Here is a 113247-nt window from a genome sequence, read left to right on the forward strand (position 1 = left end):
ACATGAGGAGATCATGGCCAGTCAAGAAGTGGGTCATTCCACGTGGTTCCGATCCTGTATTCCCATTATCAGCGTCAGGAAGTTTGTGTGTGAGGCTCTGATCTAGAAGGAGTTTCACCGATAATGACTACAGTGTCACCGAAGAAAAACCATGACCCGGCGAGGGTCAACGAGATCAGCGAGAAGCTGATGGAAAATTCTGAAATCGCCAGCTTGATTAGCGAGCTGTCGAGTTCCGCTGATGATGCAAGCGAGCTGGTCAAAGGCCTGCTGCAAGCATCAATCAACGCTGGCCTTAAGGCGGAGATGGATGCGCACTTGGGCTACGGCCATTCCGACCGCAAAGCGAAATCCCAGGTCGAAACCGCACAGGAGAATAATCACCGTAACGGGTCGTACACCAAGACCGTCAATTCTGGCTACGGCGCAGTTGAGGTGACCGTGCCCAGGGATCGTGCCGGCACGTTTACTCCCCGGATGGTGCCCAAGGGTGCACGTCGGCTCACAGAACTCGAGGACATGATTATCTCGCTCTACGCCGGTGGGATGACCGTGCGCGATATCCAGCATCACCTCGCGACCACCCTTGGGGTGGGTATGAGCCCGGATACGATCAGCACCATTACCGATGCGGTGTTAGACGAGGTCATGATCTGGCAAAACCGCCAGCTCGACGATTTTTACCCGGTGCTCTTCCTCGACGCGCTACGCGTGAAAATCCGTGACGGCCACCGCGTGGTCAACAAGGCTTGCTACATGGCGGTTGGTGTCGACATGGACGGCATCAAGCACATCCTGGGACTGTGGATCGCCGACAATGAAGGAGCCGCATTCTGGGCATCGGTGTGTGCGGATCTGGCTAACCGCGGTGTCCAAGACGTGTTCATTGTGTGCTGCGACGGGCTCAAAGGCTTGCCGGAAGCCGTGGAGGCAACCTGGCCGAATTCCATGGTACAGACCTGTATTGTGCACCTGATTCGGGCTGCGAACCGGTGGGTGTCCTACCAGGACCGCAAAGCAGTCTCCCGCGCGCTGCGTGAGGTCTACACGGCTGCAAACGAGGACACCGCACGTGACAGCCTGGATGCTTTCGACGCCAGTGAACTGGGCCGGAAATACCCGCAGTCGGTCAAAGTCTGGCGCGACGCTTGGGAGCGGTTCGTGCCGTTTCTGCAGTTTCCGCCGGCGGCACGCCGGGTGCTCTACACCACCAATTCAATCGAGTCGCTGAATGCTGAACTGCGTAAAGCTACCCGCAACAGGGGCCAATTCCCGAACGATACCGCGGCGCAGAAAACGCTGTGGCTGATGATCTGCAACATCGAACAAGCGTGCCGCCCAGCGAGCGAAGAAAGCAAAGCGCAACATTGAGTGCAACGGCTATATTGAAGGAGCGAAAGCCACCGGGTGGAAACAAGCCATCAACCAACTAGCCGTGGCTTACCCCGACCGATTCGCGGACTACTTGTAAACCACCCCCCGCACACAAACAATCGGACACCCTCACTTAACCGGATATGGCACCCAGCTTCCGTAGCTACGGCATAAGCCGCGGTAAGATGCATCCCACATCTTTTGGCGGCTTGGTGTACTGACAGTCCGCTTCGGACTAGCTCCACAAGCTGGAAAGCCTGGCTGCCGCGGCGATCAACTCGTTTGGCTTTAAACACGACTGGCAATCCAAAGGCATGGCAAAAATTCAAAGCATGCCCGTAATGACAACCAAGCTCACCAGCCGCCGAACGGACACTACGCCCACTGCCAACCAAGGCAACTAAGCCACGACGATCCGACTCAGACAACGAATGAAACAGGCCGACAACCCCAGACACAACAACACCCTCCTAAGGGAAAGTGTTGCAACGACCCTCTGAACTCAAGGCTTGAAACTGTTATGCTATTGGGAGCAATTGTTGTCGGTGAAAGGAGTAGGCAGTGCTCATCCGTCGTGTTTTTGCGTAAAACACTAAAGGAAGAACGGATTTAAGCATGCCTATTTTATTGAACGACCTTTCCCTAGTATGGCCCGATGGCGCAACCTGCTTCAGTGGCCTAAACGGTGCCTTTTCTGGCCCTTTAACTGCGCTCATTGGGGATAATGGTGCAGGAAAGACAACTCTGTTAAACGTCATCCTTGGCAAAATCTTGCCTACTGCTGGAAAGGTGGAAAAGCCGGAATCGATAGCGTACCTGCCACAAGACCTTGCTTGGAATGAAAATGATGTAGTAGCAGACATCTTCGGTGTCACCCAAGTGCTCGCGGCGATTTCCGCAGTCGAAGCCGGTGAGTATGAACCAGAACTTTATGAGTTAATTGGGGAGCAATGGGACGTCGGTGAGCGCATTGCCGCTGCCCTTTCCGCCGCCGGATTGGATATCCCGTTGGACCGCCCTATCAAAAGCCTCTCTGGAGGTGAAGCGGTCCGCGTCGCTTTGGTGGCGGTGTTCTTGTCCGAGCCGGATTTCATTATCCTCGATGAACCGACCAATAACCTCGACGGAACTGCTAAGAAGCATCTGAAAGATATGTTGGTAAATGCCGCGGCGCCGGTGCTAGTGGTAAGCCATGACAAAGACCTGTTGGATGTAGTTTCCGAGGTAGCGGAATTGAGGGATGGGAACCTACGCTTCTTCCAAGGCAACTATTCCGACTACCTAGCCACGATTAATGCAGAACAGGAAGTAGCTCAAAAAGCAGTATCTACCGCCAAGGCGACTTATAAGCAGCAACTCCGCGAACGACAAGCAATGCAAACACGGATTGCGCGTGATGCGCGCCGTGGAAAGAAGTTCGCGGAGTCGAAGCGCAAACCAGGCATGACGATGAAGCTTGATAAGCAGCGATCCGAAAAGCTTCAATGAAATGCAAAAGCCCCCTTCCCCTCCCACGCAAGAAACGCGGCAAGTAAGGGGGCTTAACTAGTACCGTTCGGCGTGGATTACTCCACGGTCACGGACTTGGCCAGGTTACGTGGCTGGTCCACGTCGTAACCCTTGGACTTTGCTACATGGGCGGCAAAAATCTGCAGCGGCACGGTGGCCAGCAGCGGCTGCATGAGGGTCGGCGCCTTCGGGATGCGGATGACGTGGTTAGCGTAATCCTCCACGGCGGTATCGCCTTCTTCCGCAATCACGATGGTGATGGCACCGCGGGCGCGAATCTCCTGGATATTGGAGACAACCTTGGAATGCAGGGAGTCGCGGCCGCGCGGAGACGGCACGATGACGAAGACCGGCTGGCCTTCCTCAATCAGTGCAATCGGGCCGTGCTTGAGCTCGCCGGCGGCAAAGCCCTCGGCGTGCAGGTAGGCGATCTCCTTGAGCTTCAGCGCACCCTCAAGAGCTACAGGGAAGCCGACGTGGCGGCCCAAGAAGAGCACGGATTCCGCATCTTTCATGGAGTTGGCCAGGTTGGCCACCTGGTCCTCTTCGTCGATGACGTTTTGGACCTTGTCCGGCATGTGGCGCAGCTCAGCGAGAACGCTCTGGATTTCATCGGCAAACATGTTGCCGCGCAGCTGGGCCAGGTAGAGGCCGAGCAGGTAGGTGGCGGTAATCTGCGCCAGGAAGGCCTTGGTGGAGGCCACGGCGATTTCCGGACCGGCGTGGGTGTAAAGCGCGGCATCGGATTCGCGCGGAATGGACGAGCCCTGGGTATTGCAGATGGCAATAACCTTGGCGCCCTGCTGGCGGGCGTGACGCACGGCCATCAGGGTATCCATGGTCTCGCCAGACTGGGACAGTGCGACAACCAAGGTCTTTTCGTTCACGATTGGATCGCGGTAACGGAACTCGTGGGCGAGCTCGACCTCGGTAGGAATGCGGCACCAGTGCTCGATGGCATAGCGTGCCACGTGGCCGGCGTAGGCGGCGGTACCGCAAGCGATGACGATGATCTTGTCGATGGACTTCAAAACGGTCTCATCGATGCGCAGATCATCGAGAGTCAGCTGGCCCTGTTCGTCGAAGCGGCCGAGCAGGGTATCGCGCACAGCGGCGGGCTGGTCGTGGATTTCCTTTTCCATGAAGGAATCGAAGCCACCCTTTTCGGCAGCGGCGGCATCCCACTTGATTTCAAAAGGCTTGCCCTGTGCAGGGTTGCCCGCATAATCGGTGATTTCTACCTCGTCAGCGGTGATGGTCACGACCTGGTCGTTGTCCATCTCCACGGCGGACTTGGTGTAATCGATGAAGCCGGATACGTCGGAGCCGAGGAAGTTCTCGCCCTCGCCCAGGCCGATAACCAGCGGCGAGTCACGGCGAGCAGCAACGATGCGATCGGCCTGCTCGGCGTGGATGGCCAGCAGGGTGAATGCGCCCTCCAGGCGGGAGCAGGTCAGCTGCATTGCCTTGGTGAGGTCACCAGCGGCCTCGTTGTGGAAGACATCGCCCAGCAACGTAGCGGCAACTTCAGTGTCGGTCTCGGAAACGAAGTTGTAGCCCTTGTCCAAAAGCTCGGACTTGAGCTCGGCAAAGTTCTCAATGATGCCGTTGTGCACCACGGCCAGCTTGCCGCCATCGACCACGTGCGGGTGCGCATTCAGGTCGGTGGGGCCGCCATGGGTAGCCCAGCGGGTATGGCCAATGCCCAGCACGGAGTCTGGCAATGGGCGGGCCTCAATCTCAGCATCCAGCGCAGCGACCTTACCGGCCTTCTTGCGCCAGCTGATATCCCCATCGGCGTACATTGCTACGCCAGCGGAGTCATAGCCGCGGTATTCCAAACGGCGCAGCCCTTCCAGAACTACGTCGAGGGCGAAGTAATCACGGTCACCACCAGCGTGACCAATATATCCAACAATTCCACACATGGTTGCTGATTTTACAGCACGTGGAAGAAACCTCTAGGCGGGCGGGGCGTCGGCAAGCGGGGCATAGTGCCCCACCCGCTAGTGCACTGGGAAAACTAGCGCGTCGCCTGCTCCAAAAGCTCCAGAATGTGGTGATAATCCTCGCCGGTAGCGCGGGTCAGTCCGAGCTCGCAGGTGCGGTTGGTCGAGGCATGATACTGCGCCCCGATTTCCTTGACTTGCGCTGCTTCGGCGCGCGTTGCGGCGTCGGTTAGCTCCGGATGCAACATGCCGCGGTCGCCGGCATAGCCACAGCAATTCCAGTCAGTAGGAATGTGTACCTCGGCCGCGGCAGCGCGGGCTACCTTCTCCACGTCTTCCATCATGCCCAGCTGGAAGGCAGAGCAGGTGGGGTGCACGGTCACGGAGGCCGCCGGATTCTTGACCTCGAGCTGCGGCAGGAGGGTATCGGCTGTAAAGCTAATGGCGTCGATGACGGTAATGCCCACCGACTCCAGCATGTCCTTAAAACCGGCAGTGCAGCTGCTGGCATCCACGATGACCGGCAGGCGCGCACCATCGGTGGCCTCCATGACGATATCGCGCACGCGCTGTTCCATTGCATCGTGGCCGGCCTGCATGCCCTTAGAAGCCCATGGGGTGCCACAGCAGAGCTTGTCGATGCCCTCCGGAACCTCCAGCGCTACCCCGGCGCGCTCCAAGAGAGCCACGAAGGAATCGGTAGTGCCCTTGCCACCGCCCTGCGGGCCAAACATGGTGTTCACGCAGGCAGGCAGGTAAATGCCGGTAGTCTGCGCGTAGCGGTCACCCACGCGCCCGGCCAAGCGGCCACGGGACTTGCCACCCTTGCCCAGCTCCGGCTGGTACTGCGGCAGGTTATCGGTGCCAATGAGGCTGCGGCCCACGTCGGTGACCTTCTTGACCAGCTCGGTAGGCAGCAGGTGCGCGCCGGTCAGCGCCAGCCCGGCGCCTTGGCTAACGACCTGCCAGTTCTTGGCGGCAGCGCCCCACAGCTTTTGCTGCGCCGGCTGGGCTTCCTCGCGGCGCAGGCGCTTGATGAACTTACCGGTATCGATGCCCACTGGGCAGGCGGTGCGGCACATGGAATCCACCGCGCAGGTCTCGATGCCCATGTATTCATAGGCCTCATCCAGCTCGGCTACGAGCTGGCTATCGCCGGCTTCTTCCGCGCGCTTGCGGGCGCGGCGCACCACAATGCGTTGGCGTGGGGTCAGCGTGAGATCGCGCGACGGGCAAACCGGCTCGCAGTAGCCGCACTCCACGCAGCGGTCCACTTCCTCTTCCACGGTGGGGTTGAGCTTGATGTTTTTGATGTGCGCGTCTGGGTCATCGTCCAAGATGACGCCTGGGTTCATCGTGTTGGTGGGATCGCAGGCCCGCTTGAGTTCTTGCATGACCGCGTAGAGTTCGTCGCCGTACTGGCGGCGTACATACGGCGCCATGGCGCGGCCGGTGCCGTGCTCGGCCTTGAGGTTGCCCTCGGCCGAGAGAACCAAGTCCACCATGCCCTCGTTGAAGTCGTTATACCGACCGATGGCGTCATCGCCTTCAAAGCGGTCCGTGAGCAGGAAGTGGATATTGCCGTCCTTGGCGTGGCCGAAAATGACGGCATCGTCATAGCCATACTGAGCAAAGAGTTCCTGCAGGGAAGAACAGGTATCAGCCAGGTCCCCCACGGGCACGACGATATCTTCCAAAAGCGCGGTTGTACCGGACGGGCGTGCCTCAGCGACTTGGGCATACAAGCCCTTGCGGAAGCTCCAAGCCGTATTGCGCGAAGCGGTATCGGCCGAGAAGGCGGCTGGCGATTGCAGCGGCAGCTCGCGCAGAAGCTGCGAGCCCTTGCCTTCCTTCTCTCGCAGTTCTTCTTCCGCGTCGGCGTGGTACTCAATGAGCAGTGCGGCCTGCTTGTCCACATCGAAACCGGTGATGGCCTGCGGGACCTTGTCAAAGCCTTGGCCGACACGAATGGAGGCAGAGTCCATCAGCTCCAGGGTGGCCGCCCCGGTATCCAGGAGGGCAGGCAGCGACCTGGTGGCAGCGGTGAGATCATCAAAGACAGCCACCGTGGTGGTGGTCAGCTTGGAAATGGGCACGGTGCGGAATACCGCCTCAGCGATGAAGGCCAGGGTTCCCTCCGAACCGATGAGCAGGTGCTCAAAGAGCTTGACCGGGCTATCAAAATCTAGGAAGGAATTGAGGCCATAGCCCATCGTGTTTTTCAGCTGGAAATGGCGGCGGATAATGTCCACGGACTCCTGGTTATCGCGCACGCGGCGCTGCAGGCGGGTCAATGTGTCCACCAGCTCTGGTTCCTGCTGTTGGAACTGCTGGTCCGCGTCCGCATCGGCGGTATTGATCACGGTGCCGGTAGGCAGCACAAACGTTAGCGATTCCAGAGTGTTATACGTATTGAGCTCGGTACCGCAGGCCATACCGGAGGAGTTATTGGCCACCACGCCACCGATGGTGCAGGCAGATTCACTGGCCGGATCCGGTCCGAGCTTGCGATTGCGCAGGCCCAGGCGGGCGTTGACCTGGCGCACCGTCGCGCCGGGCTGGACGCGCACGCGCTTGCCCTCATCCAGCACCTCGATGCCGCGGAAGTGCTTGCGCACGTCCACCAGGTAGCCATCGCCGGAAGCCTGGCCGGCAAGGGAGGTACCGCCGGAGCGCAGGGTGACCGGAACATTCTGCTGCCGGCCCGCGCGGAAGATGGCGGCCACGTGTTCAGCCGAGCGGGCCTCAATGACTGCCTTGGGGGTGTACAGGTAGTGCGAGGCGTCGGAGGCATGTGCCACGCGGTCAATGACCTCGGTCTTTACCTCCATCCCATAACGAGTAGAAAGTTCTTCCACATCAACGACGCCGGTAGTCATGTACCGCAGCCCGCCTTCCCAAAAATAAAAAGAGTATGTAGTTGCCCACACATTGCACTCCCCTACACACAGGCGCGCAAGTTAGGAGGGGCTTAGGAAAGCCTTTCCACCACACCCGTGGCTCGGCGGGATACTGCGCAGACATTTCTCAGATAAACCCGCACCCTTTCCCGCCTAGCGGGTGATCTTCCTCTATCCTGGAATGCGTGTCTGCGAATTTGAACAAACATCTAGCAACGTTGTCGAAGCGCGGTCGCAACCGAGTTTTGGTTGGCGACCTTGACTATGCCGGGGTTACCGGCAAGGTCTATACCCCCGCGGAGGGCCAAAGCCTGCCTGCCGTGGCCTTTGGCCATGACTGGATGCACAAGATTAAGGATTACCACGCTACCCTGCGCCACCTGGCTAGCTGGGGCATCGTCGTGGTAGCCCCCGATTCCGAAACCGGCCCCTTCCCCAACCACCGCAACTTGGCCGCAGATATGGAATCCGCACTGCAGATTGCCGCTGGGGTAAAGCTTGGCGCTGGCAACATTACGGTCTCCCCAGGCAAGCTCGGCATGATTGGCCACGGCATGGGCGGTGGCACGGCCGTGCTTGGCGCCTTGGATAACCAGAAGGTCGCCGCCGTCGCCGCCATTTACCCTTCCATTACCGCGCCGTCTGCGGTGCAGGCAGCCCGCCGCATTACTACCCCGGGCTTGGTCATTGGCGCCGGCCAGGAAGACATCTTCAATGCCGGCAACCCCGCCAAGCTGGCCCATAACTGGAATGGCCCAGTCTGCTTCCGCGCCATCGACAAGGGCAGCCACGCCGGCTTTACCGAAGATCGCCTGCGCAAGCTGGCCATCGGCACCGCCGCTTTCCAGTCCGGCCCCACCGAAATCGCCCGCGGCTTGGTCACCGGCTTCCTACTGGCCACCCTAAACGGCGATTCCACCTATGACGCATTTACGGATCCAGAGGCAAGCGCCAAGAAGGTCCAAAGCCTCGTAGGCGAAGACTTGGCCGAGCGCGCCGGCGTCACCCGCGACGCCTAAGGTATTAGCCCCGCCGCAGCACAGATTGCACCTGCCCCGACGCGTTCCTTGAGCGTGCCGGGGCAGCGCCATATCGAGGCCTTGGCGCCGTCGCCGCTTGCCGACGCCCCACCTGCCCCTTCTCCCTTCGCACCTCCTGCATGGCCTTATCCGCGGACTTTTCTAGCTCGTCTTGCGCTTTCGCCAGCGTTTTTTCAAATTCCAGCAGGCGTTTAGCCGTCCTTTCCCGAAAGCCCTGCGCAAATTCTGCGAAGTCGTTATTCATTACCACTGACCTGCCTTTCGTGCCTTAATGGTTGGTTCTTCTGGCGCGGGTGCCGCCTCGTGCTGCGGCGCTGGCGCTTCTTCTGGAGCCGGCTGCGGTGCCGGTGCTGGTTCAGGAGCTGGGGCTGGGGCCGGTGCCGGTGCCTCCGCTGGACCGGCCGCCTGGAGGTGTGCCACCTTCTCTGGTGGCGGCGTTGGTTCCTCTACCTGAGACAGCTCAGGAGGCGGCGCCATTACACCATCATCGCCTGTTGGCTCCGGTTCGGGCTCGGGCTTAGGTTCTGGGCAGGGCTCAGGCTCAGGGACGGGGTCCGGTTCGGGCTCTTGCACTGGGCAATCCGCCTCGGACATGTGCTCCAGGCACTGCGCGGCGCCTTCCACAATGAGGCCCACGCCTACCAAAGCGATTCCAGCCCCCACCATGCCGAGGCTGCCACTGCAGGAGGATTCAATTTCACAGCCTTCTGAGCTGGTTTGGGTCGTTTCCACACAATCTTCGGTACTTTCAGCGGTACTTTCCGGGCAGAGCGTTTCCTCGCCTGCGCCCGATTCAGAAGCGGGTTCCGTATCCATGTCTGGTTTAGGTTTCGGCTCTGGCTGAGATTCAGGTTCCGGGCACGGCTCTTCTACTTGCTGTGGCTGTTCTGGCGGCTCCTGCGGCGGAATGATCTCCGCCTGTGCCGGCCGGGTGATCTCTACTTCGCGCTGGGGCTGTGATGGACGCTCGGTAAATGATTGCTCGGTGCACTCATTGCAGTGGCAGCCCGCACCGTGTTCTGCAGTGGTCTCCGTGTGCACTTCCGTCTTGGCTGCAGGCTCGGGCTCGGGGCATTCCTTTGGCAGGACGGGTGGTGGCGAAGGAGGCGTCGGCTGTGGCGGCGTGGAAGTCGTCTGGCTCGATTCTTGCTTTGAGTCAGGCTCCGGCATGGGCGTGGGCTCTGGTAGGCACTCCACTTGGGCCGGCTCGGTGGGCTGCGAGGGCGGGGGCGGGCATTCTTCCTTCGGCATCGGCTTAGTGGGAGTAGGAGTCTCCGGGCATTGCTCTACCGGTGCGGGGCAGGCATCATTTGTAGGTTTAGCCGGCGTCGGGCATTCTTCTGGCAACGGGCGCTCACAGACGCACTCGCAGCGCGATTCAAACTCGTTATAGCAGGACTCAATCGCATCATCGCGGTCGCGGCAGGTGCTAGCGATATTGTGATTCGTCTCTTCGATAACGCGCCCGCCAATGGTGGAAAGAATCGGGATAATAAACCTGGCCAGCGGGTGCTTGGTGGCCACCATGGACAAGATATTCAGCAGTGGGATGACCGCAGAGATGAGCTCGGTAAGGGCGGTGTCGGAGACATCGACGACGTCGGCAATAACGCCCGAGCACTGCTCCGCCGAACTGGTGAGATGAGCGGCATCCTGGCGGTCAATGTCGAAGTCTTCCTGTACACCGCATAGGTGCTCGCGCATAGCGCCTTGGGCAACCTCGGAATCATCCTGCTGCAAATAGCCCGCTAGTCCAGCCCCGCCTCCCTTCGGGCGGTTACCGCCTACCGCCGCAACGGTGTTTTTCACCAAGTTTTCGGGCGCGATGCCATCCACTGCACCGACTAACTCCCCCAGTAGGTTCATCGGCATGCTGGGGCCCGGGTAGTTTCCCAAGCATGCGAATTGGAATTGGGAAATCGCGTTGGAATAGTCCCCCAGCAGGGATTTTGTCAGCGTACTCACTTGCTGTCCGCCTCCCCGCCGCGCGCAAAGGAGCTGCCGAAGGACTCATCACAATCGGCAAAGGCGCGCACCTGTTCATGGGCGGCGTGGGCGGTGGCGGATAAATTATCCAACCTCTGCCCGCCGCGCTCATGGATGCGCGCCAAGACATCACGGATGCGCTCACCGTGGCCGCCAAAGTTGCGTCCAGCCGCGGCCACCGAAAAATCCGGTACCTCGGCCTGGTGGGCATCGCGTTGTTCGTCGTTATCGGCTACGACCTGCCGTAGTGCGGACATCGCCTCCAAGGGGCGAAGAAAAACCTCAGACACTGGTGTATTCCCCCAAATCCATATGCGGTAAAAGTTCTCACCTTCATTGGACTGGGGATTGCGCCAAATGGTTCCCTAGGATGCCAAAATTCTTCCGCACCCGGCGGTCGCGCTAGACCGAGGAAACGATGGCGGAAAGCCTCCCGGCAACCTTGCGTGCCTGCTCCTTATCGGCAGCCTCCACCATGACGCGGAAAACCTCCTCAGTACCGGAGGGGCGCAACAGGACGCGGCCAGTTTCGCCGAGTTCTTCCTCGGCCTGGGCAATGGCTTCTTGTACTTCGGGGGCATCCATGATGACACCCTTATCAGAAACCGGCACGTTAATGAGCACCTGCGGCAGCACGGTCATCACCGATGCCAATTCCTTTAGGGACTTCCCGGACTTGGCCATGCGCGCCATGATGGACAGGCCAGTAAGCGTGCCGTCGCCAGTCGTGCAATCATCCGGCAACACCACGTGGCCGGACTGCTCACCGCCCAAGGAGAAATCGCCGCGGTTAAGCTCTTCCAGAACATAGCGGTCGCCTACTGCGGTGTGGCGCACCTCGATGCCTTGTTCCTGCATGGCTAGCTTCAGGCCCAGATTAGACATGACGGTTGCTACCAGAATGTTATAGCGCAGGTCATTATCCTCCTTCATGCCTACGGCCAGCAGTGCCATAATCTGGTCACCGTCCACAACATTGCCCTCGGCATCCACAGCCAGACAACGGTCGGCGTCGCCATCGTGGGCCAGGCCCAGATCGGCGCCATGCTCGACGACGGCCGCCTGTGCCTTTTCAATGTGCGTCGAACCGCAGTCCTCATTGATATTGAAGGCATTCGGCTTGTTGTGGATAGCAATAACCTCTGCGCCAGCCGCCTCGTAGGCGATCGGAGCAACCTTGGAGGCCGCACCATTGGCGGTGTCTACGACCACCTTGATGCCGCTGAGGTCGGTGGAGACCACTTCCTTCAAGTGGTTGAGGTAGCGCTCGCGTCCGTCCGGGGCCTCCGAGATGATGCGGCCCAGCTTGGTGCCGGTCGGGCCATCCTCAGTGAGGTTTTCCATGGTGGCCTGAATCTGATCTTCTACCTCGTCCGGTAGCTTCTTACCGCCAGCGGAGAAAAACTTGATGCCGTTGTCTGGCATTGGGTTGTGGGAAGCGGAAATCATCACGCCGAGATCCGCGCCATAATCATCCGTCAGGTAGGCAATCGCCGGCGTCGGCAGCACGCCCACGCGCACCACGTCCACGCCGCGGGAAGCCAGACCGGACGCAATCGCTGCATCCAGCATCTCGCCAGAAACACGCGGGTCGCGGCCAATAATGGCCAGCGGCTGGCGCTCGTAGGACTCACGCTTGGCGGTAAATACCTCCGCAGCGGCCTGGCCTAGTCGCAAGGCCAGAATTGGGGTCAGCTTCTTGTTCGCGAGGCCGCGAACGCCATCGGTTCCAAAAAGTCGAGTCATGCGGTCAATTATGCACTCCTGTGCCCATCGATTGCATGTTGGGGCGGTTTAGGCGAAGACAAACTTCTGGTTAATCAATGCGTTGAGTGAAATTCCTCCCGCCCTTGCTTCCATCACTAGCTTGCGATGCAGCGACGGAGAGGTTCGAACGTTGAATTTTCCCGAATATGAACGAGCCCCCAACGGTTGTGGGATGACTTCCCCTGAAACCTGCGTATCTTCTACTACTTCCGCGACCAACTTCAGAAGCTCCTGCTCTACACAGCTACGATCAGAATCCAGCCACGATAGTGAAGGAAACTCGGCAACCGTCGCCACAAACTCATTATCCTCTTCAGACCAGAAGACTTGATAGGTGTATTTGCTGACGTCCTTCTTTCATCTTCTTTCTTGCTGGGTTTGTAGTTTTTGTACAGCTTTAAGAAGTTCCGAAAGGCGGCGTTTGCTGGGCTTCTTTTCATTTTGGCCAAGATTTCTTCTACACTGCTCCCCGCATTTATGCAGTACCACTTATAGTGCTGCCATGTAGGGGTATCTTTCTCCTCTGCCGAAGCTCAAAACGACGAAAGCCGCCACTTCCCAAAGGAAGCAGCGGCTTTGCGTAGCGCTTGCGCGCGCAGTAAAAGCGAGATTAACGCTTGGAGTACTGTGGTGCGCGACGTGCCTTGTGCAGACCGGCCTTCTTACGCTCAACTGCACGGGCATCTCGGGTGAGCAGACCAGCCTTCTTGAGGGCGGTGCGGTCAGCTGGGTTGTAGATGTTCAATGCACGAGCGATAGCCAGACGCAGGGCGCCAGCCTGACCGGTTGGGCCACCGCCGTTAACGGTGACCTTGAGGTCGAACTGGTTCTCGCGCTCCAGGAGGGTCAGCGGCAGCAGGATGTCCTGCTGGTGCAGCTTGTTCGGAAAGTACTCGCCGAACTCGCGGCCGTTAACCACAATCTGGCCGGAGCCAGCAACGAGGCGAACACGTGCGACGGCGCGCTTACGGCGACCGACGGTCTGGATCGGGCCCTCGTGTACCGGAGCGGCTGCCTCGACCTCTTCGGTCTCGGCCGGTGCGATGGAATCACCGATGGTGTTGGTGAACTCTTCGGTAGCGGCGCTTGCTGCAGCGATGTCAGCAGCGTCGGCTACGTTGTTGTCGATGTTCTGCTCAGCCATTACTGTGCCACCTGCTTAAACTCGAAGGTTTCCGGCTTCTGGCCGGCGTACGGGTGCTCTTCGCCTGCGAAGACGTGCAGCTTCTTGATGGAAGCGCGGGAGAGCTTGTTGTGCGGCATCATGCCGGCAACGGATTCTTCGATAACGCGAACCGGGTTGGCGTCCAAAGACTGACCCAGGGTCATGGACTTCAGGCCGCCCGGGTAACCGGAGTGGCGGTAGCGCATCTCGCGGCCGCGCTTGGTGGAAGAAACGTGGATCTTGTCAGCGTTGATGATGATGACGTGGTCACCAGCGTCAACGTTCGGTGCGAACTGTGGCTTGTGCTTGCCGCGCAGCAGGTCTGCAACGGTGGAAGCGAGCTTGCCCAGCACCACATCAGTAGCGTCGATGACGTACCACTTGCGGGTGATGTCACCGCTCTTTGGGTGGAAAGTAGACAATTTGACTCCTTGAAAGTCTGTCTCGGAACTGCCGGCCAGCGCTAAGCATCCATTCACTCCCGTACAGCGGCCGGTGGAGACCTGCAGGGAGCGCTTCGACAGCTGCTTGCCGACGAGCGAACACATAGGTTTCCTACCCTACTTGCTCACCTGCCCAAAGACCAAAACACCGAAACCGGCACCTTCCGCGGCTCAAACGGGAGGTGCCGGCTCGTGGGTACGGACTAGAAAGGTACGACTTCAAAGAGTGGAAGGGATAGCAAGAGAAAAGAACTAGAAAAGGAGTACTCACGCTGGTTTCTTGGCCAGGGCTGCGGCTGCGTCCGCCTCCTGCCACGCGGGTGTGGTCAGTGGCACCGCAGCCCCGACGGAGACAGCGTGGAACCGTGCAAATAGAGTGTGGATTTAACCCCAGCTTGCGGCAGCGCGACGGTTGACGTCGCTCATTGCATCATTGCCCTGCGAGACGGTCTTGGAGATGGTGGCGAGCACGGTGTTGAGTTCCTGGGACGCCTTGTCCCACTTGGCCTGTGCTTGGTTATAAGCCACGGCGGACTCGCCTTCCCAGGTGCTCACCATGGGCTGAAGGCGCGCCTTCAGGTCTGCCAGGGTGCTGTTGATGCGACCAGAGGTGGCGTTGATATCGGCTGCAGCGGAAGAAATGGCACCGAATTCGTACTTGATCTCGGACATGTGGTGATGGATTCCCTTCTGTGAATCTATAGCTTTTGGGCTGTGCAGTAGTGAAGTGTGCGGTGCGGTTTAGAGCGTGAGCCCGCCGCCCACGCTGGAGAAGGCTTGGGTGTTTTCTGCTTCCACGTTGTCGAAGTTGTGGGCGTTGCTGCGGATATTGTCAGAGATAGAGGCCAAGGCCTCGCGCAGCTGCTGCGCAGAGGTGTTGTAGCGCTGCATCAGGTCATCGAAGGAGACCTGCGCCTGGCCGGCCCAGCTGCCGCGGACGGAGTCGACGACGCCCTGCAGGCGGGTGAGCTCGCCCTGGACTTCATCGTTGGTGTTATCGACTTTGCCGGCGGTGGCAATCATGACATCGGCTTGTGTCTTGAAAGTCTGAGACATAAGAGTGCGCCCCTCCTTAGGGCGGATGAGATTGTGTGTATTTCCCCCGAAAAAGCAGCTGTGCTTCGCATCTGTGCTTTCTCACTTTTATTGGACTGAACTTTCCGCCAAACGGTTCCCGGCTGGGGCAAAGTTTTTAAGACTACTTTTTGACCAGGCTTTCCGTGGCCATGCGGCAGGCCGCCTTTTGAACGGCGTTGGAGTTATGCCGGGTATGGCACCCCACGGACATCTGGTGCCCACGGTCTTCCCAGGTAGTCCATTCCACCAAGGAGCCGTCCCCAGGGTCTTCGGTATAGGTCAGTCGCCCGGCCTCATCGGTGGCATCGCGAAGCGCCGGATCTTCGTCAACCTGCGCGTGAATTTCTTTAAACAGGGCATCCGCCGGCACGTTAAACATCTCATCCGCCGCCAGCAGGATGCGTAGGTTCGGGTCTTCCCCAGTGGCGGTGACCAGACCATCTTCTACCTTGGTGTGGAACCCACTGGGCACGACTACTGACATTCCCTCCACGTCTAAGCGCTTTTCACCTGGGCTCAATTCGTCACTGCCGGATTCCGGCGCACCAGTAGTACCCGGTGGTGGCGAGGCCGGTGCAGACTCCGCTGCACCATCGCGGCTTGGCTCGGCGGCGCGGGGTTGCGGGCGCGCGGTATCCGAAGCGGCGTCGCCATCGCCTGAAGCTTGGGCACCGATAGCCCACCAAGAGGCTCCGGCCACGGCGATGATGACCACGGCAATTGCCACATGAAAGATATCGATAGCTCCGAGCCAACCGCGCAGGCGGTCGGTCCAGCGTGGCGTTACCAGCTCGTCGTAGGCAGGCGCCTCCATCACCGTAGTGGGAGGTGCCGAATCAGTGGCTTCAGTAGCCGAGTGAGGGGGCGGACCGAGTAGGTCCGGAGCGGCTAGTGGGGAGAGGGTTGGTTCTGGATCGATGAGGCGCACACCCGTAACTTCTAATTGCCGGCAAATGATGGTGGTAGCTTCCTGCGCAATGTCCGTGCCGGAAGAGTCTGCCACCACGCAGGCTTCTACGTCGGGCCAAGACGGTCCCGCCATCTTGGATATCTGATCCATGACTTGGCCTAAGGCCCAGCCTTCCACAATGCCGGTTCCCGGCAGGTCATAGCGGTAGACCGTTTCGGGGCCTTCAAAGATGGTGGCCGCATCTAGGATGGTGATGGTAATGGGGACGGCGGTGGTCTCCCCACCAGTAGGGATCGGGGTCTCGGTTGGCGTATGCGGACTGAGATTGGTGCTCATTTACTTCTCTCCTTCTAGGTACACCGCTTGGGCGACGCCAAGGTTTTCACCGCGGATGCTCCACTGACCGCGGCCGGGTGGTTGGTGGCAGGGCTTGAGTCCGAAGATGGTTCCTTCGTCGCGGTCGGCGTCGAAAAGCAGCAGTGCCGGCTGCAGATCGCGCACCGCGGAAAAGAATTGGCCAAAGAGGGCACGGCCGATGCCACCGGATTTGCGAGCGATAACAAGGTGCAGGCCAATGTCGCGGGCATGGGGAAGCAACTCCAATAGCGGCGAGAGGGCAATATCGCTCAGCAGGTCCGCATCATCGATGACTAGGTAAATGTCTGGGCCCTGCCACCAATCGCGTGCGGCGAGCTGCGCCGGGGTGATGTCCGGGCCAGGCAAGCGAGATTCCAGGGTCCGGACTGTATCGACAATGGTCTCTTGTGCGCTCGACTGCGTCGCGGCATAGGCCGCAACCATGTTCTGGTCCAAGGTTCCCAAGTGGGCTCGGCGCTGGTCGATGACCACAAGGCGGGCGTCTTCCCGCGCAAAAGCACTGATCCCCCGCATTATCTGCGCCAGGAAGGTGGATTTACCGCAGCCCTGCGCGCCTATGGCCACTAGGTGCGGCTCGCGCGACGGATTCCAGGTCAGCGTATCGAGGTCGCGCCCGCCGATGCCCCAGGCGATCTCGCCAGTGGGCACGCCCCCTTGAGCTGCGAGTGCGGACGGGGTTAGCACGGCGGGCAGCATCTTGAGCTGTGGAACTGGGTCAGCCGCAGCATGCACGCGGCAGATATGGGCGATGTCCTGGTTGGAGGTGCGAGCTAAGAGCATATTCTCACCGGCCAAGGTGAGCCCGCGGCCCGGAGCGCTGGGGAGCTTTTGCTGTAGTTTGCGGTCGATGAGCGAATCCAAGGCCTCGCCCAGGCGCAGCTCGAGGCGGTTGGCAATGAGATCGCGGATAGCCGGGCGCATCGTGGTCCACCGCGAAGTGGCAATGATGACATGCACGTGGGCGGAGGCGCCATCGGCGACGATCTCGGTGACCTTCTCCGCTATGTCTTCAAACTCGGCATTCGAGGTACCGATGTGGTGCCAGCCATCAATGACAAGGAAGGTTGCGCACCCTTCTGGGCGGCGGATAAAGCCAGCTACTTCGTCGACGATGCGCCGTACCTTTTCGCCCTCCTCGCGCCCGGCAACTCCGGCCACGTGGGGCAGTCGTTCTAGGGACGATAGCTGACCGCCACCAAGATCGATGACGTAAAAGCGTGCTGCCTGCGGGTCATGCTGTAGAGCTAGCGCAGAGACGATCGTGCGCAGCGCACTCGATTTTCCGGACTGCGGGCCACCACACAGGGCCATGTGTCCGCCGTGCTGGGTGAAATCAATACTCAGCTCATCCTGGCGTTGGTAATACGGCCTATCGATGATGCCGATGGGCGCACGCAGCGGCCCTTGGTCCGCTGTGGGCGAGACTGCACCCGCGTCATCTGCACCGGAAAGCCCCGGCAACGCGGATAACTCAATGACCGGCGGTAGCGGCGGCAGCCAGATGCGGTGCGCCGATTGATCGCGCATGTGGGCCTCTTCTGCTGCGGCGCGCACGACCTCGGTAAGCACAGTGGTGGAGTCATCAAGAACCACCGCAGCGCTAGTATTGTCCTCTTCCTGGGACCAGCCTTGAAAGAGCTGCACCCGGCCTCGGGTTGGGGCTGGGTGGTCCACGGAGGCGTCGGCAAGCGCCCGGCGCGGCAGGGGCCCGGACACATAGGAAGCTTGGAAGCGGGTCAAGGCCTCGGCATCGGATTTGAGGTAGCCCGCGCCGGGCTGGCCGGGCAGGTGGTAGGCATCGGTCACGCCCAATACCTGGCGGGATTCCGCTGAGGAGAAGGTTTTCAGGCCGATTCGGTAAGACAAGTGGGAATCCAACCCCCGCAAGCGACCTTCTTCGAGCCTTTGGGAGGCCAAAAGCAGGTGCACGTGGAGACTGCGCCCCAAGCGACCGACGGCGACGAAGAGTTCCGCGAAATCCGGGTGCTGGCCCAAAAGCTCCGAGAACTCATCGACGACGATAACCAAGGCCGGCAAGGGCCCATGCTCACGCACGGCGGTAGCAGAAGCGTTGTACTCACTGACATTGGCAAAGTTTCCGGCGGTGCGCAGCAGCTCTTGGCGCCGGTTCATCTCGCCGGAGATGGCATCGTACATGCGCTCTACCAGAGTAGATTCCTCCTCCAGGTTGGTAATCACCGCGGAAGTATGCGGCAGGCGGTCACAGCCTAAGAATGTCGCGCCGCCCTTGAAATCCACGAGCACGAGGTTAAGCTCGTCCGGACTATGGGTAGCCGCCAGCGCGGTGACAAGGGTGCGCAGCAGCTCGGATTTGCCGCTGCCGGTCGCACCAATGCACAGTCCGTGCGGGCCCATACCGCCGTGGGCCGATTCCTTGAGATCCACCGTGACGGGCTGACCCACCGTATCGATACCGATGGGCACCATGAGACGCGCCGACCCCTCCCGGCCATGCCACATGCCACTGGCCGCTAACTCTTCCACATCGCGATAGCCCAGAAGGCCCATAAGGTCACTGCCGCGCCGGCCAGAAGTGCTATCGGGGCGGCGGTAGGAGGCCATACTGCGCGCAAGCAATGTCGCACCGGCCGCACTCATTCCGTCGGGAGAACCAAGGTCTTCCACCCCTGCCGCGGTGACCACCTGCAGCTGCTCCCCAGCCACGAGGCTTAGGCCTTCGTGCTCAGCGCGTACCCCCAGCGCCGAAGACGGCGCCCCACCAACCTCAATGATGGTGGTATAGGAATCATCGTGGAAAAAGTTTTCGGTGCCCGTGGTCAGCACGCCATCGACTATGAGGATACGAAAGCGCGCCTTTTCCGGTGTGCGCGCATGGGGCAGCCACTTCAGCCACTCCCACTGGCCGCCGATGGCCTCGATACCGCAGGTTTCCGGGCCATGCGCCAACGCCATCTGCAGCACCATTGCGCGCACCAAATCGCGGGAGGGATCTGCGGGCTCTTCGCCCCGAGTCGACGCTATTCCGGATACGGACAAGAAGCGAAAGGCCTGCAGTTGGATAACCACCGGCATATCGGGCACAGTGCCCACCGCCTTAATGGTCTGGCGCATGCTTACCGCACACACCGGGTCCAGGTCTTCAGTGGCGCCGGAATCCGGCACGTTGATGGGGGTGCACAAAGTCGTTGGTCCAGTTCCCACGCGTACCTCGAGGGCGTCCGAGTCATCCGGGCCACGCTCCCACATGCGGCGCGAGCCGACTAGAGTGCTAAGTTCCACCGGTGCCGGGTGGCGATAGCTTTCATGTGCACGCTGCGCCGAGGCATTGCGCAGCGCCTTTTCCCGCAAGGCTTTGATGTGGCGCAGGTAAGTGCGCCGGGTTTCATCCGGATCCTGCCCGCTGTTATTGGGCCCGAACATCATGGCCATGCTCGCCAGCATCATCAATGGAAACATCAAGGCCATCGGGCTAATCTGCCGGGATTCCCCAGCGCCTAACACCATGAGGGCGACCATTCCGAGCATCGCCGCAATCATCACCACCGGAAGCAACAGCCGCACCAGCGGCACCGGTTGCGGGCGCACCGCCTCCGGGACTTCCTCCGCCTCGATGCTGCCGGTGGGCAGCGGCGGCGCAGCATCCCGCAATGGCATGGTCAACGGCTCAATGACGCGGGTATCCCCGATCCCAAGCATGCCTAAATAACCTCCCCCGAGCCACGCGCCAAGCGCCCTTGGCCCCCTGCCAAGATTCCCCGCGCTGCGGTGGACACGTCGCCACTAGTAAGCCACAATATGTGGCATTGGGCAAGGGGGACGCCCACAATCCATACATTTTTCGGGGGACATCATGACTACTGCAACGGCGCATCATCTGCGCCTTACCGTTCGCATTCATGCCGGCGCCTTCCACAAGGAGGCGGACGTGGCGCTACCGCTAAGCTCCAGCGTGGGAGAGCTTTTGGCGGAGATCACTGACTTGGTGGATGCGCCCACCATTTCTGAACCCTGGCGCGCCAGTACAGTCTCCGGCCGCGCCATCGATCTCACTGCCCCGTTGGCTGCCACTGCGCTCACGGAAGGCTCCATTCTTGTTATTAGTCCGCGCGAGCGCCGGCCTGCACCGGTGATTCGGGATGCAGCGGAATCGCTTGCCGCCACGGCTGAGGAGGATACTACCGCCGCCCTTCCCACCATCTGGGCATGGGCAGGGCTCCTTGCCGCCTTCGCCCTAGTGTGGGTTAGCACCCTTCCCCTAGCGGCGTGGGCGGCCTTGACCGCTGGAGCCCTGTTGCTCGCCTTGTGGACCCGTGCCCTATCACTGGTGCACCTTAGCCTGGTAGCTGGCATGGCGTGTGGCTGGGTGGTGATTTCGCCCTCGCTTGGCGAAGCCCCCTTTGCCGCACTCACCGCCTGCGTCGCCCTCCTCATCGTGCTGCTTGCCTGCCATGTCACCGGGTTGAGCACGGTTCGCACTACTGCCGTGGCACTCACCGTCTCAGTGCTGTTGTTGGTCGCGGCTTTGGGCTACCTGCTGCCCGGACCAGGGACGGGTCTCCAGGGCAGCCACGGTACGGCGGCCGCCGCCTGCGTGGTGATCGCCGGCATTATCCTGCTGGCCGCAGCTCCTGCGCTGACCGTTGCCACTGCTGGGCTCAAAGTCCCGCAGCTGCCCACGGCCGGCCAAGACCTCGCGGTTTCTGACGCCGTCCAGCCGGATGTCGATATCCGTGCCCGGCGCGCCGGCAGCGCCTATGAGGGAATGTGCTGCGGGTTGTCGCTCTGTCTCATTCCGGCCCTAATCGCCCTCTCGCTGACGGGCAGTGGTCCGGCCTTGACGCCGACTAGCGGTGCGCCCGATTCTCTCGCCGAGTACGTTGCGGTGCTCTTTGGCGCTGAGCACACCGGCGTGGGCTTCGTCCAAGCACTCTGCGTGACCACCGCGGGTGCCGTCGTCCTGCATGCCGCCAGGCACGGTCGTGCGTTGGCTAGCTGGGCCCTGATGCTGCTGGCGATGACCGCCTGTCTCGCTACGTGCTTGTGCGCTACCCACGCGGTGGCGGATTCCGGGCTTGCCGACGCCTGGGCGCCAGTCCTTGTTGCCTGCCTGGTCCTCCTCGCCATGCTGAGCGCCCCGCTGTGGGCGCCCAAGGTGGCCGGGCTCGAGCCCACCACCATCGCGTGGTTTGAGCGCATAGAATCCCTGGCCATTGCCGCTAGTCTGCCACTGGCCGCGCACCTTGCCGGTGTCTTCGTGCTCATTAGGGGGCTGGGATAATGCGCGTGCTACCTACCGCCTTAGTAGTTGCATTCGCTGCGGGACTGACTGCTGCACCCTACGCGGCCGCGCGCGAACCGGACCGCGAATGCGCCGCCGCGCATTCCTCACCGCTTTCGCCCCAACCAAGCGAGGAGCAGCTAGACTACCGGGCCCGTCTACATTCCTTTGCTACCGGGGAAGGCGTCAAAGTAGCCGTTATCGATACTGGCGTGGCCCGTCACGATCAACTGCGACATCTCAGCAATGGCGCGGACCTTGTCGCGCCAGAGGCCCCAGAGCCGCATCGCGATTGCGACCTGCACGGCACCGTCGTGGCTGGTGTCATTGCCGGTCACGATATCGGTATCGCCCCGCGAGCAGAGATTTTCGCTGTGCGCCAGACCAGCGCGCACTACCGCCAGGAAGCCGAGGACAGTACCACCGGCTCGCTGGAAACCTTGGCCCGCGCCATCGATGATGCTGCCGCTGCCGGTGCCCGCGTCATCAACATCTCCGTTGTCTCCTGTGTCCCTCCAGATGTGGCCGCGCAGGTCGATACTTCCCGATTGGATCGCGCTTTGGCGCATGCGGAAGATTCCGGCGCCGTGGTGATCGCTGCATCCGGCAATGCATCATCTGGCAGCTGTGAGATGGGTGACCGCGTCTTTCCGGCGGATTCGCCCACGGTGCTCTCAGTAAGCGCCCAAGCAGATTCGCACGAACTCGCTGACTACTCCCTGAACTCGGCCGACGGACCCCAGCTTGCTGCGCAGGGTTTCATCCCGCTTGCGCTCAACCCCGCGGGTGGATGGGCCGATGGTAAGGAAGGCACGGACGGAATGGCTCAGTTCCATGGCACTTCCTTTGCCGCGCCGGTGGTCAGCGGCACCGCTGCCCTCTTGGCACAGCGCTTTCCCGACGATAGCCCGGCCGTCCTCCGCAAACGCTTGGAGGACGCCGCAGAACCGGGACACGGCTTCATCGACCCACTCACCGTGCTCACTCACGTGGAAGCGGGCCCGGACGTCGATAGCCGGGTTATGACCATCCGCCCCGCCGACGAAGGCGACTCGCGTGCGCCCACACGCAGTGCCTGGGTGCTGGGTGGGTTAGCGCTGGCGCTTGCCGCGTGGGCGGTGTGGCGCGGGCTACGGCCTAAGAACTAACCTGCAGAGCCTGCTCACGGTTGAGCGCGGAGCCTTCCGGCAGCAAGCGCAGGATCTCCCACGGCACCTGCGCGCCCACGCCGGTGCCAAGGGCTTCCAAAGTCTCTTTGTCCTTGACCTCGTGCCGCTGCCCCGTGGGTGACACCACGTGATAGCCATGGCCGCTGTCTACGCCTACGCCACCGGCGTTGAGCCCACCAAAGCGATGGGCCACCGACTCACCTGCCAAGGCGACGGTGCCTGCTTGGGCAGGTACCACTACCCCGCCGCCCTCGTTAGCAGCGCACATCCAGCCATCGTCCGGGCTTAAGAAGCGGAAGGACGTGGAGGGAAGGTTGAGGTTTAAGGGGGCGTCGGCAAGCGCGGCAATCTCCTGCGGCGTGGCTGTTGTCTCCTTGGCGCCTACGCCTGCGAGCATCTCCGCCTGCGGAGGCGTGAGCTCCGCTACGCCCTCGGCCGTACGCGCCCACAGGCTCTGCCCAGTATCGACAACCTCGGGCGGATCGGCCGGAAAGTTCAGCGGTGGCAGCTCCGCAAAGGCATTGAGCAGCTCGGGCGGCACGGGCCAGGTGTGGGTGTCATCGTCCACGCCCATCGCCCGGCGCACGACGCGCCCTTCGGTGCTGGAGGAATCTGGCAACGCCACGCGGCCTTCCTCTGTGATAAGCCACTGCGTGCCCTCGGATTCCACCAGTGCGGCGCGCTCCTCACCGAGGCTTTTCTGCTCGGGCTCAGCAAGGACAATAACCTCCTGCGACGCTACTTGGTGGCCGCCGATGCTGGTCGGGTTTTCTGTAGACGGCGCCTCATCCTTGCCGGCCAAACACGCTACCCATCGCCGCTGGGGATTCTCACCTGCCGCCGCGAGGTACCCAGGGGCGTCCGAGATACCCACCGGTGAGCCCAGTAGCGCTTCTTGCAGGTGCTCATCCCCAATGGTCTGCGCCTCGACCGCCTGCCCGGCGATTATGCGCGCCGACGCCAAGTTGAAGACTGGGTGGTAGGTGTCGTTGACATCCACAAAGAGCTGGCCCTGCTCCGAGCGCACAATCGGCGCATCACCCGGCTGCGGGCTCGGCTGCAGCCATGCCAACATACCAGAGCCCACCGCAAGGAAGGCGACGCCGACCCCGCCGAAAAGGAGCGCTTTGCGGCGCCTAGCCAATGGATCGTGAATCATGCGGATATCGCCTAAGACAAGCCCATGCTCGACGCGGCGGCGCAAGAATTTATGGCCCGATACCTGGGCCTTGGTAGTAGGCAGCGGACGTGCCATGATTTCCCCCGAAAAGTCTGTGTACACCCAGCACACAGGCTATCCCAGGTAAGCACTGGCTGCCACTTGGGTGCTAGTCGGCGCTGCGCCTTTCGCGGGTGGCCTCAGCGCGAGCGGCCAGCTGGTCAGCCGCCGGATAATCAACGGCGACGAGCGAGAGCCCCTTTGCCGGGGCCACGGGGATGCTGGAAGAGCGCTTCGTCTCCTGCAGCAGTGCCGCGGCGAAGTCGGCATCGCGGCGCCCCTCCCCCACGCGCAGGCAGCACCCCACCAGCGAGCGCACCATCGACCAGCAGAACGCATCGGCACTCACGCGGGCCTCAAAAAGCTCCGGTTCTTCGGGCGTAGAGACGTCGCGCCAAGAAAATTCCTGCAATTCACGGATGGTCGTGGCGTTCGGCTTGGCCTTACAAAAGGCTGCAAAATCGTGCAGGCCTACCAGGGCGGTGGCGGCGTCCTGCATGGCATCGATATCCACCGGCTTAATCCATTCGGCCGTATCCCGCGCCCGCGTCGGCAGCGCGCCGCGCGGATTGGTAGTAATCCGATAGACATAGTGTCGACGCAGTGCCGAAAATCGCGCGTCAAAGCCCGCGGGTGCGAACTCGCAGCCGTGCACGCGCACGTCTTCTGGCAGAAGCTTTGCTAGCCGACGCACCAGCTTTCCCGGCTCCCCCGCCACCGAGCGCTGCGCCAGCATCTCTTCCGGAACGTCCACGTGCGCCACCTGGCCACGAGCGTGGACGCCGGCATCCGTGCGCCCAGCTACGGTAAGCGGCACCTCCGTGCGCGCAATCATCGCGAGCTTCTCTTCGAGCACGCCTTGCACCGTGCGCAGGCCACCCTTCTGCTTGGCCCAGCCATGAAAGTCCGTGCCGTCATAAGCCAAGTCCAAGCGCAGGCGGACGAACCCGTCCGCCGGCCCTTCGGGGGAAGTCGATGCCGCATCTGTCATAGTGGGCTTCATGCTACCGGAGTGTTGACTGCCCGCCGGCGCTGGGTCTGGGTCGTTCGTGCGCTGAGCCCTGGTTGGGTGCGGACATGAAAAAGCCGCCGCCCTCCCACGGGTGGGAAAGGCGGCGGCCACGCGCTAGGGCCGAAGGGAAATTACTTCTCCTCGGACTCCTCAGCTGCGGTCTCCTCGGCAGGTGCCTCGGTCTCAGCAGCCTCGTCTGCCTTAGCTTCCTCGGCCTGCTTGGAAGCAGCAGCGCGGGTAGCGCGGTTTGCCTCAGAGGTCACGGTCTCCTCGAGAACGAGGGAGATCTGGGACATCGGGGCGTTGTCGCCGGTGCGGTTGTCCAGCTTGATGGTGCGGGTGTAGCCACCCTCACGGTTCTCAAACTTCGGGGCAACCTCGTCGAACAGGTAAGAAACAACATCCTTGCGCGGGATGAGCTTCAGAACTGCGCGGCGGTCAGCAACGGTGCCGGACTTAGCCTTGGTGATGATCTTTTCGATGTACGGGCGAAGGACCTTCGCCTTGGCATCGGTGGTCTTGATAGCGCCGTGCTCGATCAGGCTGGCTGCCAAGTTGCTCAGCATGTGAGCCTGCTGCTTGGCGGAGCCGCCGAGACGGGCACCCTTCTTAGGGGTTGGCATTGTGTACTCCTCGTATGCGGTAAAAGTTGAGCGCGCGGCAATTAGGTCATTGCCGCAAGTCAGCGGGGTTCTTTACTCGGAATCCTCAGCAGCCGGATCCTTGAAATCACCGGTTTCTGCGTCGTAGCCCTCGAGCTGGGTCGGGTCGAAGTCCTCAGGGGTGTCCTTGAGAGCCAGGCCCAAGTTAGCCAGCTTGATCTTTACCTCATTGATCGACTTCTGGCCGAAGTTGCGGATATCCAGCAGGTCGGACTCGGTGCATTCAGCGAGCTCGCCCACGGTGTGGATCTCCTGACGCTTCAGGCAGTTATAAGAGCGGACGGAGAAGTTCAGGTCCTCGATCGGCATGCCATAAGCAGCGATGTACTCGGTCTCCTGCGGGGAGGGTCCGATCTCGATGCCTTCAGCAGCGTTGTTCAGCTCGCGGGCCAGGCCGAAGAGCTCGACCAGGGTGCCGCCGGCGGAAGCCAGGGCATCGCGTGCAGAAATCGAGTTCTTGGTTTCGACGTCGATGGTCAGCTTGTCAAAGTCGGTGCGCTGCTCAACACGAGTTGCCTCGACCTTGTAGGAGACCTTGAGGACCGGGGAGTAAATCTGGTCGACCGGGATGCGGCCGATCTCACCGGAGGTAGGAGCGGCTGGGACATAGCCACGGCCGCGCTCGACGACGAGCTCAATGTCCAGCTTGGCGGTGTCATTCAGGGAAGCGATGTGCAGATCCGGGTTGTGGATCTCCACACCAGCCGGCGGCTGGATATCGCCCGCGGTGACATCGCCCGGGCCTTCCTTGCTCAGGTACATAACAACCGGCTCATCGGAGTCGGAAGAAAGCACCATGCTCTTGATGTTCAAGATGATCTCGGAAACGTCTTCCTTCACACCGTTGATGGTGGTGAACTCGTGGAGAACACCATCGATCTTGATGGAGGTTACCGCTGCACCCGGAATGGAGGACAGCAGGGTACGACGCAGCGAGTTACCGAGGGTGTAGCCAAAGCCCGGCTCGAGCGGTTCGATAACAAACTTGGAACGAGACGAGTCGATGAATTCCTCGGTGAGCTGAGGACGCTGGGAAATGAGCATTGAAATTCTCCTTTTCGGCGACCGCTATTTGACGCCGGTAGAGGGGTAAAAATCTTCGGGATTGAAGATTCCTGGTTATCCGCCAGGCCATTACAGGCCGTGCGGTATAACAGTTTACTTCGAGTAAAGCTCGACGATGAGCTGCTCCTGCAGCGGAATGTCGATCTGAGCGCGCTCGGGCAGCTGGTGCACGAGGATGCGCAGGGTATCAGGAACAACCTGCAGCCATGCCGGTACGTTGGCATCGATGAGGGCGTCCTGAGCATCTTCGAACCATTCCATCTTCTTGGAGCGGTCACGGACATCGATGATGTCGTACTGGGTGACCTTGTAGGAAGGAACGTTGATGTTCTTGCCGTTCACGGTGAAGTGACCGTGGGAGACAAGCTGGCGAGCCTGGCGGCGGGTGCGTGCCAGACCTGCACGGTAAACTACGTTGTCCAGGCGGGACTCGAGCAGGATAACCAGGTTATCGCCGGTCTTGCCCGGGAGGCGGTTGGCCTCTGCGTAGTAGCGACGGAACTGACGCTCCAGCACACCGTAGGTGTACTTTGCCTTCTGCTTCTCCTGGAGCTGCAGCAGGTACTCAGATTCCTTGATGCGGTTGCGGCCAGCCTGTCCCGGTGGGTACGGGCGGCGCTCGAATGCCATATCGCCGCCGACCAAGTCGACGCGAAGACGGCGGGATACGCGGGTAGCGGGGCCAGTGTAACGAGCCATTTTCTTACCTCTTCCTTTCCCTTAAACCTTGCGACGCTTGGTCGGACGGCAGCCGTTGTGCGGCTGTGGGGTTGCATCCGTGATCGAGGAAACCTCGAGGCCTGCAGCCTGCAGGGAACGGATGGCGGTCTCGCGGCCGGAGCCCGGACCCTTGACGAATACGTCAACCTTCTTCATGCCGTGATCCATTGCCTTGCGTGCAGCATTCTCGGCTGCCATCTGAGCGGCGAACGGAGTGGACTTACGGGAACCCTTGAAGCCAACGTGGCCGGAGGATGCCCAAGAGATAACAGCACCGGTCTGATCGGTGATCGAGACGATGGTGTTATTGAAGGTGGACTTGATGTATGCGTGGCCGAGGGCCACATTCTTCTTTACGACGCGACGGCCGGAACGGCGCGCGCCGGAACGAGTCTTTGGAGGCATGAATTACTTCTTCTTTCCTGCGATCGTCTTCTTCGGGCCCTTACGAGTGCGCGCATTGGTCTTGGTGCGCTGGCCACGTACAGGCAGGCCACGGCGGTGGCGCAGACCCTTGTAGCTTCCGATTTCAATCTTGCGGCGGATATCAGCCTGAACCTGACGGCGGAGGTCACCCTCAACCTTCCAGGTAGCCTCAATTGCGTCACGGAGCGCCGACAGCTGGTCATCATCCAGGTTGTCAGTGCGCAGGTCAGGAGAAATGCCAGTCTTTTCTAGCAGTTCCTTGGCACGGGTTGGACCGATGCCGTAGATGTAGGTGAGAGCGACCTCCATGCGCTTATTGCGGGGGAGGTCAACACCAGCTAGACGTGCCATATGGCGTGTCCTTTCGGGTTGTTACGGCGGTTTTCTCCCCATCCGTCCCGCTCCATGCAACGCTTCGCCCGGACCGTGCCGGGAATCCTTGGGTTGCTTACCAGTGCGGGCTCAGGCCACCGTAGCCTGAGGTGGACAGAGTGAACCTGTGGGTTCACCCTTGGGTGAGGAGGCTTACAGTCTTTACTTGTAGCGGTAGACGATGCGTCCGCGGGTCAGGTCATAAGGAGACAGCTCTACAACCACGCGGTCCTCTGGGAGGATGCGAATGTAGTGCTGACGCATCTTGCCAGAAATGTGTGCAAGAACCTTGTGTCCATTGTCGAGCTCGACACGGAACATTGCGTTGGGCAAAGGCTCGATAATGCGGCCTTCTACCTCGATTGCGCCTTCCTTAGCCATAACCTCTACTTTTCTGGCGACGGCCAAGTGTGCCGTCACCTGCATGTTTGTTGTCTACTGCGGTGGCGTATCCGCGCCAGCCTCGCTGACGCTATACACCGACTTAACAGCATACGCTGCAGCGACACGTTTTCCAAACCGCTGCGCTTTCCGACGCCCCGCTAGCTCTCCTGCCCTCCCCCTCAGCCGGAAAAATCCCCCGAACTGATTTTCCTCTTCGGAAGATTAGTTCGGGGGATGAGGTTTTCGCTTAGAGCGCGGGCCTTAGTAGATAAAGACCTTATCGCCAACCTGTACATTATCCCAGTAGCGCTTGGCAGCGTCTGGTGGCAGGTGAACGCAGCCATTGGAATCAACGGCCGGGTCATCCAGGTGGAAGGCGTGACCGTTATTGGTGAAGTAGATGGAGTACGGCATCGGCGCGTTATTGAACTCGCGGGAAATCTCATGCTCTACCTTGCGGGTCACGTGGAAAGTGCCACGTGGGGTTTCCTGACCGCGCATGCCGGCGGACATTGCCGGGGACACGTAGGACACCTTGCCGCCATCCTGCAGCCAGGTGCGTCGACCATTCAGGTCGACACAAACCTTCGCATCGGCCGGGCACGGGCCACGGTCGAATTGGTTGGCGCGGCGCTGTGCTTCCGCCTTGCGTGCGGCAGCCTCAGAGCGAGCCTTCTCCGCAGCGACGCGCTCAGCGTTGGCGCGAGCAGCTGCCTCGCGGGCCTTGCGTGCTTCCTCATTCTTCTGTGCAATCAAGCCCGGGAAGAGGAATTCTACGGCGCCGTCCACAGCGGTCTGGACGCTAGGTGCCAGTTCCGGGGAGAACTTCTCTGCCTGGTCCAGGATCTGGTTGCGAGTATTCCAGGCCTGCTCGCGGCTCTGGCCATGGAAGTTATCCAGCTGCTTCTTTGCCTCAGCGGTGAGCTGATCCAGGCCGGACTGGGAAGAGAACTGAGCGAGGTCGGAGTTTGCCTTGGAGCTGAGCTGATCCAGGTTCGGCATCTCCTGGGCGGTAGCGGCAGGAGCCGCAATGGTGGTGCTCAAGGCCATCACGCCAGCAACTGCGGGCGCTGCAACCGTGGCACGGATCTTGCGGAAGCTAAATTTAGACATGGCTGTGAGTATAAACCTTTCAGGGGCATATGCCTAGTGCAACAGGCATATCGGGGAATAAATGTCAGTAGCGGCGGGTAAGAATACGGGGCCCATCGGCGGTAGCGGCCACCGTATGCTCCCAGTGAGCGGCAAAGGAGCCATCGAGGGTAACGACCGTCCAGTCATCCTCTAGCACGGCAGAATCCTCTGTGCCCAAAGTTAGCATGGGTTCAATAGCTAGGACGGAACCTTCTTGGATCAGCGGGCCGCGGCCCGGGCGGCCCTCGTTGGCCAGGTAAGGCTCCTCGTGCATGGTACGCCCGATACCGTGACCGCCGTAGCCATCCACGATGAATAGATCCACGCCGAACTTCTGCTCGGCTCGGCGGGTGGCTTGCTCTAGGGCATGGGAGACGTCGGTAAGCAGATTGCCCGGAACCATAGCCTGCATGCCTTCCATGAGGACATACTCGGTGGCCTTATTGAGGGCTGCGACGCCTGCATCGAGCTCGCCTACTGCAAAGGACCAAGCGCTATCGCCTACCCAGCCATCGAGCGTGGCACCGCAATCGATGGACACCAAGTCGCCATCTGCGAGGACGGTTTCCTTATCCGGAATGCCGTGCACGATGACGTCATTAACGGAAGCACAGATGGAGCCCGGAAATCCTTCGTACCCCTTGAAGGTGGGATAGGCGCCGGCATCGCGAATGGTCTGCTCAGCCACCGCGTCCAACTCGAGGGTAGATACGCCAGACGCCGCAGCAGCGCGGACTTCCTGCAGGGCCTTGCCAACAATCTCGCCGGCGGCCTGCATGGCGTCTAGCTCACCCGGAGTGCGGGCGGGGATGCGCTTACTGCGACGTCGAAAAGCCATACTTACTTACCCAGTGCTTCCATCGCACGGGCGTTGATTTCCTCCACGGCACCTTCGGCCTTGATGGAGATGATGGCATCGCCGTAGTGCTCGATAAGCGGGAAGGTTTCCTCGCGGTAGACACCGAGGCGGGTGCGGATAGTCTCCTCATTATCGTCGGCGCGGCCACGGGCCATCATGCGCTCAACAACAACATCCTCAGAGACCTCGAAGTTGAGAACTCCGTCGAGCTTCTCGCCCTTCTTAGCAAGCAGCTCCTCCAAGATGTCTGCTTGCTCGGTGGTACGTGGGAAGCCATCCAGCAGGAAGCCATTCTTGGCGTCATCCTGATTAAGGCGGTCCTCGACCATACGGGCGGTGACGTCGGTAGGTACCAGCTTGCCTGCATCGATGTAGGACTTTGCCTCTACACCCAGCGGAGTGCCTTCGCCAATGTTGGCGCGGAACAGGTCGCCGGTGGAGATGTGCGGAACGTTCAGCTTCTCGCTGAGGATAGCTGCCTGGGTGCCCTTGCCGGCACCGGGAGGTCCTAGAAGTACAAGACGCATTACTTAAGTAGTCCTTCGTAGTTGGATTGCAGTAGCTGGGACTCGATCTGCTTGACCGTGGTCAAGGCGACGGAGACCATAATCAGGATGGCCGTACCACCAAAGGCGGAGGTGCCGCTGGCGGAGGAGCTGCCTACGCCGAGGTCCAAGAGGATATTCGGCAGGATGGCGATAAGTGCCAGGTACAGGGCGCCCACGCACAGCAGACGGTTCATCACATAACCAAGGTACTCCGCGGTCGGACGGCCCGGGCGAATACCCGGGATAAAGCCGCCGTACTTCTTCATATTATCCGCCTGCTCTGCCGGATCGTACTGAACCGATACATAGAAGTAAGCGAAGAAGATGGTCAGGACGAAGTACAGCACGATGTACTGCCAGGAGGAAGGTGCCTGCAGGTGCGCGATGACATTGCGCTGCCACCAGTTATCCGGGGTGCCGGGGGAGCCAGAGTTCACAATCTGGGTAATGAGGACCGGCATATAGATAAGGGAGGAAGCGAAGATGACCGGGATAACGCCGGCCTGGTTGACCTTCAGCGGCAGGTAGGTAGAGGAACCACCGTACTGGCGGCGGCCGACCATGCGCTTTGCGTACTGCACCGGAATGCGGCGCTGGCCCTGCTCGATGAAGGTAATGCCAACAACTAGGACGACCAAGCCGGCTACAACCATGGCGAAGACGAGGCCGCCATTGTTCTGCAGGATGCTTACACCATCGGTGGGCAGGCGGGTTGCGATACCAGCGAAGATGAGCAGGGACATGCCGTTACCGATGCCCTTTTCGGTGATGAGCTCACCCATCCACATCACCAGTACAGCGCCGGAGGTCATGGTAATGACCAAGACAATGAGGGTGAAGAAGTTTCGGTCATCTGCCAAGACCGGTACGCCCTGGCCCAGCAGCTGCTCACGGTCTGCCAGCGCGACGATGCCGGAGGATTGCAGCAACGCCAGCGCGAGGGTCAGGTAGCGGGTGTACTGGGTCATCTTGGCCTGACCGGACTGGCCTTCCTTCTTCAATTCCTCAAAGCGAGGAATGACCACGGTCAGCAGCTGCACAATAATGGACGCTGTAATGTACGGCATGATGCCGATAGCGAAGATCGACAGCTGCAGCAGCGCACCACCCGAGAAGAGGTTGATGACGGAGTAAAGGTCTCCGGACTGCTCGGTCAACTGGCGCAAACGGCCAGCAATTGACGCATAGTCAACACCCGGGGACGGGATCTGTGCACCGACGCGGTACGCGATGATCATCACGATGGTGAAGATGATCTTCTTACGTAGGTCGGCATCCTTGAAAGCCTGGACAATGGCGGACACTACAAAATCCTCCTGGCCTACCGCTGCCGAACGCGAAATCTAGGGAGGGTTTCGCGTTCATACACGGAGGTGGAAACTCATCTGCCCCTAGGAAACCACACCCCCTGAGCCGGAAAGCTTAGGGGAAATTCAGGCTTCCTTCAGGAACGGTTGAACACTTATGACCCCATTACCCTACCAGCCTTGCCCCGCATAGCCACATTAAGACCCAATAGTGTGACCATGATTGCTTGATCTTTCGCGCGTTTTGCATCCGGGGTTTACCATGAAGGGTATTGCCCCCGCGCAATTCCCTTAAACAGTCTCCGACCTCACAGCCTTGCGCTTCGAGGCCGTTATTGGTGTGAACCTAATGTTTCGAAAGAAGTACTCATGAGCAAGAAATTCACGCCGATGACCGTTGCTGAGATCATCGACGTATTTGTCCCTAGCCCCAACCCTTTCCGCTGGGAGGCCTTCGATGGGTCCGCGACCGGACCAGAAGACGCCCAGTACAAGGTGACGATTAATAGCCTTGAGGGCCTCTCCTTTATTGCTACCCATCCCGGCGATGTGGGTTTTGCGCGCGCCTATGTCACGGACGGCATCACGGTGCATGGCGATCACCCGGCACACCCCTATGGAATTTTTGACGCGCTGCATGCCATGTATGACAGATTCCAGAAGCCGGACGCCAAGACCCTGGCGCGCGTTGTTCGTTCCCTAGCATCCATGGGCGCCTTCCAAATCCAGCCGGTCCCCGAGGTGGAGCGCGCTTCGTGGCTGCGCCGCAAACTGCACGACGGCCTGTCCAAGCACTCGAAACAGCGCGATGCCGATGTCATTTCTGATCACTATGACGTTGGCAATGATTTCTACGAGCTCTTCTTGGGCGATTCGATGACCTACACCTGCGCCTACTACCCCTCACCGGACGCCACCCTGGAGGAAGCCCAGGAGAATAAGTATCGCCTCATCTTTGACAAACTCCGTCTCAAGGAGGGCGACCGCCATTTGGACGTAGGCTGCGGCTGGGGCGGTATGGTGCGCTACGCAGCACGCCGCGGCGTGAAGTCCATCGGCGTCACCCTCTCCAAGGAACAGGCCGAGTGGGGCCAGCGCAAGATTGAGGAGGAAGGCCTCCAAGACTTGGCGGAGGTCCGCTTCATGGACTACCGCGATATCACCGAAGAGGGCTTCGATGCCATCTCCGCCATCGGCATTATCGAGCACATTGGTGTAAAGAACTACAACGACTTCTTCAAGTTCCTCCACGGCAAATTGAAGGTCGGCGGCCTGATGCTCAACCACAACATCACTTACCCGGATAATCACAAGACCCCCAAGGGCGGCTTCATTGACCGCTATATCTTCCCGGACGGCGAGCTCACTGGCTCTGGCAATGTCACCAAGGCCATGCAGGACAATGGCTTTGAAGTCATTCACACCGAGTCTCTGCGCTTTGATTACATGCGCACGCTGCACGATTGGTGCGAGAACCTGAAGGACAATTGGGACGAGGCCTGCGCAACCGTGGGCCTGCCCACCGCCCGCCTCTACGGCATTTATATGGCCGGATCTGAGTGGGGCTTTGAGCGCAATATCATCAACCTGTATCACTTCCTCGGCGTCAAGCTGGGCGAGGCCGGTTCCCGCGCCGGCGTTCCCGAGCGCCGCTGGTGGGAAGATAGCCGCTTTTAAGGAGGGGTGTCATGACTCTCATTGATAACCTGCGTGAACGCCTCGCCGCCGCCCAGCCGCGGCCGGTGGATGCCATGCCCATTGAGCCGGTGGGGTGGACGGCGCACCAGGAGGGCGTCGATAAGCTGCTGGCGAGCTTCCGTGCTGTCCCGGCCGGAAAGCGCGTGCGCCTAGCTAAGAAGACCTCCAATCTCTTCCGTAGCCGCAGCGAGGAGCAGGAAGGCCTCGACGTATCCGGCCTTAGCGGCGTCATTGAGGTCGACCCAGTTGCCCGCACGGCCGATGTGCAAGGCATGTGCACCTATGAGGACTTAGTCGATGCCACCCTGCCCCATGGCCTCATGCCCTTCGTCGTACCGCAGCTTAAGACCATTACTTTGGGCGGTGCGGTTACTGGCATGGGCGTGGAATCCACCAGCTTCCGCAACGGTCTCCCACACGAGTCCGTGCTGGAGATGGATGTCCTTACCGGCACCGGCGAGATTCTCACCTGCTCCCGCGAAGACAACGTCGATCTCTTCCGCCTGTTCCCCAACTCCTATGGCTCGCTGGGCTACGCGGTGCGCCTCAAGATTGAGCTGGAACCCGTGCCCGCCTATGTAGAGCTGCGCGAAGAGCGTTTCCACACCGTGGAGGAAGCGAGCCGCGCGCTTGCCGACGTCGCCTCTTCCCACACCCACCGCGGCGAGCCCGTCCACGGCCTCGACGGCGTAGTCTTCTCCGAGGACGAGGCGTACCTTGTCTTTGCCCGCTTTACTGATGAGGAGGGACCAACCTCCGATTACACACGGGACAAGATTTACTACCGCAGCATTCAGCACGCCTCTGGCATCCGCCGCGATCGCCTCACCATCCGCGACTATATCTGGCGCTGGGATACCGATTGGTTCTGGTGCTCGCGTGCTTTTGGTGCGCAGAACCCGAAAGTGCGCAAGGTGTGGCCGCGCGAGCTTCGCCGCAGCTCCTTCTATTGGAAGCTGGTCCGACTCGACCGCAAATACGAGCTGGAATATAACTTCATCAAAAAGCCCCACGGTAAGCCACGCGCAGAGCGCGTGGTGCAGGATATCGAGGTCACCCCAGAAAACCTGCCGGAATTCCTCCATTGGTTCTTTAATGCCTCCGATATTCAACCGGTGTGGCTGTGCCCCATCCGTCTGCGCGATGGCGTGGACGAGCTCGTCGGCACCGGCGACATTGCCGCTGACTCCGCCGATCCATGGCCGCTTTACCCGCTGCGCCCCGGACAAACCTGGGTCAACGTCGGCTTCTGGTCCGGCGTGGACGGCGACCACGTCGATCCGTCCGCGCCGAATAATGGCGCGTTCAACCGCGTTATCGAAGCCAAGGTCAACGAGCTGGGCGGGCACAAGTCCCTCTACTCAGAGGCCTTCTATTCCCGGGAGAAGTTCGAAGAGCTCTACGGCGGCAGTCTTCCTGCCTCCATTAAAGCGGTGACCGATCCGGATGACCGCTTCCCCGGCCTGTACGAGAAGACCGTAGACGAGGCCTAGGCCTTTCCTCCCCCGCGGCTACTCTGGTGGGAAAAGCAAAAAGGGTGGAACGCCCTCCCCGAGCGTTCCACCCTCCTTTTCGTCCCAAAGTCTCGGGTCATTCGCGCTTTAGTAGGCAGCGGTGATGTTGTCGTAGCCGTTGATCTTCAGGGCGTCCATGACGCGCTGCACAGCTGCCTCATCCTTCTCCGGGTTGTAGGTCTCCGGGAAGGTCAGGTGAGCAGAGTGGTCATCCTTAAACTCGATGTTCATGAACTCGTGGCCGGCCTCCTGAGTAGCCAAGGCGAGCTCGCGCTGCACGGCCAGCTTACCGCTCTGCAGGTTGCCACCGTTGAACCCTGGATCGACCTCTTCGGCATCCTCTGCGTCACCGTTGATGACATCTTCCTTATCGCCGGTGATGCGGCCCTTCTCAGCGTGCACACCCGGCTGCTGGTCCTGCGCAGGCTGCTCACCAGCCTCAACCGGTGCGGTCTGGGCGGTCTCAGCAGGATCCGGCTGGGAGAGCTGTTCTTGGGCATCGACCGGGCCGGTAGAGCCGGCAAATGGCATGATGGCAGCAATTGCGGTTGCGAGCAGGGAAGAAACAGACGACATAAGAGCCTCCTTAACGTTAGATGATTTTCAACTAAGGATGACTGTAACACTCGTGAATATATATCGCTATACCACCAACCTTATTTATTTATAAAAGTTTGCTGTCAACAATGTTCACTGCCGAGTGCTGGCATTCGCCCCGCCCAACTATTCGAACCAACCCCGGTGCGTCCGTCATAAAGCACTAAAAATCCCCCTGCCCCGCGTGTGCGGAGAGGGGGGATGAAATCTACCTAGAGGAGATTACTTGGTGTTGGCGGAACCGCCAGCAGCCTCGATCTTCTCAACAGCAGACTTGGAGAACTTGTCAGCAGTGACGTTCAACTTAACGTTGATGTCGCCGTTGCCCAGAACCTTGACCGGCTTGTTAGCGCGGACCAGGCCAGCAGCTGCGATGTCAGCAACGGTGATGTCGCCGCCATCTGCGAACTTCTCAGCCAGGTCAGCTACGTTAACTACCTGGTACTCAACATGGTTCGGGTTCTTGAAGCCCTTCAACTTAGGCAGACGCATGTGGATCGGCATCTGGCCACCCTCGAAAGCAGCGGAAACCTGCTTACGAGCACCGGTGCCCTTGGTACCGCGACCAGCGGTCTTACCCTTGGATGCCTCACCGCGGCCGACGCGGGTCTTAGGCTTGTTTGCTCCTGCGGTTGGGCGCAGGTCGTGCAGCTTGATGATATCAGCCATGGTTTACTCCCCTGCCACTTCTTCGACGGTGACCAGGTGGCGAACCTTGTGAACCATACCGCGAACAATCGGGGTGTCCTGCTTAACTACGGAATGACCGATGCGCTTGAGGCCGAGAGCCTCAATGTTCTTGCGGTGGTTCGGCTTGGTGCCCACCAGGCCCTTTACCTGTGTAATCTTCAGAGCCATTGCTTATGCCTCCTGACCTGCGCGCTTGCGCAGCATACGGGCCGGGGTGACCTCTTCGATGGACTTGCCACGACGTGCGGCAACCTCTTCAGGGCGGACCAGCTGCTTGAGGCCGTCCACGGTAGCGCGGACGACGTTGAGTGCATTGTCGGAGCCCAGGGACTTCGACAGGATGTCCTGCACGCCAGCGCATTCGAGCACTGGACGAGCAGCACCACCAGCGATAACACCGGTACCAGGTGCGGCAGGCTTCATCATGACGATGCCAGCTGCGTCGCGACCCTCAACCGGGTGGGTGATGGTGCCGGCAATCATCGGAACGCGGAAGAAGTTCTTGCGAGCCTCTTCAGCACCCTTCTGGATTGCGGCCGGGACTTCCTTGGCCTTGCCGTAGCCAACGCCAACCTGACCCTGGCCGTCACCAACGACGACGAGGGCGGTGAAGGACATGTTGCGGCCACCCTTAACGGTCTTGGAGACGCGGTTGATGGTCACAACGCGCTCGATGTACTTATCGCGCTCGTTGTCCTGCTGGTTACGACGATCGTTGCGGCGGCCGTTGCCACCGCGGTTGTTCTTGTTGTTCTCGGCGGAGCGTCCGCCGTCACGCTGTTCACGGTCCGACATTAGGCGTTCCTTCCGTTGATGTTTCCGTTGACGATGATCATTAGAACTTCAGACCACCTTCACGTGCGGCGTCAGCCAGCGCAGCGACGCGGCCGTGGTACTTGTAGCCTGCGCGGTCAAATACGACGTGCTCGATGCCAGCGGCCTTAGCGCGCTCGGCAACCAGCTCGCCTACCTTGGCAGCCTTGGCCTTCTTATCGCCCTCGAGTGCACGAACGTCCGCCTCCATGGAGGATGCGGAGACCAGGGTGTGGCCTGCCAGGTCATCAATGACCTGCACGTGCATGTGACGGGAGGAGCGGTGAAGAACCAGACGCGGTGCCTCAGGGGTGCCACGCAGGGTCTTACGGATACGGAAGTGACGGCGTGCGCGTGCTTCGCGACGACGAGAGGAAATGTCCTTGCCGACTGGAGTGCGCTTGGTGTTTTCAGTGTTTGCCATTGCTTACTTACCCGTCTTTCCGACCTTGCGACGGATCTGCTCGCCCTCGTAGCGAATACCCTTGCCCTTGTAAGGATCGTCCTTACGCAGACGACGGATATTTGCGGCGATCTGTCCGACTAGTTGCTTGTCAATACCGGTAATGGACAGCTTGGTTGCGCCGTCCACTGCGAAGGTAATCCCCTCCGGAGCCTCGATGAGGATCGGGTGGGAGTAGCCCAGGCTGAATTCCAGGTCCTTACCCTTCTGCTGGACACGGTAGCCGACACCGAAGATTTCCATCTTGATGGTGTAGCCCTCGGTCACGCCAACAACGGCGTTGTTCAGCAGGGAGCGGGACAGACCGTGCAGAGCACGGTGCTTGCGGTGGTCATCAGGGCGGGAGACGGACAGTACGCCGTCTTCCAGGTTGATGGCGATAGGTTCTGGAACGTTAACGCTCTGGGTGCCCTTTGGGCCCTTAACCTCAACGTCTTGGCCGTTGATCTTGATTTCGACGCCGTTCGGTACGGCGATTGGTGCTAGACCGACTCGAGACATGTGTCAAACCTCCCTTTACCAGACGTAGGCGAGAACTTCTCCGCCTACGCCCTTCTCCTCAGCCTGACGGTCAGTCAGCACGCCGTGGGACGTGGAAATGATAGCCACGCCCAGGCCGCCCAAGACCTGTGGCAGTTCGGTGGACTTTGCGTACACACGCAGACCCGGCTTAGACACGCGACGCAGGCCAGACAGGGAGCGCTCGCGGTTGTTGTACTTCAGCTCGAGGGACAGGGTGTGGCCCTCGACGGTGTAGTCAGCGATGTAGCCTTCCTGCTTCAAGATGTCGGCAATGTTTGCCTTCAGCTTGGAGGTAGGCATCGACACGGTGTCATGGTGCGCATTACTTGCGTTGCGCACGCGCGACAGCATGTCGGCAATAGGATCAGTCATAGTCATATGAGTGACCGTGTACCTTTCTCGTTGCGGTTCCCGTGCTCACCAAAGCGTTCTCCGTGTGATTTCGGGCTACTCACGCTCCCTACGGTCAATACCGTAAGGCGCTCGCCACCCTTTGATTCAGACAACGGTCCGCTATCTACGGCGAGGGGCCTACAACAAAGTTGATGTTCAGTTCTTGCATCGGCTCAGCGCTTTCTGCAGCTCAGCGTGCCAAAATCCACAATGATTGGGGCACGCCAACGCCTCGGCGCAAGCACGAGGTACTATGCTACGCCATAACCTGCGGTTTTCCAAATAGTCTTGTGCCTTCATTAGAGTCGAGACCAGCACGAACGTAAATAAGGAGATGGTGATGAGCCAAACACACGAGGACCCCATCCAATCCGCACACGAGTGGCTCGAAGAAGCCGCCCGTCACCTCGGCCTCGATCCCAAGGAGGCAACCGCGCTCACCCGCGAGATCCTGGACCTCACCAAGGACGTCGCGCACAATCGCTCCCGCCCCGCGGCCCCACTTACCGCCTTCCTCGTGGGTCTAGCCTCCAGCAACGTAGAGGAAGCCCGCAGCAATATCGATGTCCTGAAGCAGGAGCTGCAGTAATGGCCGGCCGCAAGAACTCTACTTTTGCCGTCACCAAGGTCCGCCTGGGAGATGGCCTGCAGGTCGATACTCGCGCCGATACCGTCGCCGGCGAAGAGCCCCTGGAAATCCGCGCGGGTGGCCAGACCATCACCACCACCATGCGCACTCCCGGCCATGACATTGAGCTGGCGCATGGGTTCTTGCATTCAGAGGGCCATATTGCCTCGCCTGGCGACGTCACCGAGGCCCGCTACTGCGCCGGCGCCACCGTCAACGGCATGAATACCTACAACCTGCTCGACATCGATCTGGCGAAAAAGAATGTGCTGGACCTGAGCGATCTGCGGCTGACCACCACCACTTCCGCCTGCGGCGTTTGCGGCACCTCTTCTATCGAGGCTTTGACTAAGCAGACCCGCTACCCGATTCCGCATATACCAGTGGACCCCTATGTCGTCGCCAAGCTGCCGGACAAGCTGCGGGCCGAGCAGAAGCAATTTAAAAAGACCGGCGGCATTCACGCCGCCGGTGCTTTCACCTTAGACGGTGAACCGGTAGTCATTCGCGAGGATATCGGCCGCCACAATGCTGCGGATAAGGTCATCGGCCACCTCCTATTAGAGGAACGACTCCCCGCAGATGACCTCATTTTGGTGATGAGCTCGCGCGCCAGCTTCGAGCTCGTCCAAAAGGCAGCAATGGCCGGGTTCGGCATGCTCGTTGCCGTGAGCGCCGCCTCCTCCCTGGCCGTAGAGACGGCCCGCGAAACCGGCATGGCGCTCGTCGGCTTCGCTCGCGGCGACCGCTTTAATCTGTATTCCGGCGAGCTCGCCTAGTCGCGGTAAGCCTCCGGCCCACGGTTGAGCCAGGCGTATACGCCGCCAATCAGCAGACCGCCGCCAATCAAATTGCCGATCCACACCAGGATCCAATTGAGCGCCACATTGCCCACAGTCAGGGTTGCAGGCAACGGGTCGGATCCAAAGAGGGTGAGACTAAACAGGCAGAAGTTCGCAATTACGTGCTCCAGGCCCAGGCCAACAAAGGCGCCAATAATCGGAATGATGACGAAGAACTTAGAGACAATGTCCTTAGCAAAGATAGCGCCGACGATGCCCATATTGACCACAAAGTTCGCCGCGATTCCCTCTACCAGCATTCCCTGCGGGGACTTGGCCAGCTTCCCCTCAGAAAGGGTGACCAACAGATGCGAAGGATCCACGTCAGCGAATTTTGCGGACATACCCATGATGGCCGCAAAGATGACTGCGCCCACCAGATTGAAGAGAGTCGTGATGAGCAAAAGGTAGAAGGCTTTGCCCCACGAGACCTGCTTATTGCTTGCGGCATAGACCATATACATCATGTTTCCCGTGGCCAGATCCGCGCCCAGAATCAAAATGGCGAAGAGCCCGAGGCCAAAGAATAGAGCAAAGGCCACCGCACCCAAGCCTGGTGCTACACCATTGACGGCTTGGCCAACCACACCAGCAAATGCGGTACCGATGCACAGGTACACGCCGGCCAAAGTGGAGCGCACCGCGAAGCGAGAGAAGGATTCATCCAACAAGGTGACCTTTTTGACAGCTGCCGCCTTGGCAGCATCATTGAGAGACATCTTTTACCTCATTAATTAGAGCGAATTAAATCTTTCTAATCTTATCCTGACCACCTGTTTCCGAGCCAATTCCGGGTATGCGCGCCCTTTCGTTGTAAGCTAAAGCTTCCCCTAACCCCTTTACTTCTCTTCGGAGGTCGCATGGATTCCCACTACCGGCCACGGAGGGAACCGACTCGGCTTCCCGCTAACGGGCGCCGGCACGTTCCAACGCGATCCCAGTACACAGATGCGGATCGCCAATGGCGCCAGACCTAGTCGCGCACCCGCCAAACAACAACGCCGACGCCCGCCGCGCCGCATTGAGGACACATCGCTTCCCCGGCACCGCCGCAAACCCACCCTGTGGGAGCGGATCAAAAGGGTATGGAAGTCCTCTGGCATCCTTCGCGTGGTTATCGGCATCGTCGCCACCGTGTTACTCGCTAGCACGATTAACCGCGTGGTCAACCCTCCAGAGGGACTAGAGACCAATGAAGTCACCGCAGAAGAGGCGCCTGCCATCGACCCTTCACCTGCGGTCGAGCTCTTCATCCCGGCTATTGAGATCCATGCCGATTTCCAGGACGGCTCCTGCCGCGTAGTTAACGGCGCCATCAATCCGGATTCCATGAATAAGGCCTGCACCTATACAGCCGAAGACCGTCCTTATTCACTGCCGGGCACGACGGCCCAGGACATCGTAGTCATCGCCGGGTATACGGGTGCGGGCGTGCCAGGCGTATTCAATATTCTCTACGATGGCTCCGCCAATGAGCACAAGGTTCATCTGGGAGACAAGCTCTACGTGCGCACCCAAGACTCCGGGCAGAACTGGCTCATCTATACCGCAACTGACCTTCACGACCCTGATAAGCAAGGCCTGTCTGACGACACCTCTATCTGGGGCGATGGCCCCATGCCCGGCCGCCTACTCACCATCAGTTGTATCCAACCTGCGAATCCGCTGGAGCCAGCGGTGCGCAACGCGGTCGTCGGCTGGCAGTATGAGGGCACCACGCACACAGAGGCCGAAAGCGCTTAAGCCAGGCCCGCACACACCAGCGCCTACGCACCTTTGAAATCAAGATGCTCGGTAAAACTAGAAAATCCCAACGCCCCTTCTGGGGAGTTGGGATTTCTTAGCGCTCTATTTACTTGAACGGGAAGCCGAGCTCGCGCAGGAGCTTGCGGCCCTCGTCGTCGTTAGTAGCGGTGGTAACGACGGTGATATCCATACCACGAGGGCGATCAATCTTGTCGATGTCGATCTCGTAGAACATGGACTGCTCGGACAGGCCGAAGGTGTAGTTGCCGTGGCCGTCGAACTGCTGATCAGACAGGCCGCGGAAGTCACGAATACGTGGCAGCGCGATGGTCAGCAGGCGGTCCAAGAACTCCCACATACGGTCGCCGCGCAGGGTAACGCGTGCACCGATAGGCATGCCCTCACGGAGCTTGAAGTTCGCGATGGACTTCTTAGCGCGACGCAGCTGTGGCTTCTGACCGGTAATAGCAGTCAGGTCCTCGAGTGCGCCGTTGATGACCTTGGAGTCACGTGCGGCTTCGCCAACACCCATGTTGACAACAACCTTGGTGACACCAGGGATCTGCATGACGTTGTCGTACTTGAACTCGTCATTCAGGGACTTGCGGATTTCCTCGCGGTAGCGAGTCTTCAGACGCGGGGTGTAGTTCTCGCTCATTTTTAGATGTCCTTCCCGTTGCTACGCGCGATACGGACCTTCTTGCCGTTCTCGTCGAAACGGTAGCCCACGCGGGTCGGGTTGCCTTCGGAGTCAACGATCGCAACGTTGGACACGTGGATCGGAGCTTCCTGGGTAACGATTCCGCCGGACTCGGCGCCACGCTCGGTAGCGGAGTTAGCGACGTGCTTCTTGATGCGGTTAACGCCCTCAACGAGGACCTTGTCACGCTTTGGGTATGCCTCGATGACCTTGCCCTTCGCGCCCTTATCTGGGCCCGAAATAACGATCACCATATCTCCCTTATGGATCTTCATAAGACTAGATCACCTCCGGTGCGAGAGAAACGATCTTCATGAAACGCTTGTCACGAAGTTCGCGAGCAACCGGTCCGAAGATACGGGTACCACGGGGCTCGCTATCGCCCTTGAGAACAACTGCAGCGTTCTCGTCGAAGCGAATGTAGGAGCCGTCCGGACGACGGGTCTCCTTCTTAGCGCGGACGATAACGGCCTTTACTACGTCGCCTTCCTTGACGTTGCCGCCTGGAACGGCGTCCTTGACAGTCGCGACGATGACGTCGCCGATGCCAGCGGAGCGTCGGACAGAGCCGCCGAGAACGCGGATGCACAGCAGTTCACGTGCACCAGAGTTGTCGGCGACGCGCAGACGCGATTCTTGCTGAATCACTATGGGTCTCCTGACCTGGATTGATGTGCGGTAAGATTTCCGTCCTTGCCGCACGCGGTCTACAAACTTGCGATGCTCAAGCCTTGACAACGGACTATGCCGAAGGGTCTCGGACCGGCGGTTCGGAAACGCACCGCTACGGGCCGACCAGCTTTTGCAACCTATACATTCAACCACACGCCAGCGCCCATACCAAAACACCGCTTAGCACTTGCCGACGCCCCCCTTTCCTCCCAAATTATTTTCGCCAACACCCCACCTACCCCTTGGCCTCTGATTTCGAATGCAGCGACACGCATATATGACGAAGTTGACCACATTATCTGCACTTACATACAGCATCATACCGGCCCTTAGTGCAATTTCAGCCACACAGCTGTTCTATTTTTCTAGGTTTTCCACAGTCATAACGCATGAAAATTACAGTTAACTGCAGTTTTTCGCGTGACAACTGTGAACCTTGTGACTATTGTGATTGGCGTCGAGAACGACTCGTATCTTTTGGCGCGTACCTCCACCGGATGCGCGTAACAACACATTCCCTAAAGGAGAAACACATGAAGCGTTTGCCACAGACTCTGACCGCTGCAGCACTGGCCGGCGCGCTCGCCTTCGGCGGCGCAGCCGTTGCCTAAGCTCAAATTGGCGCCCCAGCGTCCGTAACTAAGGGCAGCGAAGAGTACGTTCGCCAGGCCGATGGAGCTACGTATATTTACGATCAGCGAGACGAAGCCGGAAACCTCGTTGAGCGTTGAGCAATTTCCGTAGAAGAGGCCCGAAAGATTCGCGACGCGGAGATCGAAAAAATCGAGGCCGAGGAAGCACCTTCCAACGACCAGGCCCCGTCCGACAATACCGAAGACACTCAGAATAACGACAAGCTGGCCGGTAATGAGGACGAGAATTCCGATAGCAACCTGCCTGAGGGTATCCCGGCTCCGGCTACCAAGAAGGACGCTGAGGCCAACGAGTGGTACCAGAGCCTGAAGGATCCGGCCGTCTACGTTAATAACCCGGCTCTGGTAAACGAAGAGATCACCGACGATATGCGCGACGCTTACGCCAAGGCATTCCCGTCTGAGGATTCGAAGCCTGGCTTCGACGAGAAGAAGCTGGCTTGGTTGGCACTTCCGGCAGCGCTAGTTTTCGGCGGCGTCACCTGGTACCTGTCCTAGGACGGCAAGACCTACGTCAGGGACGAGGAACGTAAGGGCCAGGAGCCAACCGCTGAGGAGAAGGCTGCTTCCGAGCAGATGCTGAACTCCAACAAGGATGAGGTTGTTGCTCAGGGCGGCAAGCTGGCCGAGGGCGACGCAGCCCAGGCTGACGCTCCTTCCACACCATCTGCACCGGCTGCTGGCGAGGGCACCGATTCCGTTCGCGGCATGGCCGCTGAGACCGGCTCCAACTCCGTTGCGCAGGCTCTGGCCGCTCTGGCCGTAGCTGCAATGGTTGCTGCTGGTGCATTCGCTGCACGCCGCAAGTTCTTCGCTTAAGAAAGAACTCCCCTACTGAGTAGGGTCTGAAACTGAGACTGGCTGTGCCGGTCGGACTACGGTCCGGCCGGCACAGCTTTTTGTATGCCTGACTAGAACTGCAGTCACGCAGAGTAGGGGCCCATCCGAGTTAAGGCCGATCTGATCAGGCTGAATTGAGGTAGAAAAGGCCGATCTGAGGAGTGGTTTTCCTCAGATCGGCCTGATCACTATGGATCTAATGGGATGGCCCTAAGATGATGGGCTCGAGAGCCCACCGTTGGCTTTTAAAGGATGCGCATTAAGACGCGGATTCGGAAGCCGGCGAGGCTGTCTGTGCCGGTACTACGGCGGGCTTGGGATCCACGGTGAAGATATCGGTGCTGGAGCCAATGAGCTCGCCGGGGCGGAAGACCTCGGTAGGAATAACGGGCCGGTCTTCTTCGAATTGGAGACAACCACCGGGGTAGTTACCGGAAGTTCGGTGGCCTCGATGGCGTCGATATCGAATTCGGCGAGCACATCGCCCTTCATATCACCGATACTATGAAAATATGACTATTCATGTGTGCGGCGAAGGCTTGGTGGACCTCGTTCCCGTGGCCCCAGGCAGCTTGAACGACCACACCCCGGCGCTGGGCGGCGGGCCATTTAACGTGGCCATCGCGGCGGCGCGACTGGGGGCCGATGTGGAATTCCAGTCCCGTATCTCCACCGATGGTTTTGGACAAGAACTTGTCGGCCGCCTTGAGGCCGAGGGCGTGACCACCTCTCACCTGCAGCGCGGCGATGAGCCCACCACGCTTGCCGTGACAACCATCCACGAGGATGGCTCGGCCTCCTATAACTTCTATATCGAGGGCACGGCCGACCGCTTGGTCGAACCACGTTTAGTGCCGGCCGATATCGCGTGCTTCGGCACGGTCTCCCTCGCCCTTGAACCTGGTGCCTCCCGCTATGCGCAACTGCTCAAAGATTTTGCCGCGCAGGGAACTCTGGTTGCCCTCGACCCGAATATCCGCCCCTTCTACGCCACGGCGGAACACCGCGAATTCTTGGCGGAGCTTCTCCCTTACGTGACTTTGTTGAAGCTTTCTGATGAACAGGTCGAATTCCTGGGCGATGACCTCATTTCGCAGGTGCCCATCGTAGTGGTCACCCGCGGCGGCGAGGGCTTGAGCGTTCGCGCGGGCGATACCACCCTCACGGTGCCGGCCGCGCAAGTAACCGTCTCCGATACCATCGGCGCCGGCGATACCATCATGGCCGCATTGCTGACCCAGATTGATGAACGCGGGCTCGACTCCTCCGCGCTCGCCCAACTGGGCGCTGCAGAGTGGAAGGAGCTGCTTTCCTTCGCCGCAGCCGCTGCAGGAATCACCGTCTCCCGGAGGGGCGCCAACCCACCGCGGCGCGAGGAAGTAGAGTCATCGCTATGACCTATACCAAGCGCACCCTGTGGCTGCACGCCGCGCTCTTTCTCCTCGCGTTTCTCGCCTTCATCCTGCCCGTAGTCTTTGGTACCGCCGCTCTACTCCCCGTCTGGTTGACCGGCGGGCTGAGTCTGGGGCTTGCAGCTTGCGCGCTTGTCGACGCCGCCTATAAATTCTTCGCCCCTACCTCCCCTCGTAGCCTCCGCCTGCTCTCTGGTCTTGCCGGCCTCGTTCTGCTCATCGGCTGGGCCATCTGGGTCTATATCTACGGCAATATGGCCGCCGTAGGCACAGGCTCCTATCGAATCGGCACCTTTTTGCTCGGCGCGGGAAGCGTGCTCAATCTTTTTGTAGTGGCAATTTCTTTTCTAGATGTACAACGAAAGGTCAAGTAAAGCGTCTAGCACACAGCCACTATTGGCAGCTCTCCACTAATGCGCCGCTACGACGCGGCGGGGAACGATAATGGGGGCATCGCCAAGCGGATCCTCCCAGGCCTCAGCCTCGATGCCATAGGCCTGCGCCAATACCTTCGGTGACAGCGCTTGTTTCGGTGCCCCACGAGCGATGATATCGCCGGATTTCATCACCACCATGGAATCAGAATAGTGGCCCGCCAGCATGAGATCGTGTAGGACTACAACCACTGTCTTTCCCGCCTGCGCCTGTGCGCGGGCCAACTCCAGCATGCGCATGGCATGGGCAGGGTCGAGGAAGGTCGTGGGTTCATCGAGAAGCAGCACGGGCGTATCTTGTGCCAGGGCCAACGCCAGCCAAACGCGCTGGCGCTGCCCGCCCGATAGCGAAGCGATATCACGATCGAGGAAGTCTACAATTTCGGTAGCCTCGCAGGCCTGCGCAATGATCTCCCGGTCCGTCGCGGAAAGGCCGCGCATCCTCCCCTGATATGGATGACGCCCGCGCGCGACCAACTCACCCACCCGCAGCCCATCGGGGGCCACGGGGTGCTGTGGCAGTAGCGCCACCTGTCGCGCGGCATCCTTCGCGGACATGGCGTGTAGGTCAACTTCCCCGACCATGACGCTGCCCTGCCGCGGGGCCAGGATTTTCGAGAGAGTTTTCAGCAGCGTGGACTTGCCGCAGCCATTCGGCCCAATGAGCGTGGTAACTTCGCCGGCGCGGGCGTGCAGATCAACGCCGGCAAGGATATCCTCGCCATCCTTATATCCCGCATGAATGCCGGTGGCGTGGAGGCTGCACCGAGGCTTCGGGCTCGTGGTCTGTTTTGGCTGATTAGGCCGATTATCCTTCATTTCTTTTCCTTCATCCACGTCTGACTGTCTAGCACCATCTGGCGCCGTGCTTATCCGTTCCCCTGCTGTGCCGCGGCACAACGTTTAGCCGCGCCCGGCCGCATTCCACACCAATATCACCAAGGCGCAGCCACCAATGACCGAGGAAACCGCACCCACCGGTGCATTTACCGGGATAGCACCAGCGATCACAGCACACACGGTCAGCAATGCGGCACCCGCGGCTGCCGATGCCAGCGGCGATGGCGTGGGGGTGCGTGCCACCATCCGCGCCAGGTGCGGCGCCAACAGCGCGATAAACCCAATGGGCCCCACCACCGAGACCACCACAGCGCTGATACCGGTTGCCGCAATAAGCAGGAGGGCGCGCTGGCGGGCGATGTTCACGCCCAGGGTGGTTGCGGAGGAATCATCATGGGCAAGCAGCGGCAGCTCCCGCGCGCACCAGATGCCTATGGCGAGAAACGGCGCTAATGCCACCAGGAGGGGGAGGATGACCTCCATGTGCACAAATCCAGTCGATCCCGCGAGCCAAGTCTGCGCCTCCGCAGCGCGCAGGATCTGGGCGCTGCGCATTAAATACGCGACTAGGGCGTTAAACATCAGCGATAACGCAATACCGATGATGACGATGCGGTTGCTCGTACCGATGCCCCCCAGAACAGCGAGGAGGATGACAACGAGGAGGGCGCCGATCATCGCCAAGCATGCCCGCCACCAAAACTCCGGGATACTCTCGGCGAAACTGGGGCGCGAATGCACGGTGCCCAAGACCACCAGCACCGACGCCCCGCCGGTAACGCCTAAAATATCCGGGGAGGCCAGCGGGTTACGAGCCATGGTTTGCGTCCAAGAACCGGCCAAGCCGAGGGCTGCGCCCACGATAACGGTGGCGATGGCAACCGGCAGGCGCAAGTCCCACACCACCCTGATGTGGTTCTTGCTGCCGCCTCCGGTGAGGACATCGATAACCTGCCGCGGACTCAATGCCATGGGACCTTGCCCCAGTAACACTAGGTACGCACTAAGGGCGATGAGGATGAATGCCAGCGTGGAAGCGAGCACGCGCACGTGCCGGCGGCGTTGTTGAGCTTTTAAGATAGTGCTGATTGCGGTCATGCCTTATTGCCCCCATGCTCTGCCCACGCCGCGGTGAGCACCCCAAATGAGGAAAGGTGCGCCCACTACCGCGAGGACGATCGACATCTCCAGCTCCGAATTACCCGCAATGAGGCGGCCGGTGATATCAGCGGCAAGCACGGCACAACCGCCCAAGAGCGCAGAGGGCAAAAGCAAGGTGGCAACGCTAGGGCCCACCACCCGCCGCACGATGTGGGGAATGGCAAAACCGACGAAGGCAATAGGACCCGTTGCTGCCGTTGCGCTGCCGGCCAACACCACGACGCTGAGCGCCGCGCCCACCCGCGCGGTAGTGGGGGACCCGCCCAATGCGAGGGAGGACTCCTCCCCCATTGCCAGAAGGTCGAGGGGTCTAGCCACCATCGCTGCACACGCTACGCCAATAACTAGCCCTATGCCCGCGATCGCGACATCTTCTGGGCCGCGGCCAAAGGTCGAGCCGATAGTCCACCGCCGCATGCTATCGAGGACGTCCGTGGAATATAGACCGATGATCATCGCGCCCGATCCCAAAGCTGCGGAGACGCCGGCGCCCACCAGAATGAGCGTCAGGGGATCCTCAAACCGCCGCGATACGGCTAAGACCAGCAGCGTAGTAATACCCGCGCCAACGAGCGCGAGGGCGGTCCGCATACTGATGGAGGTAGCAATGCCAATGGCCGTGCCTAAGGCAACGAAGAAGGACGCGCCTGCGGTAACGCCAATAAATCCTGGATCCGCTAGCGGGTTTCTGGTCCACGATTGCGCCAGCACACCGGCTACAGCAAGAGCCGCGCCGGCGAAATAAGCCAAGAAGGTGCGGGGCAGGCGCAGGTTCCACACGATATCGCGGATATCCTGCTCCCCTGCCCCGTGCAGGGCAGCAATAACCTCCCCGGGCGGAATCGAGCGGGATCCCACCGCCAAAGACGCCACCGCCAACACCAGGCTGGCGAGGATGAAGACGACAAGGAGCATCTTATGACTCTGTGCCCGCGCCACTACCGGTGCGTGGGTGCCGGTGGTCGTAGGACTATCTGCTGCGGAATCCGACTGGATTTGTTGGCCGTCCATCGTGGTTGTTGACAATTACAGCTTCTCTTCAAATTTATCTACTGCCCAGGGGATGGTCACCGGGTTCGGCATACTCATGGCATTGCCGGTATCCGTATCCAAGTAGCGCACGCGATCATCCTTGACAATGTCGAGGCCTTGGAAGGTCTTATCCTTCTTCAAGACATCGGAGGAGCCGTTGTAGTCCAGGACAAAGAGGTAATCAACCTGGTTAAGCTTCGCGTAGTTTTCTGGGGCAATGTCGACGAAGAAGCTGCCTCCATCGCCCTGCAATGCATCGGGGATCTCCATGCCAAGGTTCTCGATAAATTGTCCACGCCCATCCTCCTCGGTGTATAGACCAATTTTGCCGTCATAAGGCATGACGATGGCCGCAGACTTATCCTGCAATTCCGCGTGCTCGTGGCGGAATTCCTCGAATGCCTTTTCGGTGTCATCGATAAGCTTATCGCCTTCGTCTTTTTTGCCCACCGCATCCGCGATGGTCTCTACCTGCTTTTCCCAGGGCACCTGCCAGTCTTCATAGCCGTTCGGCTTGACGGTGGTAGGCGCGATTTCTTCCAGGGATCCCTTCGTACGTGCATCCACCGCCTGGTTCACCGCAATGATCTGGGTGGGGCCAGCCGCGGTGACCTGCTCAAAGGTATCCGCCGTAAATCCGGTTGCGGTATTATAAATCACCTCAGGCTTTGCCTCGCCCAAAAGTTCCTCTGCCCAGGGTCCGACGCCCGAAGGGTCGCCATCGCCCTCAGCACCCCACGGCGCCACCGTTACGGGAGTGATCCCCAAGGCAAGCAGCGTGTCGGCATCACCTAGACCCAGGCTAGCCACGCGCTGCTCGCTGGCAGCGTCGGTCGCCTGAGCTGTTTCATCGCCCTCACCACGCGAGCAACCGCCTAAAGCTAAGGCTCCGGCGGAAAGCATTGCTACTGCGCCCATGGTGCGACGGCCGAAAATCTTCATGAGGTTAAGCCTTTCAATAAAGGAGGAAAATAGCCTTGCTTACCTTATAACGCATAGGGACGATTAGGCAAGGCTAAACTAAAATAGTAATTTATTAGACACATGAACCCTTCTCTACAATCGGCCCCAATGTCTGCGCACGAACTCATCCCCGTTACTTTGACCGCCAATAAACGGATCCGTCCGCGCTTGCACCGGCTCACGTTCTACGCCGAGGCTTTCCGGACATACACCCTCTCCGGTCCCGATGAATTCTTTGGACTCGTCATGCCCCGAGCTAAACAAGAATTTACCCCCTTCCCCGTCGACGGCATAAACCTCCGCTCGGCTGTGAGCGCGATCGACGAGGAGAGGCGGCCGGACCTGCGCTGGTACACCATCCGCGCGCTCCACTCAGAGGAGGCCACAGTCGATGTCGACGTGGTGACACACGGTGATTCAGGACCTGGCTCGCGGTGGATTCGCCGCGCACAAGCCGGCGATACGGCAGGATTCTTTACCTGCAACGAACTCTGGCGGCCAACCGAGAAGCCACAACTTCTAGTCGCCGACGCATCCGCCCTGCCCGCGCTGCGGCATATTTTGGCCTACCAAGAAGATCATAACCCGGAAATGCTTCGGGCCACCGACGTTATGGCCGTGGTTACCAGCAACGACGAGGTTGAACCAGGCCTCGCAGCTAGATGGGAGGCGAGCGTACGCAGCCTGCAGATTATTCATACCCAACCGCACGAGGAGGCAGAGGCTGTCGTTGCCGCCCTGAGAGCGGACTATGCCGGTGCGCCGGGGCCAGGGTACGTTTGGGCTTCCGGCGAGGGGAAGCTAGCAAAAAGCGTGCGAGGCCTCGCGGTGAATGAATGGGGCCTAGATACCACCGACGTCACATGGGTTCCCTACTGGTTTTATGGCAGGGCCCGGCCGTAAAGAAGTCCTAAAACGGCGAAGGCCCCCGCCCCGAACCCTAAGATTCGGAGCAGGGGCTGCGCTGGCTAGTTTTTACTTAGCCTTCTCGATGATCTCAACGAGACGGAAGTGCTTGTCCTTGGACAGCGGGCGGGTCTCAGCGATGCGTACGAGATCGCCGATGCCTGCGGTTTCTTCCTCATCATGCACCTTAACCTTCTTGTTAGAGCGCATGATCTTGCCGTACAGGGCGTGCTGCTTGCGGTCTTCCAGCTCGACAACGATGGTCTTGGTCATCTTGTCGGATACTACGTAGCCGGTGCGAACCTTAGGAGCGCCCTTGACCTTCTCCTTCTTCGGAGTAGGTGCCTTCTTGGAATCAGTCACGTTAGCCTCACTCATGATTAAGCCTCAGCTCCCGGAGCAACGGACAGGCCCAGCTCGCGCTCGCGCAGAACGGTGTAGATGCGGGCAATGTCGCGCTTAACCGTGCCGATGCGGCGGTTGTTGGTCAGCTGGCCGGTGGCCTTCTGGAAGCGAAGGTTGAACAGCTCTTCCTTCGCATCCTTCAGGCGGGACTGCAGCTCAGCGTTGTCGAGCTCACGGAACTCGTGGGCGGGGGTACCGGTTGCCATTAGAACTGGTCCTCCTTCTTGATGATACGGACCTTGCAAGGAAGCTTCTGGCCAGCGCGGCGCAGAGCCTCAATTGCAACGGCATCGTTCGGATAGCTCATCTCGAAAAGTACGCGGCCTGGCTTAACGTTAGCCACCCACTTCTCAACCGGGCCCTTACCGGAACCCATACGAACGCCGAGCGGCTTCTGGGTCAACGGACGGTCCGGGAAGATGTTGATCCACACCTTGCCACCACGCTTGACGTGGCGGTTGATGGCAATACGTGCGGCCTCAATCTGACGGTTGGTGATGTACGCCGGCTCGAGAGCCTGGATTGCGTAATCGCCGAAGTTGATGCGGTTACCGCCCTTGGACACGCCGCGACGGTTCGGGCGGTGCTGACGGCGGTACTTAACACGCTTAGGAATCAGCATGGATTAGCCCTCCTGCTTCTGCTGTGCACGCTGGCGGCGCTGGCCACCGCGGCGGGAGCGACCATTGCGGTCACGGCCACGGCCCTGTGCCGGAGCGTTCAGTTCGGACTCGCGTACGCCACCGACGACGTCACCCTTGTAGATCCACACCTTGATGCCGATGCGGCCGAAGGTGGTGTGGGCCTCTGCGGTGCCGTAGTCGATTTCGGCGCGAAGAGTGTGCAGCGGAACGCGACCCTCGTGGTAGCGCTCAACGCGGGACATTTCTGCACCGCCCAGGCGGCCGGACAGCAGGATCTTGATGCCCTTAACCTGTGGCTGGCGCATAGCGGACTGGATAGCCTTGCGCATTGCACGACGGAATGCGACACGGTTAACCAGCTGCTCCGCGATGGAGTGAGCAACCAGGGTTGCGTTTGCGTCTACCTGCTTGACCTCGAGGATGTTGAGAGCAACCATCTTGCCGGTGAGCTTTTCCAGCTCGCGGCGGATGCGGTCAGCCTCAGCACCGCGGCGGCCAATCACGATGCCCGGCCGGGCGGTGTGAATGTCGACGCGGACGCGGTCGCGGGTGCGCTCGATGACGACGTCGGCGATGCCGGCGCGCTCAAGGCCCTTGTTGAGGTAGTTACGAATCTTGATGTCTTCGGCTACGTAGTTCGCGTAGTCCTTATCGGCGAACCAGTGGGTCTTCCAGTCGGAAGTGATGCCCAAACGTAGGCCGTGAGGATGGATCTTCTGGCCCATTACTTGGCCCCTTCCTGCTGGCTTTCGACCACCACGGTGATGTGGCTGGTGCGCTTACGAATCATGAATGCACGACCCTGTGCACGCGGCTGGAAACGACGCATGGTCGGACCCTCGTTGGCATAAGCCTCGGAGATGACCAGGGTGCGTGGGTCGAGGCCGAAGTTGTTCTCAGCGTTAGCGGCTGCAGAAGCAACGACCTTGGCAACTGGCTTGGAAGCACCCTGCGGTGCGTACTTCAGGATAGCCAGGGCTTCGCTTACGGACTTGCCGCGGACCAGATCGAGCACGCGACGTGCCTTCATCGGGGTGACGCGGACGTAGCGGGCCGTGGCGGATGCGGAGGTGATGGTCTCACTCATCGCTTATCGACGTCCCTTCTTGTCATCCTTGACGTGACCCTTAAAGGTCTTGGTTGGTGCAAACTCGCCCAGCTTGTGGCCGACCATGGAGTCCTCGATGAAAACCGGCACGTGCTTGCGGCCGTCATGGACGGCGAAGGTGTGACCGATGAAATCGGGGAGAATGGTCGAGCGGCGAGACCAGGTCTTGATGACCTGCTTGGTGCCTGCATCGTTCTGAGCATCCACCTTGTTGAGGAGGTGCTCATCGACGAACGGGCCCTTCTTAAGGCTGCGTGGCATTGTTTACCTCCTCTTAGCGCTTCTTGTTCGGGCGACGACGGCGCACGATCATGTTGTTGGAGTAACGGTTCGGGTTGCGGGTGCGACCCTCCTTGTGGCCCCATGGGGACACAGGGTGGCGACCACCCGAGGTCTTACCCTCACCACCACCGTGTGGGTGGTCAACCGGGTTCATAACGACACCGCGGACGGTCGGGCGTACGCCCTTCCAGCGCATACGGCCGGCCTTGCCCCAGCGGATGTTCATCTGCTCGGCGTTGCCAACCTCACCAACGGTGGCGCGGCAGCGGATGTCCACACGGCGGATTTCGGAAGACGGCATACGCAGAACTGCGTACTTGCCTTCCTTACCCAGCAGCTGGATGGAAGCACCAGCGGAGCGAGCCAGCTTAGCGCCGGCGCCCGGCTTGAGCTCAACAGCGTGGATGATGGAACCGGTCGGGATATTGCGCAGCGGCAGGTTGTTGCCAACCTTGATATCTGCGTTCGGGCCGGACTCTACGATGGTGCCCTGCTTCAGGCCCTTAGGGGCGATGATGTAGCGCTTCTCGCCATCAACGTAGTGAAGCAGTGCAATGTTTGCGGTGCGGTTCGGGTCGTACTCGATGTGAGCGACCTTTGCCGGAATGCCGTCCTTGTCGTTACGACGGAAGTCGATCAGACGGTAACGGCGCTTGTGGCCACCGCCGATGTGGCGGGTGGTGATGCGGCCGTAGTTGTTACGGCCACCAGTCTTGCTCAGCGGGCGCAGCAGGGACTTCTCCGGAGTAGAACGAGTGATCTCGTCAAACTCAGAAACGGAGGATGCGCGGCGACCCGGAGTTGTCGGCTTGTACTTACGAATAGCCATAATTCTTCCTTACTTCGTCTCCGTCTTAGGCCTGTGCGCCAAAGACGTCGATGGAGTCGCTGCCTTCACGGAGCGTCACGTATGCACGCTTGGTGGACTTACGCTGGCCGTAACCGGTGCGGGTGCGCTTACGCTTACCTGCACGGTTCACGGTGTTCACGGAGTCGACCTTTACGTCAAAGATCTGCTCTACGGCATCTTTAATCTGGGACTTGTTGGAGTCCGTGGAAACGTAGAACGTGTATACGTTCTGTTCCATCAGACCGTAGGACTTCTCGGATACAACCGGGGCGATGATGATATCGCGTGGGTTAGAAATCTTAGCCATTAGTTCTCCTCCTTATCCGCGCCGGTTGCGCGGTTGATGAAGGTGTGTAGCGCCTCAACGGAGAACACAACGTCATCGGAGTAGAGAACGTCGTAGGTGTTGAGCTGGCCAGCGTCCAGGATCTGAACGTTAGGCAGGTTATTAGCGCTACGACGAGCATTGATGTCCTCGCGGCCGATGACCAGCAGCACGTTCTTGCGCTCGGTCAGGGACTCGAGGAAGGCCTTGGCCGACTTGGTGGACGGCTTCTGGCCCGGTACGAGCTCTTCGATGACGTGGATGCGCTCGTTGCGAGCACGGTCGGACAGCGCACCGAAGAGAGCAGCCTTGATCATCTTCTTAGGGGTGCGCTGTGCGTAGTCGCGTGGCTGTGGGCCATGGACGGTGCCGCCACCGGTGTAGTGCGGTGCGCGGATGGAGCCCTGGCGTGCACGGCCGGTGCCCTTCTGACGGAAAGGCTTGCGACCACCACCGCGGACGTCGCCGCGGGTCTTGGTTGCGTGGGTGCCCTGGCGTGCAGCAGCAAGCTGAGCGTTAACAACCTGGTGCATCAAAGCAATGGATGCCTCGGTGTCAAAGATTTCAGCTGGCAGGTCTACAGAGCCGTTGGTCTTACCCTCGGAAGTGTGGACGTCTAGCTTGAGGTTGCTCATGCGTGTGCACCGCCCTTCACTGCGGTCTTAACGGTGACGAGGCCGCCGCGCGCACCAGGGATAGCACCCTTGATGAGCAGCAGGTTGGACTCGGCATCGATTTTCTGAATCTTCAGGTTCTGGGTGGTCACGCGGTCATGGCCCATACGGCCAGCCATGCGCTTGCCCTTGAAGACGCGGCCCGGGGTAGCAGCGCCGCCGATGCCGCCAACGCGGCGGTGAGCGGCCTGGTTACCGTGAGCTGCGCCCTGGCCTGCGAAGCCGTGGCGCTTCATGGCGCCGGCGTAGCCGTGGCCCTTGGTCTTGCCGGTGACGTCAACGAAGGTGATGCCCTCGAAGATGTCAACCTTGACCTCTTGGCCAACCTCGTATGCAGAGGTGTCGTCCATGCGGATTTCCGCAACGTGACGGCGCGGGGTTACGCCAGCCTTCTTGAAGTGTCCACCAACCGGCTTGTTTGCCTTGCGTGGGTCGATTTCGCCAAAGGCGATCTGGATGGCGCTGTAACCATCGGTTTCGGGGGTGCGAATCTGGGTGACAACGCATGGCCCTGCCTCGACGACGGTAACCGGCACAACGCGGTTGTCCTCGTCGAAGACCTGGGTCATGCCGAGCTTCTTGCCCAGAATGCCCTTGATCTCGTTTTCACTCATTATTTGTTCTCCACCAAAGTCGCTTACTGGATGTTCACGTCGACGCTTGCCGGAAGATCGATGCGCATAAGAGCATCAACGGTCTTCGGGGTTGGGTCGAGAATGTCGATCAGGCGCTTGTGAGTGCGCATCTCGAAGTGCTCGCGAGAGTCCTTGTACTTGTGCGGAGAACGAATAACTGCGTATACGTTCTTCTCGGTTGGGAGCGGCACTGGGCCAACTACACGAGCACCGGTACGGGTAACGGTCTCGACGATCTTCTTTGCAGAAGCGTCGATAGCCTCGTGGTCATAGGCCTTCAGCCGAATGCGGATTTTTTGTCCCGCCACGCTTATCCTCTTCCTCGCTTCCCCACTTTCACATTCCCGGCGTTTCCGAGGCGTGAAGCGGTGGGAAATTGCTTCTCGATTTCTCTATAACGTTGTCCGGGCTTGGGGCCTGACACAACGCCAGTGGTCTGACTGCCATGACGACCAAGAGTTGCAGTACATGGCAAGTGCCAGAACGCAGTGCTCTCGACGGGGTACAAGACCCGTAGTCAAAGTATTGTGAAGAGGACGGTTTTCACGCATTACACGTGGAGAGTGTCCAATTCGTCTACTGCCGCTGTTTATTTGCCATGCCCCTTCTCCGGTCCATCTTCTCGGGGTGTCACTGCTCTAACGCGGACCTAGCCCGATTGGATGACCTTCCAGTCAATGCTTCAGGTTTTCCTGAAGCATGGCGACAACGAAGGTGTCATGTTCGCTTTACCAGCTCAGCGTCTCCCCGAGACTCATGCTTGGCGACGTCCGCCGCCATCACCGAACCTCGGTTCTCGCTGCCCTGTTAAAGCAACCTTTGTATTTAAGCATGTTGGGCTGCGGTTTTTCAAGCCGCGTATTAAACCGTGCCAAAAATCACGTTTTGGAAAATTTTGTTGCCTCGCACCCCACACTCGGCTGAGAAGTATCTAAGCTCGGAGTCAATGGCTGTGGACTCTTTGTCCTGCCTAGATAGTTGAATATCGCGTTCATGCATCACCCAATAGAGAAAGGCTCACTCGCCCATGTCTGAAAACAAGACCCCTGCACAAAACTCTGACAACCAGGTTCCTGCTTCCCAGGAGCGCGAGGTCAATAACAACCTGGAAACCCAGTACGGCACCACCACCATCGATGATGTCGTGGTGTCCAAGATTGCCGGCATCGCTGCCCGCGAGGTTTCCGGCGTGGATGCCCTGGGTGGCGGCGGAGCCCGCATGATCGGCAATATCCGCGAGTCCTTCGGTGCTTCTGAGGACGTCCGCCAGGGTGTGGACGTAGAGGTAGCGGACGGCACCGCTCGCATCGACATTGCCATCACCGCTGAGTACGGCGTGGCCATCCACGAGCTCGCCGAGGCTATCCGCCGCAACATCATGAATGCGGTAGAGCGCATGACCGGCCTGAGTGTCGAGCGCGTCAACGTTGTTGTTCACGACGTTAAGCTGCCGAAGGAAGAGTCCGAGGCTGAGGACCAGGCTGCTTTGAACCAGGGTCAGGCTTAAGCCCAATGCCTGAGCCCCGAGCACGTTTTGAGCTCGAGGTAAGCCACGCCCGCGCTATTGCAGAGGCAGTCCAGAAGGTACGCGGTGTCGCCGCGCTCGACGGTGGTTCGTTCGGTTCGGTGAGTTTGTACCTACCGGGCGAACGCATCGTCGGCATGCGGCGGCCCGACCCGCGCGATGATCGCCACCTGCAGATCAACATTCGCGTTGATATCAGCGCCGCGCCGGATCTGTATGCCTTGGCAGAAGATATTCGGTCCGCCGCCCGTGGGGCTTGTCCCGAACTGCAGCGCATTGACGTTGAGTTTTCTGACGCCGTAGATGGCTTATCCGCTGCTCCATCGAAGGAATAGATATGAAGAATTACACCACTTTGGGCATCATTTCCGGCCTTATTCTTGCCTTCTTTTTGTACCTAGGCTGGGGTCCTACTTTGCTCGCCGTACTCCTTGCCGCAATCGGCGGCATTGTGGGAGCACACTTTGATGGCCGTATCGATCTCACTTCTGTGTGGAATGGCCTCATTGGTAAGGAGAAAGGCCAAGGTTAATGACAGATAGTTCCACTCAGGGCCACACGCGTATCTCGCTGCGGACCATGGAACGCATCGTTACCGCCGCGATTGCTAGCGTGCCCGGCACCAAGGCTATAGAGGCCAAGCTAGCGGGCATCGGCGGCCGCGGTTTTCCACGGGTCTCGGTCCAAATGGACTCGGAGCGCGAGGTAGCGGCCGTCAACGCCACCATTGGCGTGGTGTGGCCTTCGCCGGTCACCACGGTGGCGGAACATACTCGTGCTGCCATCTCGGAAGCCATCGCGGCACACACCGGTTATTCCACAACGCGCGTCAATGTCACCGTCGGCGGTTCCGTTCCGGGCAATCGAGTGACTGCCGCAGAGGTGGAGCAACGCCAGGTTGCTGCTGCCGTCGCGCCACGCATCACGCCCTCGCCGGTATGGCAGCCGGTCACTGCAGAGTCGGTGAATGTACGCAGCATTGCCACACCGCAGGAGACACCGGTGCGCACCATCGCTGCGCCGGCCGCCGGCGCCGCAGTGCAGTCCGTGGACACCCCGCGCGAGACTGAGGTACGCAACATTTCCACTGACCTCCCAGACCACCAGCTGCGTGAGATTTCGTCCCCAAGCGACCACACGGTGCGGCCGATTAGGGAACCCAAGCCGGTTCGCGTACACAGCGTGGCTGCACCTCGCCCAACCAGGTTGATCCCTAGTGGGCAGGTTCGTCCGCTGGCACGAAAGGTTCAGGTAGCAGTCCCTCGGCCGCAGCCGCTGCACGAGATTGAAATTCGCCACGAGTGGACTCCGCGCCGCGTCGAGGCCCCCAAGTCTGCCCCTGCGCGCACGGTAAAGGCCCCGCGGCCACAACCGCTCAAGCGCATTGCGGTCACGCCGGCAAATCCTCGGCCGTTGCACGTCGATGCGCCACGACCCGAGCCCTTGCGCGCCATTTCCATTAACCCGTATCGCCCACAAGGAGGCAATAATGGCTGATCAGCACATGCCTGAACACTTTGGGCGGCAGCCGAAGGCGTCTCCGGCGGCGCGTACTTGGGCCGTGATCCTTGGGCTCCTACTGCTCGCCGCGGGCGTCGTCGGCGTGCGCGAGACGTGGCTGGTGGGCTCCGGCTCCGATGCCCAGTCCTGGGTACAGCCGGTACTTAATCTCATTGCCACCGAAGAACTGCAGACCTGGATGATCTGGGCCGGCGTCGCGTCCATTGTCGTAGGTCTGATTTTCCTCTTCGCGGCAGTGAAGACGCGCCGCACCACGCACATGCAGCTTGCCTCCGATACCGCGTCCATGTGGATGCGGCCGGTGGATATTGCCCGCCTCTCTTCGGCCACTGCTCGCCGTGTTCCGGGCGTGGCCTCCGCGCAGACCTCCGCGGATAGCAAGACTGCCAAGGTCACCGTTAATGGCGATACGGACGATGCGGAGCTGCAGAGCCGGGTGGAGACGGCGGTAACACGCTGCCTGGCCCACCTCAAGAACCCGCCGCAGGTCACCGTAGCTGTAGAGAAGATTCCGGAGTTGGATAACAATGTCTAGAAAACTTGCTACCTTTGACCGCATCCTGCTGGGCCTGCTGGGAATCATCCTCATCGCTTTGGGCGTGTGGCCTATCTTGATCCACTTCAACGTGGAATTTGCCAAGTACTTAGCCCTGTGGGTGGACCACGATACGTGGAAGAGCTTGGCGGACAATGACTGGTGGGTGTGGGCGCTGGCCGGTGGCTCCGCACTGCTACTTATTTTGGGGCTGTGGATTGTCGTGGCCAACCTGCGCCACCGCCGCTTCAATAACGTGGAGTCCGCTTCTTCCAATGACAAGGGCTCTATCACGACGTCGATGAACGCTATCGCCGGCGCCGTGGCCCAAGATTTGGATGGAGTCAAGGGCGTGGACCATGTAGAGCGCCTCGTGGCCTATGACCGCGCGCGGCCCACGCTGCAGTACACAGTGACGGCAAATCCGGACACCCCGGTGGAGCGCCTTACTGGCGCCGTTGAAAACAATGAGCGCGATTTTCGCGCAGCGTTTCCCGACGCCGATTTGGACACCATTTACAAGCTGCAGTTCAGCAAGGTAGGTCCGATGAAGGACCTATCCGAATAACGGGTTAGGAGTCTCCGCCACCAAGATTTCCTGAACGGTCCCAAGGCGGGCCGACTCGCCGCCCCCGAGGATCATTTCCAGTTCCTCGCCGGGGCGGCATTTTTCTATGCGCTGCCAAGAGTAGTCCTGGCGAGTTACGCGGCGGTTTTCCTTAGCAAATAGGTGCAGCCCATGATCGAGCACACCGATGGCTGCTGCGAAGCGAAGGATGAACACGAAATCACCCAAATCCTGCCGCTTCAGGCCATTAAGGTCTGGGCACTCAGCGCTTAACCGCATAAGCCTAGAGACCACGCCAAAGCGGTGTTCAAAGCCCTCGGTATCCCGAATGGTAAATGGACGGCTAGGGCCCGTGGGACGAATGGACTCATAGGCCCACACCACAGGCTGGGTGTCAAGGCGGCGCACAATGATGTGGGTAGGGGTGGCGGTGATGCGGTAGGTGGGGGCGTCGGCAAGCACGAGCCATTCCCCTTCCACAATGCGGCCGCCCTCCAAGGGAAGCAAGGGCGGATGCACGCCCGCCTGGCGCTCCAATTCCGCAACGAGTTCGGCGTCGGTAGCGCCCCATCCAATGCCTTGATTAGCCAGCATGGCAAAGAAAGTGGGAAGGCTGAGGTCAGGCTGCCCCTCCCAGGCGCGGCGGAGGGACTCAAGCGTGGGATCGATGCGGGTGGGGTCATCCATATCCGCCAAGATTACCCAGCGCCGCCACCGGCCAGGCAGCCGGGGCCGAGAGGAGAATTTTCACCCCCGAGGTAATTTCATTCAATTAAATAAATACTATAAGTGTTCAACAATCTCGAGCCGCGTATTTCCTGCTCAAGGTGTATTTATTGAAGATTTTCCCACCTTAGCCACGTTCAGCAATACCTGTCATTTTATTGGGGATTTATGTCACGGGGCTGATGTGATTGTGCTCCGTGTAACAGGTTATTAGATTAGTCACATACAACGTTTTGCTCGTTGGATACACCTTTGCACCCCGTTTCCTGCTTAACCGCGCACGGAGAATCTCTATGACTAAATATCTGATCAAAAAGACCTTGGGCTGGTTACTCATGATCTTTTTGGCTACCAACCTCGCCTATCTCTTGGCGGCCAGCTTCTTGGACCCACGGTCCAACTACACCGGCCGCCGCCCACCGCTTTCACCGGAGGAAATCAATAGCCTCCTCGAGCCCTATAACCTCAGCCCCGATACCCCACTTGTGCAACGCTGGTGGACCTGGCTGACCAATATCCTCACCAAATGGGACTGGGGCCAATCCCCGGTGGGCGAGGTGGTGAATTCAGAAATTAGCTACCGCATCTGGGTTTCCGCGCAGCTGCTCTTACTCTCCACCATTTTGTCCATTCTCATCGGCGTGGCCGTGGGCGTTTACACCGCTTCGCGCCAGTACAAGACCGGCGACCGCATCTGGCAGGGCATTTCCATCATCGCGATGAATACCCACGTAGTAGTGGCGTCCATCGCCGTGGTGTGGGGCGCGCTGAAGATCAACGAGCTCAGCGGCAAGAAGATTTTCTATGTCGTCGGCTCCCATTCGCTGGATGTGGAAGGTTTCTTTCCCAAGCTGGTGGACTCCGCACAGCACTTGATTCTTCCCACCATTTCGTTGGTATTCATTAGCTACGCCAGCTATCACATGACCCAGCGCACCTTGCTACTGGATAACTTGGATGCGGACTATGTGCGCACCGCCCGCGCTAAGGGCCTGACCCGCCAGCAGGCGATTCGCAAGCACGCACTGCGCACCTCCATCATCCCAGTGGCAACCTCGGTAGCCTTTTCCATCCCGGGCATCTTCACCGGTGCGGTGATGACCGAGCGCATCTTTGGCTGGAACGGCATGGGCCAGTACTTCATCGAGACCATTAGCAAGAACGACGTCAACGGTGCAGCGGCTGTCGCTGCCTTTGGCGCCGCCATGACGGCCATCTCCGCGGTATTGGCGGACCTGGTTGTCGTCGCGCTTGATCCACGAGTGAGGGTGAGTTAAATGACCCCATCTAAAGACCGCAACTATTTCAAGCAGGAACCGCGCGGGGAAATCACCGCACACAGCGAGGTCACTTCGGGAGACCCCTTCTCCCCCGCCGAGGCAGAGCAGGTAGCCACCCTAGAGCAAATGCCCCGTGGCACCTCGCGCTACAAGCTGTACCTGCGCCGCTTCTTCCGCAATAAGCTCGCCACCTTAGGCCTTATTATCCTGGTTTTCTTGGTCCTTGCGGCGCTTTTTGGCGGCTTCTTTGCCAAGTGGGACTACACCGAGCCGGACTTCCTTGCCCTGTCGGAACCGCCGAGCCCCGAGCACTGGTTTGGCACGAATGACACCGGCAATGACCTTTATGCCCAGACCATTCACGGTTTAGGCAGGTCCCTGACCATCGCCATCGTGGTATCCCTGGCTACCTTGGTCATCTCCGCGTTCATCGGATCCGCTGCAGCCTTGTGGGGAGGCATTGCCGAAAAGGCGGTGCTGGCGGTCATCCACTTCCTGCTGTCCATCCCTACCTTCCTGCTGATCGCACTGGTGGTGGCGGATTCCGGCGGCGATTGGAAGCTGCTTATCGTCGTGCTCATCCTTTTTGGCTGGATGTACCAGGCCCGCGTGATTTGGTCGCTGGCGCTTACGGTGCGCGAGCAAGACTACGTCCGCGCGGCGAGCTACATGGGCGTGTCCAAGCTGCGCACCATCGTGCGCCACGTCATTCCCAATATTGGTTCGCTACTCATCATCCAGTTCGTCTTCGGCGTGGTGGGCACCGTGGGCTCCGAGACGGCCCTGTCCTTCCTGGGGTTGGGCGTCAAGCTTCCCGACGTCTCCCTCGGCACCCTCCTGCAGGGCGGCACCGCCGCCGTGCAATCCTCCCCATGGCTGTTCTACTTCCCTGCCGCAACCCTGACCTTGCTCACCGTGTCCATGGCTTTCATTGGCGATGGCCTGCGCGATGCACTCGACCCCAACTCGAATTCCGGAGGTAAAGCATGACCTCGCCCGTCTTATCCGTCAAAGACCTGCGCGTAAACTTCCCGTCCGAAGCCGGATCCGTCTCCGCGGTCCGTGGCGTGGATTTTGATCTCTACCCCGGCCGCACGCTCGGCATCGTGGGTGAATCCGGTTCCGGTAAGTCCGTGACCTCCATGTCCATCATGGGGCTCCTGCCGGACTACGCGAAGATCACCGGGTCCGTAAAGTTCGACGGCCGCGAGCTGCTCGGTCTCAGCGACAAGCAGATGTCCGAGATCCGTGGCAACGGTATTGGCATGATCTTCCAAGATCCGCTCTCCGCGCTCACCCCGGTCTTCGATATTGGATCGCAGTTAGTGGAGGCAATTCAGGCTCATAGGGACGTCGGCAAGAAGCAGGCCCTCAAAGAGGCCACGGAGTTGCTCGACCTCGTGGGCATCCCCGACCCGCACCTGCGGCTGAAGTCCTTCCCGCACGAGTTCTCGGGCGGCATGCGCCAACGCGTGGTCATTGCCATCGCGATTGCCAATAATCCGCGCGTGCTCATCGCCGATGAGCCTACGACCGCACTGGATGTAACCATTCAGGCGCAGATTCTGGACGTCATTAAGCTCGCTCAGCGCGAAACCGGCGCCGCCACCATCATGATTACCCACGACATGGGTGTGGTGGCAGAAACGGCCGATGATGTCATGGTCATGTACGCCGGCCGCCCCGTGGAGCGCGGCGATGTGGATACCATCTTCTCCCAGCCCCGCATGCCCTATACCGTAGGCCTGCTCGGCTCTACGCCGCGCCCAGATGTATCGGCCGAAGAACCGCTCACACCTATCGTGGGCAGCCCGCCGGTGCTGGTGGACCTCAAGCAGCGCTGCCAGTTTGCCCCGCGCTGCCCTGTGGCGCAGCCCGCCTGCTCCGACGGCGAGCCGCCGCTTATCGCGCTTGACGACGCCCCCTCGCACCAGAGTGCCTGCCTGCGCGCGCCCGACATCCACGACCGCAAAATCGGCGGCGAGCTCATGTTCACACCACCGCAGCTCGCGGAGGACGTCATGGCCGGCATCCCCCGCGACGAGCGTCCCACTACCTTGAAGGTCACGGACCTGCGCAAGGAATTCCCACTTACCAAGGGCGCGCTGGTCAAGCGCCGCGTGGGCACGGTCAAGGCAGTGGACGGCCTCACCTTTGATATTCGCAAGGGCGAATGCATGGCCATCGTAGGCGAGTCTGGCTGCGGTAAGACCACCACCCTGCTAGAAATCATGGACTTAAAGCCCGAAAACGGCGCAGTCGTGCTCAACGGGAAGGACGCGGCCGGGATGAGCAGCTCCGAGCGCCGCGAGGCCCGCAAGGACATCCAAATTGTCTTCCAAGACCCGATGAGCTCCCTCAACCCGCGCCTGACCGTGCGCGAGGTCATCGCCGAACCGCTCAACTCCTTGGGCTACGACAGCGACGTGGACGCCCGCGTGAACGAGCTCATGGGACTTGTCGGCTTAGACTCCTCCCAGCTGGATCGATTCCCCAGCCACTTTTCCGGCGGGCAACGCCAGCGCATCGGCCTCGCCCGCGCGCTGGCCACAAACCCTTCGGTTTTGGTCTTGGATGAGCCCGTCTCCGCGCTCGACGTCTCCATCCAGGCCGGCGTCATCAACCTGCTCGAGGATCTCAAACGAAAACTGGGCCTATCCTACCTTTTCGTCGCCCATGATCTGTCCGTGGTGCGCCACCTTTCAGACAGGGTGGCCGTCATGTACAAGGGCGCATTTGTAGAGTCCGGGCCGACCGATGACATCTTCGAAAACCCCCAAGCGGACTACACCAAGAAGCTCCTGGATGCCATTCCGATTCCGGATCCGGCAGCTGCCCGCAGGCGACGCAACCCCAGTCCAGCGCAAGCCTCACCAATTTCACAAAAGTGACCTTACGCACACCCCGTCTTATATATAGTTATTCTCACAACTGAAGTGCTGCGGCGGCTTCCCCTGCTACCGCAACCTTCACTTTCCTCTCACTCAAGGAGAAACCCCACCATGAAAAAGTTCACCCGCTTCCGGATTGCTACCGTAGCTACCCTCTCCGCCGCGGCACTCGCCCTCACCGGCTGCGCCGCCAACTCGGACGGCGACTCCACCAAGGCAGTCGGCGGCCTCGACATCGAGGTTAATCCGGCTGGCGACTACAACGAAAAGTCCCGCGACGAGCTCAAGGACGACGGCGAGCTCACCCTCGCTCTCGATGAACTCACCGAGCAACAAAACATGTTCCACGCCAACATGACCGCCGATACCCGCAAGGTCTGGGGCTGGTACAACCCACAGCTGGCGCTATACGACGGCGAGGGAAACTACACCCCAAACCCCGACTACATCGATGATGTCAAGGAAGATAAGAAGGGCGAGAACACCGTCGTCACCTTCAAGGTCAACAAGGATGCCACCTTCAACGATGGCACGCCTATTGACTGGAAGGCCTTTGACAATACCTGGCGCTTCAACAACGGCAAGGACGAGGACGTCCAGGTAAACGCCACCGATGGATTCGAGCGCATTACCTCCGTGGAAAAGGGCGCTACCGACAAGGACGTCGTTGTCACTTTCGACGGACCCTACCCGTGGTGGCAGGGCCTCTTCAACGAGCTTCTCCACCCCGCCATCGACAGCCCAGAAAAATTCGACAAGGCATATCTGGGCAAGCTGAACCCGCAGTACGGTGCCGGCCCATTCAAGGTAGAAAACGTAGACTTCAAGGGCGGCACCCTCACCCTCGTGCCCAACGAAAAGTGGTGGGGCGATAAACCGAAGCTGAAGAAGGTAAGCTACCGCGTCATGGAATCCCAGGCCACCATCAATGCCTTCCAAGCCGGCGAAATTGACGCAGCCGGTGTGGCCGATAAGAACAGCCTCACCATTGCCGGCGAGATGGGCGAGGACATTGATATCCGTGCCGCACTGCGCCCCGCCAACGTCATCTTCACCCTCAATTCCAAGGCACCACAGCTCAAGGACGAGGATGTACGCCACGCTGTCTTCTCCGCCATCGACCGCGATCAACTGGCCGAAATCCGCTATAACGGCCTGGGCTACGAAGAAGAGATGCCGGGCTCCCTTACCCTCTACTCCACCCAGGAGGGCTACAAGGACAACGTCAAGGACGTCATCGAGTTCGACCCTGAGCAGTCCAAGAAACTGCTAGAGGACGCCGGCTACCAGCAAGGCGATGATGGTATCTATGCTAAGGACGGCGAGAAGCTATCCCTGCGCTACATCCTCATCGGCGACGATGAAGTGTCGAAGTCCCTCGCCGCAGCGGTACAAAAGATGCTGAAGGACGTCGGCGTTGACCTCAAGATTGAAGAGCGCCCTTCGTCCGAGTTTTCCAAGGTAACCTCGGAGCGAGATTTCGACCTATTCCTTTCCGCATTTGCCTCCTCTGACCCGTTTGGCGTCGCCTACTTTGGCCAGACCTACGCCAGCGATTCCACACTGAACATGTCGAGCACCGGCACCAAGGAATTCGATAAGAAGATTGAGGAGCTGCAGAACCTGCCGACCAAGGACGAGCAGATTGAGCGGGTCAATGAACTCGAGTCGGAGGCCTTTGGCCACTACGGCATCCTTCCCTTTGCCAACGGTCCACAGATGGTCGGCGTGAAGAAGGGCCTGGCCAACTATGGCGCCAACGGCTTCGCCATCCTCCCCAAGGAAGATATCGGCTGGGAGAAGTAGAAGCACTAAAAGCCCCTAGCGCAATACGCTAAAGCCTCCCGCGGCATTCCGAACAGGCGATGCCGCGGGAGGCTTCATTCTGCTCGTAAAGTCCACGCATGCGGCACTAAATACTCGCGGTAGTTCTACGCGCAGCTGCGGTGGCCAGAGAGCAAAAAATCCGCCCCACCCGAAGGTGGAGCGGACTCTTTAAAGCTCTACTGAGCGGTTACGGGGTATCGATTACTCGATAACCTTGGTAACGCGGCCAGCGCCGACGGTGCGGGAGCCCTCGCGGATAGCGAAGCGCAGGCCCTCGTCCATAGCGACCGGCTGGATGAGCTCAACGGACATCTCAACGTTGTCGCCAGGCATAACCATCTCGGTGCCCTCTGGCAGGTTAACAACACCGGTAACGTCAGTGGTACGGAAGTAGAACTGCGGACGGTAGTTGTTCATGAACGGGGTGTGGCGGCCGCCCTCTTCCTTCTTCAGGACGTAGACAGAACCCTCGAACTTGGTGTGCGGGGTGTAAGCGCCCGGCTTGATAACAACCTGGCCACGCTCAACGTCCTCACGCTTGGTACCACGCAGAAGCAGGCCACAGTTGTCGCCAGCCTCGGTGTAGTCCATCATCTTGCGGAACATCTCGATACCGGTAACGGTGGTGGTCTGGGACTTCTCCTGGATACCGATGATCTCAACGTCCTCGTTGACTTCCAGACGGCCACGCTCAACACGGCCGGTAACAACGGTACCGCGGCCGGTAATGGTGAAGATGTCCTCGATAGGCATCAGGAACGGCTGGTCGGTAGCGCGCTGCGGATCCGGGATGGAGTTGTCGCAGGCTTCCATCAGGTCAACGACGGACTGTACCCACTTGTCCTCGCCCTCGAGAGCCTTCAGAGCGGAGATGTGAACGATAGGAGCTTCCTCATCGTAGTCCTGCTCTGCGAGCAGCTCACGGATCTCCATCTCAACGAGCTCGATGATTTCCTCATCATCAACCATGTCGCACTTGTTCAGTGCAACGAGGATGTAAGGAACGCCAACCTGGCGAGCAAGCAGAACGTGCTCGCGGGTCTGCGGCATCGGGCCATCGGTTGCAGCAACAACCAGGATAGCGCCGTCCATCTGAGCAGCGCCGGTAATCATGTTCTTGATGTAGTCGGCGTGGCCCGGAGCGTCAACGTGTGCGTAGTGGCGCTTCGGGGTGGAGTACTCAACGTGGGAGATGTTGATGGTAATACCGCGCTCCTTCTCCTCAGGAGCCTTGTCGATCATGTCGAACGCGAATGCCTCGTTCTCCTCAGGGTACTGGTCAGCCAGAACCTTGGTGATCGCTGCGGTGGTGGTGGTCTTGCCGTGGTCGACGTGTCCGATGGTGCCGATGTTCACATGCGGCTTCGTACGCTCGAACTTCTCCTTTGCCACTGTATGTCCTCCTGGACTATATGGTGGCTACGACCTTCGCAGCCACGTGGTTGACAGTTGTCATTGGCACCCGACCCACAGTATGTGGGGCAAAGCGCTAATGACGCTTTCTTTACGTGCCAGTTACACGATCCTAGATTTATGTCGCGGTTTTTTCAAACCGCCGTTATAGGAGGTAACCCCGCGAAAAATCGCGGCCATTTCCCTCGACAAGAATCTTTTTAAAAGGATCCTGGGAGGGTAACGGCCGGCTCAATTCACAACTTAGAAGCTTAAGCTGCAAACTCAGCCCGCCGCTACCCTGGCCCAGTTGTCCCGCCCCGCGGCGGGTCTGGCATCTACTGGCGAAGAGTACCAGCCCGACTAAACGCGGAGGAGACGGGGCTAGCGCTTAGTTGGCGCCGCCGGTGCGCTCCTCGATGATCTCCTGTGCCACGGAGGAAGGAACCTCCGCGTAGGAATCGAAGACCATGGTGAAGTTTGCGCGGCCTGCGGTGGACGAACGCAGGTCACCGATGTAACCGAACATCTCGGACAGCGGCACCTTAGCCTTAACGACCTTCGCACCGGAGCGGTCTTCCATTGCGAAGACCTGGCCACGGCGGGAGGAGATGTCACCGTTAACGGTACCCATGTACTCCTCAGGGGTAACAACCTCAACGGCCATCATCGGCTCGAGCAGAACCGGCTTAGCCTTGGCCATTGCTTCCTTGAAGACCTGGGAGCCGGCCAACTTGAAGGCCATCTCGGAGGAGTCGACGTCGTGATAAGCGCCGTCTTCCAGGGTGGCCTTGATGTTGACCATCGGGAAGCCTGCCAGGTAGCCGTACTGCATAGCGTCCTGGATACCAGCGTCGACGGAAGGAATGTATTCCTTCGGAACGCGGCCACCGGTAACGGCATTCTCGAATGCGTAGGTTGCGGACTCGCCCTCTTCCAGGGTCTCTGGGTCCGGGTTGTACGGCTCGATGGTGCAGATAACCTTTGCGAACTGGCCGGAACCACCGGTCTGCTTCTTGTGGGTGTATTCCATGGACTCAACCTTCTTGCGGATGGTCTCACGGTAGGCAACCTGCGGGTTACCGATGTTTGCCTCGACCTTGAACTCGCGCTTCATGCGGTCAACCAGAACGTCGAGGTGGAGCTCGCCCATGCCGCCGATAACGGTCTGGCCGGTCTCTTCATCCAGCTCAACGGTGAAGGTTGGGTCCTCAGCAGCCAGCTTCTGAATGGCGTTACCCAGCTTCTCCTGGTCGGCCTTGGTCTTTGGCTCGATGGAAACCTTGATAACCGGATCCGGGAAGTCCATGGACTCGAGGATGATCTGGTCATCCTTGTCACACAGGGTGTCACCGGTGGTGGTCTCCTTCAGGCCAACAACTGCGTAGATGTTGCCGGCGTCTGCCTGCTCAACAGGGTTCTCCTTGTTGGCGTGCATCTGGAAGAGCTTACCGATGCGCTCCTTCTTGCCCTTGGTGGAGTTCATAACTTCGGTACCCGGGGTGACCTGGCCGGAGTACACGCGGATGAAGTTCAGCTGGCCGAAGAACGGGTGAGCTGCAATCTTGAAGGATAGGGCGGAGAAGGAAGACTCCACGGAAGGCTTACGGGTGAGCTGGTTGTCCTCGTTGCCGACCTCGTGGCCGATAACCTCGCCAACGTCCAGCGGGTTAGGCAGGAAGTCAACGACAGCGTCCAGCAGCGGCTGCACGCCCTTGTTGCGGTAAGCGGTACCGCAGTAAACCGGGTAAACCTCAGAGTTGATGGTGAGCTTGCGGATGCCGGCCTTGAGCTCGTCAATGGTCAGCTCCTCGCCGCCGAAGTACTTCTCCATGAGCTCTTCGTCGGACTCAGCAACGGTCTCAACCAGCTTCTCGCGGTACTCTGCAGCCTTGTCCTTGAGGTCCTCAGGGATCTCTTCGTAGGTAGGCTCAGCACCGGTCTCGACCTTGCCGCGCCAGGTGATGGCCTGCATGTTCAGCAGGTCAACGACGCCGTCGAAGTCATCCTCAGCGCCGATAGGCAGCTGCATAACCAACGGCTTAGCGCCCAGGCGGTCAACGATGGTGGAAACGGTGTAGTAGAAGTCTGCGCCCAGCTTGTCCATCTTGTTGACGAAGCAGATACGCGGAACGTCGTACTTAGCAGCCTGACGCCAGACCTGCTCGGACTGCGGCTCAACGCCTTCCTTACCGTCGAAGACTGCGACGGCGCCATCGAGAACACGGAGGGAACGCTCAACCTCAACGGTGAAGTCAACGTGACCTGGGGTGTCGATGATGTTGATCTGGTTGTTGTTCCAGAAGCAGGTCACGGCAGCGGAGGTAATGGTGATGCCGCGTTCCTTCTCCTGTGCCATCCAGTCAGTGGTGGAAGCACCGTCGTGGGTCTCGCCCACCTTACGGTTAATACCGGTGTAGAAGAGAATACGCTCGGTGGTGGTCGTCTTACCAGCATCGATGTGGGCCATGATGCCGATGTTGCGGACCTTGTTCAGGTCCTTAAGCACTTCTTGTGCCACGTTTATACCCCAACTTAATAGTCGTCGACGCCGTGACCAGGTTTCTGGCTATGACGCCTGCATGGATAAGGTCATGTATCTTTTTGCCACTATTTGGCCGTCCTCGGAGCAGCCTGCCCCTAGACTTCCATCGCTTCAGTGTACTGGACACTCCACGATGCCGCTGGACTGGGCAGGGATACCGCTCAGAGATCACACCCATTAGGGCAAAAAATGGCCCAAGCAAGAGATATGGAGTTTTGGGTTGCCGCGGCGGGAAAGCTGCCGGCAGCCAGCGCGAAACTTGTTTCTCGTTGCTTGGGCCATTGATGTAGGTGCTGAAATTACCAGCGGTAGTGAGCGAAGGCGCGGTTGGCCTCTGCCATCTTGTGAGTATCCTCACGACGCTTAACGGAAGCGCCGAGGCCGTTGGAGGCATCCAGGATCTCGTTTGCGAGACGCTCGATCATGGAGTTCTCGCGACGCTGGCGGGTGAAGGTCACCATCCAGCGCAGTGCCAGGGTGTTAGCGCGGTCAGGGCGAACCTCAACCGGCACCTGGTAGGTTGCGCCACCGACACGGCGGGAGCGAACCTCGAGGTCTGGGCGGATATTGCCCAGTGCCTTCTCCAGGGTGCCAACCGGATCGGTACCGGTCTTCTCGCGGCAAGCCTCGAGAGCGCCGTAGACGATGCGCTCTGCGGTGGACTTCTTGCCGTCCTGGAGGATCTTGTTGACGAGCATGGTGACCTGCTCGGAGTTGTATACCGGGTCCTTGACTACAGGACGCTTCGGAGCAGCATTCTTACGCATTGTTTATTACTGTCCCTTCTTTGCGCCGTAACGGGAACGTGCCTGCTTACGGTCCTTGACACCCTGGGTATCCAGAGCGCCGCGGATGATCTTGTAACGAACACCAGGAAGGTCCTTCACACGGCCGCCGCGAACGAGGACCATGGAGTGCTCCTGCAGGTTGTGGCCCTCGCCCGGAATGTAGGCGGAAACCTCAATACCGGTGGTCAGGCGAACACGAGCAACCTTACGCAGTGCAGAGTTCGGCTTCTTAGGAGTGGTGGTGTACACGCGGGTGCACACACCGCGACGCTGCGGGGAACCCTTCAGCGCAGCGGTAGACACCTCAGAACGCTTGCTGTGGCGGCCCTTGCGGACCAGCTGCTGAATAGTTGGCATTTAACAGTCTTTCTGTCGAATCGCACCACTACCAAGGAAAAGAACCAAACATGCAAAAATGGGCGCTCTTTCCCGGGGCGCTGCCGCATGTCCAGAACTCTTTCCAAGGCCGGTGCCTTGTTAAGGATCAGACTCTTCACCGCGCGCCCAGAAAGGCACGCATAGTGAACTGAGGTTTAGAGTAGCAAACCGATCACGCTTTATACAAAACGCGATCGGCGCCTTCCTCCTGCTAGGACCATTCCCAGACCAGGTCCGCCTCGGCGGCCTTCGTGACAAAGTAGTCCTTTTCCTGTGCTTCCCAGGTTTCAAACCACTGCTCGTAGTCAGGCTCGCGGGCGATGGCGCGTTCACGGCGCTGGTCACGAGGGCCGTCGATAAGCACGCTAACTACCGCTCCCCTTTCCTTTGCTGCTGCGATATTGGCCGGGGTTACCGAGCCCACGCCTTCCACAATGAGGTCATCGCGCACGTCCAGACTAGCCCAGTCTCCAGGGGCGTCTGCCTCCCAATCCCAGCGCCAATAGCCGGGGTTCATGGTGCGCAAAACCTGCTCTGCCACCATGTCCGAGCCCTTGTCCAAACCGTGCCAGCCGGGATAGAACTCATCGAGGTGCACTACCCGCCAGTTGGTGCGCTCGGCCAGCGCGGCGGCAGTCCAGGTTTTTCCGGCGCCCGAAGGGCCGTCGATAAGGACGGTCACTGGTTTGAAGGCACGCTTTCTAGCTGCCGCCAGCGTGACAATATCCTCTAAAAGGCGCTCTTGTTGGCTATCAAAGTCCATGGTCGCTCAATCACTGCTTTCGCGGTTTATAGGCCGAAGAATCTCCAGGCCCCAGTGAGTACCGAAACTACCACCGGTACGAAAGCGAAGACAGTACCTAGGGCCATAATCCACCCATCACGGGCCCGCAGGCGGGACTCGCGAGCCCACGTACGTGCCCCTCCTCTAGGCGGAGTACGACCAAATCCGCGCGCCTCCATTGCCGTGGCCAACTTGCCACCGCGGCGCAGCGCGATGACCAATAGACCAAAAGACATGGTGAGCAGATGCTTGAGCTTACCGACGTCCGTCAGTCCCCTCGCCCTGCGCGCCATACCCAACGACTGCCAGTCAGACTGGAAGAGCGTCATCATGCGCACACCGGCGACCGCTCCAACAACAAAGCGCGAGGGCAGCTTGAGAATCTGCGAGAGCGCATCGCCCAACTCCGTCGGATCAATATCGCGAGCCAAGACCACCATCGGTAAGGCCACGGCAAACACACGCAGCGTGATAGCAATCGCGAGGGTCAGCGAGTTCTGTGTTACCGCGATGAGCCACCAACTGAAGTACTGCCTGCCACCAGGCTCGCCATATAGCAGCATCGAGATGCCAGAAATCGGCGCTATAAGAAAGAGGAACCAACCGGCCTTAAAAAGCCGCACCCATGACACCCCGCACAGCGGTGCGAGGATCAGGGTAAGCGCCAGCGATACCGCGGCCGAGACCCAGTCAATAGATCCCAATAGAGGGGTAACCCAGATAAACATCAAAAAGATGCGGCTAAGCGGGTTAGCCCCGCGCAAAAGATTAGGCACCGGACACCTCCACTCGGCAATCGCCCAAGGCCTGGATGAAAAGCGGGTCATGGGTGATAGAGGCGATAGTGGTGCCGTCATCTGCCAATTGCCGCAGCAAGCACACCAGCTCCACAAACGTTTGGGGGTCTTGCCCAAAGGTGGGCTCATCCAACAGCAACACCGACGGCGCGGTCACCAAGGCAGTAGCCACAGACAGGCGCCGTTTCTCGCCGCCCGAGAGCGTAAACGGATTGGCCTCCAAGAGATGTTCGAGCCGCAGTGATTCCACCAGCTGCGCGATCCTTTCCTCCGGCGGGTCCACGCGCATTACCTTGGGCGCAACGCGCAGCTCTTCGGCCACCGTACGGGCGACGAATTGGTGCTCCGGATTCTGGAAGACAAAGCCTATGCGGTCCGCCAGCTCGCGCGATTTCCAGCGCAGCGGTGACCCTTTGACCCCGCGACGCACGAAATCGGCCACCCCAATTTCCCCGGATTTAGCCGGCAGCAACCCGGCCATGGTCATCAACCAGGTGGACTTACCCGCGCCATTCGGCCCGGTAATGACCGTGGATGCTCCCGCCGGCAGCGCAATCGTGCGCGGCGGACCATAGCGGGTTACGAGGTCGGTGCTCCACAGCGCGGCTTCGCGCTCCGCAAGCTCGGCCTCGCCAAGGCGTCGCGCCTGCGGCAGGCCAGAGACCTGGCGGCGCTTGGCCACCTCCGCGAAGGAAGTATCGGCCACGATGCGCCCGCGGTCCAGCTCCACCGCACGGTCGAGCACACCGTCCCACGCCGCGTGCTGGTGCTCTACCACCACGAGCGTCGCGCCGGTTTCTTCCACCAGCCTAGCCACGGCGCGCACCACATCGCGTGCGCCGGCGGGGTCAAGGTTGGCCGTGGGTTCATCGAGAAGTACTACGCCCGCCCCCATAGCGATGACGCCGGCGAGCGCCAAGCGCTGCTTCTGCCCACCGGAGAGCCGCTCGGTGGGAAAGTCCAGGTCCACGAAAGGCCCAACCAGTTCCTTGGCTGCGGCCACACGGCGCCAGATTTCCTCGCGCGGATACGCCAGGTTCTCGCAGCCGAAAGCAATGTCATCACCCACGCGCGCGGAGATCACCTGCGAATCCGGATCCTGAAGCACCAGCCCCACTGGGATGGTACGGCCTGGTTCCTCGACCATGCCGGTGGAATCTTCTAAGAGAATTTCACCAGTGCGGGTTCCTTCCTCATCGGAACCCAGCACTCCGGCCATCGCCGCAAGGAAGGTAGACTTTCCCGATCCAGAGTCGCCGCATAAAAGCACGCGTTCTCCCGGCTCGATGATCAGGTCAATATCGGATAGCGCCGGTTCGCTGCGCCCGGCATGAGTCCAGCCGAATCCTCGGGCCGTTATCTTGGTGGCGTTTCCCGCCAATGATGCACAATCAGACACGGACACAACACGCCCTAAGCGCGCTGTTCACGGCCTGCGGCAAAGCGATCCAGGGCCCCGGTTTTAGCCAGGGCTTTCACCACGAAGAAACCCAGCGCACCGGCCAAGATAGCGCCGGAGATGTTCAGAGTCACAAAGTAGATGAGCTTGAACTCGAAGGAACGAGCCAGGTTGCCGGAGGTAAACAGCTCCAGGATGAAGGCACCCCAGCCAGCTGCCATGCCGGCCAGAATGGATACTCCCAGGCCAAACTTGCGGTACAGGAAGATGGCCAGGATGATTTCCACGCCAATGCCCTGTGCCAAGCCCGAGTACAGGGTGCTAGGGCCCCACTGGGAGCCCAGCATTGCAGAAACGGTTGCGGCAAGAACCTCCACATAGACAGCCGCACCTGGCTTGCGAATAATCAGACCACCAAGCACACCGCCAATAAGCCAGATACCCGTAGCGATACCGCCGAGGCCTGGAGTCACAGCGTCCATGGCCTCAAACCAGGCATAGCCCACTGCATTCCACCCCAAGAACACAAAGCCACAAGCCACGCCTAGAACGGACGCCACCACAATATCGACCACGCGCCAGTTCAGGCTGCGCTTCGGGGCAGCAGACGCACGTGTATTAGTAGTCAAAATTTCCTCCCTCTCGCCGGCATTATCCGGATCAGGTTCAACGGTTCACCGCGCATCTGGCGGCATCTCAGCCCGACACAGCTGCAAAACAGAGCAGCGCGCAAGCACCCGTGAAGTGTGCAATTTTCAATAACTTAGGCCGCACTCCTTTAAAGGTGTCTGGCCAAAAGCTGCATTCATACTAGCAAAGCAGTCTAGCGGTGCTCCCTAGACATCGAAACAGCCCCGCCTTCCTATCGTTGAACTGCTCCCCATTAGTTGGACTGAGAGATCAGTTTCTAACTAGTGGGGAGTATTTTTATGAGAGCACGAAGTTCTTTGAGTGAATCTCAGCGCGAGCAGCTCGTTGATTTGTTTGAGCAAGGGCTGGGCTATGCGGCGGCGGCTCATCGGTTAGGAGTTGGCCTCTATTCTGTAAAGAGATTTGAGCGTCGTTTCAAGCTGCATGGCAGACTATGTCTTGTGGAGAGACCAACTAATCAGCACTTTTCCTTCGAGGTGAAGAAGGAAGTTGTCGATCGGTTCATTGCCGGCCAGTCCAAGATGGAACTGGCTAGGGAGTTTGGTTTGTCATCGGATCAACTTGTCGCTAATTGGGTGAGGGCTTGGCGTGCGGGTGGTGATGAAGCGTTGCAGCCGAAACCGAAGGGACGACCGAAAGGCAGTGCCCGCTCGATACCGTTGACCGAGGAAGATCGGCTCCGCCGAGAGGTGGAGAAACTACGGGCAGAAAATGCGTACTTAAAAAAATTGCGGGACTTGAGGAACCAGCGACGAGGCTGAAAGTAGAAGCTATCGTCATCCTCAAGTCAGCCCACCGCCTGGAGGACCTACTGGTTGCGGCAGGTCTTGCCCGGTCAACATTTTTCTATCACCAACAACGCCTCACCATGGCTGATAAACATGCCCAGCTCAAGCAGGCAATCGTCGATGTCTTTGAGCGTATGAACCGTCGTTATGGTTACCGGCGGGTGCATGCTCAGCTACGCCGGGAAGGATGGGTGGTCAACCATAAGCTGGTCTACAAGCTCATGGATCAACTAGGGCTTAAATCCAAGATCAGGGCGAAAAAGAAGTACAACTCGTACAAAGGCACGGTAAGTCACATCGCAAGCAATGTGTTGAATCGATGTTTCACACCTGATGAGCCAAATACGGTGTGGGCAAGTGACGTCACGGAGTTTCGCGTTGCTGGCACCAAGGTCTACCTGTCGCCGATCATGGACTTATGCGATCGGTCGATCGTGTCGTACAGCGTTTCAACCTCACCGAATACGGCGTTTACGTCGCAATCTTTACGCGATGCCATCGCGCAAGAATCACCAGATAAAGGCTTGCTTGTACATACCGACCAAGGATTCCAATATCAGCATTCCAGCTGGCGCACACTCATCACAGGTATCGATGGCACACAATCGATGTCAAGGAAAGGAAACTGTTACGACAATGCGGTAATGGAAAACTTCTTCGGACACCTCAAATCAGAGATGTACCACGGGGAATCATTCACCAGTCTGGAGGCGTTCTACCACGCAATTGATGACTACATCCGTTGGTACAACCATGAACGCATCCAAAAACGACTCAAGGGCCTGACTCCGATGCAATACCGGAACCAGACCCTTGAAGCCCTAACCGCCTAGAATTAAACCAGTCCAACTTTCGGGGGCCAGTTCACGTTCAGGAAGGCGGGGCCATTTATTTCCCGCGTTAACGCAAATTGAACTGCACGTTAGAAGGTGAAGTCCTCATCCAGCGGGACGGAAGCGCCGGTGAATTCACCGAAGCCGTCATCGCCGTAGATGGAATCGCCGTAAGTCGGAATCGAGTATGCGGCGTTGCGCGCAGCCTCGGTCGGCTTGACGGAGATATTGCGGTAGCGGGAGATACCCGTACCGGCCGGGATGAGTTTACCGATGATGACGTTCTCCTTGAGGCCAATGAGCTTATCGGAGCGCTTGTTAATAGCGGCGTCGGTAAGCACGCGAGTGGTCTCCTGGAACGATGCAGCAGACAGCCAAGACTCAGTAGCCAAGGAAGCCTTGGTAATACCCATAATCTCCGAACGCAGCTGAGCCGGCTCACCGCCCTCTGCAACCTGGGCAGCGTTGAGGTGCTTAGCCTCAGAGAGGTCGATGAGGTTACCCGGCAGCAAGTCCGTGGTACCTGCATCAATGACGGTGCCGCGGCGCAGCATCTGGCGGATGATGATTTCGATGTGCTTATCGTGGATAGCCACACCCTGGGTACGGTATACAGCCTGAACCTCGTTAATGAGGTGCTGCTCCACGCCACGGCGGCCGAGGACCTCGAGCACGTCGTGCGGGTCAGCCGCACCACGCATGAGGCGGTCACCGGTCTCAACATGGTCGCCGTCCTTGAGGGAACGCTCAATCATGGCGTCCGGGTTGGACTCCATCGGGCGACGAACCTGAGCCAGGCCCTGACGCTTGGAGAGCTTCTCATAGACCACGTCATCAGAGCCGTCATCCGGGGTGATGGTCAGGGTCCAGAAGTTGCCCTCATCGGACAGGGAAACAGTGCCGTCAACGGAGGCGATAGGAGCGCGGTTCTTCGGGTTACGGGCCTCGAAGAGCTCCTGCACACGCGGCAGACCGCCGGTAATATCGCCACCGACACCACCCTGGTGGAACGTACGCATGGTCAGCTGGGTACCCGGCTCACCAATGGACTGTGCAGCCACGATGCCAACGGCCTCGCCGATATCGACGAGCTGGCCGGAAGCCATGGACTTGCCGTAGCACTTGGCACACACGCCGGCCGGGGTCTGGCAGGTCAGCACGGAGCGAACCTTGACCTCGGTAACCTTTGCGTCAAGCAACTTCTGGGTGAGCTCCTCGGTGAGGTCGGAGCCGGCCTCGGCCACAACCTCGCCGTTGGCGTCCTTGACGTCGGTCGCGATAACGCGGCCGGATGCGGAGGTCTCCCACAGCTCGGAAAGAACAACCTTGTCGCCGGACTCCTCGCCGATTGGGACGCGGACGCCTTGGCGGGTGCCACAGTCTTCTTCGCGGACGATGACGTCCTGGGCCACGTCCACCAGACGACGGGTGAGGTAGCCGGAGTCAGCGGTACGCAGTGCGGTATCGGCCAGGCCCTTACGGGAACCGTGGGAGTTGTTGAAGTACTCCAGCACGGACAGGCCTTCGCGGAAGGAGGTCTTAATCGGACGGGTGATGTAATCACCGTGCGAGTTCACAACCATGCCCTTCATACCGGCCAGCGTCCAGATCTGACGCATGTTACCGGCAGCACCAGACTTCACAATCATCGGAATCGGGTTGTGGTCCGGGTACATGTTCTCGACGGCCTCACCGACGGTATCGGTAGCGTCCTTCCACAGCTCAACCAAGCGGTCGTAGCGCTCGCGCTCGGTCAGGGCGCCCTGCTCCCAGTACTTGCGCTCGATGCGCTCTGCTTCCTTCTCATAAGACTCAAGGATCTCGGTCTTATTCGGCAGAACCAGAACGTCAGACATGGTGATGGTCACGCCGGAACGGGTTGCCCAGTAGAAGCCGGCGTCCTTCATGTTGTCCAGCACCTGAGCAACGGTGATCATCGGGTACTTATTGGCCAAGTCATTGACCACGTCACCGATGAGAACCTTGTTGCCGGAGCCGCCGCCCTTACGGACCATGATGCCCTCGAGGTACGGGTAGTTCCATGGCAGCAGCTCGTTGAACATCACGCGGCCGATGGTGGTGTAGCCCATCCATGCCTGGCCCTTGGTCCAGCCATCCGGGAACTGCTCTTCCTCGATCTCCTTCGGCGGGCGAAGGTGATCGATGCGGACCTTGATCGGGGCCTGCAGACCAACGGTGCCGCGGTCATAGGCCATGAGGGCCTCAGCGTAGGAGGAGAAGACGCCGGTAGCCGGCTTGTCCTCCTCTGCCTCGCGGAAGCGGCCGTTGCCGCCGATTTCGTCCTCGGACTTGTCCATGGTCAGGTAGTACAGGCCGGTAACCATGTCCAGACGTGGCATGGCCAGCGGCTTACCGGATGCCGGGGACAGAATGTTGTTGGACGCCAGCATCAAGACGCGAGCCTCAGCCTGTGCCTCAGCGGACAGCGGCAGGTGAACTGCCATCTGGTCACCGTCAAAGTCGGCGTTGAACGCCTCACAAGCCAGCGGGTGCAGCTGAATAGCCTTACCCTCAACCAGCTTCGGCTCGAAGGCCTGAATACCCAGGCGGTGCAGCGTAGGTGCACGGTTAAGCATCACTGGGTGCTCAGAAATGGCCTGCTCCAGAACGTCCCACACCTCAGGGCGCTGGCGCTCAACCATGCGCTTGGCGGACTTGATGTTCTGGGCGTAGTCATTTTCTACCAGGCGCTTCATAACGAACGGCTTGAACAGCTCGAGCGCCATGAGCTTCGGCAGGCCACACTCGTGCAGCTTCAGCTGCGGACCAACGATAATAACGGAACGGCCGGAGTAGTCCACGCGCTTACCCAGCAGGTTCTGGCGGAAGCGGCCCTGCTTGCCCTTGAGCAAGTCAGACAGGGACTTCAGCGGACGGTTGCCCGGACCGGTAACCGGACGGCCGCGGCGGCCGTTATCGAAGAGCGCGTCCACAGACTCCTGCAGCATGCGCTTCTCGTTGTTCACGATGATCTCTGGAGCACCCAGGTCGATCATGCGCTTCAAACGGTTATTGCGGTTGATCACGCGGCGGTAGAGATCGTTGAGGTCGGAGGTAGCGAAGCGGCCACCGTCCAGCTGTACCATCGGGCGCAGCTCTGGCGGGATAACCGGGATGGCGTCCAGCACCATGCCGGCCGGATCGTTGCCGGAGCGCAGGAAGGCAGCAACAACCTTCAGGCGCTTCAGCGCACGCATCTTCTTCTGGCCCTTGCCGTTGTTGATGATCTCGCGCAGTTCCTCGGCCTCAGCCTCGAGGTCGAAGTTGCGGACCAGGGTCTGGATGGCTTCTGCACCCATGCCGCCGGTGAAGTAATCCTCGTAGCGGTCAACCAGCTCTTCGTAGATGGTCTCATCGATGATCATCTGCTTTGGAGCCAGCTTGATGAAGGTGTTCCAGATTTCATCCAGGCGGGCGATCTCGCGCTCGCCGCGCTCGCGGATGTGCTGCATCTCCTTATCGGCAGCGTTCTGTACCTTCTTGCGGGCATCTGCCTTGGCGCCGGCTGCTTCCAGCTCAGCCAGGTCAGACTCCAGCTTGGAGGCGCGCTCTGCGATCTCGGACTCGGTATCGTCCTCAACGTCCTTCTTCTCCAGAAGCATCTCTGCTTCCAGGGTGGACTGGTCGTTGTGGCGAGCCTCTTCATCCACGGAGGTGATGATATTGGCCGCGAAGTAAATGATGCGCTCGAGATCCTTCGGAGCCAGGTCCAGCAGGTAGCCCAAGCGGGAAGGAACGCCCTTGAAGTACCAGATGTGGGTTACCGGAGCGGCCAGCTCGATGTGGCCCATGCGCTCACGGCGAACCTTGGACTTGGTCACCTCAACGCCACAGCGCTCACAGATGATGCCCTTGTAGCGGACGCGCTTGTACTTGCCACAAGCGCACTCCCAGTCACGGGTGGGGCCGAAGATGCGCTCGCAGAAGAGGCCGTCCTTCTCCGGCTTCAGGGTGCGGTAGTTAATGGTCTCGGGCTTTTTGACCTCGCCCTTGGACCAGCGACGAATATCGTCTGCGGTGGCCAGACCGATGCGGAGCTCGTCGAAGAGATTTACGTCAAACACGTAATGTCTCCCTTTCATCCTCGTTGTCGAGGAATTGATGGCTTTCTATGAATTAAACGTTTATGCCCAGCCGCGGGGATTTCCCCGCGGTGGACCAAGAAACTAATTAGGCGATGTCAGCGGAGGAACCCTCATCGCGGGACAGGTTAATGCCAAGCGATGGGCTATCCATGTCATCGTCATCAGAGCCAGACAGCTCCATCGGCGTGCCGTCGGTGGAGAGAACCTCCACGTTCAGGCACAGGGACTGCAGCTCCTTGAGCAACACCTTGAAGGACTCAGGGATGCCCGGGTCTGGAATATTGTCGCCCTTAACAATGGCTTCGTAGACCTTCACGCGGCCGACGACGTCATCGGACTTGATGGTCAGGAGCTCCTGCAGGGTGTAGGCAGCGCCGTATGCCTGCATTGCCCACACCTCCATCTCGCCGAAGCGCTGGCCACCGAACTGGGCCTTACCACCCAGCGGCTGCTGGGTAATCATGGAGTAAGGACCGGTGGAACGGGCGTGAATCTTCTCATCGACCAAGTGGTGCAGCTTGAGCATGTACATGTAGCCGACAGAGATCGGGTACTTGTATGGCTCGCCCGAGCGGCCGTCGAAAAGCGTGGCCTTGCCATGCTCATCCACCAGCACATCGCCGTCGCGGTTAGGACGGGAGGAAGCCAGCAGGCGCTCGATCTCGTGGTTGGTAGCACCGTCGAAGACCGGGGTGGCGGTCAAGGAATTCGCAGGGACGTCGTACAGCTCTTCCGGCAGGGTCTTGAGCAGCTCGGCGTTCTTCGGATCCTCGGTATCAACCTTCCAGCCGGCGTGTGCCAGCCAGCCCAGGTGAACCTCGAGGACCTGGCCGATGTTCATACGACGCGGCACACCGTGGGTGTTCAGCAGGATGTCCACCGGGGTGCCGTCTTCCATGAACGGCATATCCTCTGGCGGCAGGATCTTGCCCACAACACCCTTGTTGCCGTGGCGGCCGGCCATCTTATCGCCGTCCTGGATCTTGCGCTTCTGGGCAACGTAGACACGAATCATCTCGTTGACGCCAGGGGCCAGATCGTCATCATCGTCGCGGGAGAAGCGAGCAACGCCAATGACCTTGCCTACCTCACCGTGCGGCACCTTCATGGAGGTATCGCGGACCTCGCGGGCCTTCTCACCGAAGATGGCGCGCAGCAGGCGCTCCTCCGGGGTTAGTTCGGTCTCACCCTTCGGGGTGACCTTACCCACCAGGATGTCGCCGGCGCGGACGTCGGCACCGATGCGGATGATGCCGCGCTCGTCCAGATCGCTCAGGACGTCCTCGGAGACGTTCGGGATCTCGCGGGTGATTTCCTCGGCGCCCAGCTTGGTATCGCGAGCATCGATCTCGTGCTCCTCGATGTGGACGGAGGTCAGGATGTCCTCTTCCACGATGCGCTGGTTGAGGATGATGGCGTCCTCGTAGTTATGGCCTTCCCACGGCATGAAGGCAACCAGCAGGTTGCGGCCGAGGGACATCTCACCATTGTGGGTACCAGGGCCATCGGCCAGAACCTGGCCGGCCTCTACACGCTCGCCCATGGACACCAGCGGGGTCTGGTTGTAGTTGGTGCCCTGGTTGGTGCGCTCGAACTTACGCAGGATGTAGGTATCGCGCTGGCCCTCATCATCCATGATGGTGATGACATCAGCGGTGACGTTTTCGACCACGCCGGCCTTCGGGGTGATAACAACGTCGCCAGCGTCGTACGCAGCGCGCTGCTCCATGCCGGTACCCACCAGCGGGGCCTCGGAGCGCACCAGCGGCACGGCCTGCTTCTGCATGTTCGCACCCATCAGAGCACGGTTAGCATCGTCGTGCTCCAAGAACGGAATCATGGCGGTACCCACGGAAACCATCTGGCGCGGGGAGACGTCAACGTAGTCCACACCGGCGGCGTCGGTAAGCCCGATGTCGCCGTCCTTCAGGCGGACCTCAATACGCTCGCCGGTGAGGTTGCCCTCTGCGTCCTGCTCGACCTCGGCCTGAGCAATAGCGAAGCGGTCCTCTTCATCGGCGGTGAGGTACTCCACCTGGTCGGTGATCTTGCCGTCCACAACCTTGCGGTACGGGGTCTCAATGAAGCCGAAAGCATTCACGCGGGCATAGGACGCCAGCGCACCAATCAGGCCAATGTTCGGACCCTCAGGGGTCTCAATCGGGCACATACGGCCGTAGTGAGAAGCGTGAACGTCTCGCACCTCAATGCCGGCGCGCTCACGAGACAGGCCGCCTGGGCCCAGCGCGGACAGGCGGCGCTTGTGGGTCAGGCCGGACAGGGAGTTGTTGTGGTCCATGAACTGGGACAGCTGCGAGGTACCGAAGAACTCGCGGATAGCAGCAGAGACCGGGCGCACGTTAATCAGGGAGGTCGGAGTGATGGACTCCGCATCCTGGGTGGTCATGCGCTCGCGCACAACGCGCTCCATGCGGGACAGGCCTACACGGACCTGGTTCTGGATGAGCTCACCCACGGTGCGCAGGCGACGGTTACCAAAGTGGTCGATGTCATCCGTGTGCAGGGAGATCATCTCACCGTTCGGCGCCTTCATCTCGCGCTCGCCTACGTGCAGGCGGACCAGGTACTCGAGGGTGACGGCAATGTCTTCCTCAGTCAGGGTCATCAGACCATCGTGGTCGCCGCCGAGCCCCAGCTTGCGGTTGACCTTGTAGCGGCCGACCTTAGCCAGGTCGTAACGCTTTGCACGGAAGAAGGAGTTATCCAGCAAGGACTGAGCCAGCTCACGGGTGGGCTGCTCGCCTGGGCGCTGCTTGCGGTAAATCTCCAGCAGTGCCTCATCGGTGTTCGCTACACCGTCAGACTCCAGGGTCGACATCATGAGCTCGGAGAAGCCGAAGCGATCCTTGATCTGCTCCTCGCTCCAGCCCAGTGCTTTAAGTAGCACGGTTACCGGCTGGCGGCGCTTGCGGTCAATGCGCACGCCGACGGTGTCGCGCTTGTCGACGTCGAACTCCAACCATGCACCGCGGGAAGGAATAACCTTCACGGAGTGCAGCGGGCGCTCGGTGGACTTATCGATCGAGCGATCGAAGTACACGCCCGGGGAGCGCACCAGCTGAGAGACGACGACGCGCTCGGTACCGTTCACGATGAACGTGCCCATATCCGTCATGATCGGGAAATCGCCGATGAAGACGGTCTGCGACTTAATCTCTTGGGTGTCGTTATTAATAAACTCTGCGGTCACGTACAGCGGCGCGGAGTAGTTGATGTCCTTTTCCTTGCACTCATCCACGGTGTTCTTCACCGGTTCAAAGCGCGGCTCCGACAAGGACAGGGACATATTGCCCGAGTAGTCCTCAATCGGCGAGAGCTCTTCAAGGATATCCTCGAGGCCGCTCGTCACGCGGGCGTCATCGCCGCGCTCAGCCTGCTCGCGCTCGCGCCACTCCGGCGCGCCGACGAGCCAATCAAAGGAATCAAGTTGTACGTCAAGGAGACCCGGCAGGGCGATAGGCTCGCTGATTTTTGCAAACGAGTATCGCTTCGGGGCTCCGGGGATATTGGCCACTGACTTGGTCTGGCGGGAGACTGCCAAGATGGGTCCTTCCAGCACCTCACGCGGATTGCCTGCTCGCCCTGGCCGACGAGCCGCAAAACCGCTGGTAATTCTAGCATTCGGTCTGCTGTGGAGTGTCTGGGTTCAGAATGCACAAAATCACCTTGTCAAGTCGGTTTTGCCATCACCGGCCTGAAAGGCTAAATGTGCACCGAAGATCCAGATTCCAGCGCAACGAAACAGCTTATAGGAAAAGACCTGCCATGTAAAGACACACCACTCTTGGGGCGTGTCGCTACCGCGCTAGGGGGCAAGCTCGCGCTCGCCACGGCGCTAACGCGTCCACGTCGCGCGACTGTGCGCGACAACCACCGAGCACCCTACCACTAAAATCTCAATACACCGCAACCCCGGCGGTGATTTTGTTTTCCAGCTGCGCTTTTACCGGCTCGCCGGCACCGCGCTTCCACCGATGCGTCCGCGGTTATGGCGCGAGCGGGCATGCTTATTCTTGCCGCCAAATAGACCGAGTGCGCCTATGATTCCGAGCAGGGTCAACAGTGCGCCGAGGCCGATGGCAACCCACCGCACGATTTCCGCTACGCGGTCGTGCGGGAAATCTGCCGCCTCTTTGAGCAGCGCCTGCTGGTCCTCTTCAGAGGTAGAGCCATTAAAGACGAAAGCGCGCTCGCGGCCCACGCCCTCGCGGTCCGCGTAGTAATCATCGATATCCATATCCATGCCCACCACGAGGCCGGTTTGTTGGTCCACGTAGAAGTCGCGGCTGCCGGAGTGGGTCAGGTAGCCCTGCTCCTCGCCGCCGTCTTCCTTGGGCAGGCTGGTGGTATTGCCATCGGCCGCAAATAGCTGCGCGACGTTGGTCGGCTCAATTTCTTGGTGGTAGCGGTAGACCGTGCGGCCGTCCATCGTGGTTTCTTCTTCAAAGACCGCATCGACGGCCTTGCGCAGCGTCGGGTCAAAGACCGGGTAGTTGGTCTTCTCTGCGCCTGCTGGGAACTTAAGCCAGTAGCCATCCACCGTGACTTTATCCGAAGGCGTAGCAAGCGTATGGCTAAGCGACGCCTCCTCCAGCGCCTCACCACTCAAGCGGTCCACCGGGTAGCTCCATACCTGGGCCTGGCTCAGGTCATTGAGGCCCTCCCCCTCGCCACGCATGCGGGTCTCACCAATGCGCACGGTGGCCTTCTCATCGTCCGAGGGCTCTTGGATATCCATGTTGATTTGGTACGTCATAGGGCCCGAATACGGCGTGGTGCCGTCCTTGGACAGCTGCTGCGAATCCGCAGAATCATCGTGCAGTGTCCACGTACTGCTTTTCAGGTTCAGCGGCAGCCGCGGGGAGTAATCCAAAAACGCCGGCGCCACAATACCGGCGGCGATGAGCGCGACGCCGAGGCCTAGGAGCAGGACGGAAAAAATGCGGGACTTAGGCAGCATGGGGGCTAATTCTACAGCCCGTGGCGGCGATTCCCTGTTTCTACAGGCCGCCCCGCCACGCCGGAATGGTTTTAGGCCGTCTGCGTATTCCAAGCGATGATGCTGCTCGTATCCGTGGTCTGCCGCGCGCACCAGAGATCAAACTCTTCTTGCAGCCCCAGCCAAAACTCTGCCGAATTGCCAAAATAGGCGGAAAGACGGAGTGCCATTTCCGCACTAATCCCAATGCGCCCACGCACCAGCTTGGAAATTTGGGACTTGGAGCTAAAAATGTCCTTGGCCAAGCGGTATTGAGTCAGTCCGAGCGGCTCCAGAAACTCCTCGCGCAGGACCTCTCCAGGGTATGGAACGGGGACGATATCCGAGGACTCTTCCCCCTTATTTGTGATAATCGATGAAGTCAACGTCCACAGCCCCTTTCCCTGTCCACCGGAAGACTACTCTCCACTGCGCATTAACACGGATGGAATAAAATCCGTCCCACTGCCCTTCAGCCTTTCTAAGTGATTCGCTGGTGGAATCCTCAAATCGGCAAGAGAGGCTGCTCGATCAATCATGATGAGTTTGCGGCGCAGTATTCTTCGCAGTTCAGGGGGCACGTACTTTGGCGCCTTACCATCTGTATGAAAGCGCTCTAAGCTACCCCTCCTGAACTCCACAATGCCATAGTGTCACACTTTGACACTATTGGCCATTGCTGTACTACCCGCATTGCGCCCGCGAGCATAAAACGAGGAAACCCCCAGCTCCCACCGCGCGCGGCGGTAAGAGTGGGGGTGTGAAAGCGTAAAGCTCAGTGAAATTACTTGAGCTCGACGGAAGCGCCAGCCTCTTCCAGCTTGGTCTTAGCAGCCTCAGCGTCGTCCTTGGAAGCGCCCTCGAGGATAGCCTTAGGAGCACCCTCGACCATTTCCTTAGCTTCCTTCAGGCCCAGGCCGGAGACGATTTCGCGGACAGCCTTAATAACGCCAATCTTCTTAGCGCCAGCGTCGGTCAGAACGACGTCGAACTCGGTCTTCTCCTCAGCGGCAGCAGCGCCGCCCTCAGCCGGAGCGCCAGCTGCAACAGCAGCAACCGGAGCAGCAGCCTCAACGTCGAATACCTCTTCAAATTCCTTAACGAACTCGGACAGTTCGATGAGGGTCATTTCCTTGAAAGCTTCAATGAGCTCGTCCTTGGTGAGCTTAGCCATGATGGCAAGTCCTTTCTGTGTTGTGTGTGCGCTGCGCGTGATTTATGCCGCGCACACGGTGTTGTAATTGTGCGTCTGTTGTGACGACTTAAGCTTCTGCTTCCTTCTTGTCCTGCAGAGCTGCGACGGTGCGTACAGCCTTGGTTGCAGGAGCGTTGAAGAGAGCGGCTGCCTTCGCCATAGAACCCTTCATAGCGCCAGCCAGCTTTGCGAGGGTGGTCTCGCGGTTGTCCAGCTTGGCGATGGCCTCAACCTGGTCGGCAGACAGTGCGTTGCCGTCCATGTAGCCACCCTTGATGACGAGTGCCTTGTTGTCATCAGCAAACTTGGTGATGACCTTCGCAGCATCCACTGCCTCGCCCTTGATGAACGCAATTGCGGTCGGGCCAGTCAGCAAATCATCAAGACCTTCGATGCCAGCTTCCTTGGCAGCGATCTTGAAAAGGGTGTTCTTGGCGACGGAGTATTCAACGTCAAAGCCCAGATCGTTACGCAGCTCCTGCAGCTGGGATACGGTCAGGCCGCGGTACTCGGTCAATACGACAGAGTTGGCGCCAGCCAGCTTCTCCTTCAGCTCTGCCAGGTCTGCAGTGTTCTTTGGGTTTGCCATTGTCTCTCGCCTCCTTCCAAAACATCTCTTTTATTATTCCGCCGGGGCCTTCCTCGCTTCGGTTGCCCGAAACAACAAAAGCCCCGTGCAAGAGCACAGGGCGCGCGACATAAGAAAATGCCGCGAATAATCGCAAAGTGTCTCCTGCGTGGGCCGCCTCCTAGGATGGAGAACCTTCGATCCAAATGGATGACCAACGGTCTTCGGTGAACTTTGACTCGGCCATGAAGTGGCCGTTCAAACTTCGTGGAAAACACTACCTCCCCACCTCGGTTTCTCCAAATCGCCGTGTGCTCCGCGTAGCATGGCCGCTATGACCAGCCTGATGTGGTTCCGCGATGACCTGCGCCTGCACGATAACCAGGCCCTTTCCCTCGCGGCCGAGGCCGCCTCGCTTGGCGACGCCCCCTTGGTCGCCGTCGTCCTCGACGAGCCCGCCTATCCCGGCACCCGCCCACGTGGCGCCACGACTCGCTCCTAGTCCATACTCCCTACCTTCCACCCGCTTCGGGGAGAGGCTGCCTGCATGGCGGCAAAAGGAAATCTTCCGCGACCCACGCACCGGCTTTGTGGTGGGTGCCTACTGCATTGAAGACGAGGTTATCCTGCGCCGCGAACTGGACTTCCCGGATGGCATTGCCGTGGGAGATACCCTTGCCATTCCGAATACAGCCGGGTATTTTATGCACATCCTGGAGTCTGCTTCGCACCAAATTCCTTTGGCACGCAACGTCTACTTCGATGGCGGCGATTGGGCACCAGACGATATTGACGCCGTGTAGCTGCAGGCGGGCTTAAACATAGAAAAAGGGCTTCGAGGCAATCCTCGAAGCCCTTTAACTTTGAACGCAGTGCGTTAGAACTGCTTACGCGGTGTAATCCTTGACCACGGAACCGTCAACCGGGATGCCCGGGCCGGAGGTGGTGGAGATGGTAGCGCGCTTGATGTAGATGCCCTTAGCGGAAGAAGGCTTCAGGCGCTGGACCTCGTCCATGAGAGCGCCGTAGTTCTCAGCCAGCTTCTCAGCGTCAAAGGATGCCTTGCCGATGATGGCGTGCAGGTTAGCAGCCTTATCAACGCGGAAGGAGATCTTGCCGCCCTTAACCTCAGAGATTGCCTTAGCAACGTCTGCGGTAACGGTGCCGGTCTTCGGGTTCGGCATCAGACCACGCGGGCCCAGGACGCGAGCAACGCGGCCAACCTTGGCCATCTGATCCGGGGTAGCGATAGCAACGTCGAAATCGATGTTGCCCTCGTTGATCTGCTCGATCAGTTCAGCGGTGCCGACGATGTCAGCGCCAGCTTCCTGAGCGGCGGTAGCCTTCTCGCCCTCAGCGAAGACAGCAACGCGAACGTCCTTACCGGTGCCGTTAGGCAGGGAAACGGTGCCGCGAACCAGCTGGTCAGCCTTGCGCGGGTCAACGCCCAGGCGGAAGACTACGTCAACGGTGGCGTCGAAGTTCTTGGAGGAGGTCTCCTTGGCCAGCTTGGTGGCCTCGATCGGACGGTACAGGCGGGACTTATCTACCAGTTCCGCAGCGGCCTTATAAGCCTTAGACTTGGTGCTCATTTAACAATTCCTTTTCTGGATTGGTGTGGTGTTCGGCGGGCCGTAGCTGGCCCTACCACATAAAGTTTTTACTTCTCCGGTGCGCCATCAACGGTGATGCCCATGGAGCGGGCGGTACCGGCGATGATGCGAGCGCCGTTCTCGATGTCACGTGCGTTCAGGTCCGCAAACTTGGTCTCTGCGATTTCCTTGCACTGATCCCAAGACACAGAACCAACCTTGTCGGTGTGTGGGACGCCGGAGCCCTTCTGGATGCCAGCGGCCTTCAGCAGCAGCTTAGCTGCCGGCGGAGTCTTTAGCTTGAAGTCGAAGGAACGGTCCTCGTAGACGGTGATCTCAACCGGAACCACGTTGCCACGCTGGTTCTCGGTAGCGGCGTTATAAGCCTTGCAGAACTCCATGATGTTGACGCCGTGGGCACCCAGTGCCGGGCCAACTGGCGGCGCCGGGTTAGCGGCGCCTGCCTCGATCTGCAGCTTGATGAAGCCGGATACCTTCTTCTTAGGAGCCATCGAATTACCTCTTTCCTGTGTTACCGGGATGTCCGCCACGATGAATAACGGGATCCCGTCCGGATGCTCACCTTCAGTGGGCCACCGGAGGATGAAACGTTTTCTTATACGCACGCCAAAGGCGCACGGCGTTCCAGTTTAGAACACCGTGCGCCCTGCACAAAATCACTTTTTAGGAGATGCGCTCGATCTCGGTCGGCGACAACTCCACCGGGGTCTCGCGGCCGAAGATGGACACCAGGCCCTGCATCTTGCCGGTCTCCGGGTCGATCTCGGAAATGGTCGCGGATACGGCGGCCAGCGGGCCGGACAGGATGGTCACTGCCTCGCCCACCTCGAAGTCGTGCGCATACTTCTTGGCCACTTCCTTCTCCGGCATAGCCACAACCTGCTCGCCCTCTGCCTCGTTCGGGGCAGCATCGCCCTTGGTGGACGGCGCCTCGTTCGGCATGAGGAACTTAGCCACGTCGCGGGTCTTGACCGGGGTGGCGTTGCCCTCGTTGCCCACGAAGGAGGTCACGCCTGGGGTTTCGCGGATAACGGACCATGCGGCGTCGTTAAGCTCAGCACGAACCAAGACGTAGCCCGGCAGCAGCTTTCGCTTCACAATCTTCTTCTTGCCGTCCTTGGTCTCCAGGACCTGCTCAATAGGAACAACGACCTCGAAGATGGAATCTTCTACCTCGAGGGTCTGGGCACGCATGTCCAGGTTGGTCTTTACCTTGTTTTCGTACCCGGAGTAGCACTGGATGATGTACCACTGGCCCGGCTGCTTCTTCAGCTCGCGGGTAAAGGCGCGCAGGCGCTTGCGGTAGGCGGCATCCTCGGACTCGTCTTCGCCGGCCTCAGGGGCTGCGCCCTCGGCCTCTACTTCGGCCGCTGCCGGTTCCACTGCGTCGGTGGACTCGCCTGCAGCGTCGGTGGACTCAGCCGTTCCTTGAGCTTCTTCCGCTGCCGGAGCGGCTGGGGTAGCGTCCTCCTGCTGTGCTTCTTCTACGGAGCTTGCGTGCTCTGCCGCCTGCTCTTGCACGTTGGACTGCATTGCCTCTTCCAGGGAGGTGCCTACGGTTTCGACGTTGTTTTCGTCGCTCATAATTCTTACTCCAAAAAATTCCTCGGCGCGTTGCGTAGGACCAGCCTACCCGCCCGCGTATGGGCAAAAAGTATCCCGCCGTTCCTTTAGCGGAAACAGCGGGATAAAAGATTATGCGTTTATCTTACTAATCTGAGAGAACCTGCTCAACTCCGAGACCTGCCAGGGTGTCAACGCCCCAGACCAAAACGGTCATCACGATAAGGAACCCAAAGGTAATGAGGGTGTACTGCAGCATCTCCTTAGCGGTAGGCCACACCACCTTCTTCATCTCGGACGCGACCTCGCCCGGGAAGGCGGCTACGCCGCCACCTGGGGTGTCATCGTGGTTCTTATCCTCGACGCGGACGACGTGCTTATCGGCGTAGTCCGCGGAGGACGTGGTAGCCGCACCAGAGAGCTGACGCTTACCGGTCGGGCGCGATGCACCCGAATTCTTCGGCTGCTGCTCATCGCTCACAGCTAACCCTCCTTGGGAACTAAATCTAATAGGGCGCTTAACGCGCACCTCCATAACTTTGTCAACCCTAGCAAAGCTTGTACAGCATGAAAAGCTGACCACGGCATTTGCAAGGCGTGGCCTTGACAACATGGTGGCGAGACAAGCGCCACGAAGAAATTAGGGCATGAAGAAACCCCGCCACCTAATGCCAGATGACGGGGTTTACTATGCAGGGGCGACAGGACTCGAACCTGCAACCTACGGTTTTGGAGACCGTTGCGCTACCAATTGCGCCACGCCCCTATTCTTTTATTCCTTGATGCCTCAGCATCAAGCGTTGAAGACCTTACCAGAGCCTTAGTTCCAATCCGAAACTAGGCACCGCCTGGACTGCCTTCAGCGCGGTAATAAAAAAGCGCCCTGCGGGCGCCTTTCTTTCCCGGTAGCGATGGCGAGAATTGAACTCGCGACACAGCGATTATGAGTCGCTTGCTCTACCACTGAGCTACACCGCCATATTCACCTTGGAGGAATTCCTTGCTCCAAACATGAATGGAGCCCCCTGACAGAATCGAACTGTCGACCTTTTCCTTACCATGGAAACGCTCTGCCGACTGAGCTAAGGGGGCACATCCTAGCGTTGAACACATCGCTATTTCGTTGTGCTCTCCGTTGCGGACTCCAATAATCTAACCTGCTTTCAACGTTTTACACAAATCGCCACGTCACGGCGTAAAAATGCATAGCTCCTGTGACACCTTTTCGCGCCTTTTGAAGGCAGTTAGACAAACGGCATGGCAGCCCACCCCTGCGGGCCGCTCGGCCACGCCTCCTACCGTGCGCCGGCAGGCGTGCGAAGGCATGTGGATTGGACGGTTGTGGGAAAAGACGTCGGCAAGCGTGGCAATGCTCACCGTGGGCAGTGACCTCGGCACGGACGCTGGTCGCTGAGTCCAGTGAGGCTTTCCGCAGTTGTTGAAAAGCTGCAAACAAGGCCATTGATTCGAGGCCCTGAGGGTTTAAGCTGGGTGTGTAAAATCCCACACCCCATACCGAGGAGCGCAGATATGTCCGCTACCGATATTGCCACCCCACACATCAATCCGCATGGCGCACCCATTGCGGAAACCATCCTCCTGCCCGGTGACCCGCTGCGCGCGAAGTTCATCGCCGAGAACTTCCTGGAAAATACCGTCCAGTTCAACGGTGTGCGCAATATGCTGGGGTTTACCGGCACTTTTAACGGCAAGCCCATCTCCGTCATGGGCTCCGGCATGGGCATTCCCTCCATCGGCATCTACTCCTGGGAGCTCATCCACAACTACGGCGTAAAGAAGCTCATCCGCGTTGGTTCCATTGGCGCCATGCAGGAAGACATTGAGCTGCACGATGTCATCGTCGCATCGTCGGCCTCCACCGATTCCAACTTCTTGAGCCAGTACAACCTGCCGGGCAGCTACGCCCCCACCGCCTCGTGGAAGCTCCTCAAGGCTTTGGTGGATCAGGCCGAAAAGCAGCAGGCCCACATCCACGTGGGCAATATTTTGAGCTCGGATATCTTCTATAACTTTGACCAGAGCGTTAACGAGCGCTGGGCGCATATGGGTGTGCTCGGCGTAGAGATGGAATCTGCAGCGCTCTATGCCACCGCGGCTGAGGCCGGCGTCGACGCGCTGGGGCTTTTCACCGTCTCCGACAACCTGGTGCATGATACCCACCTCTCCGCGGAAGAGCGCCAGACCGCCTTCCGCACCATGATTGAACTCGCGCTTCCGCTCAACGCGCTCGACTAAAAGGAACCTCTCCCCGTGACTTCCACCCACCCCACCGCTTCCCCGCAGGAAAAGCGGCCAGGCTCCGCGGTAAACCCCAAGGTTGCCGTACCCATCCTGCTCTTTGTCTTCGTCTTCTCACTGGTTATTGATAACGGCTTTAAGACGATGACCATGCCGATCGCCGAGGCGCTCGACATCTCCGTTAAAACCGCCTCCCTCCAGGCTTCCCTCGCCGGCGTGATCATCGGCATCGGCGCCGTGGTCTACGCCGCGCTGGCGGATTCCATCTCCATCCGCAAGCTCATGCTCACCGGCGTTGTCCTCATCGCCGTGGGCTCACTTTTGGCCTTCGCCTTTTCCAGCTTCTGGCCCATGGTTCTTACCGGCCGCCTCATCCAAACCACGGGCCTTGCCGCCGCGGAGACGCTGTATGTCATTTACGTGACCAAGCACTTGAGCGAGGCCGATCAAAAGACCTACCTCGGCTTTTCCACCGCCGCCTTCCAAGCCGGGCTGCTCATTGGCGCGCTGACCTCCGGCTTTATTTCCACCTATGTCTCGTGGACGGCGATGTTCCTCATCCCGCTCATTCTCATCCTGGCCATCCCGCCGATCATCAAGCTGGTGCCAGAAGATGAGGCTGTGGAAGGCCACCTCGATGCCCTGGGCCTGTTTTTCATCGCGGCCTTCGCCACCGGCCTAACCATGTTTATGCAGGAATTCAACTGGGCATGGCTCATCTTTGCTTTCCTTGGCGTCGTGGGGTTTATCATCCACATCGGCGACGCCAAGCACCCCGTGGTCACCCCGGAATTCTTTACTAACGGCCGCTACGTGTGGACCATCCTCATGGTCTTCTTCGTCTACTCCACCCAGATGGGTTTTATCTTCCTGCTGCCATTTGCCGCGCACGACCTGCATGGCATGAACATCGATAAGGCCTCCCTGCTGATGATCCCGGGCTACGTTTGCGCCATCCTCATCGGTATTTTCTCCGGCAAGATCGGTGCGGTTTTATCCTCCCGCGCCACCATCTACACCGCCTTCGGCCTGGTTGCCGGCGCACTAGTGGTGGCCGCGCTCTTTGTGCAGCTTCACGTCGCCGTACTCATCCTGGCCATCGTGGCCTTTGCCTCTGGCTTTGCGCTGATGTACGCCCCGCTGGTCAATACCGCGCTGCGCAATATCACCGCCGCCAAGTCCGGCATCGCGATTGGCTTTTATAACCTGACCATCAATATCGCCATCCCGCTGGGCATTGCCTATACGGCGAAGCTGCAGGACCTCACCAGCTATAACACCGTGCTGTGGATCCTCGCGGCCGTCGCCGCCATCGGCATTGCCCTGTACATCGTCTCTGACCTCAAGATGGCCCGTTCCGAATCCCGCCTCACCCGCTAAGGAGAACAATTATGACTTCCCGCACCGACGTTGCATCCATCATCGACCACACCCTGCTCAAGCCGGAGGCCACCCCGGAACAGTTCCGCGCCTTGGTGAATGAGGCGGCCGAGCTGGGCACCTATTCCGTCTGTGTTTCCCCGTCCGCCCTGCCCATCGAGGTTCCTGATTCGCTGCATATTGCTACCGTCGTGGGCTTTCCTTCCGGTGCTGTAAAGCCGGAGATTAAGGCCGCTGAGGCGGCCCGCGCGGTTGCCGATGGTGCCAAAGAGGTGGACATGGTCATCAATATCCCGCTGGCCATCGAGGGCCGCGCCGAGGATCTGCAGGCCGAAATCCAGGCCGTGCGCGATGCTATCCCAGGCAAGGTGCTCAAGGTCATCATCGAGTCCGCCGCGCTTTCCGACGACGCCATTGTCCTCGCCTGCAAGGCCGCCGCAGCCGCCCAGGCGGACTTTGTGAAGACCTCCACTGGTTTCCACCCGGCCGGCGGCGCCTCCGTACACGCCGTTAAGCTCATGCGCGAGACCGTAGGCGACAAGCTAGGCGTGAAGGCCTCTGGCGGCATCCGCACCGCCAAGGATGCCTTGGCCATGATTGAGGCCGGCGCAACCCGCCTGGGCTTGTCTTCCTCCGCCAAGATCCTCGAGGAGCTCTAAGCCATGTCAAAGGCCGCCACCGTGGATTATGACTACGCCCGCACCTGGGCCGAGCACGACCCCGATCCGGACACCGCCCGCCAGGTGATGACCTGGATTGAAGAGGGCAATACCGACGAGCTCGCCGCCGCCTTCGCCGGTCCCCTCGCCTTCGGCACCGCGGGCCTGCGCGCCGCCGTGGGCGCGGGCGAGTCCCGCATGAATCGCGCCGTGGTCATCCGCACCACCTATGGGCTAATCTCCTGGCTCAAACAGCACGTAGACACCCCAGTGGTAGCCATTGGTTGCGATGCCCGCCACGGCTCCGCGCAGTTCCAGCGCGATGCCGCACAGGTCATCTCCGCGGCCGGCGGCAAGGCCTTGGTTCTGCCAGCGCAGAACCCCACTCCGCTGACCGCCTTCACGGTCCGCTCGCTCAAGGCGGATGCCGGCATTATGGTCACTGCCTCGCATAACCCGCCGGCCGATAATGGCTACAAGGTCTACCTGGGCGGCCGCATCGCCACCGGCCCGGCAGAAGGCGTACAGCTGGTTTCGCCCGCCGATGCCGAAATCGCCACCGCCATCGCCGCGGCACCCCATGCCGATGAAGTCCCGCTATCCACCGAGAACATCGCGGACGTCGATACCCGCGCCGAGTACCTCGACCGCGCCGCACAGCTCGTGGGTGCACATACCGATGTCACCATCGCGCTGACCGCCATGCACGGCGTCGGCGCCGCCTTGGGCGAAAAGCTGCTGACCCGCTGCGGGTTCCGCGTCTCGCTGGTTCCTGAACAGGCCCAACCGGATCCCGATTTCCCCACCGTTTCCTTCCCCAACCCGGAAGAGCCGGGTGCCCTCGACCTCGGCATCCGCCACGCTGAGGAGATCGGTGCCGATATTCTTATCGCTTATGACCCGGATGCGGATCGCTGCGCCGCCGCCGTGCCCACGTCCTCAGGCACGTGGCGCCAGCTCACCGGCGATGAAACCGGCGCCCTTTTGGGCGACTATCTTGCCCGCCAGGGTGCGACAGGCAACTTCGCCAACTCGCTCGTCTCCTCCCGCCTGCTCAGGCGCATCGCCGCCCACTATAGCCTCGGCCACAAAGAGACGCTCACCGGTTTCAAGTGGATCGCCCGCACCCCAGACCTCGCCTTTGGTTATGAGGAAGCCATTGGTTTCTGCCCGGACCCCACCGCTGTCCGCGACAAGGACGGCGTTGCTACCTCCGTAGTGCTCGCCAGCCTCGCAGCCGAATGCAAGGCCGCAGGAACCACCTTGCTAGAGCGCCTAGAAGGCATCTACGCCACCGTGGGCGCCCTCTACACCCAGCCGCTGACCTTCCGCGTCGATGACCTCAGCATCATCGCCCAAGCGATGGATAAGGTCGCATCTACCCCGCCCGCTGAACTGGCTGGCTCGCCCGTGGCGAAGGTAGAGAAATTCGCCCAAGGTTCCAAATTTTTCACCGACAACAATGACCGAGTCATCGTGCGCCCCTCCGGTACCGAGCCGAAGCTGAAGTGCTACCTCGAATCCCCCGACGCCGACCGCCTCGATGCCATTGCGGCCGACCTGCGCGCCTACTTCGGGATTTAAACCCCTCCCCGCTCCGCGCTCTCTAACTGGTCCTTCCGGGATTGCTTAGGGCCAATGAGGGTGCGGACTAGTGGGCTTGCTGCCGCCAGACCCACCGCCGCAGTACCAACTATCGATTCCGGTGGGTCAAAAAGAACGAGTATCGCCGGTATAAGGATGAGCGCGCCGAAAATGACACCTACGGTTGTAAAGAGCCGTACTTTTGATTCAAATATCGCGTACTCGAAAGATTCTGCTGTAACTTTCCTATCGAGGACAATATCTGCATGAGCGTCCTCCATAATCCGATCGCCTGCGCCCGGCTGAATGTCATTGTGCTGTTTGATTATCTGTGGATGCGGAGTTGGCCCCTGAAGCGCCCACACAGCAATTTGGTCATCAAGGTTAGAAAGCCTATTTACGCCAGGGAGCGCTCCTCCAACTGGTGGGAAATCGCTACGTTTATTTTCCGGTGCGCCCGATAACTGCGAGTCCGATTGCGCAGATGCGCTTGCTGCGCTGCCTGCGCTACTCGCTGGCTTTGAAATAGGTGAATCTCGTTTACCCCGTCCAGCATCGTTCGGATCTTCTTCATATCCCATATCCTATCGCTTAACCCCGTACCTTCATCTCTACAGTGACTTTCTGTGCCTGATGGTATGGCTACCGAGCACGCCTGTTTGTACACAGCGCCTTAGAAAGGTGTAGTTTGCTGGTCCTGAAGGCCAAAATGAGAGGAGTTAAAGATTAAAGGACCCCACCATTCATCCTTAACAGTTTTGCTAAAGATTGCAGTTGGTATTTCATCATTGCTCTGCCTCGGCTATTTCATTGGCGGTTTGAATGCGGTATACGTTGCCAAGACCCTGGCGGGATCGGATTCCACCTCATTGCCAGATATTTCTCGCAGGCTAGGAAATGGCTTTTTCTACTTCAAGCCCGTTGCCACAACATCCAGGAGTCCAATTGTTTCATGCCGATTTAGAGCACTACTTAGCCATTGTTGAGCGGGTTTATGTTGCGGTGCAGCGGAGTGGAAGGCATAAACGAGAATGTTGACATCAGGAATGATCATCGAGTACCGCCCACACAGCTTCTTTGTTGCTGAGATCAACTAGAGCCGGTCCGCCGCAATCGAAGGAGGGCAGGTTAACGGGGGTGTCTTCGGTACTGATGCGGGCTTCCTTCTTGAGGGCAGCGCGGACCGCCTCTTCGACGTATGAGCTCAAAGTGACATTGTTGGCTTTGGCTTGGATCTTCGTTTCTTCAAGGAGTTTCGGCGGGAGGTTTATCGTCGTGCGCATACCTTTAGGGTAGAAAGCATCAAGTCATCATTCAAGAGGTGCAATGATGTATCTGCCTTCAGGAAGCCGTGAAAGGTTGACTGGTGTCTTAATTCAGTGCGAGCGTCAGGATCAGTACTCCGATGGAGAATGCGAGCATGCCTAAGCAGTTGATCCAGAATGCGCTACCGAGGAAGTGGGCGCGGACATGGGCTGCTGCGGCCGCGCAGAAATAGGCGATGACTCCAATCATGGCTGTGATTCCTACGCCGGGGAACCAGAGGCCGGCAATGAGTCCTACGGCGGCGAGGCACTTGATGACAATGAGCGCCCACCACCAGTCCTTGGGGAGTTTGACGCCGCTGAGGCAGGCTTCGATGAAGGGGACTGGTTTGAGGGAGAGGGCGGCGTCGCCAAGCAGAATGGCTGCTAGTAGAAGGGAGGGCCAGGCTGGGGAAGATTCTAGGATCATTGGGTTACTCCGAATGCGGTGTTGAGGCGTTCGATCGATGAGGCGGCTTGGGATGTGAGGTGCTCGGTGTCGTAGATTCCGGCGGCCCAGCCGATGAGTAAGCCGAGGTAGACGTTGTACAGCAGGTCGGCGTACTCGGCCGCATCGGCGCTGCTGAGCCTGGTGCCGAGTCGCAGGGTGATTTCATCGGTCAGGAGCGTTTTGAGTGCGGTGAGCGCTTCGCCTTGATTGCCTTGTTGGATGAGTGCTGCGCCAAAGGCGCGGGAGAGCTCTTCGTGGCCGGTAAACATCTGGAGGAAAGGTCTCAGGACATCGAGAAGGCTATCGGATTGTCCCCGGATGTCATCGTGGAGTTCTGAAATGTGTTGGCCAATGGTGCGGATGAGCAGCGTTTGTTTGTCGCCGACTCCCATGACGGTTCCCACGCTAACGCCAGCTTCGGATGCGATAGTCCGGATGCTGGTGGTGGCGTAGCCCTGAGTGAGGAAGAGTTCGTAGGCGGTGGCTAGGACCTTGCTGACGGTGCCAGCTTTGGCGGCCGAGCGCGATGAGTGAACGTGTTCAGTGAACATGTTCAAAAGGGTAGCTCTTGATGGTTTCGAGGTCAATGACGCCGAAGTGTTGACAGTTGGCGCTAGGCCAGCGTGGGGAAGACGCGGTCGCGCAGCAGGTGTGCAAGCTCGCGGTCGGGGGCTGCTGGGTTGACCCAGGCGGTGTCGCCGATTTCGGCGGCGGCATGGGGTTCGTCGGCGGTGACGGTGCGGGTGTAGGTGAAGATGGTGCCGACGACGACCTCGCCCGGTTCGTTGGCGGCGGGAGCGTCGAAGGTGCCGAGTTTGTTGAGGCTCTCGGCGTCGAGGGTGAGGCCTACTTCTTCGGCAACTTCGCGCAGGGCGGCGTCGACAAGCGCCTCGCCCGCCTCGGGCTTGCCGCCGGGCAGTTGGTACTTGGTGGAGGACTTCTTGCGCACGGTAAGCACGTGGCCTTGTGGGTTGCGGATGACGACGGCTGCTACTTCAATCATGGCTGCTGATTGTAGGCGGCCTAGAGCAGCGGCAGGAGCACGAGGGCGAGATTGAGTGCGATGACCAGCGCGGCAAGCGTCCAGCCCACGGCCATAGACCAGGGTTTCGCGGCGAACTCACCCATGACGTCCCGGGAGCCGGCATAGCGGAAAAGCGGGATGATGGCGAAGGGGATGCCCAGGGAAAGAAGTGCCTGGCTGACCACCAGTGCCATAGTGGGGTCGACCCCGCAGCCGATGATGACCAGCGCCGGGATGAGCGTGACCAGGCGGCGGACTAGTAGGGGGACCTTGATGTGAAGCAGGCCGTCCATGATTTCGGAGCCGGCGTAGGCGCCCACTGACGTCGAGGCGAGGCCGCTGGCCAGCAGGCCGATGGCGAAGAGAACGCCGGCCAGCGGGCCGAGGTGGCTGGCAATCGCCGTGTGGGCCCCGGAGATGGTCTCTGTGCCGTCCACGCCGTAGAGGGCCGAGCCCGCCAGGACCAGCAGGCCCACGTTGACGAGCCCGGCGATGGACAGCGCCACGGCGATGTCCGCGCGGGTGCCGGCCAGCACGTGGGGGATTTCCAGGTCGGGGTAGCGCTGCTTGGTCAGGGAGGAGTGTAGGTAAATGGCGTGCGGCATGACGGTGGCGCCCAACATGGAGGCGGCCAGCAGGATGCTGTCCTTGCCCTCTAGGCGGGGGATGAGGCCGCCGGCCACGTCGGCGGGGTCGGGCGGGGCGATGGCGAGGCCGGCAAGGAAGCCGATGCAGATGACCAGGAGCAGGCCGATGACAAGCCCCTCGAACCACTGGTTCTTCTTCTGGAAGATGAGGAGAATGATGGAGACCGCGCCGATGATGAGCGCGCCCGCGAACAGGGGGAGGTTGAAGAGGAGTTGCAGGGCAATGGCGCCGCCGATGACTTCGGCGAGGTCGGTGGCCGCGGCGATGAGCTCGGCCTGGGCCCACATGCCTAGGCGCGCGCGGCGGGAGAGACGCTCGCCCATGATTTCCGGCAGGGAGCGGTGGGTGACTAGGCCCAGTTTGGCGGAGTGGTACTGGATGAACATGGCCATGAGGTTGGCCACGACGAGTACCCACACCAGGAGGTAGCCGTAGTGGGAGCCGGCGCTGATGTTGGCGGCTACGTTGCCGGGGTCGACGTAAGCCACTGCAGCAACGAAGGCGGGGCCGGTGAGGCTGATTAAGGTCTTACGCATAGGCATCTCCATACCAAAAGTTCAACTACTTGAAGTCTAGTTTTCATCGCCATATGTTCAAGCCAGGGGATCGCTGGGGTTTTCTTAGTTGTTTTCCTCGCCAGTGCTTATGCGGTGTGGCACAAGGCTAAAAGCTCCCGCACCCAGGAGCCCAGCGAGTAGATCCCGCCTCACAGCTGCAGGTACGACGGAACCCCGCAAGCTTTTGCTTGCGGGGTTCATTCTGTGCCAGGTAGAAGATTCGAACTTCTGAAGGCAATGCCGGCGGATTTACAGTCCGCTCCCTTTGGCCGCTCGGGCAACCTGGCATGCACTGTGTGGTGCGAGTAAGTACTTTACTACGAACCACCCTCCCACCTACAAATCGCCAGCGTAGTAGGGGCGAATGGGGCTATAGAGAGGGGCTTAACCAAGCAGCTAGCCCACGCGGCGCACCGTGTAATCCGCCAGTTGGCGCAGGGCCTGGCTCGCGGAGTTCTCCGGTAGCACGGCAAGCTGCTCCTCCACCGTGCGCAGGTAGGCATTGATGTCCTCCAGCGCCTTCTGACGGCCGCCAGACTGGTGCAGGAGCTCGATGGCGCGCTCCACCTCGGCGTCGGAATGCAGCGGGCCAGTAAGCAGCTCACGCAACTTATCGCCCACTTCGCCCTCTTCCTCCAAGGCGTAGAGAACCGGCAGGGTAAATACGCCCTCGCGCAGGTCGGTGCCCGGGGTCTTACCGGATTCCTTTGGGTCAGAGAAGATGTCGATGACATCGTCCACAATCTGGAAGATCATGCCGATGGCACCACCAATGCGGTGCAGGGCTGCGGCATGCTCGGCCGAGGCGCCGGAGTGGTAGGCACCCAGGTAACCAGCAGAGGCGATGAGCACCGCGGTCTTTTCACGGATAACGGCCGTGTAGTGCTCCACGGCATTGGCCTCACCCGCGCCGATGGTCTCGCGCATCTGGCCGGTAACCAGCTCCTCAAAGGTATCGGCAAAGTGGCCCACGGTGTGGGTATCCAGCTTGCTCATCAGGCGGGACGCGTGCGCCAAGAGCGCATCGCCGGCGAGGATGGCCACGGAGTTATTCCACCGCGAATTGGCAGACTCCACGCCGCGGCGGCGGTCCGCCTCATCCATGACATCGTCATGATAAAGGGTGGCCACGTGCACCATCTCCACGACAGTGGCGGCCTTAACAACCTCTTCGCAGCCCGGACGCGGACCATACTCGGAGGCCAACAGCGCCATCATGGGGCGAAAGCGCTTGCCACCGGCCTGTGACAGGTGGCTGACCTTATCCTTTAAGAAGTCCTGGCCGCGGTCGATTTCACTGCGCAGCTTGTCTTCTACTGCTTTCATGCCCGCGCCAATGCGCTCATTGAGCTGCGGATCACCAAGATCCACGTGCGTAGCATGCGATTGACCGTGAGTCATTAAATAGTGTTCCTTGCAACTAAAAGCCAGAGATAATCGACTACCTACCGTAGTCCAAACTGCGCCCCTAAACACACTCGAGGGGTCGAACTCATGCAATGATAGTCCTCATGTCGGAGCAGATCGATTCCCAAACCTATGTCGAGGTCGCCATCATTGGCGCTGGGCCGGCCGGAGCCGCCGCCGCGATTCATGCCGCACGCGCCGGTTATGACGCCCTCCTTATTGATTCCGCGACGTTTCCCCGCGATAAAACCTGCGGCGACGGGCTTACCCCGCGCGCGATGCACCAGCTTGCTGAGCTCGGCATTGCGGTCAACGCCTCCTATCGCAATCGCGGCCTGAAGCTGCACGGCTACGGCGGCGACATTACCGCGCCCTGGCCGAAGACCTACCCTTCCCAGGTCGGCACGGCCCTGCCGCGCTTCCGCTTTGATGCCCTGCTTGCCGACGCCGCCCGAAAAGCCGGCGCCACCCTCCTCACCGGCACCCCCGCCACCGATCCGGTAATGGAGGGAAACCGCGTGACCTCCTTCCGCGTGGGCGAGGCCACCGTGCATGCCAAGTGGGTCATCGTGGCCGATGGCGTGCGCTCTACCTTTGGCAAGAAGCTCGGCCGCACCTGGCACCGCGAGGAGGTTTATGGCATTGCCGCACGCTCCTATGCTTCCTCTACGCATGCCTCCGAGCCCTGGATGCACTCCCACGTTGAGCTCAAGGACGAAGGCGGCGAGGTGCAACCCGGCTACGGCTGGATCTTCCCGCTCGGCCCCGAGCTAGGTCAGGTCAACATCGGCCTCGGCGCGCTCTCAACCGCGCAGCGCCCAGCCAAGATCAATACCAAGAAGCTGCTCGAGTTCTACGCCGCCCAACAGCGCCCCGAGTGGGGACTCGGCGAGATTGAGCATGTCACTTCTGCCCTGCTGCCCATGGGCGGCGCGGTGTCCAACGTCGCCGGCGCCAATTGGATGATCATTGGCGATGCCGCCGCCTGCATCAACCCCCTCAACGGCGAAGGCATCGACTACGGCTTGGAGACCGCCGCGCTGGCCGTAGACCTGCTCGGCCCGAAAGACTTCACCTTGGCTTGGCCTGCCGTCCTGCGCGAGCACTACGGCGAGTCCTTCCTCTTGGCCCGCACGGCCGCACGCCTGCTTACTTACCCACAGTTCCTACCGCTGGCCGGCCCTCTGGCCCTGCGCGGGCCCGTCGGCCGCATGCTCATGCCGGCCGCCGCGCGCCTGATGGGCAACCTCATTACTGACGATGACCGCGACCTCATCGCACGCACCTGGCGCGCCGCCGGCCGCACGGTCTCGTCCCTTCGCCGCGATACGCCACTCTGGGATTCGACCGCGGCATAGTCCCCACGCCCAAGGTCGCGGGCTGCTAAGCGCCTAGGCTGGCTTTACCGCCGAGTGCAGCGCCACGATGCCGAAGGTAAGGTTCTGCCAGCCGGCCTCGGCCCAGCCATTGCGATTGATAACCGCGGCGAGCTCCTCCTGCCCCGGCCACGCACGAATGGATTCCGCGAGGTAGATATATGCCTCCGGATTAGAAGAGACCAGGCGCGCTACCGGCGGGAGCAGGCGCATCAAGTATTCCTTGTACACGGTGCCAAAAATCGGTACCACCGGAGTGGAAAACTCCGCTACCGCAAGGCGCCCGCCTGGCTTGGTCACGCGCGCCATTTCGCGCAGGCCGAGCTCAAAGTCGTGGATATTGCGCAGGCCATAAGAGATGGTCACGGCGTCAAAGGTGTTATCCGCAAACGGCAGCTTCATGCCATCGCCAGCCACCTTGGGCACGTCGCGCTCACGGCCGGCGGCCAGCATGCCACGGGAGAAATCACACGCCACGCACCACGCACCGGACTTGGAAAGTTCCACGGTGGACACGGCGGTACCCGCTGCAAGGTCGAGAACCTTCTCGCCCGGTTTAAGGTTCAAACGCTCGCGGGTGCGCTTGCGCCAGTGCGCGTCCTGCCCAAAGGACAGCACGGTATTGGTGAGGTCGTATTTCTCGCCCACGGCGTCAAACATGCGCGCCACATCGAAGGGCTTTTTATCCAGATCTGCCTTAGACACAAAAGATAAGTCTAGGCTACGCGGGCGCCGAGGGCACGAGCCGCCCACCGCGGCAGCTCGGGACGCTGGCCCAGAATGGTCAGCGGCACCCGGCGAGTATCCTCCAGTACCTCTTCGTAATAGCCCACGAGCTGCTCGCACAGCGCCTTCCATGTCTTGGAAGAAATGGACTCGCGCGCATTGTCCCGCATCTCCTGATGGATCTCCGGATTGAGCAGAGCGTCCACCGCATTGGGGAGGTCTTCCACAAAGGTCTGTACATCCAGCAGAAGGCCGTTATAGCCCTCGTCGATGAGGTCTACCGGGCCACCAGCCCGCGGCCCGATGGTCGGCACGCCGGAAGCCTGTGCCTCCTGGATGGACTGACAGAAGGTCTCGAACTCGCCGGCGTGGACAAAGACGTCCAAGGAAGCATAGGCGGCGGCGAGGTCTTCGCCGGACAGCGCACCGGTAAAGACGGCACCGGGCAGCTGGACTTCCAACAGCGGGCGCTCCGGTCCATCGCCCACGATGACCAGCTGGATATCCTCGCGGCCATTGAGCGCCGAGAGGCGGTGCACGCCCTTTTCCGCGGCGAGGCGACCAACGAATCCCACTACATTCTTGGTGCCGCTCGGATCCCAGCTGCGGCGCAGCTCATCAGAGCGCTTGGAGGGATGGAAAAGTTCCGCGTTCACGCCACGCCCCCAGTGGCGTACGTTCTTGATGTGGTGCTTTTCCAAGTCCCGGATGGTCAGCGAGGACGGCGCCAGCGTCATCTGGCAGGAGTTATGAATCGTGCGCAGCCACTCCCACACGCCGTAGGCCAGCGCGGAGGCATGGTACTTGGTGGCAAAGCCGGCAACATCGGTCTGATACAACGCCACGGCCGGCACGCGCTGCTGGCGGGCGGAGAAAGCGCCAGCCGCGCCGAGTACGAAGGGGCTGGCCAAGTGAATGATATCCGGCTTGAAATCACGCAGCGCCTCATCGACCGCCGTGGTAGGCACGCCCACCGGCAGCGAATCCACCAGCGGCACGCGCACCGTGGGTACACGGTAGATGGGGAATCCTAGGTAGTCCGGGATTTCTTCTTGTCCCTCACGGGCACCCGGCGCGATGACGATGGCCTCCTGGCCGGTCTCGTGCAGGTGCTCTAAAACGCGCAGCACGGAGTTGGTCACACCATTGACATTGGGGAGGAAGGATTCAGCCACGATCGCAACACGCATGCCACCATCATGGCCCATTTTCTTAAGTTTATGGTGAAGCCAGTGGAAAATCTTGGTTAATTATTTCTCCGCACGGCGGGTAAAGAAGCTAATCAGCTTCCACAGCACGGCCGCGATGAGCGTGACAACCACCCCTACCGAGAGCGCCGGGATGATGGCCAGCGTCCATTCGCGGCCTTCGACCTTGACTAGGTCTGGGTCGTCCTGGGCGTATTGCACCCACACCTGCTGACCCTCGCCCAGCCCACTGGGATAGAGCAGCCCGTGCTGTGGGGTGTGGTAAATCCCTTCACTGTCTTGGAAATCCACCGTAGTGCGCAGCACGCCCACATCCTTGACCGTAGCCAAAGCGCGCGCGGGGTGGCTGGCGATGGCGTGGTCATTCAGCGCCGGCCCGATGACCATGCCCACCACACCCACCAGCGCGGCCAGATACAGCGCCAGCGTCAGCTGGTGCAGGCGGCGGCGATAGACCGCGGGCGTATAGCGCGGCACCACCGCGGCGTGCGGCTTATGCTGCGGCGGGGCCACTTACTGGCCTACCTTTGCGGTGAGCTTCTCATTGAGCGCCCGGCGCGTGGCACGGGTGGTCTTGGCCTCCACGACAGTAATCCCGGTGGAGTATTCCTTCAGCTCCGCCAGCGTATCCAATAGCTCCTGCGGGGTGGTCACCTCGCGATAGTCTGCTTCATAGGCTTCTGCCAGCTTGCCGACGTCCACCCCATGCGGCGTTCCAAACGCCGGCTCGAAGGACTCGCGCAGCGCATCGGCGCCTTGTTCCAGGGTCTCGAAGATGCCGCCACCATTGTCATTGGCCACCACGATGGTGAGGTTTTCCGGTCGCGCCTGATCTTCCGGGATGAGCAGGCTATTCGCGTCATGTAAGAAGGTGACATCCCCCATGAGCGCCACAACGCGTGGGGCACGCCAATTTGTGGGATCCAGCGATTGCGTGGCCAAGGAAATGCCGATGGCCTGGGCGATGGTTCCGTCAATACCGGCCGCCCCGCGCGGCGAGTACGTATCCACGCCGTCGAAAGGCAGGCCTACCAAGGCTGCATCGCGCACCGGGTTCGAGGCTCCCAACACCAGAGTGTCATTGACGGAGAGCGTATCGCCCACCGCGGCTGCGACGTGCAGACCGGTAAATCCCAGTTCCTCATCCTCGAGGGTCTCGCGCACCGCTTGTCCGGCCATATCTGTTGCACCTTCGCAGATCTTCATCCACTCGCGGCTCGGCTCGCCGGTGATCTTGACGGTGGTGCCAAGCCGGGCCTCGTCGCCGCGCTGGTTGGTGAAGTCATTGGTGCGCGAGAGCACCACCAGCTCAATATCCGGATCATTCATCAGCGCTAGCACGCCACGATGCAGCGTCGGGTGCCCCACGACGATGACCTGCTCAACCTTGGTATTGACCACATAATCATTCGCGGAGACCTGCGCCTTGCGGAAGATATGCGCCGCCGCTGGATGCACCGGATGATACGGGCCCGGCGCGCTCGGCTCCGCGATGGTTGGCACGTCTTGGAGACCTTCTACCTCCCAAGCCTCGTCGCCCGCAATGACCAGCGTGTTTTTGCTCAAATCCACGGCCACCTCGCCATGGTCCACAAAGGCTGGTGCGGGCTCGCGCACGCCGTCGCCGGTGGTGTGGTCCGGCAGGGTGTCGTCGACAAGCGGGGCGTCAAAGGCCACATTGATATGTACCTGTAGGTCTTCGCGGAAACGCTGGGCCATAGCCGCGATATCGTCCACGCCGGTGACCTGGGTGGTGTGCGCATAGACGCCGAAGATGCCCTGCTGCTCGATGGTCTGCGACGCCCCCGTGCCCACCAGCCGCTCCGGCCGATCCGCGCTAATGATGGCCAGCGGCGTATGGGAATAGTGTGCCTCCACCACGGCCGGCAAAGTATTGGCTACCGCAGTTCCCGAGGTCATCACCACGCCCACGTGGCGGCGCTGCACCCGCGCCATGCCTAGGGCGGTAAACGCTCCCCCGCGCTCGTCCAGGCGGGTGTGTACGCGAATATCATCACGCGCCAGCAGCGCCAGCGACAGCGGCGCGTTGCGCGAACCAGGGCACAGGACGACATCCGTGAGGTGGCGCGCCAGTTGGGCGGCTACCTTCTCAGCCAACTGCATCGATTCATTCATGCCGCCCGATTTTACCTGCCCGCGCGCCATTTCCCTTACCGGGCAGGTGCTGGGCGCTTAGTTCTGGTTGGCCGACTGCTCGCCGCCGCCCAAGAGTTCATTGAGGAGGCCCTCAATGTCCACATCGCTGCCCTTATCCAGCTGGTCTTGTACCTCTGGTGGCAGCTCGGTCGGGATATCGGACGGCAGGTCATTCTGGAAGTCCGGCAGCTTTGGCAACTTATTGGAGTTCTCATCCTGCGTATCCGGCTCTTCGGTCTGGGTCACGGTAGTGGGAACCTCCGTGGTCAGCGTTTCCGTCACCGGCTGTGGGTCCGGCTTATCCGCCTCGTCCGCAGCATTGCGCCACAGGAAAAACAGGACCGCCGCAGCCAGCACTGCAAGTACCGCGATGGCCGCGAAGACGCCGGCCATCGCGCCACCGCCGCCGCCCTTCTTCTTGCGGTTTTCCGGCTGGTCCGGATCATAGTTCGACGGCACCGGCTCGTACTCGGGCTGCTGCGCGTATTGCTGGTCATATGCCTGCCCGGCCGGCTGCTGATAGTTCTGGCCATAGCTTTGCTGCTGGCCGTAGCCCTGCTGATAGCCAGCGGTCGCATCGAATTGACGAGTCTCATTCTGCGGCTGCTGCTCGCCCGGGAAGTACTGCTTGGGGTGCTCGCGGCGCGCTTGGTCGCGGCTGGGGCCGGCGGCATTATCGGGCACGCGGCCAATCTGGCGCGTGGCATCATCCGCCGGGCTGGACCAGCTGCGGGTTTCATTATTATCGCCATGAGGGCCTTTAGTAGTCATACTCTCTACCTCTACCCCATTTTGCTGTGAGATCCCAGAGAGGTCTCCCACAGCTAACGGGCAGCTAAGGCTCGCCGCTTAGTGCGCTTGGCGTGCGCTCAAGGCGCGGCCGGTGGCGGTGTCTTCTGCGGCAACCTGTGCCGGGGTGGCATCCGCGATGATGCGGCCGCCATCTTCGCCAGCGCCCGGACCCATCTCGATGATGCGGTCCGCATTCGCCATGACCGAAAGATCATGCTCGACGACGATTACCGTATGGCCCGCATCCGCCAGCTTGTGCAGCTCGGTATTGAGCAGGTCGATATCGGCTGGGTGCAGGCCCGTGGTGGGCTCGTCCAGCAGGTAGACCGTGTGGCCGCGACGCGAGTTGCGGGAGCGCTGCAGCTCCGTGGCCAGCTTGATGCGCTGGGCCTCGCCGCCGGACAGCTCCGGCGCGCCCTGGCCCAGGCGGAGGTAGCCCAAGCCGACTGCCTGCAGCGTGGCGATGGCGCGGTAAATCTTTTCTTCCTCGGCAAAGACCTCCGCGGCCTCATCCACGGTGAGCTCCAAGATGTCCGCGATGGTGCGGCCCTGCCAGGTCACCTCCAAGGTCTCGTCGTTGAAGCGAGCGCCGCCGCACTCTGGACAGGTGGTGTACGAGCCTGGCAAGAAGACCAGCTCCACCTCGATCTTGCCCGCGCCACCGCAGGTGGGGCACTGGCCTTGCTTTACGTTGTAAGAAAAGCGCGAGACCGTCCACTTGCGCTGCTTGGCCTCATCGGTGGAGGCGAAGAGCTTGCGAACGTTATCGAAAAGCCCGGTATAGGTTGCCAGTGTGGAACGCGGGGTGCGGCCGATGGGCTTCTGGGTAATCTGCACGACGCGCTTTACTCGGTCAAAGCCCTCCGTGCTCTCCACGGACCAGCCCTTCTCCTCGGTCTCCTCCTCATCGGAAACGGCCGTGGCGGACTGTCGCAGCAGGCCTGCCAGCACCGTGCTGACCAGGGTGGATTTACCCGAGCCGGAGACACCGGCGACCGCTGTGAATTGGCCCAAGCCGAAGTCCACATCCAGGTTGTCGATGCTGCGTGCGTTGATGCCGCGCAGGGCGAGGTGGGAGGAGGGGGTGCGGGGGTCGTCGGCAAGCGCGAGCGTGCGGTGAGCCAGCGCATTGGCGGTAGGGGTGTCCGCGTCATAGTCTGCAACCGGGCCCGAATAGACCACGTTGCCGCCGCGCTCGCCCGCCAGCGGTCCGACGTCAACGAGCCAATCCGCCTGCGCGACCAAATCCATGTCATGCTCCACCAAGAGCACGGAGTTGCCGGCCGCGATGAAACGGCGGCACATATCCATGACCGCGTCGCGCTCATCGGGGTGCAGGCCGGCCGAGGGCTCGTCGAGCACATAGGCCACGCCAAAGAGACCAGAGCGCAGCTGCGCTGCCAACCGGATGCGCTGCATCTCGCCACCGGACAGGCTCTGCGTCGGCCGATCCAGGCTGAGGTGCGCCAAGCCAAGCTCCAGCGCCGAGGTCAACGCGGGCAAAATCTGCCGCAGGAGCAAATCCTCGGCCGAATTCTCCTCCGGGTTCTGCTTGCTGAGCACCTCATGCACCTTATCCAGCGGCAGCGCGCCCAGCTCATCGATAGGCATGCCCGCATAGGTCACCTTCAGCGCGGCCGGGTTGAGGCGGCGGCCGCCACAGGTCTCGCACTCGCGAGATTCCATATAGGACAGGGTGCGTTTGCGCAGCGTATCCGATTGGGTCTCCGCCAGCGTCTTTTTGAGGTAGCTGGCCACCGAGCGCCACGTGCCCTCATAATTGCGCTGAATCTGATCCTTGCCGCGTAGAGGCTTGACCGTGACGACGGGGCGCTCCTCCGTGAAGAGGATCCAGTCGCGGTCTTCTTGCGGCAGGTCCTGCCAGGGCGAATCCAGGTCGTAGCCCAGATTCATCAAAATGTCGTGGAAGTTCTTGCCGGCCCAGGCACCAGGCCATGCTTGGATGGCGCCTTCCTCGATGGAGAGGGTGGGATCCGGGACCATGGAGTCCTCGGTCGGCTCGTGAACTACGCCCGTGCCGTGGCACTGCGGACACATGCCCTCCGGAGTATTGGGCGAGAAGGAATCGGAGTATAGGCCCTCCGGGTTATCACCGGCGCGCGAATAGAGCAGGCGCACGCTATTGGAGAGCGCGGAGACCGTGCCAACCGTAGAACGTGCACCGCCGCCGGAGGTGGATTGTTGCAGCGCGACCGTCGGCGGCAGGCCCTCTACCTGGCTGACCTGCGGGTCGACGGCCGAGCTAATGAGGCGGCGGGCGAAGGGCGCTACCGATTCGAGATAGCGGCGCTGGCCTTCGCCGTGAATCGTGCCAAATGCCAGCGAAGACTTGCCCGAACCAGACACGCCCGTGACCGCAACAAGCTTGCCGCGGGGCATATCGACGTCGACGTTGCGCAGATTGTGCAGGTGGGCATCGCGGACCTTGATAGTAGACATGTCCCCTAGCGTACGCACAGGTGACGGGTTGGGCAGCGAGCTCGATCCTGGGTTTCCGCCGCCGATCACGATTTTTGTCCATATAAACCGGGGGTTTCGTCGACGGTTTGGGTGGTTTGTATGGACGAAAGTCGCGATCTCTGCAGATCTACGGAACCGAATGCACGGCGCGGCAGTCTAAAAGGCCATGTACACGCGAAAAGACCTCATCGAAGAAGGAATGACTCAATACCGAATTGAAAAGGAGGTGGCAGAGGGCAGACTCCTCCGCCTGAGGCGCAATTGTTATGTCCCGGCGGAGGCGAGTGCGAAGGATAAGCTCGCCGCGGTGGCGCAGCTTTATCCGGATGCGGTGTTTACGGGAACGGCGGCGCTTGCAGCCTACGGTTTATGCGAGGTGCGGCTGCCGGCAGCGATTCGGGTGGATAACAATTGCCGGGCACGGGCGGATGGGCTGGTGCGTACTGTGAGGTCGCGGCCGGTGCCGGTAAATCGGGTAAAGGGCGTAAAGATGGCGTTGCCCGCGCAGGCGGTGGCAGATGCGCTGAGCTTCGAGCGCTGTGGCAAGTGGCTACTCAAAGAGGCACTGGCGCAGGCGTACCGCGGGCTCAACGGTAGGGGGAGGTTCGCGGCCGATGTAGACATGGTGAGCAGCAGGGAAAAGGATGCGGTGCGCGAGTTGGCGAGGCTGGCACCGGTGGGGACGGCGTCGAAATGGGAGCAGCGGATGTTTCGCGAGATGCGGCGGGTGGGACTTAACCCCGTGCCGAATTTCCGGCTAGGACCATATACCTGGGATTTAGGTTTCAAAGCGGGAACGACCGTGGTGGACTTGGACTCGCTGTTCTATCACACGCCGGAGAATAATCACCGGGAATTCCTCATCGGGACGTGGAAGACCAATCA

General features: G+C 60.1%; 117 protein-coding genes, 4 tRNA genes, 3 pseudogenes and 1 riboswitch (1 of these 125 only partly in view). Of the genes and pseudogenes, 34 read left to right on the forward strand and 90 right to left on the reverse strand.

Annotation, left to right across the window (positions count from 1 at the left end):
• Positions 1 to 123 precede the first annotated feature (123 nt).
• Positions 124 to 1471 (forward strand): annotated as a pseudogene (locus QP915_RS04270) (IS256 family transposase).
• Positions 1472 to 1989: 518 nt separating this feature from the next.
• A complete protein-coding gene (locus QP915_RS04275; RefSeq protein ID WP_284768226.1) occupies positions 1990 to 2862 on the forward strand; it encodes an ATP-binding cassette domain-containing protein in 873 nt (290 codons plus the stop codon).
• A 77-nt stretch (positions 2863 to 2939) separates the two neighbouring features.
• Here the strand turns inward: QP915_RS04275 and glmS are convergent, their stop codons facing one another.
• Positions 2940 to 4811, reverse strand: coding sequence for a glutamine--fructose-6-phosphate transaminase (isomerizing) (gene glmS / locus QP915_RS04280; protein ID WP_284765990.1), 1872 nt, complete (start codon positions 4809 to 4811; stop codon positions 2940 to 2942).
• Positions 4812 to 4906: 95 nt separating this feature from the next.
• Positions 4907 to 7711 carry an FAD-binding and (Fe-S)-binding domain-containing protein gene (locus tag QP915_RS04285; RefSeq protein WP_284768228.1) on the reverse strand — a complete coding sequence of 935 codons (2805 nt, stop codon included), beginning with the start codon at positions 7709 to 7711 and terminating at the stop codon, positions 4907 to 4909.
• Between the two features lie 206 nt (positions 7712 to 7917).
• Here QP915_RS04285 and QP915_RS04290 point away from each other — a divergent pair, with 206 nt between their 5' ends.
• Positions 7918 to 8751, forward strand: a complete 834-nt coding sequence (locus tag QP915_RS04290) for a dienelactone hydrolase family protein (RefSeq protein ID WP_284768230.1) — start codon at positions 7918 to 7920, stop codon at positions 8749 to 8751.
• A gap of 4 nt (positions 8752 to 8755) precedes the next feature.
• On the opposite strand, the gene QP915_RS04295 is transcribed toward QP915_RS04290, so the two are convergent.
• From QP915_RS04295 to eccCa, 11 genes are all read right to left on the reverse strand, one after another.
• Positions 8756 to 9016 carry a hypothetical protein gene (locus QP915_RS04295; RefSeq protein WP_284768232.1) on the reverse strand — a complete coding sequence of 87 codons (261 nt, stop codon included), beginning with the start codon at positions 9014 to 9016 and terminating at the stop codon, positions 8756 to 8758.
• On the reverse strand, positions 9016 to 10737 hold the full coding sequence (locus tag QP915_RS04300) for a hypothetical protein (RefSeq protein ID WP_284768234.1): 1722 nt from the start codon (positions 10735 to 10737) through the stop codon (positions 9016 to 9018). Before QP915_RS04300 ends, QP915_RS04295 begins: the two co-directional genes overlap by 1 nt.
• Positions 10734 to 11048 (reverse strand): hypothetical protein, encoded by a 315-nt coding sequence (locus QP915_RS04305; protein ID WP_284768235.1) that lies wholly within the window; start codon positions 11046 to 11048, stop codon positions 10734 to 10736. Before QP915_RS04305 ends, QP915_RS04300 begins: the two co-directional genes overlap by 4 nt.
• Before the next feature lie 112 nt (positions 11049 to 11160).
• Positions 11161 to 12504 carry a phosphoglucosamine mutase gene (gene glmM, locus QP915_RS04310; protein ID WP_284768237.1) on the reverse strand — a complete coding sequence of 448 codons (1344 nt, stop codon included), beginning with the start codon at positions 12502 to 12504 and terminating at the stop codon, positions 11161 to 11163.
• 48 nt (positions 12505 to 12552) lie between these two features.
• On the reverse strand, positions 12553 to 12822 hold the full coding sequence (locus tag QP915_RS04315; protein WP_284768238.1) for a toxin-antitoxin system HicB family antitoxin: 270 nt from the start codon (positions 12820 to 12822) through the stop codon (positions 12553 to 12555).
• A gap of 313 nt (positions 12823 to 13135) precedes the next feature.
• Positions 13136 to 13669 (reverse strand): 30S ribosomal protein S9, encoded by a 534-nt coding sequence (gene rpsI / locus QP915_RS04320; RefSeq protein ID WP_284768239.1) that lies wholly within the window; start codon positions 13667 to 13669, stop codon positions 13136 to 13138.
• Positions 13669 to 14112: a 50S ribosomal protein L13 gene (gene rplM / locus QP915_RS04325; RefSeq protein WP_034668278.1), complete on the reverse strand. Its 444-nt coding sequence runs from the start codon at positions 14110 to 14112 to the stop codon at positions 13669 to 13671. Before rplM ends, rpsI begins: the two co-directional genes overlap by 1 nt.
• Positions 14113 to 14517: 405 nt before the next feature.
• Positions 14518 to 14805, reverse strand: a complete 288-nt coding sequence (locus QP915_RS04330; protein WP_005322746.1) for a WXG100 family type VII secretion target — start codon at positions 14803 to 14805, stop codon at positions 14518 to 14520.
• Positions 14806 to 14874: 69 nt separating this feature from the next.
• Positions 14875 to 15189, reverse strand: coding sequence for a WXG100 family type VII secretion target (locus tag QP915_RS04335; protein ID WP_284768241.1), 315 nt, complete (start codon positions 15187 to 15189; stop codon positions 14875 to 14877).
• Between the two features lie 142 nt (positions 15190 to 15331).
• A complete protein-coding gene (locus tag QP915_RS04340; protein WP_284768242.1) occupies positions 15332 to 16456 on the reverse strand; it encodes a type VII secretion-associated protein in 1125 nt (374 codons plus the stop codon).
• Positions 16457 to 20176: a type VII secretion protein EccCa gene (gene eccCa / locus QP915_RS04345; RefSeq protein ID WP_284768243.1), complete on the reverse strand. Its 3720-nt coding sequence runs from the start codon at positions 20174 to 20176 to the stop codon at positions 16457 to 16459.
• A 154-nt stretch (positions 20177 to 20330) separates the two neighbouring features.
• Here eccCa and eccD point away from each other — a divergent pair, with 154 nt between their 5' ends.
• Entirely contained in the window at positions 20331 to 21758 is a 1428-nt protein-coding gene (gene eccD, locus QP915_RS04350) for a type VII secretion integral membrane protein EccD (RefSeq protein WP_284768245.1), read from the forward strand.
• A complete protein-coding gene (locus QP915_RS04355) occupies positions 21758 to 22906 on the forward strand; it encodes a S8 family serine peptidase (RefSeq protein ID WP_284768247.1) in 1149 nt (382 codons plus the stop codon). Before eccD ends, QP915_RS04355 begins: the two co-directional genes overlap by 1 nt.
• Here QP915_RS04355 and eccB read toward each other — a convergent pair.
• From eccB to secY, 12 genes are all read right to left on the reverse strand, one after another.
• Positions 22896 to 24182: a type VII secretion protein EccB gene (gene eccB / locus QP915_RS04360; RefSeq protein WP_284768248.1), complete on the reverse strand. Its 1287-nt coding sequence runs from the start codon at positions 24180 to 24182 to the stop codon at positions 22896 to 22898. The genes QP915_RS04355 and eccB overlap by 11 nt on opposite strands.
• Positions 24183 to 24255: 73 nt before the next feature.
• Positions 24256 to 25149, reverse strand: coding sequence for a tRNA pseudouridine(38-40) synthase TruA (gene truA / locus QP915_RS04365; protein ID WP_284768250.1), 894 nt, complete (start codon positions 25147 to 25149; stop codon positions 24256 to 24258).
• A 140-nt stretch (positions 25150 to 25289) separates the two neighbouring features.
• A complete protein-coding gene (gene rplQ / locus QP915_RS04370; RefSeq protein WP_239278100.1) occupies positions 25290 to 25781 on the reverse strand; it encodes a 50S ribosomal protein L17 in 492 nt (163 codons plus the stop codon).
• 72 nt (positions 25782 to 25853) lie between these two features.
• Positions 25854 to 26864 (reverse strand): DNA-directed RNA polymerase subunit alpha, encoded by a 1011-nt coding sequence (locus QP915_RS04375; protein WP_005322760.1) that lies wholly within the window; start codon positions 26862 to 26864, stop codon positions 25854 to 25856.
• 114 nt (positions 26865 to 26978) lie between these two features.
• The gene (gene rpsD, locus QP915_RS04380; protein ID WP_005322762.1) at positions 26979 to 27584 is read right to left on the reverse strand and encodes a 30S ribosomal protein S4; all 606 of its coding nucleotides are present in this window, start codon (positions 27582 to 27584) and stop codon (positions 26979 to 26981) included.
• A 21-nt stretch (positions 27585 to 27605) separates the two neighbouring features.
• Entirely contained in the window at positions 27606 to 28010 is a 405-nt protein-coding gene (gene rpsK / locus QP915_RS04385; RefSeq protein ID WP_005322764.1) for a 30S ribosomal protein S11, read from the reverse strand.
• Between the two features lie 3 nt (positions 28011 to 28013).
• Positions 28014 to 28382 carry a 30S ribosomal protein S13 gene (gene rpsM, locus QP915_RS04390; protein WP_005322765.1) on the reverse strand — a complete coding sequence of 123 codons (369 nt, stop codon included), beginning with the start codon at positions 28380 to 28382 and terminating at the stop codon, positions 28014 to 28016.
• 183 nt (positions 28383 to 28565) lie between these two features.
• Entirely contained in the window at positions 28566 to 28784 is a 219-nt protein-coding gene (infA, locus tag QP915_RS04395; protein WP_004566852.1) for a translation initiation factor IF-1, read from the reverse strand.
• A 264-nt stretch (positions 28785 to 29048) separates the two neighbouring features.
• Complete coding sequence (locus tag QP915_RS04400) at positions 29049 to 29900, reverse strand: L,D-transpeptidase (protein ID WP_284768252.1); 852 nt, start codon at positions 29898 to 29900, stop codon at positions 29049 to 29051.
• 64 nt (positions 29901 to 29964) lie between these two features.
• Positions 29965 to 30759 carry a type I methionyl aminopeptidase gene (gene map, locus QP915_RS04405; RefSeq protein WP_284768255.1) on the reverse strand — a complete coding sequence of 265 codons (795 nt, stop codon included), beginning with the start codon at positions 30757 to 30759 and terminating at the stop codon, positions 29965 to 29967.
• Between the two features lie 2 nt (positions 30760 to 30761).
• The gene (locus QP915_RS04410) at positions 30762 to 31307 is read right to left on the reverse strand and encodes an adenylate kinase (RefSeq protein ID WP_239278104.1); all 546 of its coding nucleotides are present in this window, start codon (positions 31305 to 31307) and stop codon (positions 30762 to 30764) included.
• Positions 31307 to 32632, reverse strand: a complete 1326-nt coding sequence (secY, locus tag QP915_RS04415; protein ID WP_284768257.1) for a preprotein translocase subunit SecY — start codon at positions 32630 to 32632, stop codon at positions 31307 to 31309. Before secY ends, QP915_RS04410 begins: the two co-directional genes overlap by 1 nt.
• 372 nt (positions 32633 to 33004) lie before the next feature.
• Between secY and QP915_RS04420 the strand changes: the two genes are divergently transcribed.
• Both QP915_RS04420 and QP915_RS04425 read left to right on the forward strand, forming a co-directional pair.
• A complete protein-coding gene (locus QP915_RS04420; RefSeq protein WP_284768259.1) occupies positions 33005 to 34312 on the forward strand; it encodes a class I SAM-dependent methyltransferase in 1308 nt (435 codons plus the stop codon).
• Positions 34313 to 34323: 11 nt separating this feature from the next.
• Positions 34324 to 35826, forward strand: a complete 1503-nt coding sequence (locus tag QP915_RS04425) for an FAD-binding oxidoreductase (protein ID WP_284768261.1) — start codon at positions 34324 to 34326, stop codon at positions 35824 to 35826.
• Between the two features lie 108 nt (positions 35827 to 35934).
• On the opposite strand, the gene QP915_RS04430 is transcribed toward QP915_RS04425, so the two are convergent.
• The 7 genes from QP915_RS04430 to rpsH form a co-directional block, all read right to left on the reverse strand.
• Positions 35935 to 36423 (reverse strand): hypothetical protein, encoded by a 489-nt coding sequence (locus QP915_RS04430; RefSeq protein ID WP_284768262.1) that lies wholly within the window; start codon positions 36421 to 36423, stop codon positions 35935 to 35937.
• A gap of 243 nt (positions 36424 to 36666) precedes the next feature.
• Positions 36667 to 37113 (reverse strand): 50S ribosomal protein L15, encoded by a 447-nt coding sequence (gene rplO / locus QP915_RS04435; protein ID WP_005322777.1) that lies wholly within the window; start codon positions 37111 to 37113, stop codon positions 36667 to 36669.
• 3 nt (positions 37114 to 37116) lie between these two features.
• Positions 37117 to 37302 (reverse strand): 50S ribosomal protein L30, encoded by a 186-nt coding sequence (gene rpmD / locus QP915_RS04440; protein WP_239278110.1) that lies wholly within the window; start codon positions 37300 to 37302, stop codon positions 37117 to 37119.
• Positions 37303 to 37305: 3 nt separating this feature from the next.
• Positions 37306 to 37929, reverse strand: a complete 624-nt coding sequence (gene rpsE / locus QP915_RS04445) for a 30S ribosomal protein S5 (protein ID WP_005322780.1) — start codon at positions 37927 to 37929, stop codon at positions 37306 to 37308.
• Positions 37930 to 37969: 40 nt separating this feature from the next.
• Complete coding sequence (gene rplR, locus QP915_RS04450) at positions 37970 to 38371, reverse strand: 50S ribosomal protein L18 (protein ID WP_005322788.1); 402 nt, start codon at positions 38369 to 38371, stop codon at positions 37970 to 37972.
• A 3-nt stretch (positions 38372 to 38374) separates the two neighbouring features.
• Positions 38375 to 38911 (reverse strand): 50S ribosomal protein L6, encoded by a 537-nt coding sequence (gene rplF / locus QP915_RS04455; protein ID WP_005322792.1) that lies wholly within the window; start codon positions 38909 to 38911, stop codon positions 38375 to 38377.
• 15 nt (positions 38912 to 38926) lie between these two features.
• Positions 38927 to 39310 (reverse strand): 30S ribosomal protein S8, encoded by a 384-nt coding sequence (gene rpsH / locus QP915_RS04460; RefSeq protein WP_005322799.1) that lies wholly within the window; start codon positions 39308 to 39310, stop codon positions 38927 to 38929.
• A 355-nt stretch (positions 39311 to 39665) separates the two neighbouring features.
• On the opposite strand from rpsH, the gene QP915_RS04465 reads away from it, so the two are divergent.
• Both QP915_RS04465 and fdhD read left to right on the forward strand, forming a co-directional pair.
• Positions 39666 to 39914: a DUF6457 domain-containing protein gene (locus QP915_RS04465; protein ID WP_284768263.1), complete on the forward strand. Its 249-nt coding sequence runs from the start codon at positions 39666 to 39668 to the stop codon at positions 39912 to 39914.
• The gene (fdhD, locus tag QP915_RS04470; protein ID WP_284768264.1) at positions 39914 to 40732 is read left to right on the forward strand and encodes a formate dehydrogenase accessory sulfurtransferase FdhD; all 819 of its coding nucleotides are present in this window, start codon (positions 39914 to 39916) and stop codon (positions 40730 to 40732) included. Before QP915_RS04465 ends, fdhD begins: the two co-directional genes overlap by 1 nt.
• Here the strand turns inward: fdhD and QP915_RS04475 are convergent.
• Positions 40729 to 41514, reverse strand: coding sequence for a formate/nitrite transporter family protein (locus QP915_RS04475; RefSeq protein ID WP_284768265.1), 786 nt, complete (start codon positions 41512 to 41514; stop codon positions 40729 to 40731). The two genes, fdhD and QP915_RS04475, sit on opposite strands and share 4 nt — an antisense overlap.
• Before the next feature lie 229 nt (positions 41515 to 41743).
• Here QP915_RS04475 and QP915_RS04480 point away from each other — a divergent pair, with 229 nt between their 5' ends.
• Positions 41744 to 42538 carry a hypothetical protein gene (locus QP915_RS04480; RefSeq protein WP_284768267.1) on the forward strand — a complete coding sequence of 265 codons (795 nt, stop codon included), beginning with the start codon at positions 41744 to 41746 and terminating at the stop codon, positions 42536 to 42538.
• Positions 42539 to 42647: 109 nt separating this feature from the next.
• On the opposite strand, the gene rplE is transcribed toward QP915_RS04480, so the two are convergent.
• Genes rplE through rplN form a run of 3 tightly spaced genes read right to left on the reverse strand, consistent with a single transcriptional unit; the run spans position 42648 to position 43889 of the window.
• The gene (gene rplE, locus QP915_RS04485; RefSeq protein WP_005322808.1) at positions 42648 to 43199 is read right to left on the reverse strand and encodes a 50S ribosomal protein L5; all 552 of its coding nucleotides are present in this window, start codon (positions 43197 to 43199) and stop codon (positions 42648 to 42650) included.
• Positions 43200 to 43201: 2 nt separating this feature from the next.
• Positions 43202 to 43516 (reverse strand): 50S ribosomal protein L24, encoded by a 315-nt coding sequence (rplX, locus tag QP915_RS04490; protein ID WP_005322810.1) that lies wholly within the window; start codon positions 43514 to 43516, stop codon positions 43202 to 43204.
• A gap of 4 nt (positions 43517 to 43520) precedes the next feature.
• The gene (gene rplN, locus QP915_RS04495; RefSeq protein WP_005322812.1) at positions 43521 to 43889 is read right to left on the reverse strand and encodes a 50S ribosomal protein L14; all 369 of its coding nucleotides are present in this window, start codon (positions 43887 to 43889) and stop codon (positions 43521 to 43523) included.
• A 557-nt stretch (positions 43890 to 44446) separates the two neighbouring features.
• On the opposite strand from rplN, the pseudogene QP915_RS04500 reads away from it, so the two are divergent.
• A pseudogene (locus tag QP915_RS04500) lies at positions 44447 to 45385 on the forward strand (hypothetical protein).
• 324 nt (positions 45386 to 45709) lie between these two features.
• On the opposite strand, the gene QP915_RS04505 reads toward QP915_RS04500, so the two are convergent.
• Positions 45710 to 45898, reverse strand: a complete 189-nt coding sequence (locus tag QP915_RS04505) for a hypothetical protein (protein WP_284768270.1) — start codon at positions 45896 to 45898, stop codon at positions 45710 to 45712.
• Between the two features lie 20 nt (positions 45899 to 45918).
• Between QP915_RS04505 and QP915_RS04510 the strand changes: the two genes are divergently transcribed.
• Both QP915_RS04510 and QP915_RS04515 read left to right on the forward strand, forming a co-directional pair.
• Complete coding sequence (locus tag QP915_RS04510) at positions 45919 to 46803, forward strand: carbohydrate kinase family protein (protein WP_284768271.1); 885 nt, start codon at positions 45919 to 45921, stop codon at positions 46801 to 46803.
• On the forward strand, positions 46800 to 47192 hold the full coding sequence (locus QP915_RS04515; RefSeq protein WP_284768272.1) for a multidrug transporter: 393 nt from the start codon (positions 46800 to 46802) through the stop codon (positions 47190 to 47192). Before QP915_RS04510 ends, QP915_RS04515 begins: the two co-directional genes overlap by 4 nt.
• A gap of 36 nt (positions 47193 to 47228) precedes the next feature.
• On the opposite strand, the gene QP915_RS04520 is transcribed toward QP915_RS04515, so the two are convergent.
• From QP915_RS04520 to QP915_RS04535, 4 genes are all read right to left on the reverse strand, one after another.
• Positions 47229 to 48071, reverse strand: coding sequence for an ABC transporter ATP-binding protein (locus QP915_RS04520; RefSeq protein ID WP_284768408.1), 843 nt, complete (start codon positions 48069 to 48071; stop codon positions 47229 to 47231).
• 84 nt (positions 48072 to 48155) lie between these two features.
• Entirely contained in the window at positions 48156 to 49190 is a 1035-nt protein-coding gene (locus QP915_RS04525; protein WP_284768273.1) for a FecCD family ABC transporter permease, read from the reverse strand.
• 3 nt (positions 49191 to 49193) lie between these two features.
• Entirely contained in the window at positions 49194 to 50279 is a 1086-nt protein-coding gene (locus tag QP915_RS04530) for a FecCD family ABC transporter permease (protein WP_284768274.1), read from the reverse strand.
• Positions 50280 to 51227: an ABC transporter substrate-binding protein gene (locus tag QP915_RS04535; RefSeq protein WP_284768275.1), complete on the reverse strand. Its 948-nt coding sequence runs from the start codon at positions 51225 to 51227 to the stop codon at positions 50280 to 50282.
• A gap of 129 nt (positions 51228 to 51356) precedes the next feature.
• Between QP915_RS04535 and QP915_RS04540 the strand changes: the two genes are divergently transcribed.
• Positions 51357 to 52151 carry a siderophore-interacting protein gene (locus QP915_RS04540; protein ID WP_284768276.1) on the forward strand — a complete coding sequence of 265 codons (795 nt, stop codon included), beginning with the start codon at positions 51357 to 51359 and terminating at the stop codon, positions 52149 to 52151.
• A 72-nt stretch (positions 52152 to 52223) separates the two neighbouring features.
• Here the strand turns inward: QP915_RS04540 and rpsQ are convergent, their stop codons facing one another.
• From rpsQ to rpsJ, 11 genes are read right to left on the reverse strand one after another with little or no spacing between them, the layout of a single operon-like run.
• Positions 52224 to 52532, reverse strand: a complete 309-nt coding sequence (gene rpsQ / locus QP915_RS04545) for a 30S ribosomal protein S17 (RefSeq protein ID WP_049378865.1) — start codon at positions 52530 to 52532, stop codon at positions 52224 to 52226.
• Positions 52533 to 52534: 2 nt separating this feature from the next.
• The gene (rpmC, locus tag QP915_RS04550; RefSeq protein WP_005322842.1) at positions 52535 to 52765 is read right to left on the reverse strand and encodes a 50S ribosomal protein L29; all 231 of its coding nucleotides are present in this window, start codon (positions 52763 to 52765) and stop codon (positions 52535 to 52537) included.
• On the reverse strand, positions 52765 to 53181 hold the full coding sequence (rplP, locus tag QP915_RS04555) for a 50S ribosomal protein L16 (protein ID WP_023020553.1): 417 nt from the start codon (positions 53179 to 53181) through the stop codon (positions 52765 to 52767). The genes rpmC and rplP overlap by 1 nt, the downstream gene beginning before the upstream one ends.
• Before the next feature lie 3 nt (positions 53182 to 53184).
• The gene (rpsC, locus tag QP915_RS04560; RefSeq protein ID WP_023027807.1) at positions 53185 to 53928 is read right to left on the reverse strand and encodes a 30S ribosomal protein S3; all 744 of its coding nucleotides are present in this window, start codon (positions 53926 to 53928) and stop codon (positions 53185 to 53187) included.
• Positions 53928 to 54290, reverse strand: coding sequence for a 50S ribosomal protein L22 (gene rplV, locus QP915_RS04565; protein WP_005276938.1), 363 nt, complete (start codon positions 54288 to 54290; stop codon positions 53928 to 53930). The genes rpsC and rplV overlap by 1 nt, the downstream gene beginning before the upstream one ends.
• Before the next feature lie 3 nt (positions 54291 to 54293).
• Complete coding sequence (gene rpsS, locus QP915_RS04570; protein ID WP_005276936.1) at positions 54294 to 54572, reverse strand: 30S ribosomal protein S19; 279 nt, start codon at positions 54570 to 54572, stop codon at positions 54294 to 54296.
• A gap of 13 nt (positions 54573 to 54585) precedes the next feature.
• Positions 54586 to 55422, reverse strand: coding sequence for a 50S ribosomal protein L2 (gene rplB, locus QP915_RS04575; protein WP_204610252.1), 837 nt, complete (start codon positions 55420 to 55422; stop codon positions 54586 to 54588).
• Positions 55423 to 55447: 25 nt separating this feature from the next.
• Positions 55448 to 55750 carry a 50S ribosomal protein L23 gene (gene rplW, locus QP915_RS04580; protein WP_005322846.1) on the reverse strand — a complete coding sequence of 101 codons (303 nt, stop codon included), beginning with the start codon at positions 55748 to 55750 and terminating at the stop codon, positions 55448 to 55450.
• Positions 55750 to 56403, reverse strand: coding sequence for a 50S ribosomal protein L4 (gene rplD / locus QP915_RS04585; RefSeq protein ID WP_005322847.1), 654 nt, complete (start codon positions 56401 to 56403; stop codon positions 55750 to 55752). Before rplD ends, rplW begins: the two co-directional genes overlap by 1 nt.
• On the reverse strand, positions 56400 to 57056 hold the full coding sequence (gene rplC / locus QP915_RS04590; protein ID WP_005322848.1) for a 50S ribosomal protein L3: 657 nt from the start codon (positions 57054 to 57056) through the stop codon (positions 56400 to 56402). Before rplC ends, rplD begins: the two co-directional genes overlap by 4 nt.
• 23 nt (positions 57057 to 57079) lie before the next feature.
• Positions 57080 to 57385 carry a 30S ribosomal protein S10 gene (gene rpsJ / locus QP915_RS04595; RefSeq protein ID WP_003848085.1) on the reverse strand — a complete coding sequence of 102 codons (306 nt, stop codon included), beginning with the start codon at positions 57383 to 57385 and terminating at the stop codon, positions 57080 to 57082.
• 719 nt (positions 57386 to 58104) lie between these two features.
• On the opposite strand from rpsJ, the gene QP915_RS04600 reads away from it, so the two are divergent.
• Genes QP915_RS04600 through amaP form a run of 6 tightly spaced genes read left to right on the forward strand, consistent with a single transcriptional unit; the run spans position 58105 to position 61226 of the window.
• Entirely contained in the window at positions 58105 to 58584 is a 480-nt protein-coding gene (locus QP915_RS04600) for an Asp23/Gls24 family envelope stress response protein (RefSeq protein ID WP_284768278.1), read from the forward strand.
• 5 nt (positions 58585 to 58589) lie between these two features.
• The gene (locus QP915_RS04605; protein WP_049378862.1) at positions 58590 to 58937 is read left to right on the forward strand and encodes a hypothetical protein; all 348 of its coding nucleotides are present in this window, start codon (positions 58590 to 58592) and stop codon (positions 58935 to 58937) included.
• A 2-nt stretch (positions 58938 to 58939) separates the two neighbouring features.
• Positions 58940 to 59134, forward strand: a complete 195-nt coding sequence (locus QP915_RS04610; RefSeq protein WP_005322852.1) for a hypothetical protein — start codon at positions 58940 to 58942, stop codon at positions 59132 to 59134.
• Positions 59134 to 60099 (forward strand): Asp23/Gls24 family envelope stress response protein, encoded by a 966-nt coding sequence (locus tag QP915_RS04615; RefSeq protein ID WP_284768280.1) that lies wholly within the window; start codon positions 59134 to 59136, stop codon positions 60097 to 60099. Before QP915_RS04610 ends, QP915_RS04615 begins: the two co-directional genes overlap by 1 nt.
• Positions 60092 to 60658, forward strand: a complete 567-nt coding sequence (locus tag QP915_RS04620; RefSeq protein WP_284768282.1) for a DUF6286 domain-containing protein — start codon at positions 60092 to 60094, stop codon at positions 60656 to 60658. The genes QP915_RS04615 and QP915_RS04620 overlap by 8 nt, the downstream gene beginning before the upstream one ends.
• Positions 60651 to 61226 (forward strand): alkaline shock response membrane anchor protein AmaP, encoded by a 576-nt coding sequence (gene amaP, locus QP915_RS04625; protein ID WP_284768283.1) that lies wholly within the window; start codon positions 60651 to 60653, stop codon positions 61224 to 61226. The genes QP915_RS04620 and amaP overlap by 8 nt, the downstream gene beginning before the upstream one ends.
• Here amaP and QP915_RS04630 read toward each other — a convergent pair.
• On the reverse strand, positions 61215 to 61913 hold the full coding sequence (locus tag QP915_RS04630) for a hypothetical protein (RefSeq protein WP_284768285.1): 699 nt from the start codon (positions 61911 to 61913) through the stop codon (positions 61215 to 61217). The genes amaP and QP915_RS04630 overlap by 12 nt on opposite strands.
• A gap of 332 nt (positions 61914 to 62245) precedes the next feature.
• Between QP915_RS04630 and QP915_RS04635 the strand changes: the two genes are divergently transcribed.
• The 4 genes from QP915_RS04635 to QP915_RS04650 all read left to right on the forward strand — a co-directional run bounded on the left by QP915_RS04635 (position 62246) and on the right by QP915_RS04650 (position 67929).
• Complete coding sequence (locus QP915_RS04635; RefSeq protein ID WP_023020541.1) at positions 62246 to 63229, forward strand: ABC transporter permease; 984 nt, start codon at positions 62246 to 62248, stop codon at positions 63227 to 63229.
• Complete coding sequence (locus QP915_RS04640; RefSeq protein ID WP_284768287.1) at positions 63230 to 64222, forward strand: ABC transporter permease; 993 nt, start codon at positions 63230 to 63232, stop codon at positions 64220 to 64222. It begins immediately after the preceding gene.
• On the forward strand, positions 64219 to 66123 hold the full coding sequence (locus QP915_RS04645) for a dipeptide ABC transporter ATP-binding protein (RefSeq protein WP_284768288.1): 1905 nt from the start codon (positions 64219 to 64221) through the stop codon (positions 66121 to 66123). Before QP915_RS04640 ends, QP915_RS04645 begins: the two co-directional genes overlap by 4 nt.
• Before the next feature lie 111 nt (positions 66124 to 66234).
• Positions 66235 to 67929, forward strand: a complete 1695-nt coding sequence (locus tag QP915_RS04650; protein WP_284768289.1) for an ABC transporter family substrate-binding protein — start codon at positions 66235 to 66237, stop codon at positions 67927 to 67929.
• 222 nt (positions 67930 to 68151) lie between these two features.
• Here QP915_RS04650 and tuf read toward each other — a convergent pair whose 3' ends face one another.
• From tuf to QP915_RS04690, 8 genes are all read right to left on the reverse strand, one after another.
• Positions 68152 to 69342, reverse strand: coding sequence for an elongation factor Tu (gene tuf / locus QP915_RS04655; RefSeq protein WP_239273828.1), 1191 nt, complete (start codon positions 69340 to 69342; stop codon positions 68152 to 68154).
• A 391-nt stretch (positions 69343 to 69733) separates the two neighbouring features.
• Positions 69734 to 71863 carry an elongation factor G gene (gene fusA, locus QP915_RS04660; protein WP_284768291.1) on the reverse strand — a complete coding sequence of 710 codons (2130 nt, stop codon included), beginning with the start codon at positions 71861 to 71863 and terminating at the stop codon, positions 69734 to 69736.
• A 323-nt stretch (positions 71864 to 72186) separates the two neighbouring features.
• The gene (rpsG, locus tag QP915_RS04665; protein WP_005322865.1) at positions 72187 to 72654 is read right to left on the reverse strand and encodes a 30S ribosomal protein S7; all 468 of its coding nucleotides are present in this window, start codon (positions 72652 to 72654) and stop codon (positions 72187 to 72189) included.
• Between the two features lie 6 nt (positions 72655 to 72660).
• A complete protein-coding gene (rpsL, locus tag QP915_RS04670; protein WP_238800416.1) occupies positions 72661 to 73032 on the reverse strand; it encodes a 30S ribosomal protein S12 in 372 nt (123 codons plus the stop codon).
• Positions 73033 to 73264: 232 nt separating this feature from the next.
• Positions 73265 to 73816 (reverse strand): nucleoside/nucleotide kinase family protein, encoded by a 552-nt coding sequence (locus tag QP915_RS04675; protein ID WP_284768292.1) that lies wholly within the window; start codon positions 73814 to 73816, stop codon positions 73265 to 73267.
• 26 nt (positions 73817 to 73842) lie between these two features.
• Positions 73843 to 74613 (reverse strand): energy-coupling factor transporter transmembrane component T family protein, encoded by a 771-nt coding sequence (locus QP915_RS04680; protein ID WP_284768293.1) that lies wholly within the window; start codon positions 74611 to 74613, stop codon positions 73843 to 73845.
• Positions 74606 to 76033: an ABC transporter ATP-binding protein gene (locus QP915_RS04685; RefSeq protein ID WP_284768294.1), complete on the reverse strand. Its 1428-nt coding sequence runs from the start codon at positions 76031 to 76033 to the stop codon at positions 74606 to 74608. Before QP915_RS04685 ends, QP915_RS04680 begins: the two co-directional genes overlap by 8 nt.
• A 14-nt stretch (positions 76034 to 76047) precedes the next feature.
• Positions 76048 to 76662, reverse strand: a complete 615-nt coding sequence (locus QP915_RS04690; protein WP_239278137.1) for an ECF transporter S component — start codon at positions 76660 to 76662, stop codon at positions 76048 to 76050.
• Positions 76652 to 76784, reverse strand: a riboswitch (TPP riboswitch). Its footprint overlaps the gene before it by 11 nt.
• Before the next feature lie 178 nt (positions 76785 to 76962).
• Here QP915_RS04690 and QP915_RS04695 point away from each other — a divergent pair.
• Positions 76963 to 78305, forward strand: a protein-coding gene (locus tag QP915_RS04695; RefSeq protein ID WP_502869322.1) for an IS3 family transposase whose coding sequence is annotated in 2 segments (ribosomal slippage) — positions 76963 to 77404 and positions 77404 to 78305 — 1344 coding nt in all. Because the reading frame shifts where the segments join, the coding sequence is not laid out codon by codon here.
• A gap of 89 nt (positions 78306 to 78394) precedes the next feature.
• Here the strand turns inward: QP915_RS04695 and QP915_RS04700 are convergent.
• The 7 genes and pseudogenes from QP915_RS04700 to rplJ form a co-directional block, all read right to left on the reverse strand.
• Positions 78395 to 82390: a DNA-directed RNA polymerase subunit beta' gene (locus QP915_RS04700; protein ID WP_284768296.1), complete on the reverse strand. Its 3996-nt coding sequence runs from the start codon at positions 82388 to 82390 to the stop codon at positions 78395 to 78397.
• A 106-nt stretch (positions 82391 to 82496) separates the two neighbouring features.
• Entirely contained in the window at positions 82497 to 85991 is a 3495-nt protein-coding gene (gene rpoB / locus QP915_RS04705; RefSeq protein WP_284768297.1) for a DNA-directed RNA polymerase subunit beta, read from the reverse strand.
• 384 nt (positions 85992 to 86375) lie between these two features.
• A complete protein-coding gene (pgfA, locus tag QP915_RS04710; protein ID WP_284768298.1) occupies positions 86376 to 87392 on the reverse strand; it encodes a cell envelope lipid trafficking protein PgfA in 1017 nt (338 codons plus the stop codon).
• 71 nt (positions 87393 to 87463) lie between these two features.
• On the reverse strand, positions 87464 to 87796 hold the full coding sequence (locus QP915_RS04715) for a HigA family addiction module antitoxin (protein ID WP_284768300.1): 333 nt from the start codon (positions 87794 to 87796) through the stop codon (positions 87464 to 87466).
• Positions 87771 to 88051, reverse strand: a pseudogene (locus tag QP915_RS11710) (type II toxin-antitoxin system RelE/ParE family toxin). The gene QP915_RS04715 and the pseudogene QP915_RS11710 overlap by 26 nt, the downstream one beginning before the upstream one ends.
• Positions 88052 to 88194: 143 nt before the next feature.
• Positions 88195 to 88584, reverse strand: a complete 390-nt coding sequence (gene rplL / locus QP915_RS04730; protein ID WP_023020528.1) for a 50S ribosomal protein L7/L12 — start codon at positions 88582 to 88584, stop codon at positions 88195 to 88197.
• 88 nt (positions 88585 to 88672) lie between these two features.
• The gene (gene rplJ, locus QP915_RS04735; RefSeq protein ID WP_284768303.1) at positions 88673 to 89194 is read right to left on the reverse strand and encodes a 50S ribosomal protein L10; all 522 of its coding nucleotides are present in this window, start codon (positions 89192 to 89194) and stop codon (positions 88673 to 88675) included.
• Positions 89195 to 89507: 313 nt separating this feature from the next.
• Here rplJ and QP915_RS04740 point away from each other — a divergent pair, with 313 nt between their 5' ends.
• Positions 89508 to 89675, forward strand: a complete 168-nt coding sequence (locus QP915_RS04740; protein WP_284768306.1) for a deoxyribodipyrimidine photo-lyase — start codon at positions 89508 to 89510, stop codon at positions 89673 to 89675.
• Positions 89653 to 89976, forward strand: coding sequence for a hypothetical protein (locus tag QP915_RS04745; protein WP_284768308.1), 324 nt, complete (start codon positions 89653 to 89655; stop codon positions 89974 to 89976). The genes QP915_RS04740 and QP915_RS04745 overlap by 23 nt, the downstream gene beginning before the upstream one ends.
• Positions 89977 to 90060: 84 nt before the next feature.
• On the opposite strand, the gene rplA is transcribed toward QP915_RS04745, so the two are convergent.
• The 7 genes from rplA to QP915_RS04780 all read right to left on the reverse strand — a co-directional run bounded on the left by rplA (position 90061) and on the right by QP915_RS04780 (position 93441).
• A complete protein-coding gene (gene rplA / locus QP915_RS04750) occupies positions 90061 to 90765 on the reverse strand; it encodes a 50S ribosomal protein L1 (protein WP_284768310.1) in 705 nt (234 codons plus the stop codon).
• Between the two features lie 68 nt (positions 90766 to 90833).
• Positions 90834 to 91277 carry a 50S ribosomal protein L11 gene (gene rplK / locus QP915_RS04755; RefSeq protein WP_049358678.1) on the reverse strand — a complete coding sequence of 148 codons (444 nt, stop codon included), beginning with the start codon at positions 91275 to 91277 and terminating at the stop codon, positions 90834 to 90836.
• Positions 91278 to 91449: 172 nt separating this feature from the next.
• Positions 91450 to 92370 (reverse strand): transcription termination/antitermination protein NusG, encoded by a 921-nt coding sequence (gene nusG, locus QP915_RS04760; RefSeq protein WP_284768311.1) that lies wholly within the window; start codon positions 92368 to 92370, stop codon positions 91450 to 91452.
• Between the two features lie 127 nt (positions 92371 to 92497).
• Complete coding sequence (gene secE / locus QP915_RS04765) at positions 92498 to 92830, reverse strand: preprotein translocase subunit SecE (protein WP_284768313.1); 333 nt, start codon at positions 92828 to 92830, stop codon at positions 92498 to 92500.
• A gap of 212 nt (positions 92831 to 93042) precedes the next feature.
• A tRNA-Trp gene (locus tag QP915_RS04770) sits at positions 93043 to 93115 on the reverse strand.
• A 140-nt stretch (positions 93116 to 93255) separates the two neighbouring features.
• A tRNA-Met gene (locus QP915_RS04775) sits at positions 93256 to 93327 on the reverse strand.
• Between the two features lie 38 nt (positions 93328 to 93365).
• Positions 93366 to 93441: transfer RNA gene (locus QP915_RS04780), tRNA-Thr, on the reverse strand.
• A gap of 165 nt (positions 93442 to 93606) precedes the next feature.
• Here QP915_RS04780 and QP915_RS04785 point away from each other — a divergent pair.
• The 5 genes from QP915_RS04785 (at position 93607) to QP915_RS04805 (ending at position 98231) form a co-directional block, all read left to right on the forward strand.
• Positions 93607 to 93738 carry a hypothetical protein gene (locus QP915_RS04785; RefSeq protein ID WP_284768314.1) on the forward strand — a complete coding sequence of 44 codons (132 nt, stop codon included), beginning with the start codon at positions 93607 to 93609 and terminating at the stop codon, positions 93736 to 93738.
• A gap of 141 nt (positions 93739 to 93879) precedes the next feature.
• Positions 93880 to 94605, forward strand: a complete 726-nt coding sequence (gene deoD / locus QP915_RS04790; RefSeq protein WP_284768315.1) for a purine-nucleoside phosphorylase — start codon at positions 93880 to 93882, stop codon at positions 94603 to 94605.
• Between the two features lie 15 nt (positions 94606 to 94620).
• A complete protein-coding gene (locus tag QP915_RS04795; RefSeq protein ID WP_284768316.1) occupies positions 94621 to 95988 on the forward strand; it encodes an MFS transporter in 1368 nt (455 codons plus the stop codon).
• An 11-nt stretch (positions 95989 to 95999) separates the two neighbouring features.
• Positions 96000 to 96647, forward strand: coding sequence for a deoxyribose-phosphate aldolase (gene deoC / locus QP915_RS04800; protein ID WP_284768317.1), 648 nt, complete (start codon positions 96000 to 96002; stop codon positions 96645 to 96647).
• A gap of 3 nt (positions 96648 to 96650) precedes the next feature.
• Positions 96651 to 98231 (forward strand): phospho-sugar mutase, encoded by a 1581-nt coding sequence (locus QP915_RS04805; RefSeq protein ID WP_225746009.1) that lies wholly within the window; start codon positions 96651 to 96653, stop codon positions 98229 to 98231.
• Here the strand turns inward: QP915_RS04805 and QP915_RS11715 are convergent.
• The 9 genes from QP915_RS11715 to QP915_RS04845 all read right to left on the reverse strand — a co-directional run bounded on the left by QP915_RS11715 (position 98228) and on the right by QP915_RS04845 (position 103616).
• Positions 98228 to 98596: a DUF2335 domain-containing protein gene (locus tag QP915_RS11715; RefSeq protein WP_350309421.1), complete on the reverse strand. Its 369-nt coding sequence runs from the start codon at positions 98594 to 98596 to the stop codon at positions 98228 to 98230. The two genes, QP915_RS04805 and QP915_RS11715, sit on opposite strands and share 4 nt — an antisense overlap.
• A 32-nt stretch (positions 98597 to 98628) precedes the next feature.
• Positions 98629 to 98805 carry a hypothetical protein gene (locus QP915_RS04810; RefSeq protein WP_005322912.1) on the reverse strand — a complete coding sequence of 59 codons (177 nt, stop codon included), beginning with the start codon at positions 98803 to 98805 and terminating at the stop codon, positions 98629 to 98631.
• A gap of 466 nt (positions 98806 to 99271) precedes the next feature.
• Entirely contained in the window at positions 99272 to 99439 is a 168-nt protein-coding gene (locus QP915_RS04815; protein ID WP_227909767.1) for a hypothetical protein, read from the reverse strand.
• A 163-nt stretch (positions 99440 to 99602) separates the two neighbouring features.
• Positions 99603 to 99965: a DoxX family protein gene (locus tag QP915_RS04820; protein WP_005292602.1), complete on the reverse strand. Its 363-nt coding sequence runs from the start codon at positions 99963 to 99965 to the stop codon at positions 99603 to 99605.
• The gene (locus QP915_RS04825; protein WP_005292598.1) at positions 99962 to 100537 is read right to left on the reverse strand and encodes a TetR/AcrR family transcriptional regulator; all 576 of its coding nucleotides are present in this window, start codon (positions 100535 to 100537) and stop codon (positions 99962 to 99964) included. Before QP915_RS04825 ends, QP915_RS04820 begins: the two co-directional genes overlap by 4 nt.
• A 62-nt stretch (positions 100538 to 100599) precedes the next feature.
• Positions 100600 to 100989, reverse strand: a complete 390-nt coding sequence (locus tag QP915_RS04830; protein ID WP_005292595.1) for an NUDIX hydrolase — start codon at positions 100987 to 100989, stop codon at positions 100600 to 100602.
• 20 nt (positions 100990 to 101009) lie between these two features.
• Positions 101010 to 102194: an Nramp family divalent metal transporter gene (locus QP915_RS04835; protein ID WP_011272788.1), complete on the reverse strand. Its 1185-nt coding sequence runs from the start codon at positions 102192 to 102194 to the stop codon at positions 101010 to 101012.
• A gap of 226 nt (positions 102195 to 102420) precedes the next feature.
• Positions 102421 to 102502: transfer RNA gene (locus QP915_RS04840), tRNA-Tyr, on the reverse strand.
• A gap of 109 nt (positions 102503 to 102611) precedes the next feature.
• On the reverse strand, positions 102612 to 103616 hold the full coding sequence (locus QP915_RS04845; protein WP_284768320.1) for a polyprenyl synthetase family protein: 1005 nt from the start codon (positions 103614 to 103616) through the stop codon (positions 102612 to 102614).
• Between the two features lie 98 nt (positions 103617 to 103714).
• Here QP915_RS04845 and QP915_RS04850 point away from each other — a divergent pair, with 98 nt between their 5' ends.
• Positions 103715 to 104980: a geranylgeranyl reductase family protein gene (locus tag QP915_RS04850; protein ID WP_284768323.1), complete on the forward strand. Its 1266-nt coding sequence runs from the start codon at positions 103715 to 103717 to the stop codon at positions 104978 to 104980.
• A 33-nt stretch (positions 104981 to 105013) separates the two neighbouring features.
• Here the strand turns inward: QP915_RS04850 and QP915_RS04855 are convergent, their stop codons facing one another.
• The 6 genes from QP915_RS04855 to QP915_RS04880 all read right to left on the reverse strand — a co-directional run bounded on the left by QP915_RS04855 (position 105014) and on the right by QP915_RS04880 (position 112341).
• Positions 105014 to 105703 carry a demethylmenaquinone methyltransferase gene (locus QP915_RS04855; RefSeq protein ID WP_005322922.1) on the reverse strand — a complete coding sequence of 230 codons (690 nt, stop codon included), beginning with the start codon at positions 105701 to 105703 and terminating at the stop codon, positions 105014 to 105016.
• A gap of 11 nt (positions 105704 to 105714) precedes the next feature.
• On the reverse strand, positions 105715 to 106914 hold the full coding sequence (locus QP915_RS04860) for a glycosyltransferase family 4 protein (protein ID WP_284768410.1): 1200 nt from the start codon (positions 106912 to 106914) through the stop codon (positions 105715 to 105717).
• A gap of 60 nt (positions 106915 to 106974) precedes the next feature.
• On the reverse strand, positions 106975 to 107445 hold the full coding sequence (locus QP915_RS04865) for a DUF3592 domain-containing protein (protein WP_239278153.1): 471 nt from the start codon (positions 107443 to 107445) through the stop codon (positions 106975 to 106977).
• Positions 107446 to 109068, reverse strand: a complete 1623-nt coding sequence (menD, locus tag QP915_RS04870; RefSeq protein WP_284768325.1) for a 2-succinyl-5-enolpyruvyl-6-hydroxy-3-cyclohexene-1-carboxylic-acid synthase — start codon at positions 109066 to 109068, stop codon at positions 107446 to 107448.
• Positions 109069 to 109125: 57 nt separating this feature from the next.
• Complete coding sequence (locus tag QP915_RS04875; RefSeq protein WP_284768327.1) at positions 109126 to 109860, reverse strand: hypothetical protein; 735 nt, start codon at positions 109858 to 109860, stop codon at positions 109126 to 109128.
• Positions 109861 to 109938: 78 nt separating this feature from the next.
• Positions 109939 to 112341, reverse strand: a complete 2403-nt coding sequence (locus QP915_RS04880; RefSeq protein WP_284768328.1) for an ATP-binding cassette domain-containing protein — start codon at positions 112339 to 112341, stop codon at positions 109939 to 109941.
• A gap of 187 nt (positions 112342 to 112528) precedes the next feature.
• On the opposite strand from QP915_RS04880, the gene QP915_RS04885 reads away from it, so the two are divergent.
• Positions 112529 to 113247, forward strand: the 5' portion of a protein-coding gene (locus QP915_RS04885) for a hypothetical protein (RefSeq protein ID WP_284768330.1). It continues 193 nt past the right edge of the window; only the first 719 of its 912 coding nucleotides appear in the window; its start codon is at positions 112529 to 112531; its stop codon lies beyond the right edge, outside the window.

Origin of the sequence: Corynebacterium sp. MSK158 (assembly GCF_030229085.1) — a bacterium.
Lineage (GTDB): Bacteria > Actinomycetota > Actinomycetes > Mycobacteriales > Mycobacteriaceae > Corynebacterium.

Coding starts and splice junctions, on each gene's coding strand:
- QP915_RS04275 (WP_284768226.1), top strand. CDS start 1,990: ATGCCTATTTTATTGAACGACCTTTCCCTAGTATGGCCCGATGGCGCA.
- glmS (WP_284765990.1), bottom strand. CDS start 4,811: ATGTGTGGAATTGTTGGATATATTGGTCACGCTGGTGGTGACCGTGAT.
- QP915_RS04285 (WP_284768228.1), bottom strand. CDS start 7,711: ATGACTACCGGCGTCGTTGATGTGGAAGAACTTTCTACTCGTTATGGG.
- QP915_RS04295 (WP_284768232.1), bottom strand. CDS start 9,016: ATGAATAACGACTTCGCAGAATTTGCGCAGGGCTTTCGGGAAAGGACG.
- glmM (WP_284768237.1), bottom strand. CDS start 12,504: ATGACTCGACTTTTTGGAACCGATGGCGTTCGCGGCCTCGCGAACAAG.
- rpsI (WP_284768239.1), bottom strand. CDS start 13,669: ATGGCTGAGCAGAACATCGACAACAACGTAGCCGACGCTGCTGACATC.
- QP915_RS04330 (WP_005322746.1), bottom strand. CDS start 14,805: ATGTCCGAGATCAAGTACGAATTCGGTGCCATTTCTTCCGCTGCAGCC.
- QP915_RS04335 (WP_284768241.1), bottom strand. CDS start 15,189: ATGTCTCAGACTTTCAAGACACAAGCCGATGTCATGATTGCCACCGCC.
- QP915_RS04340 (WP_284768242.1), bottom strand. CDS start 16,456: ATGAGCACCAATCTCAGTCCGCATACGCCAACCGAGACCCCGATCCCT.
- eccCa (WP_284768243.1), bottom strand. CDS start 20,176: ATGCTTGGGATCGGGGATACCCGCGTCATTGAGCCGTTGACCATGCCA.
- eccD (WP_284768245.1), top strand. CDS start 20,331: ATGACTACTGCAACGGCGCATCATCTGCGCCTTACCGTTCGCATTCAT.
- QP915_RS04355 (WP_284768247.1), top strand. CDS start 21,758: ATGCGCGTGCTACCTACCGCCTTAGTAGTTGCATTCGCTGCGGGACTG.
- eccB (WP_284768248.1), bottom strand. CDS start 24,182: ATGGCACGTCCGCTGCCTACTACCAAGGCCCAGGTATCGGGCCATAAA.
- truA (WP_284768250.1), bottom strand. CDS start 25,149: ATGAAGCCCACTATGACAGATGCGGCATCGACTTCCCCCGAAGGGCCG.
- rplQ (WP_239278100.1), bottom strand. CDS start 25,781: ATGCCAACCCCTAAGAAGGGTGCCCGTCTCGGCGGCTCCGCCAAGCAG.
- QP915_RS04375 (WP_005322760.1), bottom strand. CDS start 26,864: ATGCTCATTTCCCAGCGTCCTCAGCTCACCGAGGAATTCATCGACTCG.
- rpsD (WP_005322762.1), bottom strand. CDS start 27,584: ATGGCTCGTTACACTGGCCCCGCTACCCGCGTATCCCGCCGTCTTCGC.
- rpsK (WP_005322764.1), bottom strand. CDS start 28,010: ATGCCTCCAAAGACTCGTTCCGGCGCGCGCCGTTCCGGCCGTCGCGTC.
- rpsM (WP_005322765.1), bottom strand. CDS start 28,382: ATGGCACGTCTAGCTGGTGTTGACCTCCCCCGCAATAAGCGCATGGAG.
- infA (WP_004566852.1), bottom strand. CDS start 28,784: ATGGCTAAGGAAGGCGCAATCGAGGTAGAAGGCCGCATTATCGAGCCT.
- QP915_RS04400 (WP_284768252.1), bottom strand. CDS start 29,900: ATGTCTAAATTTAGCTTCCGCAAGATCCGTGCCACGGTTGCAGCGCCC.
- map (WP_284768255.1), bottom strand. CDS start 30,759: ATGGCTTTTCGACGTCGCAGTAAGCGCATCCCCGCCCGCACTCCGGGT.
- QP915_RS04410 (WP_239278104.1), bottom strand. CDS start 31,307: ATGCGTCTTGTACTTCTAGGACCTCCCGGTGCCGGCAAGGGCACCCAG.
- QP915_RS04420 (WP_284768259.1), top strand. CDS start 33,005: ATGAGCAAGAAATTCACGCCGATGACCGTTGCTGAGATCATCGACGTA.
- QP915_RS04425 (WP_284768261.1), top strand. CDS start 34,324: ATGACTCTCATTGATAACCTGCGTGAACGCCTCGCCGCCGCCCAGCCG.
- QP915_RS04430 (WP_284768262.1), bottom strand. CDS start 36,423: ATGTCGTCTGTTTCTTCCCTGCTCGCAACCGCAATTGCTGCCATCATG.
- rplO (WP_005322777.1), bottom strand. CDS start 37,113: ATGGCTGATATCATCAAGCTGCACGACCTGCGCCCAACCGCAGGAGCA.
- rpmD (WP_239278110.1), bottom strand. CDS start 37,302: ATGGCTCTGAAGATTACACAGGTAAAGGGCCTGGTGGGCACCAAGCCG.
- rpsE (WP_005322780.1), bottom strand. CDS start 37,929: ATGTCGGACCGTGAACAGCGTGACGGCGGACGCTCCGCCGAGAACAAC.
- rplR (WP_005322788.1), bottom strand. CDS start 38,371: ATGGCAAACACTGAAAACACCAAGCGCACTCCAGTCGGCAAGGACATT.
- rplF (WP_005322792.1), bottom strand. CDS start 38,911: ATGTCTCGAGTCGGTCTAGCACCAATCGCCGTACCGAACGGCGTCGAA.
- rpsH (WP_005322799.1), bottom strand. CDS start 39,310: ATGACTATGACTGATCCTATTGCCGACATGCTGTCGCGCGTGCGCAAC.
- QP915_RS04465 (WP_284768263.1), top strand. CDS start 39,666: ATGAGCCAAACACACGAGGACCCCATCCAATCCGCACACGAGTGGCTC.
- fdhD (WP_284768264.1), top strand. CDS start 39,914: ATGGCCGGCCGCAAGAACTCTACTTTTGCCGTCACCAAGGTCCGCCTG.
- QP915_RS04475 (WP_284768265.1), bottom strand. CDS start 41,514: ATGTCTCTCAATGATGCTGCCAAGGCGGCAGCTGTCAAAAAGGTCACC.
- QP915_RS04480 (WP_284768267.1), top strand. CDS start 41,744: ATGCGGATCGCCAATGGCGCCAGACCTAGTCGCGCACCCGCCAAACAA.
- rplE (WP_005322808.1), bottom strand. CDS start 43,199: ATGAGCGAGAACTACACCCCGCGTCTGAAGACTCGCTACCGCGAGGAA.
- rplX (WP_005322810.1), bottom strand. CDS start 43,516: ATGAAGATCCATAAGGGAGATATGGTGATCGTTATTTCGGGCCCAGAT.
- QP915_RS04505 (WP_284768270.1), bottom strand. CDS start 45,898: ATGAAGGGCGATGTGCTCGCCGAATTCGATATCGACGCCATCGAGGCC.
- QP915_RS04510 (WP_284768271.1), top strand. CDS start 45,919: ATGACTATTCATGTGTGCGGCGAAGGCTTGGTGGACCTCGTTCCCGTG.
- QP915_RS04515 (WP_284768272.1), top strand. CDS start 46,800: ATGACCTATACCAAGCGCACCCTGTGGCTGCACGCCGCGCTCTTTCTC.
- QP915_RS04520 (WP_284768408.1), bottom strand. CDS start 48,071: ATGAAGGATAATCGGCCTAATCAGCCAAAACAGACCACGAGCCCGAAG.
- QP915_RS04525 (WP_284768273.1), bottom strand. CDS start 49,190: ATGACCGCAATCAGCACTATCTTAAAAGCTCAACAACGCCGCCGGCAC.
- QP915_RS04535 (WP_284768275.1), bottom strand. CDS start 51,227: ATGAAGATTTTCGGCCGTCGCACCATGGGCGCAGTAGCAATGCTTTCC.
- QP915_RS04540 (WP_284768276.1), top strand. CDS start 51,357: ATGTCTGCGCACGAACTCATCCCCGTTACTTTGACCGCCAATAAACGG.
- rpsQ (WP_049378865.1), bottom strand. CDS start 52,532: ATGAGTGAGGCTAACGTGACTGATTCCAAGAAGGCACCTACTCCGAAG.
- rpmC (WP_005322842.1), bottom strand. CDS start 52,765: ATGGCAACCGGTACCCCCGCCCACGAGTTCCGTGAGCTCGACAACGCT.
- rplP (WP_023020553.1), bottom strand. CDS start 53,181: ATGCTGATTCCTAAGCGTGTTAAGTACCGCCGTCAGCACCGCCCGAAC.
- rpsC (WP_023027807.1), bottom strand. CDS start 53,928: ATGGGCCAGAAGATCCATCCTCACGGCCTACGTTTGGGCATCACTTCC.
- rplV (WP_005276938.1), bottom strand. CDS start 54,290: ATGAGTGAGACCATCACCTCCGCATCCGCCACGGCCCGCTACGTCCGC.
- rpsS (WP_005276936.1), bottom strand. CDS start 54,572: ATGCCACGCAGCCTTAAGAAGGGCCCGTTCGTCGATGAGCACCTCCTC.
- rplB (WP_204610252.1), bottom strand. CDS start 55,422: ATGGCTATTCGTAAGTACAAGCCGACAACTCCGGGTCGCCGCGCATCC.
- rplW (WP_005322846.1), bottom strand. CDS start 55,750: ATGGCTAAGATTTCTAACCCACGCGATATCATCATCGCCCCGGTTGTA.
- rplD (WP_005322847.1), bottom strand. CDS start 56,403: ATGAGCAACCTCAAGCTAGACGTCCACACTTCCGAGGGTAAGACCAAC.
- rplC (WP_005322848.1), bottom strand. CDS start 57,056: ATGAGTGAAAACGAGATCAAGGGCATTCTGGGCAAGAAGCTCGGCATG.
- QP915_RS04600 (WP_284768278.1), top strand. CDS start 58,105: ATGTCTGAAAACAAGACCCCTGCACAAAACTCTGACAACCAGGTTCCT.
- QP915_RS04605 (WP_049378862.1), top strand. CDS start 58,590: ATGCCTGAGCCCCGAGCACGTTTTGAGCTCGAGGTAAGCCACGCCCGC.
- QP915_RS04610 (WP_005322852.1), top strand. CDS start 58,940: ATGAAGAATTACACCACTTTGGGCATCATTTCCGGCCTTATTCTTGCC.
- QP915_RS04615 (WP_284768280.1), top strand. CDS start 59,134: ATGACAGATAGTTCCACTCAGGGCCACACGCGTATCTCGCTGCGGACC.
- QP915_RS04620 (WP_284768282.1), top strand. CDS start 60,092: ATGGCTGATCAGCACATGCCTGAACACTTTGGGCGGCAGCCGAAGGCG.
- amaP (WP_284768283.1), top strand. CDS start 60,651: ATGTCTAGAAAACTTGCTACCTTTGACCGCATCCTGCTGGGCCTGCTG.
- QP915_RS04630 (WP_284768285.1), bottom strand. CDS start 61,913: ATGGATGACCCCACCCGCATCGATCCCACGCTTGAGTCCCTCCGCCGC.
- QP915_RS04635 (WP_023020541.1), top strand. CDS start 62,246: ATGACTAAATATCTGATCAAAAAGACCTTGGGCTGGTTACTCATGATC.
- QP915_RS04640 (WP_284768287.1), top strand. CDS start 63,230: ATGACCCCATCTAAAGACCGCAACTATTTCAAGCAGGAACCGCGCGGG.
- QP915_RS04645 (WP_284768288.1), top strand. CDS start 64,219: ATGACCTCGCCCGTCTTATCCGTCAAAGACCTGCGCGTAAACTTCCCG.
- QP915_RS04650 (WP_284768289.1), top strand. CDS start 66,235: ATGAAAAAGTTCACCCGCTTCCGGATTGCTACCGTAGCTACCCTCTCC.
- rpsG (WP_005322865.1), bottom strand. CDS start 72,654: ATGCGTAAGAATGCTGCTCCGAAGCGTCCTGTAGTCAAGGACCCGGTA.
- rpsL (WP_238800416.1), bottom strand. CDS start 73,032: ATGCCAACTATTCAGCAGCTGGTCCGCAAGGGCCGCCACAGCAAGCGT.
- QP915_RS04675 (WP_284768292.1), bottom strand. CDS start 73,816: ATGGACTTTGATAGCCAACAAGAGCGCCTTTTAGAGGATATTGTCACG.
- pgfA (WP_284768298.1), bottom strand. CDS start 87,392: ATGCTGCCTAAGTCCCGCATTTTTTCCGTCCTGCTCCTAGGCCTCGGC.
- rplL (WP_023020528.1), bottom strand. CDS start 88,584: ATGGCTAAGCTCACCAAGGACGAGCTCATTGAAGCTTTCAAGGAAATG.
- rplJ (WP_284768303.1), bottom strand. CDS start 89,194: ATGGCAAACCCAAAGAACACTGCAGACCTGGCAGAGCTGAAGGAGAAG.
- QP915_RS04740 (WP_284768306.1), top strand. CDS start 89,508: ATGACCAGCCTGATGTGGTTCCGCGATGACCTGCGCCTGCACGATAAC.
- rplA (WP_284768310.1), bottom strand. CDS start 90,765: ATGAGCACCAAGTCTAAGGCTTATAAGGCCGCTGCGGAACTGGTAGAT.
- rplK (WP_049358678.1), bottom strand. CDS start 91,277: ATGGCTCCTAAGAAGAAGGTATCCGGCTTCATCAAGCTGCAGATCGAG.
- nusG (WP_284768311.1), bottom strand. CDS start 92,370: ATGAGCGACGAAAACAACGTCGAAACCGTAGGCACCTCCCTGGAAGAG.
- QP915_RS04785 (WP_284768314.1), top strand. CDS start 93,607: ATGGCAGCCCACCCCTGCGGGCCGCTCGGCCACGCCTCCTACCGTGCG.
- deoD (WP_284768315.1), top strand. CDS start 93,880: ATGTCCGCTACCGATATTGCCACCCCACACATCAATCCGCATGGCGCA.
- deoC (WP_284768317.1), top strand. CDS start 96,000: ATGACTTCCCGCACCGACGTTGCATCCATCATCGACCACACCCTGCTC.
- QP915_RS04805 (WP_225746009.1), top strand. CDS start 96,651: ATGTCAAAGGCCGCCACCGTGGATTATGACTACGCCCGCACCTGGGCC.
- QP915_RS04810 (WP_005322912.1), bottom strand. CDS start 98,805: ATGAAGAAGATCCGAACGATGCTGGACGGGGTAAACGAGATTCACCTA.
- QP915_RS04820 (WP_005292602.1), bottom strand. CDS start 99,965: ATGATCCTAGAATCTTCCCCAGCCTGGCCCTCCCTTCTACTAGCAGCC.
- QP915_RS04825 (WP_005292598.1), bottom strand. CDS start 100,537: ATGTTCACTGAACACGTTCACTCATCGCGCTCGGCCGCCAAAGCTGGC.
- QP915_RS04830 (WP_005292595.1), bottom strand. CDS start 100,989: ATGATTGAAGTAGCAGCCGTCGTCATCCGCAACCCACAAGGCCACGTG.
- QP915_RS04835 (WP_011272788.1), bottom strand. CDS start 102,194: ATGCGTAAGACCTTAATCAGCCTCACCGGCCCCGCCTTCGTTGCTGCA.
- QP915_RS04845 (WP_284768320.1), bottom strand. CDS start 103,616: ATGACTCACGGTCAATCGCATGCTACGCACGTGGATCTTGGTGATCCG.
- QP915_RS04850 (WP_284768323.1), top strand. CDS start 103,715: ATGATAGTCCTCATGTCGGAGCAGATCGATTCCCAAACCTATGTCGAG.
- QP915_RS04860 (WP_284768410.1), bottom strand. CDS start 106,914: ATGCGTGTTGCGATCGTGGCTGAATCCTTCCTCCCCAATGTCAATGGT.
- menD (WP_284768325.1), bottom strand. CDS start 109,068: ATGAATGAATCGATGCAGTTGGCTGAGAAGGTAGCCGCCCAACTGGCG.
- QP915_RS04875 (WP_284768327.1), bottom strand. CDS start 109,860: ATGACTACTAAAGGCCCTCATGGCGATAATAATGAAACCCGCAGCTGG.
- QP915_RS04880 (WP_284768328.1), bottom strand. CDS start 112,341: ATGTCTACTATCAAGGTCCGCGATGCCCACCTGCACAATCTGCGCAAC.